The organism is Psychrobacter sp. P2G3 (assembly GCF_001593285.1).
Lineage (GTDB): Bacteria > Pseudomonadota > Gammaproteobacteria > Pseudomonadales > Moraxellaceae > Psychrobacter.
In genome coordinates, this window is sequence record NZ_CP012529.1 from 288,357 (window position 1) to 403,699 (window position 115,343).

The 115,343-nt window shown below is 42.6% G+C and carries 96 protein-coding genes and 3 tRNA genes (2 of these 99 cut by a window edge); 55 read left to right on the forward strand and 44 right to left on the reverse strand.

What is annotated here, in order from left to right; translation table 11 throughout:
- The 7 genes from AK823_RS01225 to pgsA form a co-directional block, all read left to right on the forward strand.
- On the forward strand, positions 1-874 hold the 3' portion of the coding sequence (locus tag AK823_RS01225; RefSeq protein WP_228138888.1) for an NADP transhydrogenase subunit alpha. The gene continues 404 nt to the left of window position 1, outside the view; the window shows 874 of its 1,278 coding nt (coding positions 405-1,278); its start codon lies off the left edge, out of view; the stop codon is at positions 872-874.
- Positions 875-973: 99 nt separating this feature from the next.
- A complete protein-coding gene (locus AK823_RS01230; protein WP_068325593.1) occupies positions 974-1,399 on the forward strand; it encodes an MgtC/SapB family protein in 426 nt (141 codons plus the stop codon).
- Positions 1,400-1,629: 230 nt separating this feature from the next.
- Positions 1,630-3,000 (forward strand): amidase family protein, encoded by a 1,371-nt coding sequence (locus tag AK823_RS01235; RefSeq protein WP_068325595.1) that lies wholly within the window; start codon positions 1,630-1,632, stop codon positions 2,998-3,000.
- A 77-nt stretch (positions 3,001-3,077) separates the two neighbouring features.
- Positions 3,078-3,980 (forward strand): polysaccharide deacetylase, encoded by a 903-nt coding sequence (locus AK823_RS01240; protein ID WP_068325597.1) that lies wholly within the window; start codon positions 3,078-3,080, stop codon positions 3,978-3,980.
- Between the two features lie 85 nt (positions 3,981-4,065).
- Positions 4,066-4,353 carry a hypothetical protein gene (locus AK823_RS01245; protein WP_068034019.1) on the forward strand — a complete coding sequence of 96 codons (288 nt, stop codon included), beginning with the start codon at positions 4,066-4,068 and terminating at the stop codon, positions 4,351-4,353.
- Positions 4,354-4,358: 5 nt separating this feature from the next.
- A complete protein-coding gene (locus AK823_RS01250) occupies positions 4,359-5,327 on the forward strand; it encodes a GTP-binding protein (protein WP_068325599.1) in 969 nt (322 codons plus the stop codon).
- 510 nt (positions 5,328-5,837) lie between these two features.
- Positions 5,838-6,518, forward strand: a complete 681-nt coding sequence (gene pgsA, locus AK823_RS01255; RefSeq protein WP_068034027.1) for a CDP-diacylglycerol--glycerol-3-phosphate 3-phosphatidyltransferase — start codon at positions 5,838-5,840, stop codon at positions 6,516-6,518.
- Positions 6,519-6,634: 116 nt separating this feature from the next.
- Here the strand turns inward: pgsA and AK823_RS01260 are convergent, their stop codons facing one another.
- Positions 6,635-7,129: a pyridoxamine 5'-phosphate oxidase family protein gene (locus AK823_RS01260; protein ID WP_068034029.1), complete on the reverse strand. Its 495-nt coding sequence runs from the start codon at positions 7,127-7,129 to the stop codon at positions 6,635-6,637.
- 470 nt (positions 7,130-7,599) lie between these two features.
- Positions 7,600-8,094, reverse strand: a complete 495-nt coding sequence (locus AK823_RS01265; RefSeq protein WP_068325601.1) for a pyridoxamine 5'-phosphate oxidase family protein — start codon at positions 8,092-8,094, stop codon at positions 7,600-7,602.
- A gap of 399 nt (positions 8,095-8,493) precedes the next feature.
- On the opposite strand from AK823_RS01265, the gene purL reads away from it, so the two are divergent.
- Positions 8,494-12,495, forward strand: a complete 4,002-nt coding sequence (gene purL, locus AK823_RS01270) for a phosphoribosylformylglycinamidine synthase (RefSeq protein ID WP_068325603.1) — start codon at positions 8,494-8,496, stop codon at positions 12,493-12,495.
- A gap of 223 nt (positions 12,496-12,718) precedes the next feature.
- Here purL and AK823_RS01275 read toward each other — a convergent pair whose 3' ends face one another.
- The 9 genes from AK823_RS01275 to AK823_RS01315 form a co-directional block, all read right to left on the reverse strand.
- The gene (locus AK823_RS01275; RefSeq protein ID WP_068325605.1) at positions 12,719-12,916 is read right to left on the reverse strand and encodes a hypothetical protein; all 198 of its coding nucleotides are present in this window, start codon (positions 12,914-12,916) and stop codon (positions 12,719-12,721) included.
- Positions 12,917-12,935: 19 nt separating this feature from the next.
- Complete coding sequence (locus tag AK823_RS01280) at positions 12,936-13,679, reverse strand: type 1 glutamine amidotransferase (RefSeq protein ID WP_068325607.1); 744 nt, start codon at positions 13,677-13,679, stop codon at positions 12,936-12,938.
- Positions 13,680-13,761: 82 nt separating this feature from the next.
- The gene (locus AK823_RS01285) at positions 13,762-14,643 is read right to left on the reverse strand and encodes an N-acetylmuramoyl-L-alanine amidase (protein WP_068325609.1); all 882 of its coding nucleotides are present in this window, start codon (positions 14,641-14,643) and stop codon (positions 13,762-13,764) included.
- 127 nt (positions 14,644-14,770) lie between these two features.
- On the reverse strand, positions 14,771-16,129 hold the full coding sequence (locus tag AK823_RS01290) for an APC family permease (RefSeq protein ID WP_068325611.1): 1,359 nt from the start codon (positions 16,127-16,129) through the stop codon (positions 14,771-14,773).
- Between the two features lie 189 nt (positions 16,130-16,318).
- Positions 16,319-17,074, reverse strand: coding sequence for an MOSC domain-containing protein (locus AK823_RS01295; RefSeq protein WP_068325613.1), 756 nt, complete (start codon positions 17,072-17,074; stop codon positions 16,319-16,321).
- 234 nt (positions 17,075-17,308) lie between these two features.
- Positions 17,309-17,722, reverse strand: a complete 414-nt coding sequence (gene rsfS, locus AK823_RS01300) for a ribosome silencing factor (protein ID WP_068325616.1) — start codon at positions 17,720-17,722, stop codon at positions 17,309-17,311.
- A gap of 131 nt (positions 17,723-17,853) precedes the next feature.
- Positions 17,854-18,816, reverse strand: a complete 963-nt coding sequence (locus tag AK823_RS01305; protein WP_068325617.1) for a nicotinate-nicotinamide nucleotide adenylyltransferase — start codon at positions 18,814-18,816, stop codon at positions 17,854-17,856.
- A gap of 183 nt (positions 18,817-18,999) precedes the next feature.
- Positions 19,000-21,144 (reverse strand): phosphate acetyltransferase, encoded by a 2,145-nt coding sequence (pta, locus tag AK823_RS01310; RefSeq protein WP_068325619.1) that lies wholly within the window; start codon positions 21,142-21,144, stop codon positions 19,000-19,002.
- Positions 21,145-21,244: 100 nt separating this feature from the next.
- Entirely contained in the window at positions 21,245-22,480 is a 1,236-nt protein-coding gene (locus AK823_RS01315; RefSeq protein WP_068034058.1) for an acetate kinase, read from the reverse strand.
- A gap of 741 nt (positions 22,481-23,221) precedes the next feature.
- Between AK823_RS01315 and AK823_RS01325 the strand changes: the two genes are divergently transcribed.
- The 4 genes from AK823_RS01325 to AK823_RS01340 all read left to right on the forward strand — a co-directional run bounded on the left by AK823_RS01325 (position 23,222) and on the right by AK823_RS01340 (position 27,455).
- Positions 23,222-23,554 (forward strand): lipoprotein, encoded by a 333-nt coding sequence (locus AK823_RS01325; protein WP_068325623.1) that lies wholly within the window; start codon positions 23,222-23,224, stop codon positions 23,552-23,554.
- Positions 23,555-23,711: 157 nt separating this feature from the next.
- Positions 23,712-25,067: a diaminopimelate decarboxylase gene (lysA, locus tag AK823_RS01330; protein WP_068325626.1), complete on the forward strand. Its 1,356-nt coding sequence runs from the start codon at positions 23,712-23,714 to the stop codon at positions 25,065-25,067.
- A gap of 481 nt (positions 25,068-25,548) precedes the next feature.
- A complete protein-coding gene (dapF, locus tag AK823_RS01335; RefSeq protein ID WP_068034066.1) occupies positions 25,549-26,436 on the forward strand; it encodes a diaminopimelate epimerase in 888 nt (295 codons plus the stop codon).
- 41 nt (positions 26,437-26,477) lie between these two features.
- Positions 26,478-27,455: a tyrosine recombinase XerC gene (locus AK823_RS01340; RefSeq protein ID WP_149031874.1), complete on the forward strand. Its 978-nt coding sequence runs from the start codon at positions 26,478-26,480 to the stop codon at positions 27,453-27,455.
- Between the two features lie 47 nt (positions 27,456-27,502).
- On the opposite strand, the gene AK823_RS01345 is transcribed toward AK823_RS01340, so the two are convergent.
- Positions 27,503-28,393, reverse strand: a complete 891-nt coding sequence (locus AK823_RS01345; protein WP_068325629.1) for a nitrilase-related carbon-nitrogen hydrolase — start codon at positions 28,391-28,393, stop codon at positions 27,503-27,505.
- Positions 28,394-28,695: 302 nt separating this feature from the next.
- Here AK823_RS01345 and AK823_RS01350 point away from each other — a divergent pair, with 302 nt between their 5' ends.
- Positions 28,696-30,384 carry an RNA polymerase factor sigma-54 gene (locus AK823_RS01350; protein WP_068325631.1) on the forward strand — a complete coding sequence of 563 codons (1,689 nt, stop codon included), beginning with the start codon at positions 28,696-28,698 and terminating at the stop codon, positions 30,382-30,384.
- Between the two features lie 666 nt (positions 30,385-31,050).
- The gene (raiA, locus tag AK823_RS01355; RefSeq protein WP_068034073.1) at positions 31,051-31,431 is read left to right on the forward strand and encodes a ribosome-associated translation inhibitor RaiA; all 381 of its coding nucleotides are present in this window, start codon (positions 31,051-31,053) and stop codon (positions 31,429-31,431) included.
- Between the two features lie 108 nt (positions 31,432-31,539).
- On the opposite strand, the gene thiS is transcribed toward raiA, so the two are convergent.
- The 4 genes from thiS to AK823_RS01375 all read right to left on the reverse strand — a co-directional run bounded on the left by thiS (position 31,540) and on the right by AK823_RS01375 (position 33,889).
- Complete coding sequence (gene thiS, locus AK823_RS01360) at positions 31,540-31,740, reverse strand: sulfur carrier protein ThiS (protein WP_068034075.1); 201 nt, start codon at positions 31,738-31,740, stop codon at positions 31,540-31,542.
- Between the two features lie 145 nt (positions 31,741-31,885).
- Positions 31,886-32,251, reverse strand: coding sequence for a DUF423 domain-containing protein (locus tag AK823_RS01365; protein WP_068034077.1), 366 nt, complete (start codon positions 32,249-32,251; stop codon positions 31,886-31,888).
- 56 nt (positions 32,252-32,307) lie between these two features.
- Positions 32,308-33,171, reverse strand: a complete 864-nt coding sequence (gene rpoH / locus AK823_RS01370; RefSeq protein ID WP_203226502.1) for an RNA polymerase sigma factor RpoH — start codon at positions 33,169-33,171, stop codon at positions 32,308-32,310.
- A gap of 259 nt (positions 33,172-33,430) precedes the next feature.
- On the reverse strand, positions 33,431-33,889 hold the full coding sequence (locus AK823_RS01375; RefSeq protein WP_068034081.1) for a sulfurtransferase TusA family protein: 459 nt from the start codon (positions 33,887-33,889) through the stop codon (positions 33,431-33,433).
- Between the two features lie 304 nt (positions 33,890-34,193).
- On the opposite strand from AK823_RS01375, the gene AK823_RS01380 reads away from it, so the two are divergent.
- The gene (locus AK823_RS01380; protein WP_228138889.1) at positions 34,194-35,879 is read left to right on the forward strand and encodes a M48 family metalloprotease; all 1,686 of its coding nucleotides are present in this window, start codon (positions 34,194-34,196) and stop codon (positions 35,877-35,879) included.
- Positions 35,880-35,991: 112 nt separating this feature from the next.
- On the opposite strand, the gene AK823_RS01385 is transcribed toward AK823_RS01380, so the two are convergent.
- Complete coding sequence (locus AK823_RS01385; protein ID WP_068034083.1) at positions 35,992-36,441, reverse strand: GatB/YqeY domain-containing protein; 450 nt, start codon at positions 36,439-36,441, stop codon at positions 35,992-35,994.
- Between the two features lie 164 nt (positions 36,442-36,605).
- The gene (rpsU, locus tag AK823_RS01390) at positions 36,606-36,821 is read right to left on the reverse strand and encodes a 30S ribosomal protein S21 (protein WP_010195908.1); all 216 of its coding nucleotides are present in this window, start codon (positions 36,819-36,821) and stop codon (positions 36,606-36,608) included.
- A 394-nt stretch (positions 36,822-37,215) separates the two neighbouring features.
- Here rpsU and AK823_RS01395 point away from each other — a divergent pair, with 394 nt between their 5' ends.
- From AK823_RS01395 to AK823_RS01415, 5 genes are all read left to right on the forward strand, one after another.
- Positions 37,216-37,623, forward strand: a complete 408-nt coding sequence (locus tag AK823_RS01395) for a hypothetical protein (RefSeq protein ID WP_068325633.1) — start codon at positions 37,216-37,218, stop codon at positions 37,621-37,623.
- An 84-nt stretch (positions 37,624-37,707) separates the two neighbouring features.
- Positions 37,708-38,214 (forward strand): c-type cytochrome, encoded by a 507-nt coding sequence (locus AK823_RS01400; RefSeq protein WP_203226565.1) that lies wholly within the window; start codon positions 37,708-37,710, stop codon positions 38,212-38,214.
- Positions 38,215-38,368: 154 nt separating this feature from the next.
- Complete coding sequence (gene tsaD, locus AK823_RS01405; protein ID WP_068325637.1) at positions 38,369-39,418, forward strand: tRNA (adenosine(37)-N6)-threonylcarbamoyltransferase complex transferase subunit TsaD; 1,050 nt, start codon at positions 38,369-38,371, stop codon at positions 39,416-39,418.
- 32 nt (positions 39,419-39,450) lie between these two features.
- On the forward strand, positions 39,451-39,822 hold the full coding sequence (locus tag AK823_RS01410) for a CrcB family protein (protein ID WP_068325638.1): 372 nt from the start codon (positions 39,451-39,453) through the stop codon (positions 39,820-39,822).
- Between the two features lie 324 nt (positions 39,823-40,146).
- Positions 40,147-40,659 carry a Rid family hydrolase gene (locus tag AK823_RS01415; protein WP_228138890.1) on the forward strand — a complete coding sequence of 171 codons (513 nt, stop codon included), beginning with the start codon at positions 40,147-40,149 and terminating at the stop codon, positions 40,657-40,659.
- A gap of 288 nt (positions 40,660-40,947) precedes the next feature.
- Here the strand turns inward: AK823_RS01415 and AK823_RS01420 are convergent, their stop codons facing one another.
- The 9 genes from AK823_RS01420 to potA all read right to left on the reverse strand — a co-directional run bounded on the left by AK823_RS01420 (position 40,948) and on the right by potA (position 48,826).
- Positions 40,948-41,253 carry a PadR family transcriptional regulator gene (locus AK823_RS01420; protein WP_068325641.1) on the reverse strand — a complete coding sequence of 102 codons (306 nt, stop codon included), beginning with the start codon at positions 41,251-41,253 and terminating at the stop codon, positions 40,948-40,950.
- 9 nt (positions 41,254-41,262) lie between these two features.
- Positions 41,263-42,474, reverse strand: a complete 1,212-nt coding sequence (chrA, locus tag AK823_RS01425; protein ID WP_068325643.1) for a chromate efflux transporter — start codon at positions 42,472-42,474, stop codon at positions 41,263-41,265.
- Between the two features lie 386 nt (positions 42,475-42,860).
- Positions 42,861-43,355 (reverse strand): META domain-containing protein, encoded by a 495-nt coding sequence (locus tag AK823_RS01430; protein ID WP_068325644.1) that lies wholly within the window; start codon positions 43,353-43,355, stop codon positions 42,861-42,863.
- 22 nt (positions 43,356-43,377) lie between these two features.
- Entirely contained in the window at positions 43,378-44,010 is a 633-nt protein-coding gene (locus AK823_RS01435) for a hypothetical protein (RefSeq protein WP_068325646.1), read from the reverse strand.
- Between the two features lie 194 nt (positions 44,011-44,204).
- The gene (locus tag AK823_RS01440) at positions 44,205-44,552 is read right to left on the reverse strand and encodes a hypothetical protein (protein ID WP_068325648.1); all 348 of its coding nucleotides are present in this window, start codon (positions 44,550-44,552) and stop codon (positions 44,205-44,207) included.
- A gap of 281 nt (positions 44,553-44,833) precedes the next feature.
- Positions 44,834-45,724 carry a LysR family transcriptional regulator gene (locus AK823_RS01445; protein ID WP_068325649.1) on the reverse strand — a complete coding sequence of 297 codons (891 nt, stop codon included), beginning with the start codon at positions 45,722-45,724 and terminating at the stop codon, positions 44,834-44,836.
- A 107-nt stretch (positions 45,725-45,831) separates the two neighbouring features.
- The gene (gene potC, locus AK823_RS01450; RefSeq protein ID WP_082785595.1) at positions 45,832-46,659 is read right to left on the reverse strand and encodes a spermidine/putrescine ABC transporter permease PotC; all 828 of its coding nucleotides are present in this window, start codon (positions 46,657-46,659) and stop codon (positions 45,832-45,834) included.
- A complete protein-coding gene (gene potB / locus AK823_RS01455; protein WP_068325656.1) occupies positions 46,659-47,546 on the reverse strand; it encodes a spermidine/putrescine ABC transporter permease PotB in 888 nt (295 codons plus the stop codon). The genes potC and potB overlap by 1 nt, the downstream gene beginning before the upstream one ends.
- Positions 47,546-48,826: a spermidine/putrescine ABC transporter ATP-binding protein PotA gene (gene potA, locus AK823_RS01460; protein WP_228138891.1), complete on the reverse strand. Its 1,281-nt coding sequence runs from the start codon at positions 48,824-48,826 to the stop codon at positions 47,546-47,548. The genes potB and potA overlap by 1 nt, the downstream gene beginning before the upstream one ends.
- 487 nt (positions 48,827-49,313) lie before the next feature.
- Between potA and AK823_RS01465 the strand changes: the two genes are divergently transcribed.
- The 3 genes from AK823_RS01465 (at position 49,314) to AK823_RS01475 (ending at position 51,783) form a co-directional block, all read left to right on the forward strand.
- The gene (locus AK823_RS01465) at positions 49,314-49,952 is read left to right on the forward strand and encodes a carbonic anhydrase (protein WP_068034100.1); all 639 of its coding nucleotides are present in this window, start codon (positions 49,314-49,316) and stop codon (positions 49,950-49,952) included.
- A 155-nt stretch (positions 49,953-50,107) separates the two neighbouring features.
- Entirely contained in the window at positions 50,108-50,698 is a 591-nt protein-coding gene (gloA, locus tag AK823_RS01470) for a lactoylglutathione lyase (RefSeq protein WP_068034101.1), read from the forward strand.
- Positions 50,699-50,799: 101 nt separating this feature from the next.
- Positions 50,800-51,783, forward strand: a complete 984-nt coding sequence (locus AK823_RS01475) for a mechanosensitive ion channel domain-containing protein (RefSeq protein ID WP_068325657.1) — start codon at positions 50,800-50,802, stop codon at positions 51,781-51,783.
- 95 nt (positions 51,784-51,878) lie between these two features.
- Here the strand turns inward: AK823_RS01475 and AK823_RS01480 are convergent, their stop codons facing one another.
- The 3 genes from AK823_RS01480 to ribA form a co-directional block, all read right to left on the reverse strand.
- On the reverse strand, positions 51,879-52,349 hold the full coding sequence (locus AK823_RS01480; protein WP_068325659.1) for a cytochrome c: 471 nt from the start codon (positions 52,347-52,349) through the stop codon (positions 51,879-51,881).
- 407 nt (positions 52,350-52,756) lie between these two features.
- The gene (hemF, locus tag AK823_RS01485) at positions 52,757-53,755 is read right to left on the reverse strand and encodes an oxygen-dependent coproporphyrinogen oxidase (RefSeq protein ID WP_068325661.1); all 999 of its coding nucleotides are present in this window, start codon (positions 53,753-53,755) and stop codon (positions 52,757-52,759) included.
- A 147-nt stretch (positions 53,756-53,902) separates the two neighbouring features.
- Positions 53,903-54,586 carry a GTP cyclohydrolase II gene (ribA, locus tag AK823_RS01490; RefSeq protein WP_068034111.1) on the reverse strand — a complete coding sequence of 228 codons (684 nt, stop codon included), beginning with the start codon at positions 54,584-54,586 and terminating at the stop codon, positions 53,903-53,905.
- Between the two features lie 701 nt (positions 54,587-55,287).
- On the opposite strand from ribA, the gene dxs reads away from it, so the two are divergent.
- Together dxs and AK823_RS01500 are read left to right on the forward strand one after the other, a co-directional pair.
- Complete coding sequence (gene dxs / locus AK823_RS01495) at positions 55,288-57,387, forward strand: 1-deoxy-D-xylulose-5-phosphate synthase (RefSeq protein ID WP_068325663.1); 2,100 nt, start codon at positions 55,288-55,290, stop codon at positions 57,385-57,387.
- A 334-nt stretch (positions 57,388-57,721) separates the two neighbouring features.
- Positions 57,722-58,549: an inositol monophosphatase family protein gene (locus AK823_RS01500; RefSeq protein WP_068034112.1), complete on the forward strand. Its 828-nt coding sequence runs from the start codon at positions 57,722-57,724 to the stop codon at positions 58,547-58,549.
- Between the two features lie 101 nt (positions 58,550-58,650).
- Here AK823_RS01500 and AK823_RS01505 read toward each other — a convergent pair whose 3' ends face one another.
- Both AK823_RS01505 and AK823_RS01510 read right to left on the reverse strand, forming a co-directional pair.
- On the reverse strand, positions 58,651-60,045 hold the full coding sequence (locus AK823_RS01505; protein WP_068325666.1) for a wax ester/triacylglycerol synthase family O-acyltransferase: 1,395 nt from the start codon (positions 60,043-60,045) through the stop codon (positions 58,651-58,653).
- 152 nt (positions 60,046-60,197) lie between these two features.
- Positions 60,198-61,025: a thiazole synthase gene (locus tag AK823_RS01510; protein ID WP_068325667.1), complete on the reverse strand. Its 828-nt coding sequence runs from the start codon at positions 61,023-61,025 to the stop codon at positions 60,198-60,200.
- 381 nt (positions 61,026-61,406) lie between these two features.
- On the opposite strand from AK823_RS01510, the gene gspE reads away from it, so the two are divergent.
- On the forward strand, positions 61,407-62,948 hold the full coding sequence (gspE, locus tag AK823_RS01515; RefSeq protein ID WP_068325669.1) for a type II secretion system ATPase GspE: 1,542 nt from the start codon (positions 61,407-61,409) through the stop codon (positions 62,946-62,948).
- 199 nt (positions 62,949-63,147) lie between these two features.
- Here gspE and AK823_RS01520 read toward each other — a convergent pair whose 3' ends face one another.
- Together AK823_RS01520 and AK823_RS01525 are read right to left on the reverse strand one after the other, a co-directional pair.
- The gene (locus AK823_RS01520) at positions 63,148-63,645 is read right to left on the reverse strand and encodes a RidA family protein (RefSeq protein WP_228138892.1); all 498 of its coding nucleotides are present in this window, start codon (positions 63,643-63,645) and stop codon (positions 63,148-63,150) included.
- 99 nt (positions 63,646-63,744) lie between these two features.
- On the reverse strand, positions 63,745-64,461 hold the full coding sequence (locus tag AK823_RS01525; RefSeq protein ID WP_068325673.1) for a DUF4442 domain-containing protein: 717 nt from the start codon (positions 64,459-64,461) through the stop codon (positions 63,745-63,747).
- 211 nt (positions 64,462-64,672) lie between these two features.
- On the opposite strand from AK823_RS01525, the gene AK823_RS01530 reads away from it, so the two are divergent.
- From AK823_RS01530 to AK823_RS01635, 22 genes are all read left to right on the forward strand, one after another.
- Positions 64,673-66,124 (forward strand): AAA family ATPase, encoded by a 1,452-nt coding sequence (locus AK823_RS01530; protein WP_068325675.1) that lies wholly within the window; start codon positions 64,673-64,675, stop codon positions 66,122-66,124.
- 20 nt (positions 66,125-66,144) lie between these two features.
- On the forward strand, positions 66,145-67,647 hold the full coding sequence (locus tag AK823_RS01535) for an McrC family protein (protein ID WP_228138893.1): 1,503 nt from the start codon (positions 66,145-66,147) through the stop codon (positions 67,645-67,647).
- A 211-nt stretch (positions 67,648-67,858) separates the two neighbouring features.
- Positions 67,859-67,935 (forward strand) — tRNA-Pro (locus tag AK823_RS01540).
- A 93-nt stretch (positions 67,936-68,028) separates the two neighbouring features.
- Positions 68,029-68,105: transfer RNA gene (locus tag AK823_RS01545), tRNA-Arg, on the forward strand.
- A 38-nt stretch (positions 68,106-68,143) separates the two neighbouring features.
- Positions 68,144-68,219 (forward strand) — tRNA-His (locus tag AK823_RS01550).
- Between the two features lie 643 nt (positions 68,220-68,862).
- A complete protein-coding gene (locus AK823_RS01555; RefSeq protein ID WP_068325677.1) occupies positions 68,863-69,798 on the forward strand; it encodes an AraC family transcriptional regulator in 936 nt (311 codons plus the stop codon).
- Between the two features lie 280 nt (positions 69,799-70,078).
- Positions 70,079-71,071 (forward strand): hypothetical protein, encoded by a 993-nt coding sequence (locus AK823_RS01560; protein ID WP_068325679.1) that lies wholly within the window; start codon positions 70,079-70,081, stop codon positions 71,069-71,071.
- A gap of 50 nt (positions 71,072-71,121) precedes the next feature.
- On the forward strand, positions 71,122-72,324 hold the full coding sequence (gspF, locus tag AK823_RS01565; protein WP_068034132.1) for a type II secretion system inner membrane protein GspF: 1,203 nt from the start codon (positions 71,122-71,124) through the stop codon (positions 72,322-72,324).
- Positions 72,325-72,714: 390 nt separating this feature from the next.
- The gene (gene gspG / locus AK823_RS01570) at positions 72,715-73,227 is read left to right on the forward strand and encodes a type II secretion system major pseudopilin GspG (protein WP_203226566.1); all 513 of its coding nucleotides are present in this window, start codon (positions 72,715-72,717) and stop codon (positions 73,225-73,227) included.
- Positions 73,228-73,528: 301 nt separating this feature from the next.
- Positions 73,529-74,098: a protein-disulfide reductase DsbD domain-containing protein gene (locus tag AK823_RS01575; protein ID WP_068325681.1), complete on the forward strand. Its 570-nt coding sequence runs from the start codon at positions 73,529-73,531 to the stop codon at positions 74,096-74,098.
- Between the two features lie 48 nt (positions 74,099-74,146).
- Positions 74,147-76,375: a protein-disulfide reductase DsbD domain-containing protein gene (locus tag AK823_RS01580; RefSeq protein WP_068325683.1), complete on the forward strand. Its 2,229-nt coding sequence runs from the start codon at positions 74,147-74,149 to the stop codon at positions 76,373-76,375.
- A 537-nt stretch (positions 76,376-76,912) separates the two neighbouring features.
- Positions 76,913-78,382, forward strand: a complete 1,470-nt coding sequence (locus AK823_RS01585; protein ID WP_068325685.1) for a phospholipase A — start codon at positions 76,913-76,915, stop codon at positions 78,380-78,382.
- Positions 78,383-78,396: 14 nt separating this feature from the next.
- The gene (locus tag AK823_RS01590; RefSeq protein ID WP_228138894.1) at positions 78,397-79,185 is read left to right on the forward strand and encodes a ComF family protein; all 789 of its coding nucleotides are present in this window, start codon (positions 78,397-78,399) and stop codon (positions 79,183-79,185) included.
- Between the two features lie 290 nt (positions 79,186-79,475).
- Complete coding sequence (locus AK823_RS01595; RefSeq protein WP_228138895.1) at positions 79,476-79,982, forward strand: GspH/FimT family pseudopilin; 507 nt, start codon at positions 79,476-79,478, stop codon at positions 79,980-79,982.
- A complete protein-coding gene (locus AK823_RS01600) occupies positions 79,982-80,554 on the forward strand; it encodes a hypothetical protein (RefSeq protein ID WP_068034141.1) in 573 nt (190 codons plus the stop codon). The genes AK823_RS01595 and AK823_RS01600 overlap by 1 nt, the downstream gene beginning before the upstream one ends.
- Complete coding sequence (locus tag AK823_RS01605; protein WP_068325687.1) at positions 80,554-81,606, forward strand: PilW family protein; 1,053 nt, start codon at positions 80,554-80,556, stop codon at positions 81,604-81,606. Before AK823_RS01600 ends, AK823_RS01605 begins: the two co-directional genes overlap by 1 nt.
- A 14-nt stretch (positions 81,607-81,620) precedes the next feature.
- The gene (locus AK823_RS01610; protein WP_068325689.1) at positions 81,621-82,586 is read left to right on the forward strand and encodes a hypothetical protein; all 966 of its coding nucleotides are present in this window, start codon (positions 81,621-81,623) and stop codon (positions 82,584-82,586) included.
- A 55-nt stretch (positions 82,587-82,641) separates the two neighbouring features.
- Complete coding sequence (locus tag AK823_RS01615) at positions 82,642-86,796, forward strand: PilC/PilY family type IV pilus protein (RefSeq protein WP_068325691.1); 4,155 nt, start codon at positions 82,642-82,644, stop codon at positions 86,794-86,796.
- 12 nt (positions 86,797-86,808) lie between these two features.
- A complete protein-coding gene (locus AK823_RS14335; protein WP_068325693.1) occupies positions 86,809-87,399 on the forward strand; it encodes a prepilin-type N-terminal cleavage/methylation domain-containing protein in 591 nt (196 codons plus the stop codon).
- Positions 87,399-87,815, forward strand: coding sequence for a type IV pilin protein (locus AK823_RS01625; RefSeq protein WP_068034151.1), 417 nt, complete (start codon positions 87,399-87,401; stop codon positions 87,813-87,815). Before AK823_RS14335 ends, AK823_RS01625 begins: the two co-directional genes overlap by 1 nt.
- A 501-nt stretch (positions 87,816-88,316) precedes the next feature.
- Positions 88,317-88,832: a pilin gene (locus AK823_RS01630; protein WP_068325695.1), complete on the forward strand. Its 516-nt coding sequence runs from the start codon at positions 88,317-88,319 to the stop codon at positions 88,830-88,832.
- A 151-nt stretch (positions 88,833-88,983) separates the two neighbouring features.
- Entirely contained in the window at positions 88,984-89,433 is a 450-nt protein-coding gene (locus AK823_RS01635) for a pilin (RefSeq protein ID WP_068325697.1), read from the forward strand.
- Between the two features lie 81 nt (positions 89,434-89,514).
- Here the strand turns inward: AK823_RS01635 and fdxA (AK823_RS01640) are convergent, their stop codons facing one another.
- The 3 genes from fdxA (AK823_RS01640) to mutS all read right to left on the reverse strand — a co-directional run bounded on the left by fdxA (AK823_RS01640) (position 89,515) and on the right by mutS (position 93,791).
- Positions 89,515-89,838: a ferredoxin FdxA gene (fdxA, locus tag AK823_RS01640; protein WP_068325699.1), complete on the reverse strand. Its 324-nt coding sequence runs from the start codon at positions 89,836-89,838 to the stop codon at positions 89,515-89,517.
- Positions 89,839-89,984: 146 nt separating this feature from the next.
- Positions 89,985-90,308 (reverse strand): ferredoxin FdxA, encoded by a 324-nt coding sequence (gene fdxA / locus AK823_RS01645; RefSeq protein WP_068034163.1) that lies wholly within the window; start codon positions 90,306-90,308, stop codon positions 89,985-89,987.
- Positions 90,309-90,566: 258 nt separating this feature from the next.
- The gene (mutS, locus tag AK823_RS01650; RefSeq protein ID WP_068325701.1) at positions 90,567-93,791 is read right to left on the reverse strand and encodes a DNA mismatch repair protein MutS; all 3,225 of its coding nucleotides are present in this window, start codon (positions 93,789-93,791) and stop codon (positions 90,567-90,569) included.
- A 580-nt stretch (positions 93,792-94,371) separates the two neighbouring features.
- On the opposite strand from mutS, the gene secA reads away from it, so the two are divergent.
- Both secA and AK823_RS01660 read left to right on the forward strand, forming a co-directional pair.
- A complete protein-coding gene (secA, locus tag AK823_RS01655; RefSeq protein WP_068325702.1) occupies positions 94,372-97,209 on the forward strand; it encodes a preprotein translocase subunit SecA in 2,838 nt (945 codons plus the stop codon).
- Between the two features lie 190 nt (positions 97,210-97,399).
- Positions 97,400-97,933 (forward strand): hypothetical protein, encoded by a 534-nt coding sequence (locus AK823_RS01660; RefSeq protein WP_068325704.1) that lies wholly within the window; start codon positions 97,400-97,402, stop codon positions 97,931-97,933.
- Between the two features lie 104 nt (positions 97,934-98,037).
- On the opposite strand, the gene AK823_RS01665 is transcribed toward AK823_RS01660, so the two are convergent.
- The 5 genes from AK823_RS01665 to AK823_RS01685 form a co-directional block, all read right to left on the reverse strand.
- A complete protein-coding gene (locus AK823_RS01665) occupies positions 98,038-98,787 on the reverse strand; it encodes a YsnF/AvaK domain-containing protein (RefSeq protein WP_228138896.1) in 750 nt (249 codons plus the stop codon).
- Between the two features lie 336 nt (positions 98,788-99,123).
- A complete protein-coding gene (locus AK823_RS01670) occupies positions 99,124-99,972 on the reverse strand; it encodes a PRC and DUF2382 domain-containing protein (RefSeq protein WP_068325706.1) in 849 nt (282 codons plus the stop codon).
- Positions 99,973-100,507: 535 nt separating this feature from the next.
- On the reverse strand, positions 100,508-101,689 hold the full coding sequence (locus AK823_RS01675; protein ID WP_068034174.1) for a thiolase family protein: 1,182 nt from the start codon (positions 101,687-101,689) through the stop codon (positions 100,508-100,510).
- A gap of 155 nt (positions 101,690-101,844) precedes the next feature.
- Positions 101,845-103,185, reverse strand: coding sequence for a homoserine dehydrogenase (locus AK823_RS01680; RefSeq protein WP_068325708.1), 1,341 nt, complete (start codon positions 103,183-103,185; stop codon positions 101,845-101,847).
- Positions 103,186-103,356: 171 nt separating this feature from the next.
- Positions 103,357-104,229: a DsbC family protein gene (locus AK823_RS01685; protein ID WP_068325710.1), complete on the reverse strand. Its 873-nt coding sequence runs from the start codon at positions 104,227-104,229 to the stop codon at positions 103,357-103,359.
- 484 nt (positions 104,230-104,713) lie between these two features.
- Here AK823_RS01685 and AK823_RS01690 point away from each other — a divergent pair, with 484 nt between their 5' ends.
- The gene (locus AK823_RS01690; protein WP_068034182.1) at positions 104,714-105,637 is read left to right on the forward strand and encodes a DUF808 domain-containing protein; all 924 of its coding nucleotides are present in this window, start codon (positions 104,714-104,716) and stop codon (positions 105,635-105,637) included.
- Positions 105,638-105,852: 215 nt separating this feature from the next.
- Here AK823_RS01690 and AK823_RS01695 read toward each other — a convergent pair whose 3' ends face one another.
- Positions 105,853-110,127, reverse strand: coding sequence for an Rne/Rng family ribonuclease (locus AK823_RS01695; RefSeq protein ID WP_068325712.1), 4,275 nt, complete (start codon positions 110,125-110,127; stop codon positions 105,853-105,855).
- 1,257 nt (positions 110,128-111,384) lie between these two features.
- Between AK823_RS01695 and AK823_RS01700 the strand changes: the two genes are divergently transcribed.
- Complete coding sequence (locus AK823_RS01700; RefSeq protein WP_068325714.1) at positions 111,385-112,395, forward strand: RluA family pseudouridine synthase; 1,011 nt, start codon at positions 111,385-111,387, stop codon at positions 112,393-112,395.
- A gap of 154 nt (positions 112,396-112,549) precedes the next feature.
- Positions 112,550-113,218, forward strand: coding sequence for an HAD-IA family hydrolase (locus AK823_RS01705; RefSeq protein WP_068325716.1), 669 nt, complete (start codon positions 112,550-112,552; stop codon positions 113,216-113,218).
- 132 nt (positions 113,219-113,350) lie between these two features.
- On the opposite strand, the gene yihA is transcribed toward AK823_RS01705, so the two are convergent.
- On the reverse strand, positions 113,351-114,124 hold the full coding sequence (gene yihA / locus AK823_RS01710; protein ID WP_068034192.1) for a ribosome biogenesis GTP-binding protein YihA/YsxC: 774 nt from the start codon (positions 114,122-114,124) through the stop codon (positions 113,351-113,353).
- Between the two features lie 449 nt (positions 114,125-114,573).
- Here yihA and AK823_RS01715 point away from each other — a divergent pair, with 449 nt between their 5' ends.
- Entirely contained in the window at positions 114,574-114,909 is a 336-nt protein-coding gene (locus AK823_RS01715; protein WP_068034194.1) for a c-type cytochrome, read from the forward strand.
- A gap of 334 nt (positions 114,910-115,243) precedes the next feature.
- Positions 115,244-115,343, forward strand: partial view of a c-type cytochrome gene (locus AK823_RS01720; protein ID WP_068034196.1) — the beginning only. The gene runs 569 nt beyond the window's last position; the window shows 100 of its 669 coding nt (coding positions 1-100); the start codon lies at positions 115,244-115,246; the stop codon falls past the right edge of the window.

Here is a 115,343-nt window from a genome sequence, read left to right on the forward strand (position 1 = left end):
GTGGTGCGCTCAAGTGGTTAATTTGACGCCAACCAATGCCAATTCTCAAAATGCTCATTCACCTAATGTAGAGAGAAAAGAGCAATGGGACACCAATCACGCGCGTTATATTAGCACCCCTAAAATGACCAGTTGGGGTCGCGCATTGGCTGATGATTTACAGCATACAACTATAAAATTTAAGACCCGTGTTGCTCCAATTAATAAAGCGCAAACGAATAGCGCACAAGATAATAAAGCTATAAAAACTGAGCTGTTTGATGAAACTGGCAGCAGTCTGGGCTGGTTTGATTGGGTTATTTGTACTGCGCCAAACGGTCAGGCAGTAGAGCTGATGGCAGACAGTGGCTTTACGAAGCAAGCCAAAATTATCGAACCAGAAATGCTGGCTTGCTATACGCTTATGTTAGGCTGGGATAACTTAGAGCAATTACCAAAAACGTTAAGTAATGACATTCAATCAGCATTGGATGTGGCTTATGTAAATGCCTCAATACTCGATAGAATATTTATCGAGCATCAAAAGCCTGCTCATGATGACCTACTTCCAAGTGTCACTATTCACGCGCGCAACGACTGGTCCGAAGAGCACGTCGATGATGATATTGAAACGGTTAAAGCGCAATTGCTAGCAGCCGCACAGCAAGCACTAAATTGGCATGAGGGTTATGCACCCAGTCAAATAGATTGCCATCGTTGGCGTTATGCAGCGACAGTGATTGATGTGAAAAATAGAGGCAGCAGTGAGGCGTTAGGAATATTGATTGATACTCAACATCAATGGATCGTCAGTGGTGATTGGTGCGGGCAAGGCAATATCGAGAGCTGCTATCAGGTGGCAAAAGAGACGGTAAAAGTACTTTGCGCCTCCTAAAATGCAAATATTATTCTAATCACGTAGATAGTAAAATATCCAATGCACCCATTGTTAGAGTTTAAATGCGTTTTCTCTAAAAAGGGAGGGTAGTAAACCATGTTTGGATTCGATTTAGATTTAGACTTAATGGGATACCATTTTTTCCAACTGAGTATTGCCTTTATATTATCACTGCCGATTGCGCTTAATCGTGAGATGAAAGATAACGGCGCAGGGCTTAGAACCTTTCCATTGGTAACTATTGCTTCGTGTGCCTTCATGTTGGTGGGCATGGATATTTACGATGCCACTGGTGAAGCGAGAATCATGTACGCCATTATTACAGGCATGGGTTTTATCGGTGGTGGTGCCATTTTTAAAAATGAGAAAGGCTCAAAAGGGACAGCAACGGCAGCCAGTTTATGGAATACGGGTGCTATCGGTATTTCAGTTGCCTATGGTCGTTACGAGATAGCAATTATATTGTCTGTGGTTGGTTTTTTAATACTTCAATTTTCGGAGCCATTTAAAGTTAAAAAATAATTGATAGTAGCCGAACATCAACGTTTGCTAACTCTATAAATATGGTGACCAACTCAATTAAAAAATAACTTTTTCAAGACTAATCAATACAAGGTTTTTTTAGTAATCGAATAGTTGCTTTTTATTCTTGAATAAGGCGATTTTGCTAAACAATGCCAATTGACTATCTTCTTTTTTTGACCTATGGTCAGTAATATAATCTCAAAAAAATCAATAACATGGAGTGGATTGTGAGCAAAATTACCAAAGATTCTGTTTCAGCGGTAGATATGGCAGCCCGCCTCGAAAAAGGCAGCCTTTGTCCGGTTGAGCTTATTGAAGAGACGTTTGAAAACATCCGAGCTTCTGATCCCGCTATTTTTACAGAATTGCTCGAAGAACGAGCGCTAAAAGAAGCCCATGCTTCTAGGCAACGCCGCCGTGAAGGCAATCCACTTAGTGCGTGGGATGGTATCCCTATCGCATGGAAAGACCTCTTTGATATAGAAGGTCGAGTAACCACCGCAGGATCTGTGGTACTTAAATCCAATGCGCCTGCGACTCGTGATGCCGATGTGGTTGCCAATGCCACTCGAGCTGGCCTTGTATCCATTGGCTGTCTTAATATGACTGAATTTGCTTATTCAGGCCTTGGTCTCAATCCACATTTTGGTACTCCTAAAAACCCACATGGTACGGGCCCAGATCGCATTCCTGGCGGCTCGTCTTCTGGTTGCGGTGTTGCTGTCTCCCGCGGACTAGTGCCACTGGCCATCGGCAGTGATACTGGGGGTTCGATACGTATTCCAGCTGGGTTAAATGGCGTAGTCGGCCATAAAGGTTCTAGTACAGCGTTTCCAAAAGGGGGTACGTTTCCACTCTCACCGACATTGGATACCTTTGGTCCGCTTGCTGCTGACCTAAAAAGCTGCATCGGTGTGGCAGAAATTCTAAACGGCCGAGCGGTCGCAACGCCCAAGCCAACACCTATCAGTCAACTCAACTTCTTTATTCCTACCAATGTTGTTTTTAAAGGTGCGCAAGAGGCGGTGATTAACAATTTTGAAGCAGCTGTGCGTGCTCTAGAGATGGCTGGGGCGAAAGTCACTCGTGGAGTCTGTAGCGAGTTTGACGAAATAGGCACGCTTGCTCGTGAGCACGGCTACTTAGTTGGTCCAGAAGCCTTAGATCTACACTGGGATCTGGTACATTCTGAGCGTGCGGCGCAGATGGATCCACGGGTTCTTGCTCGCATTCTTGATGCTGGAGATATGTCGGCTCGTGACTTGCTTGTTATTTTAAGAGCGCGCGCCAGATTGATTCAGCAAAATCGCCAACTGTTAGGTGATCAAATTGTGCTATTTCCGACCACGCCTATTACTGCCCCTGAACTTAAACCCCTTGAAGAAGACGATGATTTGTATCTGCGTACCAATAAATTGATGCTGCGCAATACCGCGCTTGGCAACTTTCTGGACTGGTGCGGCGTTGCCTTACCAAATGGCATAGATGAAAACCAGATGCCTACCAGTATTTTGCTATCGATGTCTGGTGGTCGAGAAGGCGATCTATTAGCTGCGGCACTTTCTATCGAAAATTTATTAACTCAAAACTTATCATAACCATCTAACGAAGGAGTAAAACAGAGCTAAAACCCCAAAGGAATAAAACCAAACTAAAAATATCAAAGGAATGAAATATGTCTAAAACTATCATATGTGGATTCGGCACGGACGTTGATTCAGTGGCCGGTCAAATCGGCTCGTACGGCGGCGGCGAAAGCCCGTCTGACATTCAGCGCGGTGTCTGGGCCTCTGAAGTTGGCGTCCCACGCTTATTGCGTCTGTTTAAAAAATACGATCTACGCACCTCGTTCTTTATCCCCGGTCATAGCCTCGAGACATTCCCTGACATTGCCAAAATGATTGTCGATCATGGTCATGAAGTAGGGGCACATGGCTACTTACATGAAAACCCCATTGCCATGACCCGCGCTCAAGAAGAAGCGGTCATGGAGAAATCAGTTGAGCTGATTACCAAGCTGACGGGTCAAAGCCCGCGTGGTTACGTGGCACCGTGGTGGGAGATGTCAGCCGCGACCCCTGAGATCTTAGCAAAATACGATTTCAAATATGATCATAGCCAAGGCTACCGCGACTTCCAGCCGTTTTATGCTCGGGTGGGTGATAAATGGAATCTCATCGACTACTCTAAAACAGCAGAAGAATGGATGCATCCCATGACCCATGGCGACGAGATTGATTTGGTTGAAATCGCTGCCAACTGGTATATGGATGATTTGCCGCCGATGATGTTTATGAAAAACGTCCCCAACAGTCATGGTTTCGTCAATCCACGCGATATCGAAGAGATGTGGCGTGATCAGTTCGATTGGGTTTATCGCAATATGGACTATGCAGTATATCCGTTCACCATTCACCCTGATGTGTCAGGGCGTCCGCAAGTGCTGATGATGCTTGAACGTTTAATCGACTATATTAACAGTCATGAAGGTGTGGTTTGGATGCCGTTTGAAGATATTGCTGAAGATTTCCGCAAGCGCTTCCCGTTTGAAGGTGGTAAGCGTCCAGAAGTCATTTAAAAGCTCTTGAAAATAGCGGTGTTTAACATTGGCTTTGGCGTCTTTAGCAGTATTGTCGCTAAAGTCAGTAATAAGGAGAAGAATCATGTGTAATGCATGTGGCAACCCAGCAGCTCCAGGGCATTGGACGGAAGCGGGCGCACAAAAGGGTGGTATCCGCCTCAGAGCAATGTTTCACCGAATATCGATATTAAAGCGAGTACTAAAACCTTATGGGTTCTCAGTTTATGCTGATGGGGTGATCCCGCAGATACAGCTGATATGTCCAGGTGGGGCCCGCGTCATGGTCAACAACTTAACCGAGCTGTGGGCTGAAGTAGAACGCCGTCAAGGTTTTGCAATCGACCCCTTAACAACGCATGCAGTGGCTTGAGTTTAATGCAAATATTTCAAGACAACCGTCTCGATATCGTTCTACTAAGTGGCTATCTGGGTTCAGGTAAGACCACATGGCTGCGTCATGCGCTTTTTACTAAGACGTTTGGTCGTGCGCAAGTCTTCACCCAAGAAGCGGCAGAACAACCTGTTGACGACCTGCTGTTGGGTGAGGCGATGAGTGTCAAAGTGCTGACCGGAACCGCGGGCACCCCAAAAGGCAAAGAAGAATTAATATCAGCACTACTTGCGGTTGCCGAGTCTCGAACAAACGGACGATCAATCGGTTTGACTACTGCTCAGCCAGACACGCTTATAATAGAAACCAGTGGCTTAGCTGATCCCGAAGAAATTATAGTCGCTATCAAAGAACATCCTATTCTGGTGTACCATTTTGCGCTCAAAGAAATCATCATTATGGCTGATGCGCTACATTTCCACGTGGCACTAAAGACTGACGCTTTATGTCGTCAGCAAATCTTGTCGGCTGATCGCGTTGTGATTGCAAAATCAGAGGAAGTATCCGAGCAGTCCTTATCGAACCTCGTTTCAACCATCAGCAAAATCAATCCAGCCGCACCAATTTCATTATCCGCATTCGGTGTCGAAAGCTCTGTTCCGCAACTCCCTCCACCTACTGAAATCTACGAATCGACTCTCGTTAATATGGGAACACCAACGACTGTGGTTTCGCTGCCGATTCCCAAAGAAGTAGACTGGGTCGAATTTACCGTTTGGCTATCGGCGTTGTTGCACGCTCGGGGTGATACGATTCTACGAGTCAAAGGCGTTTTACAGACAGACGAAGGTGCGCTATTACTACAATCTGTACGTAAGGTCATGCAACAGCCGGAGATTCTGCCGCCTGAGAAAGGCGACTCTAGGCTTGGAGAAATTGTGTTTATAGGGGAGGGTATGAATCAGGAGGCTTTGCTCATGTCTTTATTTTCCTTTCTTGGAAAAGAAAGTTAGAGGCAGCTTATAGATTGATATAAACTTTGAAAAATAACTGCTAGATTGACAAGAAAATTATCATGCTATGATATCAGCTAACAAAATTTTAGGACAAAAAAAGACCCACAGAGGAAACTGTGGGCTGAGGAAAACTGGCGATGTAGATAGGCTACAGATACAGTCTTTGTTTATTATTGTTATTAGAACTTTGGTACAGCTTTCATTTATAAACCTGAGTGTACAACTGTTTTCGTAATATATTCATAATAGCGGAAGCTAAGTGTTTTTTGTTACTCCAGTTACATGACATTACGTTTAAGAGTGTTTTGATACAATGTCATACTTTGAAACAGTTTTATATCATGATGAACATGCTTAGAATTTTCTATTCAGAATAATTTCGAGTCATTTGAACAATAATTAGATAATTAGTTAGTATTTATTAACTTGCAGAAGATGGCATGACGAGAAGGGCGAAAAATGCTAAGCTAGCAACCATTCTTATGTCTATATCAAACTAGGCTTGCCATGACCGAAAGCACACAACTGCATACGCAAAAACCGCTACAGCCGCAAAATAATAAAAGTATTTTTAATTTACCCAATAATCTTACTATTGCGCGTATTTTGATGATTCCATTATTTGTAGCGATTGCCTATTGGCCCCCAGCCATGGGTATTGGCATGCCTGCGATTTCAAATAACGTCATCGCACAGGTAGGGATGAGTGAGTTCAGCGATAGCTTATTGCGACATTTGCTATTGACGGCCGTCTTTATTATTGCTGCTATTACCGATTGGCTTGATGGCTATTTTGCCCGTAAGCTCAACGTAATGTCAGCATTTGGGCGTTTTTTAGATCCCGTCGCTGATAAGCTGATGGTCGCAGCAGCACTTATTATCTTAGTGCAATGGCATCCCAATATTATTATGGCAATAGCAGCAATTGTGATTATCTCGCGTGAGATTGCAGTATCAGCATTACGTGAATGGATGGCAGAGCTGGGCAAAAGCACCAGTGTGGCAGTATCCTACGTTGGCAAGCTCAAAACAACCTTTCAGATGATAGCTATTACGGTGCTCTTATTAAACTGGGAATCACTTGAGCTTATTGGTTATGGTCTGATGGTCGCAGCGGTGATTTTAACCTTATGGTCAATGTTCATTTATCTAAAGGCAGCATGGCCTTATCTTAAACAGAGCGGTTAAATTCGCGGTTAAACCCATAGTATTGCTACTTTTCGAATAAAACTTAGACAAACAAAAACGCCAGTCGCATCTAGCCACTGGCGTTTTTTTATTTATCACACTTAACTGTTAAGACATTACAGCTCTATCGAAAAATTCTCACCTAAGCTTTTCTCAATAGCGGTATCTGTTACCGCAGCGGCTGTCATTTTAAAGGCACTAGCAATGGCATTACCGTTAGCCCAGTATTCAGCACCATGAGGGACGACTTTAATCAGCTGAACTTTAGGATCTTCTTTGCCTTGTTCAAAATAGGCGTTGTACAGCACTGACCACAGCTCATCAAGTTTTTCTTTATCCTCTACCAACTCAGCTTTACCAGTGATAGATAAATAGTTTTTGTCATCTTGACTGACATAAGCCAGGTTCACTTCTGGATTCTTCTTAATATTATCGACTGTCTCAGAAGGACTATGACCGATAAACCAAATCTCTTTAGCACCGATGCTAGTTTCGGTGGTATTCATCGGGCAAGAATGTAGATGGTCCTCATGAGTACGAGTAGTCATCATTGTATATTTAATATCGTTTACCATCGCTTGGAGTTTATCCATCTGCTCTTGTTTACTCATAATAGTTATCCTTTACTATTTAAAATTTCGGAGTTTAAAAGTCATTAAAAAAGCTACTTCAACATAAATCAAAACGTTATAGTCAGTCCTAAATAAAATAAATACAAATATTACAACTCGCTACTGGTATAAATTTTCCTTGCTTGCTGTGCCTGCGCAGACAGAGGCTGCACAAAATTTATCCTAGTAGCACTGTGCTTATTCTATAGTGAATCAACTATATGAACATTACTTGTCTTCAACGACAGTTCTTATAAATCCATAACCAGTTATTAATATAGCTAAATCAGCTAATAGAACTATACAGGTGCTCTGTAATGCGCTGTGAAGGTTTGTAATTTTGTATTTATAGGCCATCTTATTGAACAGTATCATCGAAGTTCGGTATATAAAAAACGCCAATAAACGGATGCTTATTGACGCTTGAAATTATTGAATTACTTTATGGGTTTATCCTAGATATTTTTTTACTACAAAGATACTGAGAACTGCTCGCCGATATTTTCAGCAGTTTTGCCGTCTTGTAAGGCAGCAGCAGCCATTTTAAACATATTGACAGTGGAACTACCGCTTAACCAGCACTCTACACCATGTGGTACGACTTTGATTAACTGCACGTTCTCATCTTCTTTACCATGCTCAAAGAATGCATTGTAAACTGGTGACCATAGCTCATCTAATTTGTCTTTATCGGTTGGCAACTCTGCATTGGCACTGATAGAGACATAATCTTTTTCGTCTTGGGAAGCATAAGACAGACCAATTTTCGGGTTATCTTGAATATCTTTTACCACGTCCGATTTTTTATCACCGATGAACCAAATCTCTTTACCACCGATGCTTGCCTCGCTAGTCGTCATTGGCCAAGCATGAATATCACCTTTGCTATTCACGGTGCTCATCATGGCAAATTTTACGTCTTTGATCACATCTTGAATCTTGTCGATATGTTCTTGCTTACTCATAATATATCCTTATTACATTAAAGTTATGATGGTTTTAAATTGATGGGGCGCTTCTTGTTTTGAATTACAAGTTATTTTGAATGACTCTCGCCGTTAATCGTTATAATTATTAGCTGGTTGTAGAATAACGATAGGCACCCGCCCAGTTATATAGGTTGCCCGTAATACGATGTGAGCGTTTGTAAGGTATACAAGTGTTAAGTAAAAAATGTGTCAAGTCAGTCAAAAGCTTGCTGCTATAAAAAGGCTTAGTATAAAAAACATATTTGCATTCAATTTATAGGAGCTACAGGCAATTTATCGCGGTTTATACCTGCTTATTATGGGGCTTCTTGTTATAATACGCGGACCATTTACTTTGCATGGCAGAGATGCCTTGATCTTACGGATTATGCCTTTATGATGACTATCGCCGGACAACCGTTTCTTACCGATTTTCAGACGCAGCAACTCATCAGTCAGTTTCAGCAAAAAACCGAGCTAAATGTCAGCCACATCAATACTCAGCAAGTTTATGTGCTATCACGAGAACTAAAAGGTGATGAGCAGAAAAAAGCGCTGGACCTGTTTGGTATTAAAGAAGATACCCAACTTGCCGCCCCGCAAGACAATCAATTACAAGTCATCGTGAGCCCACGTTTTGGTACGATTTCGCCGTGGGCAAGTAAAGCGACCGATATCTTTAATAACTGTGATATTGAGATTAACCGTGTCGAGCGCGTTATTGTTTATACCTTAACCCTTGATGGTGAAGTAGGCGAGAAACTGCCAGTAAACGCTGAGCAATTATTGTTTGATCGTATGACTCAGAGCTTGGTTTATGATTTAAATGACGTGAATAAATTGTTCGATGATGAGCAACCAGCGTCGCTTAATCATATTGATGTGATTGGACAAGGTCAGTCAGCATTAGAATCGGCCAATACAGAGTTTGGTTTTGCGCTATCGAGCGAAGACATTGATTATCTAATGAATGCTTACGTCAATGAGCTCAAGCGTAATCCAACGGACGTTGAGCTAATGATGTTTGCACAAGCAAACTCAGAGCATTGCCGTCACAAGATTTTCAACGCTGAATGGACGGTCGATGGAGAAGTACAGCCAAAGTCACTGTTCCAAATGATTAAGAATACTTATAAAGCCAATCCACAAGGCATTTTATCTGCTTATAAAGATAATGCGGCAGTAATGGCAGGGTCGGAGGGAATGCGTTTTTACTCGATTCCTACTGACGCTCAAGATCCTAATTCTGCGCATCCTTACAATTTTCATCAAGAAGAAATCGATATCTTAATGAAAGTCGAAACCCATAACCATCCAACGGCGATTGCCCCTTATGCCGGTGCTGCAACAGGTGCTGGTGGTGAGATTCGTGATGAAGGCGCAACAGGCCGTGGTGGTAAACCCAAAGCAGGTCTGACAGGCTTTCACGTATCACATTTGCATATTCCAGAGCTTGCTGAAAAATGGGAGCAGTCAGGTCAACTGAGTACTCAGGCTTATGGTACGCCGGATCGTATGGCAACCAGTCTTGAGATTATGACTGAAGCGCCACTCGGCTCAGCCAATTTCTCTAACGAATTTGGTCGTCCAAACCTTTGCGGTTATTTCCGTAGTTTCCAATTGGATACTTCAGCGGTAAAAGACGGCAGCGAGATGCGCGGCTATCATAAGCCTATCATGCTGGCAGGTGGTTACGGCAATATCAAACGCAACCTGATTGAAAAAAATTCGATTCGCCAAGGCGATTTACTCATCGTCCTTGGTGGCCCTGCGATGCAAATTGGTCTTGGTGGCGGTGCGGCATCTTCGGTCGATAGCGGCTCACTCGATGAAGGTTTAGACTTTGCCTCAGTTCAGCGTGATAACGCTGAGATGGAGCGTCGCTGTCAAGAGGTTCTCGATCGCTGCTGGGCACTAGCGGGTAACGATATTGATGTAAGCAACAACAGTAAAGACGGCAACCCAATCGTCTCATTACATGACGTCGGGGCAGGCGGTCTATCCAATGCCATGCCAGAACTGGTCAATGACCATGAAATGGGCGCGGTGCTCAATCTACGTAAGATTCCGTCGTTAGAAGCGGGCATGTCACCAATGGCGATTTGGTCAAACGAAGCGCAAGAGCGTTACGTATTGGCGATTCGTCCTGAAAGCAAAGATCAGTTCGATGCCATCTGTGCTCGTGAGCGTTGCCCATATGCCATCTTAGGGGAAGCTACTGAAGTGCGTCAGCTCGTCGTTAATGACGAATTGCTCCCTGAGCAGCCAGTCGATATGCCGATGCAAGTATTGCTCGGTGGTACGCCGCAGATGCAGCGTAGCTTTAACGTACAAGCGAACGAGTTGCTACCGCTTGAGCTTAATGACTTTGACCTAAAAGAATCTATCAAGGATGTATTACGTCATCCTACCGTCGCGAGCAAGTCATTCCTCATTAGCATTGGTGACCGCTCTATCACGGGTATGGTGGTGCGTGATCAATATGTTGGTCGTTACCAAGTCCCCGTCGCAGATTGCGCTGTTACGGCGTCAGGCTTGATTGCGCTTGACGGTCAAGTCATGACGGGTGAAGCGATGAGTGTCGGTGAGCGTACGCCTGTTGCGCTGATTAGTCCAAAAGCTTCTGCACGACTCGCAGTCGGTGAAGCGATAACCAATATCGCCGGTGCGCGTATTACTCAGTTATCTGATATTACGATGTCAGCGAACTGGATGGCAGCCTGTGGTGAAGACGTAGAAGATGCTGCATTATTTGACGCGGTGCATACGGTTGGTGAAGAGCTATGCCCAGCACTTGGTATCGCTATTCCCGTCGGTAAAGATTCGCTATCGATGCGTGCCAACTGGAGTGACGAAGACGCTAATAATCAAAACCAAGACAAATCAGTCGTGTCGCCAATGAGCCTAGTGATTACAGCATTTGCGCCTGTCGTTGATGTGGCAAAAACTTTAACGCCTGAGCTAATCAATGGTGATAGCGCCTTCTACCGTATTGATTTATCTAAAGGTCAATTGCGTTTGGGCGGTTCAATCCTTGCGCAAACGCTTAGCCAATTAGGTAACGACTGCCCAGATTTAGCGCAGCCAAGCGACTTGATCGACTTCTTTAACTTTATCCAAGCGGGCAACGAACAAAGCGTCATCAGCGCCTATCACGATATCGGTGATGGTGGACTACTCGCGACTATCGCTGAGATGCAATTCACTAGCCGCCAAGGTATCAAGCTGTCATTGACCGATGATAATTTGCTCGGTCAATTATTCAGTGAAGAGCTAGGCGCAGTCATCCAAGTATTACCAGAAAACGTCGCCGCGTTAATGCAACTGGCAGAAGAGTTTAACGTCAGCGACATGATGAGCCTCGTTGGTCAAAGCTCGGAAGAAGACAGCTTAATCATCCAAACGCCAACACTCATGGGTGACGATACTCTACGCTTTAAGCGTTCTGAGTTGCAACAAGAATGGAGTCAGGTCAGCTATCAAATCGCGCGTCGCCGTGACAACCCAGCTTGCGTCCAACAAGAGTATGACTTGATTGCTGATGCGAGCTATCAAGGTCTTATCGCTGCACCAAACTTTGACCTCAATCAGAAAGTTGAAGAACCGTATCTAAACAGCCGTGAAAACAAACCAAGAGTCGCTATCCTGCGTGAGCAAGGCGTCAACGGTCAGTCAGAGATGGCAGCAGGCTTTACGCAAGCTGGCTTTGAAGCAGTTGACGTGCATATGAGCGATTTGCTTGAAGGTCGCATCAATCTACGTGACTTCGACGGTCTGGTCGCTTGTGGTGGCTTTAGCTACGGTGACGTACTGGGCGCAGGCTCTGGCTGGGCGAACTCTATTTTGTTCCATGACGAGTTGCGCATGCAGTTTGTGCGCTTCTTTGCTCGTCCTGACACCTTCTCACTTGGTGTCTGTAACGGTTGTCAGATGATGGCGCAGCTCAAAGATTTAATCCCCGGCGCAGAGAACTTCCCTCGCTTCATCGCCAACCAGTCGGCGCGTTTTGAAGCGCGTACCGTCAACGTCAAAGTCGAGCGTACCAAATCCATCCTGTTCAAAGGCATGCAAGACAGCATCTTACCTATCGCTGTGGCGCACGGTGAAGGCTACGCCACGCTGGACAACACCGAGATCGACGGTATGGCAAAACACGGTCAGCTCGCCATGCGTTATGTCGATAGCCAAGGTCATCCAACCGAGACCTATCCGCTCAATCCAAACGGTTCGCTCGGCGGTGTCACGGGTCTGTGTAGCACCGACGGTCGCGTCACTCTTATGATGCCGCATCCTGAGCGTACGTTACGTGCCTACAATCACAGCTGGAAACCAGAAGAATGGGACGAGGACGGCGCGTGGATGCGTATGTTCCGTAATGCGCGGGCTTGGTTGCGTTAGTCGTAAACCTAAAGGCTTGATTAGCGTCGTCAAACCTGCTGAGCTTACGATATGTAGTGCTTGCGCATGTTTTCCTCGTTACTCAAATCTCTAGCAATTGCTTATAGTTTTAGACAGCTGTTTTTTTAAATAAGAAGGTGAGCGTAAAGCTCACCTTTTTTGTGTTTGGGGTTAGATTTCATGGTAAACAAGTGATTAACGCATAGAAAAGCTTTTCAATCGATTACTTATTCTCTGAACCCTTCTGAGCCTCAGCAATCAACTCATGAATCTTAGCACTTTCTTTTAACACACAAGCGTCATACGCAGAAAGCTGCTTAGCTTCTTGTTCTTTCTGCTTTTCCTGCTCCTGCTCTTGTCTGGCTTTTTCTTCTAAATACTTTTGAAGCTCGTCTTGTTCGTTAGGTTGTGAGTCACTCATGATTTATTCTCCTTACTATTCAGTTTGCAGCTATCCGATTTAGCATAGCGGATAGCATTGCGTTATTTGCTTCGATATATTTATCACCCAGCGCGATGATCTCAGCGGGTGATTGTACGGTGATTGGATAATCTTTCAGTCCACTTTGAATGGCGTTATTGCCATTTACTACCATCTTGGCAAGGCTCTCTTTGGTCACTTCGAAGTGACACTGCCACGCCAGTATCCAAGTACCTAGCTCTTTATGCAGCGGCGTTTGATAGACAAAGCCTTGATTCGCCCAAGCATCCGTCGATGCAATAATGCTAGCACCTTTTGGACAGTCAAAACCGTCACCATGAAAGTGAAACACGGTAAAATCCTGCTTGGGCAAATCTTGTAATAGAGGATGCGCCTGACCTGCGGGCGTCAGTCGAATTGGTAACCAACCGATTTCTTTTACCCCAGACGGCTGCACGCTAGCACCCAAACAATGGGCGATAAGCTGCGCCCCTAAGCAAATACCGATGACCGTTTTGCCAGCATCGATACTTTGATTAATTAGGCGTTTTTCTGCGATGAGCCAAGGGTGCTTTTCCTCGTCATGGACGCTCATCGGTCCACCCATCACAATCAGCCAATCAAAGCTTTCTAGCGCTGGCAGGGCATCATCATCGTAAGAACGACTGACATTAAGAGTATGATTGTGACTATTTGCCCACTGCTTGATGAAGTTAAAGTCTTCATAATCGGTGTGGAATAGAGCGTGAATACGTAGCGTCATAAGATACCTCATTAGCAAATATCGATTAACAAACATCGTTTTGCAAAGGTTTTAAAACTAGGGTTTTTTCTAGAAACCAATCTTAATAAAAGTCATCACGACCAGCATACTTCTTATTGAGTGCCTTTAAAATAGCATAAGTTTCTAAATCTAGCTCGCCCGTTGGACGCAGCGGTCTGAAATGCAATTGAAACGCATAAACCACATTACGACTGGCTTTATCCCATTCATCGCTATCGTTGATTTGATAACCGTAATCACGAAAGGCTTGCTTAATCTCAGGTATCGTTGCTGCTGCAAACTCGTCTTGATTCATAATAAATTGCTTATCAAATTCATCATACCAAGCGCCAATACCGTACTCGAAATACAGTCGTTTCCAAGGGAACTTGGCACCGGGGTCGATTTTGCGTGACGGCGCTATATCAGAGTGACCAACGATGTTTTTTGGAGAGATGTCATATCTTTTTGCCAAATCTTGCACCAGCTGCGCGACCTTTTTAATCTGCAACTCATCAAATTCCACGTAGTGCTCATAAGGACGGTATTCTAGCTCGCTATTCCTGAGCGCGTCTCGATATTCAGGTTTAATGCCAGCATTGACAATTTCGATGCCGATAGAGGTGTCGTTGAGGATGGTTCTACCTGCAAACCCACTGTTACCCGCATGCCAAGCGCGTTCGCTTTCTGGCACCAAGTTATAAATCTTATCGTCGTCGTTGGATAAGATTAGGTAGTGCGAGCTGACCTGACCAGTGGTTAATGTTTTTATCGATCGGTCATTATCTGAGACCGTATAGTGCAGGACAATGGTTTTGATGCGCTCACTTTTGCCTTGGGCTTGATAGGTTTCACTGTCGATAATATAACGCGGCGTCGATGTTGCGACGCAGCCGATGAATGAAAATGTCATGAACGATGTTAATACTGATGTTAATACTAAAGAGGTAATATTTTTTGCCATGAAATGCTCTGTATTGAAGGGAGTACTATTAAATAAATAGGAAAAAACTATAACAGTCGTGCGTTTTAATCTTTATATCTGTTTAATTTTAAACCGCCTATATTATTACTCATAACCGCCACTATTTTTAACCAAGACTGACGCTACTAATAGGAATTATCCTCTTATAACCAATCGCACCTAAAATGATAAATACCGCCAATAATATATAAGCATTCAACGATAAAGCAGCAGGTGAGAAGGGCAGTAGCAACAGCGATATAAAGATGATGCTGACCAAGACTGCGAGATAATTTAACAGACCAGCCTGATTTTTTCTGCGCTCATTAATCAAATCTGCTGACGTCACATAAGCGAAGCCGACGGTAATACCCAGCGATGCCATACTGACGATATCAAGTAGATAGTTTCTACCCAGCCAAGGAGAAAACAGGCAAACTACAGCGATCAGTACTACGGTTTTAGTCTTACTAAAATGATGGTTTTTATCGGTAAAAATACTGGGTAATAAAGACGAATCGCCCATAGATTCTAATAGCTTGACTGAGGATAGTATAAAGCCATTGATACCGCTAAGGATGGAGCCAATCATAGCGATGGACAGTAGCCAAATGCCAATGCTACCAATACGATTATCTATCCCCTCACCAGTAGCCCAATTGCTATCTTTGATCGCTTGATAATCAAAATTCATATTTAAGGCAGTAAAATAATTGATCAAAAAATAGAATAAAACACCAGCGATAAGCGAAATTAAAATAATGCTTTTGGTCTTGGTTTTCGAATCACTAATAGATTTGGATATCTGCGGTGTGGTCTCGAATCCGACGTATGCCCAAGGCATGACGGCAAGAATAGGTAACCATGCCAAACTGGTGATGGAGCTACTTTGCATATCAGTGGGCAAAAAGGTTTGGGTCGCCGGAGTCGCCCAAAGCGAGCCGAAAAACAGTGCAGTGACTGACACAATCATAAACAGGGCAATATACAATTGGATTTTGGCGCCGACCTGTACCCCGCGCAAATTGATATAGCTAAATAAAATGATGGCAGCACTACATAAGAATACTTCACTGGCGTAGACCTCCCAACCAGCAATCGTGTACAGATAGCCTATCTGTAAGCTACTGGGCAATAAATACCTTAGTAGCAATGCGACGGCTGATATGTTGAGCGCCACGATAGAGATATAACCTATTGCCACGCCCCAACCATAAATATATGCGTGTTTTCTACTGATGTATTTTTCAATCCAATAGATACCGCCTGATTCGTTTTCTGGCGTTTGGGTCAATAAATTAATATAGGCTTGCGCGACCATATAGATGGCTAAAGTACCAATGATGATGGCGACAGAAGAGCCTAATAGCTGCGACTGCGGCAAAAATAAATCGCCAGGCATCACATAAGCACCCCATCCTATAATCGCCCCTACGCTAATCGCTATCGCTTGCAGGTAGCTGATGCTCTCAGTTTTTTCGCTCATACAATCCTCTTTGAGAGCCAAATATTTAATGCGCAAACATACTCACTATGCAGTCAGTTTTACGCAAAAAAGACTTTTAACTATTGTTATAACTTATTTGAAATCACTATTATAAATGTTAAGAGATTAATCAAATTTTTAGCTTTAATTTGGGAAATGATATTAAAGGTTTTTTCTTAGAAAATCTGTTTAATCCTTCCGGATCTTTTTAGCCAAAACGGTTTTCCAACTATCCTCCAAACACTCAATCGCTAGCCAAGGTTCAATCACCTCAGCATCGAACTTTTCTTTTGCATTCGACAGTTGCCACAGCTTTTCAAGGGTGGCGAACGGATAAGGACGTTCGATTAAATACACAGGCAAGTCAGCGTCAATCATGCCGTCGCGTACCACTTGGAAATACCAACCAGCGATACCTTGTTTGCTGACCCAAGCGGCGATGTTCGGTACTTTGGTAAACTGTCCGATTTGGTCATTAATTTTATAGCAGGGACGACGCGGTTGTACGATGCGTAATTGCACGCTATTACTATTGTCGATATCGCTATACTGAAAAACGTCACCAATACAAACGATGGACTCATCCATCTCTGGCAGACCATCTACAGCTTCGGTGGTCAGATTTTCACCCAGTGTGCCGATGCGCACTTTTAAGTTGAATTCTGCATTAATCTTTTCATAACTAGCAGGTGGCAGTTGATGCACAGCTTTTAGCGGGCCACCATGATGACGTCGATCCGCTTGTTCATCGGTGGTCAAACCCATAAAGTTGATGGCAACGGGTGCTTTAATCGGCGCTTTATCAATAGCGCTCATCTGCTCACGCGCGAATGGCATGGCTTTGCCAGCACGCACGCAGGTTAAGTTGGCGATATGTAGGGGCAGATCTTGGTTAAAGTCAGCTTTGTTGTTTTGGGTAGAATATTCTATCGATTGTATGCTCATGAATTTTCCTAATCTATAGGGAGTTATTAGGCGAGTGGTTATGTCATTGCTGGCATTAATGCTGGGTATTAATGATTGGTATTATCTTAGCTTAATCATTTATCTGATTATACGGTCTTAGTATTTTAAAATTTATCAACATCTTAAAATTTAAACAAAAAAAGACCAGAATAGATATCTGGTCTTTTTAATAGTAGTTTTTTCAATGTTTGACGATTATCGCAATTAACAATCTTATTTATTTTTATTGCGGCGACCGGCTGTTTTCTTTTCACGTGGCGTGGCGACCAGCTCAGCCAATTGCTCAGGTGATGACCATAGACCTTCTAAGTCATAGAACTCACGCGCTTGCGGGGTCATCATGTGCACGACGACAGAGCCCAAATCAATCAAAGTCCAGTCAGAGTCTGTGCCGCCTTCACGACCAAGTGGCATAAAGTCAGCTTGCTTAGCTTCAGCACCGACGCTATCAGCCATCGCGCGGACATGACGCTTAGACGTACCTTCAGCGATCACAATGCGTTCCATTACATCAGTCAAATCTTCTACATTTATTACAGTGATGTTCTTAGCTTTCATATCTTCTAAAGCGCTTTCGACAACGGTTAAGCACTCTTTTAAGCGTTCGTCAGTCATGGTGTTGATCATAAATTTTAATCTCTTGAATCGTAAATATTAAAAATAAAGTGGTAAATCGTCAGTTTGCAGCCGCTAACTGGTCATATATAGCCAGTCGTAAATAGAGATAGGATATGCAAAATGACAAAGATAAGATGATTTTAACGGAATTGAGCAGCAGAATATAGCTGATGGGCGATAATATATTGATAAACAGCAGGATTTAGCCATTTAGCTAATGGATTGGATTCAGTATTGCTCATGATATCATTTATTGGCTGTACAGATGTGATTTGCGTTTCGGCTATGGGCATTATATTTAATCGATTTTCCGTGTTTTGTAATTTCTGGTGCGGTAGTTGCTGGCGTATTTGCGTACTTGATACGGCTACGACAGGGCGCGGGTCTATGTAAATGCGTCCTTGATTGCTGTTTTTCAAGACAGCGTTATTCGAAAGTGTTTGCGCAGTTGGCGTTATCAATTCAGTAGGCGAATTGGTGATTAAATCTTGCAGTTGAGAGGGGAGTTGGGCCACTAGCTGAGGTTGTAGGACAGTGGAGTGTTGCGCTATTGAATTCTTATCAATGAGATTTTCATTTTCGTCAGTGCTGTTTGTTTCAGCAATGCTAAAACGGTTAAAAATCCAAAGGTTTACATAATCTGTCAGTTGTAAACCATCTTTCCATTTATCCAAACTACGCGCGCTGTCCATACCCATGATAAATATCAAGCAGTCATTGGGGTAGCGCTCACGTAATGTCTGCACACTATTGATTGTATAGACGGGCGGCGTTTGCCATAGCTCAAGCTCACTAATCTTTAGCGGTGTATTTTGCGTAGCCAGTTTTAACATGGTTAAGCGATGCTCAGGATTGGTGCTTTCGTCTTTAAAAGGCGAGCGCGCATTGGGTAGCAATGACACATGCAGTTTGCGCTGTTGCTCCTCAGCTATCGGTAATAAATCCTGATAGACATGCATCGCCATTTGCAAATGACCTTCATGTACCGGATCAAATGAGCCACCGAGATAAGCACGAATAGCAGGTGCAGCCTCTTTATCAGCTGAGCTAATATCATTTTTTAAATCAGAGTTTATATCAGTGGCTTGAGCTGAGTGCGGCATAATAATTGAGATTGTTACCTGTAGATAAGTTTGTATTGATTCAGCATATTAAAGCACGATTGTAATGGGCAGGTGCGTACTTGTCATTAAAAGCAATAAAAAAACCGACCATCATGACGATAATCGGCTGAATAAAAATAGTCGGTTGAATAAAATAAGGCTTTTAAGCGTGTGTTTAGATAATTAAATCAGGTCGCTATGTGCTTGAATAGCGGTCAGAGCGATGGTGTAGACGATATCATCGATCAGCGCGCCACGGGATAGATCGTTGACAGGCTTGTTTAGACCTTGGAGCATCGGACCCACACTAATGACATTGGCGCTACGTTGCACCGCTTTATAAGTAGTGTTGCCTGTATTTAAGTCTGGGAAGATAAACACATTAGCTTGTCCAGCGACTGGCGAGTCTGGGGCTTTTTGCTTACCAACGCTCATGACCGAAGCAGCGTCATATTGCAATGGGCCATCAACAGCGAGATTGGGGGCGCGTTCGCGAACGATCTCCGTGGCGCGAGTGACTTTTTCAACATCAGCACCCGTACCCGATGCACCGGTTGAATAGCTAATCATAGCAACTTTTGGCTCGATACCGAATGCTGCGGCAGATTGCGCAGACTGGATAGCAATCTCAGCCAATTCCTCAGCGGTTGGGTCTGGGTTAATGGCACAGTCACCATAGACAACGACTTGCTCAGGCAATAGCATAAAGAAGATCGACGATACTAATGAGTACTGCGGTGCCGTCTTAATCAGCTGAAATGCAGGGCGTACCGTGTTGGCAGTAGTATGAATCGCACCAGAGACTAGACCATCGACTTCATCCATCTGCAGCATGATCGTGCCTAAATAAACTGTATCTTGCAGATATTCAGCAGCCACGTCTGCGGTGGTTTTACCTTTACGGCGTTCAACGACCGCCGCGATATATTTACTCATATCGAGCGTATCAGGATCGATAATCTCAAGCCCTTCTGGCAAGATTAAATCGCGGTTTTTGGCGACTTGTTCGACATCTTCGCGCTTAGCCAATAGTACACAGTTTGCGATACCGCGGCTTTGGCAGATACATGCTGCTTCTACAGTACGTGGTTCCGAGCCTTCTGGCAGTACCACACGCTTTTTAGCATTTTGTGCTTTTAAGACAACTTGATGACGAAAAGCCGCTGGAGATAAACGCGGTTTATGATCACCACTGAACTGCTCTTTAATCCAACTTAAGTCCAAATGCGCCGCTACATAACGGGTAACGTCTAACGCGCGCTCGGTATCATCACTTGGAATCTCAGCGCTCATATGCATGAGGTTCTGTACTGTCTCGTAGCTATCCGTCTCGACACTCATGACAGGAATGCCCGTTTTGAGTGCAGATTGCCATAATTCAGTGACGGTCTCGTTCGGCATGACACCGCCCGTTAATACTAAACCTGCTAATGGAACGCCATTAATACAGGCCAAAGCCGCCGCCAATAATAAGTCATCACGGTCGCCTGGTACGACAATCAAAGTGCCACGATTGAAGACTTCATCGACACGTGCAATTGAGCGAGCCGTTAAACTAATATGATTAATTCGGCGCGTTTTAGCTTCGCCCACGTTCAACCAAGTAGCATCAAGCTCAGCAGCGATATCCCAAGTACGAGGTACCGATAACGAATCGCTAAATGGCACGACACCGATTAAGCGAAATTGCTCGGTGTCGAAATGTGGTGACAAACGCTGTACTTCTTGAATGAAGCTCTTATCAAGGGTAAAGACAGCTTCACCAGGAGCAACTGGTTGATTATCAAAGGTATTTGGCACATCGACGCGCATCAAGATGCAGCCCAAGGTACGCTCGCTTGCGATACCGCCAAACTCACGCGCATGCATATCAAGCTTGTCAGCAAGATGGGCAGGGTTTTTGGTATCAGCCGTACTGACGAAGATGATTTTGGCATCAAGTGCATGGGCGATAGCACGGTTAATTTGCGCGGCATAAGAGGCTTCAGTCGTCGAGACCAAGCCTTCGCAGATGACAACATCCTGATCACCGCCAATAGTGTGATAATTAATGACCACTTCTTCCATCAAGTCATCAAGGTTACCATCACCAATCATACGCTCAACGCGCTGACGGTTGATAGACTTAGGCGGGGTTAGGCCAAACGCATGCATGGTCAATGCGCTTGAGCTGTCCAAGCTATTTTGTTTATCGAGCGTATCATCTTGCAAAAAAGGCTTCATAAAGCCAGCTTTGATACCGTTATAATCTAATGCGCGGATCAGGCCTAGTGCCGCTGATGTCACACCGATACCGCGACTGATAGGAACAAGTAATATGGTTTGCATAGCGTATCCTACTATTTATTTATTATATCCTTAAGGAGGTTTATTAAATCCTTTAGGAAGTCATAAAAAGCGCTTACTTCTCGTAGAAGCAGTCTCCTTTTTAAGCAAGGCCTAGCGCTAGGCGGGTCTCTTGCGCAATACGGCACTCTTCATCGGTTGGCACAACCCAAAGCTCAATGCTGCTATCATCGCTATGGAAGCTACCTTCGCTACCACCGACTAGGCTTGCGTTTTTGTCGGCATCAAACTTAATACCGAAATGACGCATGACATCTAAGATGCGTGCACGAGTAGTTTTTGAGTTTTCACCAATACCACCAGTGAAGACAATACCAGTAAAGTCAGGTAGCGCACAGCTTAGGCTGGCTAGATATTTACCAACGCGATAACAGAACATCTCAATGGCAAGCTGCGCATCTTTATGGCCTTCGTTGGCCGCTTCCTCGATGGTACGTAAGTCATTAGATAATCCTGAGATACCGAGCAGACCACTTTCGCTGTTGAGCATCTTATCAATCTCTTCTAAGCTCAAACCAAGCTGACGCTTTAAATGAATATGTAAGCTTGGATCAACATCACCGCTACGCGTACCCATCATCAGGCCTTCAAGCGGTGTTAGTCCCATACTGGTATCCAAGCTTTTGCCATCATAGACGGCGGTCGCAGAGCAACCATTGCCTAAGTGTGCGGTTAACCAACCATGAGGGCCTTTGGCATCTGTAATCTGGCTAGCACGTTCTGAGACGTAAGCATGCGAAGTACCATGGAATCCATAACGACGAATTTTGTGGTCTTCATATAATGATTTCGGCAGCGGATAACGGAAGGCAACTGGCGGCATAGTTTGGTGAAAGGCAGTGTCAAATACGACGACTTGTGGAATTTCAGGATAGATAGCTTGCACAGCTTCAATGCCAAGCGCGTTGGCAGGATTATGTAGCGGTGCTAATACTTTTAGGCGTTTTACTTCTGATAGCACATGCTCGTTCACACGAACAGCTTCTGAATATTCACGGCCACCATGAACCACGCGATGACCGACTGCAATGAAGTGATACTGCTCAAGTAGCTCAAGGATTTTTTGTAAGGCTAATTCATGACGACCACCTGCAATGGCAATTTCAAGCTTTTTGCCATCTAACGTATTGTGTTTAATACGGGCAGTATCCAGACCTAGGTTTTCGGCCAGACCAGTGATACGGGTTGATTCATCTTCGCTGATTAATGCATATTTGATAGAAGACGAACCACAGTTAAGTACCAAGGTGGGGTTAGTCAATGTTGATGTCGTAGTATTTTCATCGTTAAAAGCGGGATTAATGGCGCTGTCGCTCATGCTCTATCCTTAGATTATTTTTAATGAGGAGGTGTTGCTATGTTTATCAAGCAAGTAGTGAATCAATAGGATTACCACTCGTTAAATAAACACAAACTAGCTACACCTATGTTGACACCTGTCAAACAAGAAGGTCGCTGATTTGCTGATCATCTTGGGCTATAATTTTCTGTGTTTCGCATGCTAGCGTATCTGTGAGCTACACGCTAAAGCATTATTACAGCCATACGGTCTGAATATAATGTAACACATTCTTAGTACTACACCACGATAACTATAAGGTTAAAGATTGGCGCTCGTCAAGGCACTACAACAACTGTTCACCGAGTACAGCTATAGGGCTTCAGTTGCTATAGCAAGTGCTATAAAGGCAGGTTTAGTAGTAATCAAAATTGTAAGAAAGTTTGTCAGTACAACTCTAAACGTCTCTTTTAACCACTTTTTAAATATTAAAGCTGAGAATAACTAACGTGGTACAAACTAGAAATAATCGAAAAGATAGATGTAAATTAAGCTTATATTTTAGGTTGATTTGGACAAAAAATAGATAAAATTGTCAGTCAATAAAACTCAAGGCGAGCACAGCTTTACTGAATAATGCTATGATTGGAGCGTGCTGAATTTCAACGATTTTTAGTCATCAGTAGTTAGCCGCTTTTTACTTATAATTCTTCGTTTATAACGAGTCACTTATAGCTATCCTTTGTATAGCATCTTCACCGTTGCAAGGTCATCTGCCATATGTTTACTATACGCCGCTTTTTAGATACTAAACGCATTCAAAATTTATCTACCAACTCTGGTCGTCATGCTATCTGGACTTTGATGATCGGCAGCGCTGTTATGCTTGGATTGTCGGGTTGCGGACAAAAAGGGGATCTTTATATAGCAGCGCCGAGTAGTCAGACGGTTGCAGGCAATGCAGAGTTGCCAGCCTCAGATCAACTAGATAGCACCAGCCACCCACAAGATGCTGCCTTTGCTAATATCGGTGATGACAACTATGACAAGAGCAGTTACTTAGAGCAGCAGCAAGTGCTGCCCGCTGCCAGTAACGATCCCAACGATTACTAGTTTTATTTTTTCCAATGACGCCTTTTCCAATGAAGAGTTTAATAGTGAAGTTCTGTTCCCTTTGAACTTAAGTCTTTTGAAATTAACACTTTTAAGCTTAAATCTTTTAAATTAATGCTTTCAAAATTGATAACCTGATTAGATTAGAGAACCCGATATGAGCGATTCTGAATTACAAGCCGACTGCGTAACTATCCATACTGAGCAAGGAATGTATGTTGATCCTACTGCCTTAACCGTCCATCTATCTGAACTGCACTATAACCAAGATGAGTTATGGATGGAGAAGGTAAGTATTAATGAGTTGGTAGAGCGCTACGATACGCCATGCTACGTATACTCACAGCAGGCAATACTTGATGTGTATCAGGCCTATAGCGACAGCTTTGCGGCGATTGATCATCAGATTTGCTATGCGGTAAAAGCAAACTCAAACCTTGCTGTGTTAGGGGTGCTCGCGGCAGCAGGCGCAGGATTTGATATTGTCTCGCGCGGTGAGCTTATGCGCGTATTGGCAGCAGGTGGACAAGCCGACAAAGTCGTGTTTTCAGGAGTTGGCAAAACGAAAAGCGATATTGAATATGCATTAACCCAAGGTATTGGCTGCTTCAACGTTGAGTCTATTAGTGAATTAACATTAATTAATGAGGTAGCGCAGCAACTTGATAAGCGTGCACCGATATCGCTACGGGTCAATCCCGATGTCGATGCCAAGACCCATCCCTACATCTCAACTGGTCTAAAAGACAATAAGTTTGGCATTGCCCATGAGCAAGCGGTAGCGGTGTATGAGCAGGCTACTGGTTTATCGCATATCGATATCGTTGGAATTGACTGCCATATTGGCTCACAATTAACGGAAGTCGAACCCTTTATTGCTGCTTTAGATAAAGTCATTGAGCTGGTTCATAGCTTGCGCGAAAAAGGTATTGAGCTGCGTCATATTGATTTGGGCGGTGGCTTAGGAGTGCGTTATATTGATGAATCGCCAGTTTCTATCCATGACTTTGCACAAGCCTTATTACCAAAACTAATTGAGCTTGGCAAGACAGTGTTCTTTGAGCCGGGTCGCAGTATGGTTGCCAATGCGGGTATTTTGCTTACCCGTGTTGATGTGCTAAAGCCTACGGAACACAAGAACTTTGCCATTGTTGATGCTGCGATGAATGATTTGATTCGTCCAGCGCTATATCAAGCTGAAATGGCAGTAATTCCCAACGTATTACCTAACAAAGGTGTCGACACGGATGGAACTCAGCCATGGGATATCGTCGGTGCGATTTGTGAGACTGGAGATTTCTTAGCAAAAGATCGTTTACTGTCACTCGCAACTGGCGATATTTTAGCGATTACTGGTGCAGGGGCGTATGGCTTTACCATGAGCAGCAACTACAATTCACGTCCGCGTGCAAGTGAAGTCATGGTTGCAGGTGATAGCCATCAGCTGATTCGCAAACGTGAAACTGCTGAGGCACTATATGCAAATGAAATGCTTTGGCAAAATGAACAATAATATAAATGTGCTTTAAAAAGAATATCCTACTGCTGGAACCAATTTTTTGAAGCAATAGAACTGGTTTAATGGAACTGGCTTTTTGCATAGGTAATACTGACTGTTAAATAACAACCCATTGTTGTCATGACAATGGGTTTTTTATGGCAATAGTTATAGTGACTATTATAGTAATTATTATAGGAGCTATTAGATTGATTATCATAGTATGGTCAGTCCTAAATAAAAGAAGTACATAAATTATAATGCACTACTGGAATAAATTTTCCTTGCTTGCTGTGCCTACGCAGACAGAGGCTGCGCAAAATTTATCTCAGTAGTGCTGTATTTATTTTATAGTGGATCTACTATAGTCGCCATAGTATCTATAATTAACGGTTTTAGTAGGATTCATACAGTCTCTGGCTCGCTGATAGTTATCATTGTATCTGACAGCATGCTAATATAACGGATACATAAAAATAGAATAGGACACAAGGATATGCTAATAGAATTTACCAAGATGCATGGTCTGGGCAATGATTTTATGGTCATCGATTTGGTGACCCAGCGCTTAGAGTTGACCAAAGAATTGGTACAGTTATTGGGTGACCGTCATTTAGGTATCGGCTTTGATCAGTTGCTTGTCGTCGAGCCGCCGATGCGTCCGGATGTGGATTTTAGTTATCGTATTTTTAATACTGATGGTACTGAGGTTGAGCAGTGTGGTAATGGAGCGCGCTGTTTTGCCCGTTTTGTCCAAGCGCGTAAGCTTTCATTTAAGCAGCGCCTGCGAGTCGAGACAGCTAGTGGTATTATTTCTTTGACGACGGACCGTTATGGCTGGGTAGAAGTCGATATGGGTAAGCCCAAGTTTGCGCCGGATGAGATTCCATTTACCCCTAGAGCGACGACCAAGATTCAAAATGCCTATCATTTAGATGTAAATGGTACGCCTGTGCAGCTTTATGTGGCCAATATGGGCAACCCGCATGCTGTCATCAAAGTCGACGATGTACTGGACGCTGAAGTCGAAACCTTAGGCAAGGCCATTGAATCGCATCCGGCATTCCCAGATAGAGTCAATGTAGGCTTTATGCAAATCATGAATCAGCGTCATATTCGATTGCGTGTCTATGAGCGCGGCGTCGGTGAGACCCAAGCATGTGGCACTGGAGCGTGTGCAGCAGTTGCGATTGGCATACGCGAAGGCTGGCTTGATGAAGGCGAAGATGTGCGCGCACAGCTATATGGCGGTAGCATGATTATCCGCTGGCAGCCCGGTTACTCAGTCATGATGACGGGTCCAACCGCCTTTGTTTATGAGGGCGTATTTAGTCCAGATGGCTTAATGGCGCAAGCAGGTATCAAGCCCAGCCCTGCCAATTAAACAAGCTGTATTTTTAGCGTTAAGGGCAACGCATGTCTCGCATGGATAGTCATACTTATAAGCAGGCGCAGTCTATAGAGTTGGATGAACCATTACGTGAGCTGTTGTCACCTGTCCACCGATGGCTAAATACTTTGGCTGTGCGCAATCACTCTGTGCATACCTTGACGGCTTATTTTGCTGGATTAAATCAGTTGGCGTTATTCTTACGTGGTAAGAAGCTGACGTGGACACGTTGCGACAAACGCCAGTTGGCTCAGCATATTAGTCAACGTCTTGATGAAGACAAGCTTGCGCTTGCTAGCGTGCAGCAAGAGCTATCTGCTATTCGGCATTTTTATGGCTGGATGATTGAAGAGGATTTGGCACGTATCAATCCAACCACTGGCTATCAATTAAAGCGCAGTCCTAGACCATTGCCATCTATTGCTGATGTGGATTTACTTACCCAATTGCTCGATCAAGAGAGGCCTGATACACCTGAGCAGGCACGCCTGTGGTTGCGTGATAAAGCGATGTTTGAATTGCTATACAGCAGTGGGCTGCGGGTAGGTGAGTTGGTGGCGCTTGATGTCACCGACGTAGATTTGTCCGATTTGCGTGTGCGTGTGACGGGTAAAGGTAATAAAACACGCATAGTGCCGATAGGCGCTAAAGCTGCTGCTGCTATCAATCGTTATTTGCCGCATCGAAATCTGTGGGTGGAGCACCAAGACAGCGCTCTATTTATCAGTGAGAAACTGGGCACTCGACTATCAACGCGTGCCGTACAGCAGCGTCTAAAAGTAGCAGCAACGCGGGCTGGCATCGCCCAAAATCTGTATCCGCATCTATTACGCCATTGTTTTGCTTCACATATGCTCTCAGGTAGTGGCGACTTGCGCGCCGTACAAGAGATGCTAGGCCATAGTGATATCAGTACCACGCAGATCTATACACATGTGGATTTTGCTAAGTTAACCCAAGTCTATGACCGTGCCCATCCGCGCGCCACACACAGTCAAAATGAGAAAGATTAGCAGTGGTGTTAAGCCAGACGTTAACTTATGCTAAACGATGACGTTGATTATGCTAAGCGATGGCACTGAAAAATAGGCAGTTTTTGCCGTGCTTGCTCTTGAACATGCTTGTCTAAGTCAGCGAATACTAACGCATAGTTTTTATCTTGGGTTTGAGTAGTTAGATTGCTGTCATCATAGCTATCCTTGACGGTACCATCAAAAGCAGTAATGGCTGCATGTCCCCACGTCTGGCGGATACTACCATTTTTATAAGTATGATCACCGCCTTGCGCCGCTCCAACCACCATACATTGACTGTCCAAGGCGCGAGCTTGCAACAGTAGCGACCAATGCGCTTGTCCCGTTAAATACGTAAAAGCAGAAGGAGCGCTTAATATATCTGCTCCAGCTTGACGCAGACGCTGAGCTAGCGCTGGAAAACGTAAATCAAAACATACCATCATTCCTAGTTGATAAACCGAATTATCTGCTTCAATTGGAGCGACTACCGTCTGTGTCCCTGGCTCAAATGTCGCTGCTTCATTATAGCTGCCTTGCTTATCGGCGACGGTTGCGGTAAACAGGTGAATCTTGTCATAGCGTGCGACCTGCGTCCCGTCAGGGCCAAACAGCTGACTGACTTGGCGCAAACGTCCATCGGGTACGGTAACGCCATCTGGACGATAAGAGCAGGGTAGCGAGCCGACTAGTAAATGAACATTATTTGCACGCGCATAATCTGCTAAGGTGGCAGATAGGGACTCAAAGCGCTCAGCGGTTGCAAACTGCTGCCCCATGCTACAGCAGTTCTCAGGTAACATCACAAGCTGTGCTCCTTGCGCACTGGCGTCACTAATAGCAAATTTTATAGTAGCAAGGTTGGCATCGATGTCTTGCTGGCTATTCATTTGTACGCCAGCGACGGTAAGTTTATGATTTTGTGTGCTGTTATTCATATATTTATTCTCAGTGATTGTTTTAAGATATAAATTATCATAGCAAAATTGCTGCAAAAAATGCTATCGTCATTATTCAATGTAGTGGTACTTCAAGTAGTTGTACTGCAAGTTACTACGAACAAGAAAGATAATTTAATCTTATTCAACTCGCTCAGATTAATGCTCTTAGTGCTTGTATTTGTTTTGCCAGCTATTTTAATTTTTGCAAATAGTATAAGCTTATAGAAACACTACTAGTTCTCAGTGGACAGTTAACCCATATAACCAAAGCAATATCATTGGAGTGTAATACACCAGCTATGAGTATGTCGTTTGGATTGGCGACCGCGCTAACTACCTCACAAAAGCTAACCCCGCAGATGCAGCAAGCTATCAAATTGTTGCAGCTCTCTAGTCTTGAGCTTGCACAAGAGGTTCAGGCTAAGCTGGATAGTAATCCATTACTCGAGCGCGTCGAGGAAGATGAGTATGGAGATAGTGGTGATGAACTCGCCGACGATCTAGATGATTCCTTGACGCTTGAGATGTGGAACGGCGATAGCGAAATTGGTGTATCTACTGATCTATCTGATTCACCAGCTACCGATGATGCTTTTGATTATGACACTGCCGAATATGACGACACATTCAACGATAGCTTAGATAAATTGCAACAGGCAAATATTGATGGCAGTGCTATGGATAATACTGCGATAGACAATGACTATCAAAGCAATGATTATCAAGGTACAGATAGCGATGAAAGCTATAGCAGCTATGATCTTGGTAGCTTTAGTGGCAGTAGCGCAGCAGTAAGCGCAGATTATGATGAACTTGATGATTATCAAGGGAGCACCAGTACTAGTATTCAAGACTATGTACGCTGGCAGCTTAATTTTAAACGTCTTTCAGAGACAGATACCTTGATCGCAGAGTATCTCATGGATTCGATGGATGACATGGGTTTTGTGCAGTTAGATATTGACGAGTTGCTAAAAAGTCTAGAGACAATGGCAAGTTTTTATCAATGGGATGACCATATAGAGCGCGATGAGATAGAAGTGGTACTGCGCATTATCCAATCTTGTGATCCATTAGGCGTAGGCGCACGTAATTTAAGCGAATGTCTCGCTATTCAATTGGCTAAGCTTGACCCTGACACTGCATACCTCCAGCATGCACAAGCCTTGCTGTCTGCTAGCGAGCATTTGGTTAGCAATAATATTAAAGCATTAACCGATACTACTGGCTTGTTATCTGCACACATTACCCCCGCACTTAGCCTATTACGCACATTAAACCCTGCGCCAGGCCTATCATTTCAAAGCAGTCAGCCTGATTACACTCAGCCGCCTGCAAGCTACGATATCCCTGATGTATTAGTAACCCCAATACGTCGCACCTCTAACGGTAAAACACCAGATGGTGGCTGGCATGTACGTCTCAATCCGGCCACATTACCGAAACTACGAGTTAACCAAGAGTATGCAAACTTAGTCAAGCGTGGCGATGATAGCTCCGACAATCAGTATTTACGTGAAAACCTTACAGACGCACGACTATTTATTCGTAGTATCGAGGAGCGTAATCAAAACCTGCTTAAAGTTGCGACCAGTATCGTACGCCGTCAAGATGAGTTTTTGCAATATGGTGCTACAGCTATGCAACCTTTAATACTAAAGGATGTCGCTGCTGAAGTTGACCTACACGAATCTACAGTGTCGCGTTTGACCACCAGTAAGACGATTCTAACTCCGCAGGGACTGTTTTCGCTCAAGCATTTCTTTTCGTCACACGTTAGCAGTAGTGATGGGGATATTTCTTCGACCGCTATCAGTGCCATGATTAAGCAGCTTATCAATGACGAGAATCCAAAAAAGCCTCTGTCCGATAGCCGTATCCAAACCCAGCTACTCACTGACGGTATAGATATCGCGCGACGTACCGTTGCTAAATATCGAGAAGCGATGAATATTAGCTCCTCCACGCAGCGCAAGCAAAAATACTAGCCGCTAATACTAGGGTATGTCCTCAATCTGCACGAGTGAACCTCTCATGGGCTAAAAATGGCTATATTTCCGTCACTCTTTGAAAATTTCTAGACAATATGTTCATATTCTCTGCAAAACTTCCTTTGATTGACAAAAATCTATCTCATTTTTATTACCATTATCAAAATGAGGACACGCCCTAAAAGTCGTAATATTACATATTACAATACTAACAATCACCATGCCCAAGACCATTTAAAATTTACAGATAGTCTTTGCTGAAATTGTGACCAGATTCTGTCGTCCAAGCTTTATATAATACTAATTAGCCAAAAATACCAGCAGCCTGTAGAAACAATTGGCATCTACTAGAAAGATAACTATATTCGTTTATATAAATAAAAAATAAAAAGTCCCAATTATATATAATTAAGAAAAGAACAACAGCTATGATTACATTTAGTTACAATATAGCGTCTTGCTACTCGTCAGTTTTCATGACAAATTAGAGGTATATCAATAATAAATATTAAGAGGTTTATCTATATTATTAATATGTGGTGACAAACGGATATGCCACAGAATATATGAAGAATCAATTGGTGTTATTGATGAGGCAAGGTGGCAAAGGCAGGAGTGCCGACCCATCTGTTGACTATAAGTAATAAATATAAGGATCAGCATATGAATATTTCTATCAGTGGTCACCATATCAGCGTAACCGATGCAATGAACACAGCTGTACGCGATAAGCTTGAGAAAGTAGAGCGTCACTTCGATCAGATCCAAAGTATTCAAGTGATACTGTCACTAGATAATAGTGGAGCGAACGATGGTGGTAAAAAGAGCCATAAGGCTGAAGCCATCATACGTGTATCAGGGAAAGAGATGTTCGTCCAAGCTTGCGACGATGATATGTATAAAGCCATTAATGAGATGGCAGACAAGCTCGATAGACAAGTGCGTAAATATAAAACTCGTCAAGAAGCTAAGAAGACTCAAGGCGCTGGGCGTGATGGACGTTATGAAGACATACTAGGGGCTGAAGCTGCTCCAGCTATTTAGAAAAACTGGTATTCAACAAAGAAAATATAAATAAAACGTTAATAATAAAAAGACCTCAACATGTTATGTGTTGAGGTCTTTTTAGGTTTGAGATATTTGATATAAAAGTTAGCCACCACCGACTGCTTGTACTACTTCAATACTCATACCTTCAACAATACGTAACTGTCCAAGTTCACTTTTTGGGATTAGCTCACCATCGACTTCAACTGCATAGCGACCAGTACTCAATCCCAGTTCATTAACGACTAACTGTACGGTCTGATGAGTAGTTTGTAAAGTTCTGCCATTAACATGAATAGTGCTCATAATATTTGCTCCCTCAAAAATGATGATTTGTATCAATAGCTATTCAGCTTATCGTTTTAAGACAATGCTTTAGAGCTAAGCTTCAAGGCAATGCTTCAAGCTCTTGTTTTAAAACAAGATAGCTCTATAGTTATCTGACCATTCGCTATTTGTCCATGCGAAATGCAGTCACTGCCAGCCATAACCAACCCGCTATCAATAATACGCCACCAATAGGCGTAATAGCGCCAAACCAGCGCGGTGCCCCTAGAGTCATCGCAAACAAGCTACCAGCAAAAATAACAATACCAATTTGCAGTAACCAAGCGGTGGTTTGAGTCGCATAATTCAAGCGAATCAGGAGTCCAACGAGTAATAGACCTAGTGCATGAATAAATAGATACAACGTTGCCGTATGCCACCATGCCAGCTCTTGAGCATTGACCATATTTTTGATGGCATGAGCTCCAAAAGCACCTAAGGCGACAGCGATAGCAAGGTTGATCGCTGCAATACCTATCCAATTTAACATTACACAACTCTTATTATAGATTATCTATCAATGTTGCTAATGGCACGTCCGGCTATTTACTGAACATCATCAGGCAAAATGACACTCTCAATAGTCATTGCATCGCGGATTTTGTCCATTGCATTTTTTTCGATCTGGCGCACCCGTTCTGCTGAGATAGAGTAGACAGCTGCTAATTCGTGCAAGGTAGACTTCTGTTCTGTCAGCCAGCGCTGCTCGACGATATCACGTGAGCGATCATCCAAGGTATCCATTGCCGCAATCAGTGCTGATGAGTTATTCTCTTCCCAATCAGATTCTTCTACCATCTCGGCAGGATCGATACCATCTTCTAAGAACAACTGCGGAGCATAGCGTCCATCATCATCGTCACTCGATTGAGTCTCAAACGATGCGTCGTATGAAGTCAGTCGCGACTCCATCTCCAAAACCTGCTTACGCGTGACATTCAGATCATTGGCGATAGCATCTGCTTCTTCTAACGTCAGCTGGTTATTGGTCTTTTTTAGGCTACGCAAATTAAAGAACAATTTACGATGGGCTTTGGTCGTCGCAACTTTGACAATACGCCAGTTACGAATCACAAATTCATGAATCTCAGCTTTGATCCAATGGACGGCAAAGGATACCAGACGTACGCCTTTATTTGGATCGAAGCGCTTAACTGCTTTCATCAACCCCAAGTTACCTTCTTGAATCAAGTCGGCCTGTGGTAACCCATAACCCGAATAGCTACGGGCAATATGAATGACAAAACGTAGGTGCGACATAACGAGCAAGCGTGCAGCCTCAACATCACCTTCATCATAATAGCGATGGGCAAGCTCTTGCTCTTGAGTAGGCGTCAAAATTGGAATTTGATGTACAGTATTAATATACGCACCCAAATTCACTCCAGGTGCAGACAGATGAGTGGGCATCGCGGGTACTAAATCACGTGTGCTGGTATCTTCTAAGGCACTAGCATCGTAAGGAGGGCGCTGTGCGGCAGCATTAAGTGCTGCTTCACGTGCGGCATTTTTTTCAGTACCAGCACTGTTTTGCGTCTTTTTCGTTGTCGACGATTCAGTAGAAGGAGTAGCCATATTCTTGACCTTGATTAAATAGGTAAGCAAATATTAAATGAGCAAATATTCAGATAAAAATCTTTATTGTCTTAATTGTAAAGGATAGCGACGCTTAGTTGCTATCGGTTTTGGTAATGATGAAGTGAAATATTGTATCGGACGGCTCTGATAAGGTGTTGTCAGCAGTTTGCGGCTTGGTCATCTGGTTAATTGTCAACAGTAACTGATTATCGCCATCCATTTGGTGAGTTTGCTGACAGAAAGCAGTAATATCTGCTTGAGAGTTAGGATCAGTTGCCACAACATACAATGACTCACCACTCGCCACATTACGCAGTGCTACTTTAGTTTTTAGTAGCGGCATTGGACAAGCAAGACCGCGTCCATCTACCATGTTTTTTATCCTAACAATCGGTTGAACATCGTCTATAACATCTGTCATCTGAATGTCACTAATACAGTCCGTCGGTAATAAACGTAGTAAGGACGCAATCGTATGCTGCTCAGTATTAGATAAGGTTTGCTGTAAATATACATGATAAGGTGTATACAAATGGCTTTCAGCGGACATAGACGAAACCCTTAAACTCTTAGTTATTGATAGTTAGGTTTTAAGACTTAACGTATAAAGATGACGTGAGATCATGGATATATTATAACAAATAGCTGCTTAGCAAATGCAGTTGAATATAGTCATCGTTATGATTGGCCTACTAGAATTACCATGATGGATTCATTAGAGTGACATAATCATGTTGCACAATGGTGACGCTCGCCTAGATATTGGTAGCCAATACCACGCTAGAATTGACGTTATGCAGACAACCTCGTATAGTCAAAAAACAATGATATGGCCGATAGCATAGGATGCGCATTTGAACTATTTACATAGCTCTTTGATCACTGACTTCCCAACAACCAACTATGCAAATAACAAACAGCATACTAGGGTTTGGCCTCAATCACATCAGCGTTCAACGTTTCGATATGTAGGTCTGTTTGTACTGTTGGCAATTGCCAGTAACCCTAGCTATGCTGCGCCTACTGCTATGCAACAATCGGCAACACCATCGGCATTGGTGACTAAACCGGTCTATGGCTCATGGCAGACTTCAAAATCTGATGAACTAGAGCTGCCAAATTTGCAGGGTCAGGGGTTAAGCTTTGCAGATCAATATCAAAATAAAATAATAGGTGAGTGGTCACTTCAAAATATCAATGGCCGCGTCAAGATGGAGCATGATCCTTGGATTCAAGAAACCGTCAAAAACATGACATGGCGGCTCAATGCACAAGCGCGGCAGCAAGCACCATTAGCCTTAGTCATTATTGATAATCCTAGCATCAACGCCTTTGCTGCACCCGGCGGAGTCATTGGCTTGAACACAGGTACTATCTTGGCGGCAAGTAGTATGGATGAGCTAGCAAGCGTAGTGGCTCATGAGGTCGCCCATGTTAGCCAAAGGCATTATGAAAATGGTGCAGATGAGAAGAGAAAAGCCATGCTGATGCAGATAGGTGGCATGTTAGCAGCCATTGCTGCTTCAACTGCTGATGGTGATGCGGCGGCCGCTGTAATGATGGGTAGTCAGACCGCTGCTATGAATAGCAGCATGGCTTTTAGTCGTAATAATGAACGCGAAGCTGATCGGGTAGGGATGCAAATTATGACCCAAGCTGGCTATGACCCACGAGCGATGCCAAGGTTCTTCGGTACGATGAATCAGCAAAGCCAGCTCAATCAAGTTGCCAATCGCTTCTTACCAAGCTTTGTACGCTCACATCCACTTAGTAACGAACGTCTAAGTGAGTCGCAAAGTCGTGCTCAACGTTATCCCTCGTTATCATTGACCCAGCAGCAGCGCCATCAAGCACTATTTGATCTCCTTTACTGGCGAGTAAAAACCACTGGTAAGCATGCCTCTGAGACAGAGTTAACCACGGCTGCTAAGAACAGCGTGGGAGCAAAATTGGCTTTAATGCATTGGTACGGCGAACATCAGCGTTTTGATGAGGCTAATGACATAATGGCGCAGCTTACGGCATTACCCGCAGACCAGCGGCAAACGTTGGAGCCCTTATTGTCTATTACTCATAGCCAAGTGCTCACTGAGCAGAATAAATGGGCGCAAGCAGCTGAAGTACTGGCAGCTCAGCAACGTCTCTATCCTGAGCGCCGCGATTTGCGTCTATATTTAGCAGAAGCGCTAACCAATAGTAATCAGCCGACCCAAGCACAAGCGCTACTCAAATCTCTTACCCAGCAGCAACCAAGTGATCGCTATGCATGGCAAAGTTTACAACTGGCCAATGAAAAGCTAGCCAAAACCACTGCATCACCGCAGGTTGCACGTATAGCCACGATTAATGCGCTGCGTTATCGCAGTCATGACCAGCTGTGGAATGGGCGTTACGACTCAGCGCTCACCTCATTAACGCAGGCGAAACAGCTAACCAAGCAGCTGCAAGCTAGTGCACAAAGCAGTAGTACTCGTCCATTACTAGCAAGTATCGAGCAGGAAATTAAAAACGTAAAAACCGCCAAAGAATATAAGCCTTAGGCGGTATGTTTATACGTTTTGAGCGCTGCATTTTTTGATATGAAATCTACTACGATGCTTTAGTTGCGATCCTCTAGTTACGATGCTCTAATTGCAATATTTTAACTGGCAATTAACCTTGTAGCGCATCTTTTACTAGCTTTGAGATGAGTGCAGGATCAGCACGGCCAGCAGTTTTATTCTTAAGTACGCCCATTACACTACCCATATCGCGCATAGATGTTGCGCCTTGTGCCGCGATTTCTGCATTCACTAAGGCAGCAAGTTCGGCATCATCCATCTGCTTAGGCATGAACTCATTAATAATATCAATCTCGAACTGCTCTTTGGTGGCTAAGTCATCACGGTTATTTTCAGTAAAGATAGTCAATGACTCTTGGCGCTGTTTTAATTGCTTTTGTAATACTTCTAGAACGCCTGCATCATCAAGCTCAGTCTGACGATCAATCTCGATTTGCTTGATAACTGCTTGTACGTTACGTAAGACTTTAACGCGCTCAATCTCACGCGCTTTCATTGATGTTTTAATATCGTCTGATAAAGTCTGTTTAAGTTGGCTCATTGTTATTATTCCTTGTTCGTTAAATTTTAGGCTGATGAGATTTTTACTTCAAGTCTGTATCGTTAGCAGCAATAACAAAAATTGTAGCATAAAAAACGCCACTGATATCAATGGATAACAGTGGCGTTAGTGTAGCGCTGGTACTTAACTAATCGTATTATTGATTAGTACATACGAGTGGTACGAATAGTTTCGCGTTGTAACTTTTTCTTATAACGCTTTACAGCAGCAGCTTTTTTGCGCTTGCGTACTTGCGTTGGTTTTTCATAAAACTCACGCTTACGTACGTCTGACAATACACCAGCTTTTTCACAAGCGCGCTTGAAACGACGGATAGCGATATCAACTGGTTCGTTTTCTTTAACCTTAACTGCAGGCATGAAGACTCCTTGATTAGGATGAGATATAAAGGCATTAGTTTGGCTGTATATTAGTATTTAGCCGTAATATCTCAAGATTACAGGCATCAGCTCAAACTAGGATAATCTTGCGCATTAACACAAGGGCAGGTATTTTAATAAAAAATGGCTGTAAAGTCAATGCTTTTAGTGCATCTGCGTATGTCTATTATTAGGCGAGATAAGCCATGAATGCAGCTTCTATACGTGTTTTACATCCTCATAAATGTGTTTAGAGCTGAATAAACATATAGAAAGTAAATGAATAAAAACCCCTACTGTCTATAACGGTTTGGTTTGAGTTTATGCTATGATAATTTCCATATAGTAGTAAGCATATTCAAGTCGATGTGTCCATTTTATTAAGGGTGTTGGAATGAAGAAAACAGTACTAAATACAGCTTTAAGCACAGCATTTATTGTCACTCTTGGGTTTGGCATTACTGCCTGTAGTAGTGATAAAGAAGGTGAGTCACATGAAGTGATGGCAGTAGATCGCGTTGATGAAGCCGCTGAGCTTGCTCGCAAAAATGCTCCTGAAGCTGAAGATATGGAATTTCCAGAAACAGCTCCAATGCCAGTGGCTGAAGCCGATGGTACAGTAGTAGATGGTGCGGAAACAGAAGGCGCTGCAACTGCTGAAGCAGCAACGACTGATACTGCTATGGCAGAGACTACGGCTACTGACAGTGCTAATACAGATGCGGCAGTCGCTGATAGTGCAGGTATGCCAGCTGCTGATACGACTGCAACCACTACCCCAGCCGAACCAGCTACGAATTAATAGCGGTTAAGTTTCCCATCAGTCTGAAGTTTATGCGCTGTAATTGGCAGCCACTAATATGAAATATCGAGTAGAGGTGTGATCATGATTAATAAAAAACAGCGTATGAATAAATTAGCCTTATCTGCAATCAGTTTGAGTGCGTTACTGACACTTAGCGCTTGTAGCGGTGATAATACGCCTACCGAAGAGCCTGCTGCTGTCAATGAACCTGCCGATACAACCGTAGTGGTAGATGAAGCGCCTATAGTAGAGCCTGAAGTGATTACGCCTGAACCTGTTGTAGAGCCTACCGATACAGTAGTTGAAGAAGTCGCACAAGAGGTTGCTGCAGAGCCTGAGGTGTTGGCTGCTGATGCAGGTGCTAAGTTATATGAGACCAATTGCAAAGTCTGTCATGACAGTGGCTTACTTGATGCGCCCAAATATGGCGATAAGGCTGCATGGGCACCGCGTCTTACTAAAGGCACAGAGACGCTACACATGCACTCAGCTAAAGGCTTTAATAAAATGCCAGCTCAAGCCACTGATAAGGTAAGTGAAGCTCAAGTCTATGCAGCGGTTGATTATATGATTGCAGCAGTAAGCTGATATTGGCTATTAGAATATATTCGCTATTGAAATTTGCTAAACTGACCGTCATTGTGACTGACAATGACGGTTTTTTATGCATATTTTTTTAGATGCTAAATAATGAAAAGCATCGCAAAAAACGATATGAAGACAAAAGTATAAAGGCAAAAGTATGAAGGTATTGGGTTTAGAGACTTCTTGTGATGAGACGGGTCTGGCGATTTTTGATAGTGAGCAGATGGATAGTGACAATCAAGGTCTGGTCGGGCAAGTGTTGTATTCACAGATAGAGTTGCATGCACTCTATGGTGGCGTGGTGCCCGAGCTTGCCAGTCGTGATCATATTCGCAAGCTAGTACCTCTGCTTAATGAGCTCTTAGAGCAGTGCGACGTTAAGAAAAACGAGATTGATGCCATTGCCTATACCAAAGGTCCAGGACTGATTGGCGCTTTGATGACCGGTGCATTATTTGGGCGCAGTTTGGCGTACGGCTTAGACATTCCAGCGATTGGTATTCATCATATGGAAGGGCACTTATTAGCCCCGCTGATGGGTGCAAATCCGCCCGCGTTTCCTTTTGTGTCGCTACTGGTATCTGGCGGTCATACTTTACTGATTGCCGCACATGGTATTGGGCAGTATGAGATATTGGGTGAGTCGATAGATGATGCAGCGGGTGAGTGCTTTGATAAAGCCGCCAAGATGCTAGGCTTGCCTTATCCTGGTGGTCCTAATATTGCTAAATTGGCTGAAACAGGCGATCAAAACGCTTACAGTCTACCAAGACCGATGTTACATCGCGGTTTAGATTTTTCTTTTAGCGGTATGAAAACAGCGGTGCATAACCTTATTAAAGACACCCCTTATTCGGAAAGTGGCCCTGACGGTGATCCACAAGTTCGCGCCGATATTGCCGCAAGTTTTCAACATGCCATGGTTGATACGCTGGTGAAGAAATGCGTTAAAGCGCTCAAGCAGGCAGATATGAGCCGCTTAGTGATTGCGGGCGGTGTCAGTGCCAATACTCATTTACGCGAAACCTTAGAAGCTGAGTTGGCTAAAATAAATGCGACCGTCCATTATGCGCCGCCTGCTTTATGTACGGATAATGGGGCGATGATTGCTTATGCGGGTTACGAGCGCTTGCAAGCAGGGCAGTCTGATGACTTGGCTGTCAGTTGTGTGCCCCGTTGGCCGATGACCGAACTGCCTGCGGTATAAAGTTTAAAATCCATACAAACTAAGGATAATCTATGCAGTGGCTCGCCATTGGGTTAGGAGCAGCGCTTGGGGCTTGCTTGCGGGCATGGTTAACACGTCTTAATCTGCTGCACAGCTGGATACCACTGGGCACATTGGGCGCAAACGTCTTAGGCGGGCTGCTGATCGGTCTGGCATTGGTATGGTTTGAGCGGATGGGTAGCGGACTGTCAGATAATGTCCGAGTGTTTGTCATGACTGGTTTTTTGGGTGGGCTGACGACCTTTAGCACTTTTAGCGCTGAGGTGTTTAGCTTTATTCATGATGGACGGCTGTTGGCAGGTTTGGCACTGATAGGGTTGCACGTCGGACTGACATTACTGGCAACAGCGCTTGGGTTTTACTTTTTTAAGTTGGTGCTTTAGGCTCTAATCAATGTCACTTATTGAGTTAATGGTCTTACTTAAGTAGTTCCTTTATGCAGTCTGTTTTGGGTGGTCTATTAGTAGGTTTAAAGGCGGAGATAACTGGTTCCCTTGAGGTACACCCCAACGAAACCATTGAAAATTGGCTTCTTCTATCTAAAGTCATTTGTCATAACGTCTCTTTATGGAAATAGCCATCCTTTTCTTATATTTTCTAATACTAGAGGCAGTACAAGATAAAAAAGTGTAATCTGCGTTATATTTCTTATTATTTTTAAATCCAAACCTTGTTAATCTATAATTTACTTAGGAAAGCAGCGCACTATGAAAATGGCCTATATATTACCGTTAATGACCACATTGCTGATGTTTACGGCAACTCATGCAAACGCTGATATCAACGATACAGTGACTAGAACCTTAACAAAAAAAGCGATACTAGTAGATGCTGACACTAAAGAAGAATCAACGCTTACTCCTATCTTCTATGGACGTAGTAGTCGATACCCTTTTTCTTCTGCAGTACGCTTAGGCGACACACTATATCTATCAGGGCAGATTGGTTTAAAAGGTGGCAAGCTTGTTGAAGGCGGTATAAAGGCTGAGACCAAACAAGCTTTAGATAATGTGAATGCGCTGTTGGTCAAATATGGCTATCAAAAGACAGACCTTGTGAATTGTACGGCAATGCTAGCGGACTTAAGTAAGTTCGGTGAATTTAATGAAGCTTACACAGCGGGATTAAGTAAGCCTTACCCCAAGGGAACTTTATTTGGCATTGATGAACCACTAATACTTGGCGCAAGTGTAGAGCTAGAGTGTTCAGCAAAAAAATAAGTATGTTTAATTGAGCCATACCTATTGCTGTTGCTAACCACTCAGATAGTTATCAATCCTATTCGATTCCGTAGTGAGGACTTGAACATCCGGATCTGGGGTATTGTTATCAACGGTTTGAGTTGATAACAATATGAAAGTGTACTTCACAGTGCACCTATAATATGTATTCAGCTGTTAATATTTTCTTGTATTTAGTTTCCGATAACAGTCGCATCTGACTTAAGGCCCATTATCCTAAGCCTGTGCTGTGGCTTTTCTAACGGAAGCTTTTGTAGTCCTTATAGATCAAGGCTCATCAATAAGCTCTCCAAATAGCTCTTTTACTTTTGCTTTCGCCTCTGTTAACGCCTGACGGCCTTCTATTGTAATCTCATACATACGGCGATCACGATGGCCTGTAGGCTGATGATATGAGTTGAGATAACCTTTTTTCTCTAAGCCATGTAACAGCGGATAAAGGGTTCCTGAACTTATTTCGTAACCGTGATGCCGTAACTCTTCGACAATACCTAAGCCGTAAACTGGCGCATCATTAGCATGATGTAAGATGTGCAAGCGTATCATGCCGCCATATAGGTAGTTGTCTGTCATATTGTCACCTCATAGTAGTGTTAGTAGCCAACCAGCGGCTCCGCAACTGATAACCACCAGCCAAGCAGGTAATTTCCAAAACATCAAGGCGACCAAAGCCACCAATGCCAAACCAAAATCTTTTGCCTCAAGAACAGCGCTTGTCCATACAGGATGGTACAGCGCTGCCAGTAGCAAACCGACGACTGCTGCATTGATGCCCGACAGAGCAGCTCTTGTGCGTAAATTTTGGCGTAGACCTTCCCAAAATGGCAGTGCGCCCATAACCAATAAAAATGATGGCGCAAAGATGGCTATTAAGCAAATCATACCACCTAACCAGCCACTTGGCGCTTGGTTCATCGAACTCCCAAGAAATGCAGCAAAGGTGAATAAAGGTCCTGGAACAGCTTGCGTGGCGCCGTAACCTGCTAAGAAGGTATCATTACTGAGCCAACCTGCTGGTATAACCTCAGCTTGTAACAGTGGCAGTACTACATGTCCACCACCAAATACTAATGATCCTGCTCGAAAGAAGGTATCTACCATAGAGAGGGTGTGGCTTGGGTACAATGCGGTCAGCAGCGGCAAGCCAATGAGTAATGAGAAAAATGAGAGCAACCAAACAACCCCAGTCCGACGCTTAACAGTAATAGGAAGTGGGTCATGAGCAATCACCTTATCAGGTTTGAACAGTAGCAGTCCAATAATGGCGGCAAACACAATGACGCTCACCTGACCTAAGGCAGAAGGGACTAGCAGTACAAAACAGGCAGCTAGCGCCATAATAGAAACTCGTGCAACATCAGTGCAAAGATTTCGTCCCATACCCCATACTGCTTGTGCCACCACAGCCACAGCCGCTACTTTTAAACCATGCAGTACGCCAGCGGGAATAATATCCCCATAACTGGTAATACCCATAGCAAATAGGATAAGCGCTATGGCAGAGGGCAAGGTGAACCCAGTCCAAGCAGCAAGAGCGCCCGTATATCCTGCTCGAGATAGGCCTATGGCGATGCCAACTTGGCTACTTGCTGGTCCTGGTAAAAACTGGCAAAGTGCCACTAAGTCAGCATAGCTATTCTCCGTTAGCCACTTTCGTCGCATCACAAATTCATCACGAAAATAGCCCAAATGAGCGACAGGGCCACCAAATGAGGTTAGACCCAATCTAAGGAAAATAAGAAAAACGACCCATGCTGATTTGCTTTCACTATTATGGCTATCCTGAGGCGCCATGACTGATTCTCCTCGGCAAACTATGGAAAGAGAAAGTATTAGCAACCAAAGTCAAATATAGAGTTGGATTTCATATTTTCACACTAATATTTTCTTAATTATCGAATTTCGATAATTTACCTGACTTATGATGACATGTCTACCTTTTGCGAGAATTATTTAGTGCGATATCTATCTTAGGAAGGTTCAGAGGTGCAAAATATAGTTTTTATACTATTAAGCACTAGCTTCATTATTATAATGCGGCTAGCTGGGGTATACCTGATGAGCATATTAAGACAATCGAAATACGTATTGAAGGTTTGATTCGGAAAATAGAAAAAACGCTATACTTATCAAGAGTACAGCGTTTTTAGTAATAACGTAAATGCGTTATCTAAGAATACTTACTTAGCTATGGCTTTAAAATGTGCAACTTGGTTGGCATTAGTAATCGTTAAAACAGGTACATTATTCGCACTTTTGCTTATGCTGTACTTGCCCTCTACCGTTTTAAGAGCGGCAGTATCGAAGTTAGTTTGCGGCTCAGGGCACGCCATCATCGTGCTTCTTACTGGACCCAATTTCACGTCGCCATTTACCACGCTATAACCAGCACCCATGTTATTACAAGTATTTATAAGACTGACGAGTTTGTTGTCATTATCCATCATAAATTTAAGGATTAAAGGCTTGGCTGGATCATAAAATAGTGGTGCAATTTTTTCACCACCAGTGCTTTTGGCGTCAACAAGTTGCCAGTTATAGGCTTGTAAGGCAGTTGAGGTGATAGGCTGAGTGACTGGTGCAGGAGTATTCGTGTTTGGCGTCGTTTGGCAACCTGCTGCTAATGTACCTACCGCTACAACGCTTGCCATCATTATTTTAGTCATATTTTTCATATAAAACCCTTTATAAATCTATTTAAAACTCGTTGACTTCACTAACCACAAACTGACGAGAAGCTTCCCCATCATTCAGATCATACTGAATTTGGCGCATTTTACCCTTGGGGTTGGCATTGGTATCACCTTCTAAATAGAGTGGGAACTGTCTAACCAACACGTTATCAACCATTTCAAATTTGTCATGACCCATGTAACCTTGAGTTAGTTTACTGGGGAGCTCAGGATAAGATACTTCACTCCATGACTGCCCTTTATTGCTCGAATAAGCAATGACGTTACCATATGAGCCACTACCGACACTTTGTGTGAAGACTAAGATTTCATAGAACCCATCTCCATTAAGATCGCCCACCGCAGCATCAATAACAGGATCGTCAATGTGTCTTTCAATGACTTTTTCACCCATAGGCTGAATTTTTAAGTCATAACCACCGTTACCGTCAGGCGTGCTCACTACACGAGCAGAAAAATCCTTATAGCGAATGGATTTATTGTAGTTACCGCTTGCGTTAGAAGTCGTATTATCCGCTTTGACTGTTGTAGATGTATTAGAGTGTGAAGCAGTGTTCTTATCTAATATTTGCGGGTTTGTATTCTGACAAGCCGTTAAACTGAGTAACAGCGTGCTTAAAAGTAGTGTGTACTTCATATTAGCTTTGTTCCTTTTGAAGATTAGCGTCATAACGAATGACGACAAGACTTCCGCTTAGGATACAACAGCAAATGACCATGCGATGTTGGTATTTTATAGGGTTTCGTTTTCAAGCTGTCATGCTGCATGAAGAATGACGGCTCTAACATAGATATTATCTCGGTTAATCCGTTAATTGAACGGGTACTATCTTAATTCGTAATTTTACGAACCAATAAAGTAAGTTTGTCGTTACCATTATCAACAGTCGCTTCCTTATCATAGACTACGGTCGTTTCATGTTCCGTAACGTCATCGCCAACTTTAAGAGCTGTAACGACTTTAGCCGTATGCTCATTAGATGGCTTTACTGTCAGGTTATACTCAAAATCAGTGTCAACAGCGATTGATGCCATCTCCTCAGCATTTACCAGCATCACAGGTGAAGCAATTAACTCACCATCTTTAAATACAGAAGTCGAAACCTTATAAGCATCAGCGGCAAAAGTTGATCCTGACGCCAACACAGCAGCTAATAACAAACCTATTTTTGCTTGCATCCTAATTTCCTTGTTTAAAATCAATTTAACTATTCGACCATATTTTTAGCCAGCTAAAAGCTGGCTGTATTTCATGCATTCTATGACAGAAGCTCTATACATTGAAAGTGACCTATTAACTCTTTAGCGCATTTAAAAATCTCAATATCTGTACACCACAAAGTACACTGTGGCTATCTCAGCGAGTTAAAACGTTGATATTATTAGCCTACAGCTGAATATTCAAGTCCTCACTAGGGGACCATGCTTATTCTCATAACAGTGATTATAGTAAATAAAACCTACAACGGTTTTACTATTCCTTCTAACAAACTCGCAAACCCTTGCATATAAGCGGTATCTTTGCTCGCGGTGCGCGTCGCGGCATACAGCTGACAATGCACGCCACTACCCAGCGGACGCGAGACCACCCAGCCTTTTTTCTCATATTCAGCGACTACCCAATCAGGTAATGCCGCTACGCCGCGCTCACTGGCGACCAGCTGAATCAGCATTGCTGTCAATTCAGTCGTACGAATACTCGCAAAGCTTACCTCTGCAGGTGTCATAAAGTTGGCAATAATGTCGAGACGCTTAGCTTCCACCGGATAAGCAATCAAAGTCTCATCAGTCAAATCCATGGGCTCAATAAACTCTTGCGCGGCCAAATCATGCGTTGGTGAAAGCACTAGGCGACTCTCATACTCGAATAGGGGCTGATAGCTGATACCCTCTATCGGTAAATCACTGGTAGTAATGAGCAGGTCAATATCACCTTCCATCAATAAATGATGCGGCTCAGGCTCAAAACCCGTTGCAAAATCCAGCTCAACATCCGACCATTCACGGCGGTAATGATTGAGTATCGGCATTAGCCAATCAAAGCAACTATGACACTCAGAGGCTAGGCGTAATCTGCCCGCTTGACCATGTGCTAAGCGTTTGAGATTGGATTTGGTGCGAGTCACTTGCGGCATGATGCTGTCTGCTAATGCCAGTACTGCTTTGCCCGCAGGCGTAAAAGTGAGCGGGCGTGTCCGGCGATTCACCAAGCTGATATCATAGTAATTTTCTAGCTCTTTTAGCTGATGCGAGACCGCAGACGCTGTGACATGCAGCTCATCAGCAGCTGCAGCCAATGAGCCATGCGCTCGTAATGCCGTTAAAGTATTGAGATGACGAAGCTCTAACATAAGACAACCTGATCGCTGAGGTGAGAAAAATTCATTATAACTAATGTAGCAGTGAATTCCACTCAAATACTATTATTAAATTTTTCTTACCTAGGGATAGTTGATAACTAGCGCCGACGTAACAGCAGCTGCGAGATAATGACTAAGATAAGCGAGGCAGCCAATAGCAATGTACCAATGGCGTTGACTTCCGGTTTAAGTCCTACGCGCACCATCGAATAAATTCGTAGCGGTAAAATCTCATAGCTAGGACCGGTGACAAAGGTAGAAACCACCACATCGTCTAATGATAAAGTAAAGGCGAGCAACCAGCCTGCCATCACTGCGGGCAGAATGACGGGAATCAGTACCGTACGTACCATGGTTGATTCATTAGCGCCCAAGTCACGGGCGGCTTCCATCAAGCGCTCATCCAAGCTGCTTAAGCGTGCAAACACAGTGATGACTACAAACGGCAGGCAGAAGGTAATGTGCGCGAGTAACAGCGATACAAAACCTAATTGCAGACCAATCAATAAAAATAATGCGAGCAATGAGATAGCCAATACAATCTCAGGCGACATCATCAGTACAAATAACAGCCCATTTAGTAAGCCTTTGCCACGAAAGTTGTAGCGATGTAAGGCAAGAGCAGTCAATGTACCGATCAAGGTTGAGACGGTGGCGGCAACCAAACCCAAAACGATAGAATGCCAAAAAGCATCGAGCATGGCTTGGTTCTTAAATAGCGACTCATACCACTTTAAGCTAAATCCACCCCAGTTATAGCCAATCTTGGACTTATTAAATGACATCACTACCAAGACGATGATGGGCAAATACAGTAGGGCATAAATCAGGCCAAGATAGCCCTTAGCCGCTATGCTGCCGATGCTAGGTTGCTTGATGTGACGTTTGTTCTTAACGGGTGAGTTTTTTAATGAGCGATCAGACATTAAGCCACCTCATTAAAGTCGGTCTTGCCAATGCGGCGGCTACTGGCACGATAGGCGAGTAATAGTACGGCCATCGCAAGGGTCAATAATACGCTGGCTGCTGCGCCAAATGGCCAATCACGCGCATCCAAAAATTGGTTTTTAATAATATTACCAACCAATAAATTTCGCGATCCACCCAAAATATCTGCCACATAGAACATACCCATCGCTGGCAATAACACTAACAGAACTCCTGAGATAATCCCAGGTGTAGTCAATGGTAGCACCACGTGCCAAAAGGTCTGTGTCTTGGAAGCGCCCAAATCCTGCGAAGCAAGTAGCATGTCATTACGTAAATCAGTAAATACTGCGTATAACGGCAGTACCATAAACGGGAATAACAAATAAGTTAAGCCTGCTATTACCGCGCCTTGGGTGTATAAAATATCAATAGGGGCATCGATTACGCCTATCGCTAATAGTGATTTATTAATCAAACCGTTATTGGCAAATAGCAATTTAAGCGCATAAGTCCGTACTAAAGAGTTGGTCCAAAATGGCAGTATTAATAGCATCATGAGCAGCGGCTGCCAACGCACTTTGGCTTTGGATATCAGCCATGCAAAAGGGTAACCAAGCAATAAGCAGATGACCGTGGTAATGCCTGCCATCCATAACGAATGAACGAAAACCTCAAAATACAACGGGTCAATTATGCGTATATAGCTGTCGATACTGACAGGCAAGCTAATAAAAGCGCTGCTATCGCGGGTCAAAAAACTGACAGCGATGACTAAAATATTTGGCAGTAACGCAAATATCAGTAGCCAACCCCAGATCAGCCATAGCGTTGCGGTGCGAAAAGGGGTTTTGCTGCCCAAATTGAAACGGCTATTACCTGCCATCAGCTGCCATCCTTTTGTGCAATTTTATTTTGCGCCAATACGTTTTGCGCATCTCCATTCCGCTCATGTGCTTTTTGTTCTACAAGATGGTCTTCTGGCAATACCCATTCCCAACCATCCACCCATGAGACTTTGACCGCTTCATTCAATTTATAATCAAAGCTGGGGTCATCTTCATCAAAGAATTCAGAGGCTTTAATAATATGACCGTTTGCCAATTCGATAATCGAATCTAAGGTGCTACCTTTGTAGTTACTTTCAATGACGCGGCCGAGTAAGCCGCCATGTTCTTTATCATTGGGATCATAAATCCGTAAATCCTCAGGGCGCAGTAGCAAATTAACGATATCACCCACTTGCACGTCATTGGCAAAATCAGGACGGCGCAGGTTACGTAACGCTGTCGGTCCATCTTGTGCTTGCGCCTCACAGACCTCGACCTCGATACGGCCATTGGTTACTTTCCCATCACGATCTGGCTGGTCCGGATAGACGCCCTTTACCTCTGCTTTAAATAAATTAGTTTCACCGATGAATTTGGCGGTAAATAAATTGGCAGGGGTTTCATAAATCTCAATCGGTGTGCCAATTTGCTGGAATGTACCGTCTTTCATCACCGCAATACGGTCTGACATTGATAACGCTTCTTCTTGGTCATGGGTGACAAACACAAAGGTAATACCAAGCTCTCGTTGCAGACGCTTAAGCTCAGATTGCATTTGCAAACGCAGCTTATGATCAAGTGCGGATAGCGGCTCATCAAGTAATAGTAGTTTAGGACGGTTAATCACCGCGCGTGCAATGGCAACGCGCTGCTGCTGACCACCAGATAAATCTTGCGGTTTACGATTGGCTAAATGCTCAAGCTGTACCATGGCCAGCATCTCGCGCACCCGCGTTTGAATCTCATCTTTAGGGACTTTTTTAATCTTAAGCCCGTAAGCGACATTTTGCGCAACGGTCATATGCGGAAATAATGCATACTGCTGAAACACGGTATTGACCGGACGCTTATCGGCTGGCAAGCCCGCCACCTGTACGCCATCTAAATATATTGCCCCAGCATTTGGCTGCTCAAAACCAGCAATTAAGCGCAGTAGTGTCGTCTTGCCGCAGCCCGATGGGCCAAGCAAGGTTAAAAATTCACCATGCTTGATATCGAGGTTTATATCTTTTAATACTTCCGTTTGATCATAGGTTTTTTTTAGACCAGTCAGTTGCAGCAGTACAGTGTCAGGTGACGCCGAGGTTTTATGCGTGTTTGAAGTCGATTCGGTCATAAGATTTGTTCCTAAGCGTCCAACGTGTCAGTACAGCTATTAATATAAGACACTGTAAACAAGATGGTTTGGCATGAGCGTAAGCGTAGTCGGCTGGTTGCTGCGTATTATAACAAACCCTTGATATAAATCATTGAAAGTTCGTTGTATGTTACGCGCGTTATATGGGCATAGTGACAAAAGTTTCTTTCATCTATTCTCTCGAGTGTTTTACTATTGTATTTCTATAAGATTTGAGTGGTTGTTCAATGTCTTAAAGCTAAGCTATTTGACACTGTTAATAACGACCATCTTCATAAAACGACCCTAGCGCAAATTTTTTATCATTTTTTTTGCTTTATTCCTATACAATCATTTGATGGCTGAAAAATATAATGAGCCTCGTAGCTTGATAATTATTAACCAACCATTGAGCTAATTAATATCTAAAAAAATAAATTTAAAGTAATTTGCAATTCTAATAGTGATTAATAATCAAGGACCACTTATGCCCAACGATACACGCCCACAGACAGGTCAAGAAGCACTTGAGCTTTTAAAAGAAGGTAACGCCCGCTATGTTGATAGCCTTACCAGCACGGATCCATGTATGCAACGCCGTCCAGAGCTAGTCAGTGATCAAGACCCTCTAGCTATTATTTTGGGTTGCTCAGATGCACGTGTACCGGTTGAGATTGTGTTTGATCAAGGTTTAGGTGATTTATTTGTCATTCGCGTGGCGGGTAACGTGGTTGCCCCTTCACAGATTGGCTCAGTTGAATTCGCTGCCGAAAAGTTCGGTACCAAGCTGGTTGTGGTGCTGGGACATTCACATTGCGGTGCGGTCACAGCCTGCGTAGAAGCGCTTATCAATCCTGAACAGAACTATTCACCTAACTTGCAATCTATCGTCGACCGTATTCGTCCAAGCGTTTATAACTTGCATGAACTTGCGACTGCCAACGGTCAAGATGTAGATGCGGACGAGCTAGTCGATCGCTCTATAAGTGCCAACGTGCGCATGTCGGTCAGTCAGCTCAAGCATGGTTCGCGAGCGTTAGAGGACTTAGCTAACAGTAATCAATTACTTATCGTTGGTGCAGAGTATGATTTAGAAACAGGGAAGGTGCGGTTTTTAGACAGCTAATCAATATGCTTGATTGAGCATATTAAAGGTATGCTCTTACAAAACCCTATCAATAATTCCGCCGTTTTTTATTATGATGAGATGGTCATGCAAGTCATTGTCACAGTGATTTGCTATCTTTTAGATTTTACATTTTGTTAAATATTAGGATAATTATGTCTACTCTAGCGTCTACTTCATCTGTTAACTCAGCAACTGATAATAATGCATCAACCGTCGCTCAGCCAGCTAGCAGCGTAACTACAGCTGGCGTTCAGCCTATCTCCGCGCAGACTTCAGGCTTTACTTTTAACCATACTATGCTGCGGGTAAAAGACCCTGCTAAGTCGTTAGCGTTTTATACTGGCGTACTCGGTATGACTTTGCTGGCGGTAAAGAAATTCCCTGATATGGGATTTGATTTATATTTCTTAGCCAAGCTTACCGATAGCGAGCGTGAGAATTTGCCTGCTGGTAATGATTTGGAAATCTTTGCGTTCCGTCAGCGCGGTATTTTAGAGTTGACCCATAACTACGGTACCGAAACGAAAGCTGACTTTAGTTATCACGATGGCAATGGTGAGCCACAAGGTTTTGGACATATTTGCTTTAGCGTGCCTAGTCTTGATGAAGCGGTAGCTTGGTTTGATAAAAATAATGTCGAATTTAAAAAACGCCCAGAAGATGGCAGTATGAAAAATATCGCCTTTATCAAAGACGTTGACGGCTATTGGATTGAGATTGTACAAGCCGATTTGATGGGCTAGATTTCAGACATGTGAAAAATACATATGAAAAATAAAGGTGCTGATGGATATAAAGGTACTGATGAACATAAAAGTTAAATAACTTAAGGAGTGACACCTGAATGCCTACTTCTGAGGCAGACCCTACGTTGAGTGCTGAGGCTGCTGCTACAACGGCTGATGCGCTGACGTATCAAAGCATTATCGATTCCGCAAATGGCATCCTGATTGGCTTTGTTGAGCGTATACCGTATTTTGTGGCTTCGATTATCGTTATCCTAATTTTTTGGTTTCTATCGGTTGTCTTCAAAAAAATCGTCTATAAATTATTAGGAAGTCGTAGTCGCCATCAGAACTTAGTTAAAGTGTTTCAGCGGGTAGGCGGTGCACTGATTATTTTCATTGGTTTTATGATTGCGATGGTTATAGCTGTGCCAGGATTTACGCCTACCAAGCTGATTGGTGCACTCGGTATTGGTTCGGTCGCCATTGGTTTTGCTTTTAAAGATATTTTTCAAAACTTACTATCTGGTATTTTGCTGCTCATCTCAGAGCCATTTCGGATCGGCGATCAGATTGTCTCAGGGGATTACGAAGGGACAGTTGAAGATATCAAGATTCGTGCGACTACCATTAAGACTTATGATGGTCGGCAAGTGGTCATTCCAAACTCAGATTTGTATACTTCAGCAGTGACTGTCAATACTGCCTATAAGCAGCGTCGTTTACAGCTTGCGGTAGGGATAGGATATGCAGATGATATCAATGAAGCCAAAGCTGAGATTATGCAAGCATTGAGCCGAGCTGATACGGTGTCCAAAGAAGCAACGCCAACTATTATCGCAGTCAACTTAGGCGATTCAACTATTGATCTAATTGTGCGCTGGTTCATTGATGATGGCACTCAAGCTAATAAAGTGGCCTCAATAGACCAAGTTTTAATTGAAGTCAAGACTGCACTCGATGCAGCTGGTATCGATATGCCGTTCCCTGTACGTACTCTGGATATGAGTGATCCATCGGTAAAAGCTATGGTAAAATCGTTGAATAAGCAGGATGATGCAAATAAAGATCAAACCGAGACTACAAGCCTTATTACGGAATAGCTGGCCTCACAGATTTCAAATTCAAGCCAATAAAAAACCACCATTATCATCGCGATATGGTGGTTTTTTTATTTCTCTACTAATCAAGAAGATGATTAATCTTCTTTCACTCTAAAGTCTGTATGACAGGATTTGCAGCTGTCGCCAACTTGTCCAATGGCAGGCATCACATCCTCGACACTAGTCGCTGTTTGTGCGGCAGCACTTAATTCAGAGGTTACTTGTTGAAAGTTGTCTGCTTCAGCACGAAAACCATCAACGTCACTCCAAACGGCTTCAGTTGCGTTACCAGCGGCTTCTGCATTTGCAAAATGGCTCCAAGGGTTTTTAGCTTCCTCTGCTAAGAAGGTAGCTTGCTCTTTAAATACGTCAGCATCAAAAGTGTCTGGCTCTTTAGCCATACCACCTATGACTTTCATCGAATCGCCATAGTTTTTCATAATATCTTGGCGTGCTTTAACATCAGGGTCAGCTGGCGTGCTACAGGCTGTTAGACCGAGGGTAGCTGTCATCAATGTAATGCCGAAGATAGATTTTAATGATTTATTAGTATGAACCTGTGCCATGTAAATTACTCCTTTAAAATTGGCTAATAAAACAGATAGGCGCGTTAGCAAACGCTGACCTCGAATTGAAATGGTACTTTGTAATTTATAAGCTCAACTGCTGCCTATGAGCAGTCGTTTATGAAATGCAAATCTTGATACTGTCTTAGTTTCCAATATCTTAATTTTCCATATCAGTATTTATTGTTACCGTACTCTCTCAATGTAACCGTGATAAGAGAAAGCCTTGTAGGTTACTTCAGTGCAATTTTGTAAACACATGTAACTCTAAGACTAGGCTCATTATAGCTGATAAGCCAGCGAGTAAAAATTATAAGTGATAAACAATGCTTAAAATGCTTGAATAGGAAAAACTTAAACAATAAAGGCCAGCTATAAAAGCTGACCTGTTTTAATATTAGAAAAGACTAGGAAGTTAACCAATCTCGTGGTTTTAAGTAAAACTCAGTCAATTCAAACTCAGGAGTACCTTCCATCGGCTCAAAGCGGTAATGCCAGCTAGCAAGCGGTGGCATACTAACTAAGATAGACTCAATGCGTCCATTACTTTGTAGACCGAACAGCGTACCGCGATCGTAGACCAAATTATATTCAACATAGCGTCCACGGCGATACAGCTGGAATTCACGTTGTTCGTCAGTATAGGGTGTTTCTTTACGCTGCTCAAAAATAGGCATAATACCGTCAAGATAGCCGTTGCCTACGGCCTTCATAAAGTCAAAACAGGTCTCAAAGTCCCAGCCACGGCTCTCTGTATTGACATCATCATAAAACAAACCACCGATGCCACGTTGTTCATCACGGTGACGCAGATGGAAGTACTCATCACACCATTGTTTAAAGTCAGGATAGACACTCTCGCCAAAAGGCGCGCATAAGTCATGACAGACTTGATGCCAATGGACGCAGTCGGCCAGTACAGGATAGAACGGTGTTAAATCAAAGCCACCACCAAACCACCAAATAGGGTCTTCGCCCTCGGCTTCGGCGACAAACAGACGCACGTTAGCATGGCTGGTCGGGACGTTTGGGTTTTTGGGATGTACGACCAGTGACACGCCCATGGCTTGAGCTTTACGACCAGCAATATCAGGATGACGGGCAGTGGCTGAAGCTGGCAGGTTATGGACGTGAATATGACTAAACATCACGCCAGCTTTTTCGATGACTTTGCCATCTGCTAAGACGCACGAGCGCCCGCCACCACCTTCAGGGCGCTCCCAATCATCAGGGACAAAAGTCGCATCACCACCGCCGTCACGCTCTTGCGCTTCTAATGCTTGGCAGATACGCGCTTGCAAATCGACTAAAAACTCACGTACGCACGTGATGTCACTAGTAGATGGAAAGATTTGACTGTCTTTAGCGTCAGTTGTCGTTGTACTATTTATACTAGGAATGCTCATAAAAACATCTATAATTGTGGGGTGTGTTGGTAACTCTCAGTATGTTTCTTAAGGATTTTTGCTGTTAGTAATTTTATCTATGCTGATAGTAAATTTATCCATTCAGGAGCAGTTTATTCAGATTTATGCAATCTACTCAGGTATATCTTATTTATTGAGATGAGCCTCAGTATAGAATTCTTTATCAAAAAGATGACCCATGCGGTCACGTTTGGTCGCTAGATAGTCAGCATTGCTATCATTAACGCCAACGACCAACGGTACACGTTCGACCACATTGACACCATTTTCGCTTAGATAGGCCACCTTATCAGGGTTATTGGTGATAAGGCGAACCTCATCAACCCCTACATGGGCAAGCATAGGACTACACATATCATAGATACGGGCATCAGCGGGTAGACCTAACATGAGGTTGGCATCTAGGGTATCATGGCCTTGATCTTGTAAGGCATATGCGCGGATTTTATTGGTTAGACCAATACCGCGACCTTCTTGACGCAGATATAAGATAGCACCGCAGCCAGTTGCTTGTATTGCTTGCATGGCTGTATTGAGCTGTGCACCGCAGTCGCATTTTAACGAGCCAAAAGCATCGCCTGTCAAGCACTCAGAGTGAATACGGACTAACGGGATGGGATGATCTGCTAATTTATGCTGCTCATTTGTAGGAGTTGTTGGCGCGGCGTTCTCTTCTAACAATGGGTTTACCACTGGTAGGCCGACGGTAAGCATTACATGCTCTTGACCGTCTTCATTTTCAAATACATGAAGATCAAACTCGCCATGACGAGTAGGTAGTTTTGCGCTGGTAATAAATTGATATGACATTGATGTCCTGCATAGGCCGATCATCGTGGCGGTAGATAGTGTAGTGGTCATAGCCATGTCGTAATGACTATGTTGTAATAACTATATCCTAATAAATATATCGTAATAACTACGTTTTTCAAAAACTATGTGCTGTAGCAACTTGATGTTTGATTAGGTGTATTGATAATTAGATGCTTAATCACTAAGTAAATAATCTATGTGTTTGTAACATCTATGTTCATGATAACCATCTGGTTATCGTTTTATAAGGCTAATAATGATAGCATCCTAATCGCGTTTATAAGAAAAACACACAAAGTTCACAGACTACGCACGATGATTAAAGCGACAGTTTAAAAAAAATGCTATTATGCCATACTATTTTAACGGATACAGTGACAAGTCTTTGCCCTTACATTACTGTATCGTCACTCCTACATAGTAGGCAGTACATTATTATTAACATGGTCATTAGAGTTACTATTATATAGCGCCTCTAATAACGGTGTATTTAACAAAGCATGTAAATACTTTCATGCAAATACTAATAAACAGTGGCGACGCGCTAAGCATATCGTAATCTATAACCAATGCCAGCACATATTGTTTTGCTGTTAGCGTTGTAGATGGTTTCATAATACCGTATTAATATGATGACGGTGTATGGCGATATAGTAAGATAGCGCCTTGTCAGCAGATTGGTAGGTATCGTACGATTTATGCAGCAGTCACCTTATTTTTCACAGTCTCAGTCAGCATCTGTGTCACCCCATACGTCGCTATCTACGCCATTAGCTACTGACTCTGCTGCACACCTATCAGGCTTGCAACAGACGTTCACGCAGATACCGCGTATGCGTCCTAATACACCGTTGCTTGATGCCATTGATGCACCTTCAGATATTAAGAAACTCACTACTGAGCAATTAATAGTGCTGGCCGATGAGCTGCGCTTGTTTTTATTATATTCAGCTGGTCAAAGTGGTGGACATTTTGGGGCAAATTTAGGCGTGGTTGAGTTGACCATTGCATTGCATTATCTGTTAGATACGCCTCAAGATCAGATCGTTTGGGATGTAGGGCATCAAGCTTATGCCCATAAAGTACTTACTGGTCGCCGCGATAAGCTAAGTAGTATTCGCTCTAAAGACGGCTTGACTGCTTTTCCTGAACGCGCAGAATCTGTCTATGATACCTTTGGTGTTGGCCACTCATCTACCTCTATCTCAGCAGGTTTAGGCATGAGTTTGGCGCTGCGCTATCAAGGTCGTCCGCAGACGGTCGCTTGTGTGATTGGTGATGGGGCGATGACTGGCGGCATGGCTTTTGAGGCTATGAATGATGCAGTACAGCAAGACGCTGATTTACTAGTCATTCTAAATGATAATGACATGTCAATATCATGCTCTATTGGCGGATTTTCACGGCATTTAGCGATGCTATGGGAGTCGGGCTATCAAGTTGATATCTCAGATTCAGGTGTGCCTGTATTACGTCATCGTCCAAATATGCAGGCATTTGACCGACGTAAGCGTCACAGCGAACAGCGTGATGTGCCGCAGCTAGAAGATAATCTATTTAAAGCGATTGGTTTTACTTATTTTGGGCCATTTGATGGTCATAATATTCCTGAGCTACTGCGTGTGTTGTCACTTGCTAAGCAGGTAAAGGGCCCAGTATTAGTACATATCTATACCACTAAAGGTAAAGGCTTTGCACCTGCTGAGGCTGATCCAGTCGGTTATCATGCAATTAGCAAACTACCTGCTGAGGATATCATTGCCTGTGACTTTGACAAAGATAAAGCTCCTGTTAAAAGCAAAGCTTCTGAGAGTAAGGTTTCTGGGTTAAAATACTCGCAGGTATTTGGCCAGTTCTTATGTGATAAAGCAGCACAAGATGATAAATTATTAGCGATTACTCCAGCCATGGAAGAAGGCTCAGGGATGATTGACTTTGCTCGTCAGTTCCCAAAGCGTTTCTTTGATGTGGCAATTGCTGAGCAGCATGCAGTCACCTTAGCGGGCGGCATGGCAACCCAAGGCGTCAAGCCAATAGTCGCTATATACTCAACCTTTTTGCAACGTGGTTATGATCAGCTTATTCATGATATTGCCTTACAAAATCTTGATGTAACGTTTGCGATTGATCGGGCTGGTCTTGTTGGTGAAGATGGCGCCACGCATGCTGGCGTGTTTGATTTGGCTTTTTTGCGCTGTGTCCCTCACATGCTGATTGCCGCGCCAAAAGATGAAAACGAGTGCTATCATTTGCTGAATACTTGTTATGAGTATCAAGGCAGCACGGCGGTACGCTATCCACGCGGAACCGGAACTGGCGTGATGATAAGTCGTCCAGCGCAGAATTATAAGATAGGTCAAGCCATTGTAGAGTCAGTATTAGGCGCTAGTAATGCCCCTAAAAAGCTCGCGTTATTGGCATTTGGTACGATGGTTGCCACTGCTGAGCAAGCTGCCAAGATACTAACGTCTGACAGTGCTAATAGCGATTGCCAAGTACAAGTCGTTAATATGCGTTGGGTAAAGCCATTAGATACCAATTTGCTTGAGACCTTAATTGAGCAAGGCGTTACTCATATTGCGACACTAGAAGAGCATATGATTATGGGCGGTGCAGGCAGTGCCGTAAATGAATACTTGCTCAATGCTTCTGCTGCGTTTGCCACTAAGCGTCCAGCTATCTGCAATATTGGTATTCCTGATCGCTTTATCGCCCATGGTTCCCAAGCAGAGCAATTAGCTGATTGTGGTTTGGATACAGATGGTGTGGTTATGCAGTTACAGCGTTTATTGTCTTAAGCGAAAGTAAAAAACTCTGGATTAATTCTTTAAGAGATGTACATTAAGAAATATTGAAACTGAAGTAACGCCTACTTGCCGTAGGTGCTCATTGTTTTACAGCTTGCGTAATTTGTGATGGCAGCCATTAAAGATGGTAAGCTTCGTATTTATGGTCGTTTTTATTTTTTTATAACGCTTTTAGTATGATACGGTCAGTCTTTTTAAGGTCGTATAGGTGTAGCGTAATATGGCAGACAATTGGTGTGCCGTTTACGTATGTAAGTGCAATATTAGTAGTATCTAGTAGTAGTATTCATTCATTTTATTCATTCATCAAGTAGATAGGTTATTTATGGAACCCATGGTCGTCATCGCAGCGCGTACTGCCGAAAAAGTTGGTGCAGAAATTTTATATGCGCACCAAAACCGCCACAAAGTTGAATTCGAGACTGAGTCAAAAGGTCTCGATGGCTTGGTGACACGCATCGACCGTTATAGTGAAGAGCTGACCATTGCGACGCTAAAGAACAGCTATCCGAATCATTCGTTCTTGGGTGAAGAGTTTGGTATGCAAGAAGGTCGCGGTGAAGATGCTGATTGGTGCTGGATTATTGATCCGCTAGATGGCACCAAGAATTTTGTGCACGGTATACCGCAGTTTTGCGTATCGATTGCTGTACAGCATAAAGGTGTCACCCAACATGGTGTGGTCTATGATCCTGTCCGTGATGAGATGTTCTCTGCCAGTCGTGGTAAAGGTGCGCGTTTAAACCAGCGCCGTATCAGTGTTAGTGAACGCAAAACCATCGATGGTGGTTTGTTTGCGATTGGTCATCCTCTTGAGCGTAAGCGTAATGGTGAAGTCATCTCTTATGCCAAAGAGCACTTTGAAAGCCTACAAAAAGTATCTGAAGCAGGCGGTCAAGTGCGCCGTTTAGGTTCAGCAGCGCTTGACTTGTGTTATGTGGCTGCAGGCCGTTTCGATGGTTACTTTGAGATGTCTATCAAGCCATGGGATATCGCAGCGGGTGAATTGATTGTATCAGAGGCACGCGGTGTAGTGGTCGATCATACAGGCGCACATAACTCTATGAAGTCAGGCTCTATCTTTGCTTGTAACATAAAGCTATTAAAACCATTGATGCAAGTAGTCGTGCCATCATGGGGTGACGCAGTATAGTTTTTTGAGCGTTGCTGTTCAAGAATTTTGGCATTAAAAAGCTGATTCCATAAATGGAGTCAGCTTTTTTATTGCTTCTTAATAAGAGGGCAATGCTAACTTTATTCGCGCAAGCCTAAGTGTTTCTCTTTGCTAATGTTTTCTAATACATCGATTTCTTCTTCAATCAAGCATAGCATATCTTGTACATGTGGTAGCAGCTTGCTACAGGCTGTAATACAAAACTCTACTTTATCTAAATAGCTGGCAAGGGTGATATTCATAGCCTGACCATCTAATATAATAGATGCTGGATACAACGCTTTGAGCGGTGCTCCATTCCAGTACAAGGGCTTTTTGGCACCAGGTACGTTAGAAATAATAAGATTAAAGGCTTGTTTTTTGGGAAATAACCCTGTCAATAGATTAATACCTTCCCACGCATAGGCGATCGCACTGTAGTTAATTACTTGCGCCTGATTCATGCGTCGAAACCGACGTTTACCACTGTTCATACTACCGTGAATCAACTGTAACCTACGTACAGGGTTGTCTAAATGAGTCCCTAGGTTCGCCAATACAAACGAAATTTGATTGCCCGTTGCACTATCATCACTGCGTAGTGACATCGGCACAAAAGCAATCAGCGGTTTGTTGGGTAGGGCATCGAGTTTTAGTAGGTAACGTCGAATTGCGCCAGAGCAGACGGCAAGAATGACATCGTTCATACTGACGTCGAGCTTATCAGCAATATCGTTAAAGCGCTGCATGTCATAAGATTGTGCCGCTATTCGCCGCGATGCAGAGATACGCTGGTTCAAAATACTCATCGGAGCATCAAAGGTACCAACGTAATCATCTTTGCCATGATGTTTAAAATTGTCCATCAGTTCGGTAAATACTGGCTTAATAGTAGACAGCTGCTCCTTTATAATGCGAGTTGCAGAGCGACCAGCTGGTATCAGAGCGTCAACTTGATTACGATGGCGCGCCATCAATGACCATACTGGTAACGTCATTGGTTCAGTAGGTGACTGCGAAAGCGACTTTTGAACAAGGCGCATAGCAGCAATGCCGTCAACCAACGAATGATGAATCTTAAAATATAGGGCAAAGCGCTCAGGACTGTTTTCAGTCTCTGGTTGAATACCTTCGATAACATGGCATTCCCACAACGGCATAGCGCGATCTAGCAAACGCCCATGTTCTTTTGAGACATACATAAGTAGCTCACGGACACGTGCAGGCCTTGGCAAGGCGACATGGCGAAAGTGATGTTCAACATCGAAATCCTCATCTTGCTTCCAAAATAATAAACGCTCAAGTACCTGATTGAATGGAAAGCTCGGTGGCACTTTGGATGTTTGCATTTGTTGTACCAGCTGATACACAAAATCGCTATCTGCACCTTGGGTATCGGCTGGTAGTTCAAACAAAAATAAGCCACCCACATGCATGGGCTGCTTACGTGATTCCAGAAGCAAAAATAATTGATCAACTGCTGTTAACAATCGCATGGCGTGTCCTCTAAGGTCAATGGGCTGCGTGTTATAAGTGGCCTGACGGCGCATCGATATGAACAGCGGTTAAATTAAATATAGAGCCAATTATATTTTAAAGCACTTTATTAAAAAGTACCTTATTGAATAACGTTTTACTAAAAGGCATCTTACTGAAAAAAGTACCCAGTTTGCGGTGAGCTGGCAGTCGCCATCTTACGCATCGGCATCCGTCCTGCTAAAAATGCCTCGCGACCTGCCCAAACTGCATGTTTCATGGCGTGTGCCATCATGACTGGATTCTGTGCATTAGCAATCGCTGAATTCATTAAGACTCCATCACAACCAAGCTCCATCGCGATAGCTGCATCAGAGGCAGTACCAACGCCAGCATCGACTAATACGGGCACTTTAGCGTTTTCGATAATTAGGCTGAGTGTATGGCGATTAAGTAGCCCAAGACCAGAACCAATAAGGCTACCAAGCGGCATAATCGCCACACAGCCCATACTTTCTAACTCTTGCGCGACGATAGGGTCGTCTGATGTGTATACCATTACTTCAAAGCCATCATCAATCAGTACTTTTGCCGCTTTTAAAGTTTCCATAATATTAGGGTATAAGCTATTTTCATCACCTAATACTTCAAGCTTTACTAGATTATGACCACCTAATAGCTCACGAGCAAGCTTACAAGTACGAACCGCGGTTTCAGCATCAAAGCAACCGGCAGTATTGGGTAAAATCGTATATTTATCAGGCGAAATCACATCGAGTAAGTTAGGCTCGTTACTGTTTTGGCCAATATTAGTACGGCGAATAGCGACAGTAACAATTTCAGCCGCTGATGCTGCAATAGCTATCCCTGTCTCATTCATATCTTTATATTTGCCAGTACCTACCAGCAGCCGTGACGAAAACGTACGACTACCAACGGTAAAAGTATCTTGAACAAGGGCTGGGTTTTCAATAGCAGTTTGAGTCGTAGCTTGGGACATATCTGAAATCCTAATAACAGGCGGACTATAAAAGATGAAAAACGTAGGTAACAATAATAACAATAAGGTGAGCAGTACAAAGTTAGCACGCAGAGACGATGATAATATATGCTCATCGAATTGTGACACAGCGTAAAAGCTTTGTTAATGATATAAAACAAAGTGTTATTATAACAAAATCATAAGCGCTTACTGACAATCTTTACCCAGATTGCTCATTTAGGTGCCAGACATTTATGTTAAACATTCGCTACTTATTGTAGATGCTTATGTTTAGTTTAAACGTTGATCCTTACTTAAGACACTAGGCGCTTATTATTTGTTTATCACATAGATTATCAAATTTTTTACCACTCATTCTATCTTTATCAGGTCGTTTTTATGATGCAACTGCCATACAGTTTTGCGAAACGCCATCAGCTCTTAGTTATTTTAGCTATTGACCCTGAGCTGCCACCGACGCTGGTATTAACCAAGGCCACACCACTATCTGCTATCAATGAAGCAGTGCGGTTTTTGCAGCAGCAAGGGGTGCGCGGTGTGCCAGCTTACGACAGTGTTAGCGCGGATGAATTTGAAAAACGTATGAATGTCGCCTACGCCGGTAATACAGGCGAATCACAACATATCGCTGCTGGCCTCGAAGATCATCCTGATTTAGACAGTTTAGCAGATAGTGTTCCTGAGACCGAAGATTTGATGGATCAGCAAGACGATGCACCTATTATTCGTCTGATTAATGCGCTGTTGTCTGAAGCTATCCGTCTCAATGCCTCAGATATCCATATCGAAACTTTTGAGAAGCGTTTGGTCGTGCGCTTTCGTGTCGATGGTGAGCTCAAAGAAATCATCACGCCCAAGCGTCAATTAGCGCCACTGCTGGTTTCACGTATTAAAGTAATGGCCAAACTCGATATTGCTGAAAAACGCGTGCCGCAAGATGGACGTATTAGCTTGCGATTGGCAGGACGCGAAGTCGATGTGCGGGTATCCACGTTGCCTTCAAGCTTTGGCGAACGAGTCGTGATGCGACTGTTGGATAAACAAGCAGGTCGTCTGAATATGACTTATTTAGGGCTTTCGGATAACGACTATACCGAGCTCAAGCGCTTAATTCATCGTCCGCATGGCATTATTTTGGTGACGGGTCCTACGGGTTCGGGTAAAACGACCACCCTTTATGCCGCATTGACTGATTTGAATGATCAAACTCGTAATATCTTAACTGCTGAGGATCCAATTGAATTTCAGCTTGATGGCATTGGGCAGACACAAGTTAATAATAAAGTCGATATGACCTTTGCCAAAAGCTTACGGGCGATGTTACGTCAAGATCCAGACGTGGTAATGGTAGGGGAAATACGAGACATTGAAACCGCTGAGATTGCCGTACAAGCATCACTGACAGGGCATTTGGTACTATCAACCTTGCATACCAATACCGCTATCGGCGCGGTGACACGTTTGCAAGATATGGGAGTAGAGCCGTTCTTATTATCGTCCTCGCTCATTGGCGTAGTCGCGCAGCGCTTAGTGCGTATGCTTTGCCCGCATTGTCATACGTGGCAGCTGGCTGATTCTGAACAAGCCAAATTATTTACAGAGATTGGTATTGAGATAGATTCTAAAACGTCGGTAGAGACAGCGATTAAACTACCCAAACCAGTCGGTTGTGATAAGTGTAATCAGTCTGGGTTTAAAGGGCGGACAGCGATATATGAAGTCGTACCGGTGGATGATACTTTGAGACGGATGATTCATAGTAATACTGCAGAATATGAGCTGGAGTCCTATGCACGGCAAAAGACTCCATCGATTCGTGCTGATGGATTACGTAAAGTTATAGCGGGGCAGACGACATTAGAGGAAGTATTGCGCGTAACCAAAGAAAGCGCCCTAACAGATGACGCTATCTTGATTTAAATTGTCAGTTGAATTGCCAGCTTAACCTTTGGTTTCATGGTCGGCTGACAATATTTTGCGCAACATTAACTGTTAAATATAGGTTGCTCAAGTGAACCGGCTAAAGTAATTAGCTTAGTTGCTTAGTTGCTTAGTTGCTTAGTTGCTTAGTTGCTTAGTTGCTTAGTTGCTTGTTTATTTGTTTATATAAGCATTGATATTATTTAGCTGCTATACATTCTACTTCAACACTAGCGCCGGCGGCCAAGTCTTTGACACCAAAGGCTGAGCGTACAGGATAAGGCTTGGCAAGCTCAGTTTTATAAACTTCATTAAACGCGCCAAAATCATTCATATCGGTCAGCATCGCCATACATTTGACAATATCTGACTTCTGGTAGCCGTATTTTAGTAATACTTCGTTGATATTATCTAATGTTTGCTTGGTTTCCGCTTTGATACCGCCTTCAACCAACTTGCCATCTTTAAAGCCAATTTGTCCTGACATATATAAAGTGTCACCAACACGTACTGCGCTAGAGAAAGGGTAATCGCCGCCATCACCCAAAAAAACAGGTTTGGATTTGGTCATAGTAGCTGTGCTAGTAGACGTGGCTGGAGCAGCGTTTGCGGTGACAGTCAGTCCAAGTGCACAGGCTACCACTAGTAAAGACTTAGATAGGTTGACAGTAAATTTATTGCTGAATTTAGACATCATTTTCTCCTTGTTATTGACCAATTAACTATTAAATACACTGTACAAAGTTTATTAAGGTAAATAGCGCATTATAAAGTTATAGAGCTGTTATTTACTTCATTATTGATGGTTAGCAGTTTCAGTCTCGTTTTCAGTTTTATCTTCAGTAACAGTCACTTTTTTTTGCGACTTACCTTGGCGGCGTGCTTCTAATTCAGATTTCGGTACCCATGCCCATGTCATCTCAACGGTGATAGGCTCACGTACGCTATCAGACTCGCGATCATTGATGACGCATGGTATGACCATCTCACCCTTGGGCGTATTTAGAATATCTAAGCGTTGTTCATCACTTAAAGTAGCAACCGCAGCGATTTGACCTTTTTTGAGCGGACGATAAAAATTTACAGAGTAAGACTTAATCAGTAACACCCGATCAGCAGGTAGGTTTAACCCCAAAATAAAACCGGTGGCAGTCTCGGCAAGTAGAGTGACGGCAACCGCATGGATTGAGCCAATATGGTTCTGTACAGCTTTGTTGTTATTTAAACTCACAATCACTTGATTGGGTTCTACAGTTTCGTAGTAGACACCCGTTGTGCCCACATAAGGTACGACTTTGCCAAAGGCTTTAGATAGAATGGTCGAGCGTGCGCCAGCAGGTAAATACTTGGTAATAGCTAAAAGCTTAGTAAACTGATTGCTTATAGGTTTGAGTTTACTAGGATTCATCGGGACATTTGCTTGAGGGGTTAAGGCATCGGATATTTTTTCAGGTAACTTAGCTGGTATCTTGGTCGGTAGTTTAATAGGTAGCTTATTTAATAATCCTGACATACAAAGTTCCTCAAATTAATCTGTTTGGGCATTTTTGAATAATGGATAAAGCAGGGCAAGCATAATCATAACAATAGTATAAACTTGCATCTGGCTATCATTAGTACCATAAACGACCACGCTCACAAAATAGTAGTAACGTAACCAATGGAGCGTTGTACACCTTACCTATCTGGTTCTTTATCAATCGCTTTGAACGCTGAGTTAAGCTATGAATGACGTATCAATTAACAGCCCTACCAATATTATATACACCGGTGTAGCAGGCACAGGGAAGACTTATCGATTGCTACAAATCGCCAAACAGTATACTTATCATTTGCCGATGATAGACAGTAACGAGCTATTGTCGCAATTATTATATGAGCTTAGTTGGCGTGATGTGGTGTGCTTAATCTTTTTAGACTTTAAGGCTCAGCACAAAGATTTAGTAAAGGTACCTGAAATCGTCAATCACGAGTTTTTTATTGCAAAAGCAATGCAAAATGAGCGTGAAAAAAACTTAAGCAATACAGCATGGTCGGTGCTACAAATGCATAGTCCTGCCAACTCAAAAACAGTCACTTATAAAAATCGTGCAAATCAAGCGTACTTCGATAAAGACGAAAGCGGGGCATGGCATTTACTACCAGACAGCGTGTCGCTATTAATAGGATTATCACAGCAGCTGGCCGAGTTTCGACAAGCGCTACAAGACAATCAAGCTGTACAAAAGCAGTGCTATAGCATGGTCAGCTTTCATCAAGCATATGGCTATGAAGAGTTTGTCGAAGGTATTCGCCCAGTTATTAGCGCCAATGAACACAGCGGGCAGGGTGCTCAAAACAGCCATCAAGAAGTTAGTAACCAAATGCGTTACGAAATCCAAGATGGTGCTTTCTTAAAGCTTTGTCAACGCGCCGCCAATGATCCTGAACATCGTTATGCGATGCTGATTGATGAGATTAACCGCGCCAACGTGTCGCGAGTATTTGGGGAATTACTTAGCCTGATCGAGGCGGATAAACGCAATGGACAAGCGAACGCGATGCAAGTCAATCTAGCGTATTCTGGAAGGTCGTTTAGTGTGCCTGCCAATGTTGATATTTATGCAACGATGAATACGCAAGACCACTCTTTAGCACCGCTCGATATGGCGTTACGTCGGCGCTTTCGCTTTATAGACTGTTCCCCGCAGCCTGAATTATTACAGGTGATCAATGTTTTTAACCATAGCTCTAAAAGTTTAGAAGATGATAAGTCATCAGAAACGATAGATTTAGCTAAGCTGTTGTCGGGCTTAAACTATCGTATCATTCAAACGTTGGGGCAAGAGGCGCAATTAGGTCACGCATTTTTATTTTCGGTAAGTAATTTGGCACAGCTGCAAACAGTATTGGTGGAGCAAATCATCCCGCAATTGGCTCAAGCGACTGGCGGACAAGTAGCTTTATTGCAATATTTGTTTAATGATGAGCAACAGCCAACTGCCGTACAATTTATTCATGATAGTCGAAGCAATCTATATCCACAGCCAGATATGGCTAATCAAAGCTCTATGTTTGCTGGTCAAAATGCATTTGTAGGCTCAACGATGGGAAATGCTGGCTATATCATAAATCCAGATCTTCTCGCACAGACTGGCGAGTTTGCTAAGCCCCATGTCTATCAGCGTTTGTATTGATTTTAATGAACAGTATCTTGATGAATAATGTCTTAATGAGCAATAACGGCAACAGAGCTGATTATACCACCTCAAAATCGTTTCCTGACTTAAAAACGTCGGATCAAGCTATTATGAGCGTGTTTGAACATCAGCGTTTAGTTTCAGCAGACTTTTTTGTGGTAGCTGATTTTGCTTGGCTATTGGCGCAAGATTTTACGGTATTTACTATTCAGCGTCAGCGTAGACAATGGCAGCTTAAAGTAGGTCACTATATTGGTGTCATTATGCTACCAAGTGGCATCACGCTTGAGATATTGCCCAAAGCGGTTGCAGGAGCGCGGGAAAATAATCTCACGCAAAACGATGAAGTCATGCAGGCACGTCAGTGGGTACAACTGATGTTGTCTGACTTGAGCGCTGGATCTAACACAAATAATAAACTGCCGCATACAAAAAACTTAGGACAATTGAGCCAACATCTCGCTCCTTTGTCTACACAAACGCCGCCACTATCGCAATGGCTAGTCTCGCAGTTTTTACAGTTACTGTCCGATTATCAGCCTACCAAGCATTATCAGACACAAATTCATAATCAAACAATGCTACAGGGTAAGCTGCTCATCAAAGAACAGCTCAAGCGTAACAGCCATCAGCCTCATAATTTTGCGTGTGAAGTAAATCATTTAAGTACGGATATGCTCGCTAATCGCCTAATCAAAAGCGCTTTGGTTTTTCTTAAGCAGCTGGCAGGCTCGCATCAGGGTTATGACTCGCAATCAATATCGCTGTCTGCGGTACTAATGTCTAAGTTGGTGTCTTGGCGACAGATCACTGTGCTTAGCTACTATGAGCTACAAAGGTTGGATTCTCTATATCAGATGGCAAAGCAGCAGATAAGGTTACAGCCGTTGACTAGGTTGCAGCTACAATCTGCGCATAAGCTACTAGATTTAGCTTATTGGCTACTCCAGATGCAGCATTCAAGCATGCCCGCAGGCAATGGCATCAGCCATCAAAGCAGCCAATTGCAATTATGTTTATTGATTAATATGAATCAAGCGTTTGAGCAGTGGGCAGGCCAGCGCGTTGCTGAACTGTTTAATCAGTCTGGTGGTATTAACCAACCTCTGTATCAGACATTTCATCAGCAAAGAGGGGTTTGGCTTAGTGACCCTACAGGACAGACTTGTCTGTCTATGCAGCCGGATTTACTGGTTTATGACTCGTCCGCCCATCAGAGTAGTGAAAAAACACATCTGAGTAAAGATGACAACGCACGTCGTTGTAGTCATGTCATCGATATTAAATGGAAGCATCTATCTCATGCACGTGACATCAGTGCCAACGATGCTTATCAGCTGACCAGCTATGCGCAAGCTTACCAAGCAGAGCAGGTTTGGCTCGTCTATCCGGTCACAGATGATGCTCGGCGACCAGTCGCACTGCGGCAGTCTGCAAATTCTATAGACTTAGAGCAGGCGACATTATGGCTGATGCCCTTTAATGTCACTACTGGCTCGCTTAATAGCGGGCCTGTATAAAGTTACTCAATATTTACTTAAAGAGGTATAAACAATAAAAACAATTACTTAGCTAAAATTATGCAGATTTATTAAAATAACTAGAAATAGGTGTTGACACCAAGGTCTATAAGCCTTAATATGTGCACCTCGATAGCGAGGAACATTAACCAGTTAGTGGCATTGCCAATAACGAGTTAACTAACAAAATTATCGTGATAATAGAGAATTTCGGAGTGTGGCGCAGTTTGGTAGCGCATCTGGTTTGGGACCAGAGGGTCGTAGGTTCGAATCCTATCACTCCGACCATCTATTTTAAGAGCCTTACAGGCTTTTTTTTATGTATAATGGTTTAGTTTCTGATATTATAAATTTACCAAAATATGTAAAAGTCCTCTAAGAGCGCCTGTAGCTCAGCTGGATAGAGCATCTCCCTTCTAAGGAGGTGGCCGCAGGTTCGAATCCTGCCAGGCGCACCATTTAGCCTGCAAATCTTGCCTTTTTGGCAATAGTTATGGCGGTTGTAGCTCAGTTGGTAGAGCCCCGGGTTGTGATCTCGGTTGTCGTGGGTTCGAGTCCCATCAGTCGCCCCAATTTTTATTTGATACCCTTCTGTTTATATCTTTTTTTACAAACTAATTGCCCTCGTTGGCATTTTTTTTCGTCTGCGTTTTTTGTATCTTTACATCCCCTTCTATTTTTGGGCTATTTTTTGATAGCTTAATGATATTATTTCGCCTATTGTTTGATGATAATCCTTATTTTTTTTCTTAAGGCAGTTAACTGTTTATCAACGCTCAATTTCTTCTTAGATTTTTTCTTAATATGCTCGTTGAATAGTATTCATCGAGAACTGTTGAGTATTTAAACTAATTTAAAATTCATTTAGTTGTATATATCTATTTTTTTTCATGTAAGCTATTAATTATTAAGTATTTATAAATAATATATTAGGTTTTCTTTGATAGTTTTCACTAAGATGATGTTGATTCCATAATTGCATTATTAATTTGGATTGGATGAATGCGATTAATGCCGCCAATATTGGATATATCTATAGTTCATATGAAGCAGATTGTTTGACCAATCTAAGTTCAAGATGTGCTTAGCGTACGTATAACTTTAATGACAGTCCACGATAAGCGATTTTTCTTGTGTAAAGTCTCTTAGGTGGTTTATTTTGCAGAGTTCGGCTCAACTGCCGTAAATTACCATATATTATTGAGGAAGTTGTTAATGGACGCACTTAGTATGTTATTACAGAACGTGCATTTGTCTGAGACAAAATATTATCGTTTGAATGGTAGGGGTAACTGGTCTTATTCAATCGATAGAAAAGATACGGTTTTATTTTATTTAGTATTATCCGGCAGCTTTTGCATCAATGTAGGGAATGAGACACGAGAAGCAAATGCTGGCGATACAATCATGATCTCGAATACCTATAAGCATGTTAGCTATGCACTTAATCATAGTGGTGATGATGCCAAACCTTTAGATGAGATGCTTAGTAACTCTGAAGATCATACTATTGAGCTCAACGATGATGGTGAGAGCAATGCATGTTTGATACTAATCGAATGCCAATATGAGAAAGAGATGATGCAACCGCTATTATCGGTGCTACCATCGGTATTGCCTGAGCTTACTGAAGTATCTGATGGGCGTTTTGGCGTCATGGATGTAGAAGTTAAGCTATTAAAACTAGAGTCTGAGCATGAGCGTATGGGTAAGACTGCCGTCATCAACCATTGGGCAGGTATTATGATGATTGAATGTTTGCGCACTTACATTGAAGGTTTACCGGAGGCGACAGACAGCTGGTTACAAGCTTTACGAGACCCTTATTTAACCAAAGCGTTAGTCGCGATGCATGATACTCCGAGCCGAGACTGGACAATTCATAAGCTTGCTGAAGTAGCAGGTATGTCACGCTCAAGCTTTGCACAGCGGTTTAAAGATATCGTTGGCATGCCGCCATTAACTTATTTAATCGATTATCGGTTACGTTTGGCAGCACGTTATTTACGCTTGCAGCAGAATAGCATCAGTCGGATTAGTGAGCTGGTGGGTTATGCATCAGACTCCACTTTTAGCCAAGCGTTCAAGCGCGTTTATGGCATATCACCAAAAGCGTATCGTCAGCAGTATCAAAGTAAGTTGATGGCATAAATAGATTTATGGTAAAGCATTAAGGTCGATAATCGGGCTTTAGTGCTTTTTTTGTAATGGTATTTTATAAACACCGATATGATTAAAGATTAGATAGAGGGATGTAGTAAAACTGACAATCAAAGTGCGTTCAGGTACTATATAATAGTAAGTTGTCTAAGCGCAATCACCATAATATTTGGCTATGTGTTGTATTTAGTCATGACATTTAGATGAATAGCTTTAATATGTGGTTGCAATGCCTGAGACAACGTTTATTTTTTGCTGGTGATGGTACTTTATGACCCAACCGATTTTTGAGAGTAGCTTTCAATCTGCCACTATAAATGGCGATAATAGCGCTAACGATGACAAAAGCACCTATAAGCAGGTAGCGTCGACGCAAAACTCGTTAGCGATTGATAAAGCCGCTTTGCTTGCACTCTTTACTACGCCGCCCTCTGAAGCAAACTCTATTCAAACCATTCAAGATGCTGATACATCAGAGTCTAGCGTTGCTGAACAACGTGTGGCACTTTATCAGGCACAGCATGAGCGTACACGTCTGCTCTATTTGGCACCTGCGAGTACGCGTCCTACGTATTTGGTACAGACCCTAAAGCCGCAGTTTGCAGAATATCAGCAGTATAAGCTTGCGCAGCAGCTCGATAAGCGTGGCCTACTTGATATTGATACGATTGAGCGCTTATGGCAGCAACTGCACGTGGTTGACGATATCATCGCTGACATTGTGCGTCATATGCCAGCCCAGCAACCTGCTGGGTGGCAACTAACGGCTCAAGACGGTCATAATCCGCTAAGACTTGCGACCGTCGGTAAGCTTAAACATCCCAAGCCTATTAGCGATCAAGCCAGCCTAAATAGCTATGTACTTGGTCATTTTGGGGTGAGTAGCTTTACTTATGATCGTGGCTATTATATTGGTCATGTGATTGGTTATTTATTCAGCTGTTATTTTTGTGCGCATTTATCTATTAGCTATGGGGTCACGGCACTTGGCGAGCAGGTCATTGAAGATTATGACTATGCTAGCCTTGAGACGCCTTATATGGTGCGCTTACTACAAGGCTTAGACAGTTATTGTAAAAAGCGTATCTATCAGCTCGCCGTCATCTGCGCACGACTCAGCGTCTATGCATCTGATAAACGTATTGAAAAAATGCTTATCGCTGAGGTTAATGATTTTGATAAAAAACTCCAGCAACAGCATTTAGATGTTTTATTATTACAAGGAATGATGCCTGAGAGTAACGACTCTACACCGCTCTTTTAAATATATTATCGACTTCTTTTGTAATCCATGACCCTAGGATATTCGCTGCTATGCCTGCTTATCATTATAAAGCGCTTGATGACCAAGGCGGTGTCCAAAAGGGGCTACTCGAAGGTGATTCTGCACGGCAAATACGCCAGCAACTCCGCGATAAGCAATGGACGCCAGTAGAAGTCAATGCAGTCAACGACCAACAAGGGCGACAGCGTAGTCGCTACAAAAAACCCTCTGCTTACGAGCTGGCATTATTGACTCGCCAGCTGTCCGTACTACTTGCAGCAGGTATTCCGCTCGAAGAAACACTGGCAGCCGTCGCCAAGCAATCACCCAAAACTCATATCAAGTCTCTGATGTTGGCAGTACGCTCACATGTCTTAGAAGGTTTAAGCTTTGCCCGTGCACTACAGCAAGCAGCTAGCTTCCCACCGTTATATATTGCTACTATCGCTGCTGGTGAAAAGTCCGGTCACCTTGATCTTATTCTTAATCAGCTGGCCGATTACACTGAAAACCGCTTTGCCTTACAAAAGAAAATCCAAGGGGCGATGGTATATCCCATTGTATTGATGGTCATGGCAATCAGCGTCATTATGGGCCTGATGAGCTTTGTCGTACCCAAAATTGTCAAAGTGTTTGAGCAGTCTGAGCAGGCACTACCACTGATTACTCAAGTGGTGCTTGCGATGTCCAATGCCATTACCCAATGGTGGTGGCTAATGTTACTGGTATTAGTGGGTACAGCACTGTTATTTTATCGGTTTGCACAAACGCAGGCAGGCAAGCTTACTATTGATAGTATCGTGCTTAGATTGCCGATATTGGCGCGGCTCTCTAAAGGTCTGAATGCTGCACGCTTTGCCAGTACGCTTGCGATATTGGTACGTTCGGGTGTACCACTAATTGAAGCGCTGCATATTGGCGCTGCGGTCACCACCAATCTACATATTAAACAAACCATTATTACCGCTGCAGATCGGGTAACAGAAGGCGCCAGTCTGTCAAGCCAGCTTGAAAGAACGCCTTATTTTCCACCGATGATGGTACAGATGATCAAAAGTGGTGAAAACTCAGGCGAGCTTGAGAGTATGCTCAGCCGTGCTGCCACTATGCAAGAGGCGGAAGCGACTAACTTTATTAGCACTTTGCTATCGTTATTAGAGCCGCTAATGCTAGTACTGATGGGAGTTGTAGTGATGATTATTGTGATGGCGGTCATGCTCCCAATTGTAAATATGAATGATTTAGCTGGTTAGCACTGGCTGTTTTCTGTGCTCTTATGTTCGTTTATTTCTGCTTTATACCACTTTTTATTCCTAATTTTCATTCTTTTGATTTATATCAACCTTACTGTAGGTTTCTTAAATTTTTCTTACTGTTGTATATTAATGAATGAGAGAGAAATGTACTGTCGTCCATCAAATAGTTGGGCTATAGTGGCTCTCATAAATACAAGTAGCTCTTGTAACTATTAGCGTAGCTGCTTTGGCTACAAGTAACTATAGTAATAATCTAAGTGCGATGGTAGATAAATATAAAATCATAGTTTATAGTGATAATCGTCTTGATATTTGTGTATAACCGTAATAATAAAAGCGATGACTATGATTGATAAAACCCAAACAAATGCGACAAAGCAGTATTTTATGAAAAGCATACAATCCCATTTAGATACCAACGACTCTACTATTGTTAGTTTAAATGCTATTAGCAGTCGAGCAAGAGTGCGCCACCGTCAGGTTGGCTTTAGCCAGTCAGGCTTTACGCTTATCGAGATTATGGTTGTGATTGTTATCCTAGCTATTTTGGCAGGATTGGTTGTACCAAAAGTGGTAGGACAAAGCGATAAAGCGCGTGTTAAAACGACAGAAACGGCACTGTCGACCGTGTCCAATACGCTTGATATGTATAAGGTAGATAACTCACGCTATCCAACGACAGCACAAGGTTTAGAGGCGTTAAGTACGCCACCTGCCGAGGCGAAGAATTATCCTGAAGGTGGTTATATCAAAGGTGGTTATCCGACCGATGGTTGGGAAAATGAGCTACAGTACGTCTCTCCAGGTAGCGAAGGTCGTCCTTATGATTTATTTTCTTTAGGGGCTGATGGGCAACAAGGCGGCGAGGGTCAAGATGCTGATATCTATGCGCAACTATAGATATCATGATAAGCATACTGATTAATAGACTACTGATTAACAAGCTACTAGTAACGGATAACTAGAACATAATAACTATCAACCAATAAGGCGTTATTGGTTGATATTTTTTTATGACCACATAACTGTCCCACTTATATAAGTCACATCAGTCTCATAAGTATAGTAATAGACCTAAAAATCTCCTAACCAATTCCTAATGCATTAAAAGTCATTATCGATATAACGCCAGTCTCAGAAAAGAATACATCAACCAAAGTCAGATTTAGTTCTAAACGTTAGCAATTAAAGGTAATTATTCATGTTGATAAAAATGCCAATAACAAAAACAGTCGCAATATACAAACGTACTTCTAAAAAGTCTAATGCGTTTGCACTTGCTATCATGAGCACCTCATTGATGATGGGGTTATCAATGGTTTCTATGAGTGCTCAGGCTGCAGGTCTAGGCGATCTGTTTGGTAACAACAGTGCTGCAAAATCAAAGTTTTTGCCAGTAGATAAAGCCTTTCAAGTTGACAGCATTACCAACGCGACGTCTAAAGGCACGCGTTTATCCATCACCTTTGATATTACCCCAGGTCATTACGTTTATAAAAACCAGCTTACTTTAAGTTTCCCTAAAGGTGTGAGCGCAACCCCGTTTACTTTTAATCAAACCCCCGTCTCAATTGATGATCCAACTTTCGGTAAAGTACCCGTATTTACCCAAAAAAATATGATAGCAACCACGACGCTGACGACTAATAATGGAAAAGGGGCGAAGAATGCACCGCTCGTGATTGGTTGGCAAGGCTGTGCCAAAGCTGGGTTATGCTATCCGCCAGAGAAAATCAAAACCACGGTTGATATCGCAGCAAAACGTAAGTAAATATCGATTAAGTCGATTTAAGTATTAGTAATAAATAGGCAGTCCTTTATGTCCATTAAGACACCAGAAAAACCTCCATCGCTCACTGCAAATCGTTGTTCCAAAAAGTCTTATCTGTTGGCACTTACTTTAACCAGTAGCTCATTACTGACTGGATTGGTCGCTACTGGACTGACCGCCACATCCATGACAGCTCAGGCTGCTAGTTTGGGTGATTTATTTGGTAGTAACAAAAGCTCATCGAAGCCAAAATTTTTGCCAGTCGATCAAGCATTTCAGGTTGGTAGTGTCAGTAAGCCTGTCGCTACAGGGACGCAGTTGTCGATTAACTTTGATATCACTCCTGAACACTATGTCTATAAAAACCAAATAAAATTAACCTTGCCTGCTGGCGTGACTGCTGCGCCATTTACTTTTAGTCAGACGCCGTACTTAATTGATGATCCAACCTTTGGCCGTGTCCCAGTATTTGATCAAGCTAACATGGTTGCGACTACGGTATTAAGCAGTACGAGTGGCAAAAGTGTAAATAATGCAGCCGTCGTTATTGGCTGGCAAGGCTGTGCTAAAGCAGGGCTTTGTTACCCACCCGAAAAGATTAATACTACTGTCAATATCGCTGCGACTTCGCAACAAACTGCGGCAAGTAGTGCTGGTACTTCTGCCCAAAACCTTGCCCCTGCCTCTACAACTAAAGCTTCTACAACTAAAACCTCGACAACGAACGATAATCTTACCAACAATACTCAGTTGGCTGCGAGTACCACAACGACAGCAGAAGCGATAAATGTAGCTGGTGCCGACAGTCTTACGTCTACAGCAGAGCAAGCGGAGACAGACGACGAGGTTATTGATTATGCTTTGCTAGATGACAGTTCTTTAGATGGAGAACTTGCAGCTACCAATACGATTTCTGGCGCAGATACTAACGTCATAGGCAGTGATACGGTCAATAACGATACGGTCAACAGCAATGATATAAATGCTAATAGCTTAGTTGATGGTGACCCATTTGGGCTAGCATCGCATCCCTGGTTGGCATTAGGTTTATTGTTTTTAGCAGGTTTAGGCTTAGCGCTAACCCCGTGCGTACTGCCCATGCTGCCTATCGTTGCCAATATTGTGGCGCGTCAAAAGAACCCCACAGTCAAAAAAGGCGTGATTTTGACCACCAGTTATGCCATTGGAGTCGCTACAGCCTATGGTATTTTGGGCGCAGTCATCGCAGTATTTGGGGAGTCATTAGGAATTATTGGCTGGCTACAAAACCCAATTATCTTGATTAGCTTTGCCATCATCTTTGTATTGCTCGCACTATATATGCTGGGCTTATTTACTATTCGTCTGCCACGAGCAATCAGTAGTAAAATGCAAAGCTTGAGTCAAGCGGGCGATAGTAAGCTTGGTAGTACGGGAGGCAGCTGGGTTGCTGGGTTTTTATCAGCATTGGTCGTATCGCCTTGTGTGTCCGCGCCACTATTTGGCGCATTGCTGGCAGTTTCGACCATCGGTAGTCCGCTGCTTGGTTTTGTCGCCTTATTCATGCTTGGTTTTGGTCTATCAGCGCCGCTGATTTTGATTGGTGCCACCCAAGGCAAAATTATACCGAAAGCTGGCGAGTGGATGAACTGGGTCAAACAAGGCTTTGCTTTATTATTATTCGCAGTGGCGTTGCTATTAATTGAGCGCGTGTTTGTATCCCCTGTGATGCTGTTAGTATGGGCATTATGGTTCATGGTTGTGGCGACATGGGCGTGGAGCTGGCTGGGTCGTGGCCGGATGCTTACCCAAGCACTTGGTTTAGTGACTGGTATTTGGGCAGCTTGTTTGATTATTGGCGCGGCACTAGGTAATGATGATAGTTTACATCCGTTAGCGTCACTGAGCGCTGCACCGATGATGCTACAGTCGGCTAATGGTCAAGCGGTTGGTAATAGTAGTGCGAATGATGAGCACGTTACGACGCTTGCGCAATTAGATGCAATTATTGCCGCAAATCCCAAGGTCATCGTTGATGTGACTGCTGATTGGTGTATCGAATGCCGAATTATGGATAAAAATTTATTCCGTAGTCGTCCAGCACAGATGCAAGATTGGCAACTGGTCAGACTTGATATCACTGAAACCTCGGCAGACTCCAAAGCAATCTTAGCGCGCTACAAGTTATTTGGGCCGCCAGCATTATTATATTATCAAGATAGCCAATTAGTGAATCAGCAAGTTGGTGAAATTGGACGTTCAGAGTTTGAAGAGACATTAACTATGCTCAATAAGTAACGCAGCACCAGTAACACTTAGCATCATATATGAGTCAGCATACTGTTATTACACAGTTGCTGGCTCTTTTTTTAGCTGTCAAATACCTGAATATATATTGCAGAAATGTCACATGGTACGTTACCAATACTAAGCAATGTAGGCTGGTAAATTGTAGAGGTGAGCTTGTTAATGAGTAGTGTCATGATTGAACGGTATATCATTCAGACAGCTTGATTGATAAGAATGGCTTAAATTATCAATAAGTTAGAACGATGGTTTTTTTACTTTAAAGTAGGTTTGGGAATCTAATAAAGAGCAATGTTAGCAATTTAAGATTGTACTAAGTACGGATAATTCTAGTATAATGCGCGTATCTTTATTACACTAAAGCAACAATACTAAAGTTGTACTAGCAAAACGTAGTGACTGTAATCTATATATTATGCTTGTTCTTTAGTTTTAGTAACTTTTGCTCTTTAGTTTCAGTAACTTTAATAATTTGAGTAACTTCAGATAATCTGTCGGCGATAATGCCAATTAAGACCAAGGACACCTATGTTTGTTCATACTATCTCGCAGCGTCAGGCCGTAAGCCCTATTACTGTTTACCAAGCTACCGCTTATGTAGGGTCTAAAACCCGTTTGAGTCTTGCCGTCGGTATAGCACTAACTTGCTTCACCATGCAGGTACATGCTGCAGATAGCAGTCCGGTCTATAATGAAATATTTGTAAAAGATGCAGCTGTTGAATATGAGGATAGGAATGCGTCACAAGCTATCTACAAGCAAGCCGAAAATTTAAATAAGCCTGTTAATGCATCTGTCAAAGAAAGCACTTATAAAGAAAGTGATTATAAAAATAGCGACTATGCTGCAAGGCAATCAGAGCTATTTATTGAATGTACGCAAGTACAGACTAGTGCGGCACGCTTGGCCTGCTTTGATAAGGTAGCAGAAATAGGACAAGTTCCTAGCTATACAATGACTAAACAACCGCTAGATCTGGCGAAGACTTTTAGAACGACCATAACAGGTAATCCGCAAGTAGTATTTGCAGAAGAAGAAACCGCTACCAACGGTAATAACGGAGAGCTTAATAGTCAGTCAACCTCTAACGGAAGCCTAGATACGGTCGGATTGACTAAAGGGGAAGCCCAAATCCTAGAGGAAGCAGGCGTCACTCAAACAGATATTGAGAGATATACACCATTAAGTCTAGCCTACGATCTTGATAAAAACAGTGAGCGCGGTACGTGGACGGCAAGACCACATAATCCTAACTATGTACTGCCTATATTTTATACCGCTGATCCTAACCTTAACCCAACGTCAAGTAATGTAGACGAACCAGGAAGAGAGTACTCTTCTAACGATATACGTAATACAGAATTGAAGTTCCAGTTATCTCTAAAAACCAAAGTGGCTGAAGATTTGTTCGATACTAGCGCTGACTTATGGTTTGGCTATACTCAGCAGTCGCATTGGCAGGTTTATAACGAAGACGATTCAAGAGCATTTCGTGCGACCGATTATCAGCCAGAGATTTTCTTAACCCAACCAGTGACAGCCAACCTACCATTCGGTGGACGCTTGCGCATGTTAGGGGTAGGGGCTGTGCATCACTCAAATGGTCAGTCTGATCCTATATCACGCTCATGGAACCGCGCTTATCTAATAGGTGCTGCTGAATGGGGCAAGCTCTCAGTTATTCCGCGTATATGGGCGCGAGTAAATAATGAAGATGATGATAGCGATGATAATCCAGATATCACAGATTATATGGGTCATGGTGATTTAACTTTGTTATATGACCTGCCTAATCAGCAAAGTATCAGTACTACTTTACGCTATAACACTGATACTAATAAAGGCGCTGCACAGATTGACTACGTTTATCCATTAACGAAAAACGTCAATGGCTTTGTGCAGCTGTTCCAAGGTTATGGCGAATCAATTATTGATTATAACCATGAAAACACGTCTGTTGGTGTTGGGATAGTGCTCAACGATTGGAAAGGGTTTTAATAAAAACCAATCTAATGATGCAGCGCTTAGCTCCATATCAAATTGGCCTATGGCTGGCAGAGTATATCAATCTACGCTGTCAGCTATGTCATATCCATCGTAGCGCATCGCAAGTATCTAGCGTTACCGCGCCCTCACATCATAATCATATATATCAGCGATTGAGCACAGGTCTTTTGTGCCCCCTCTGCCAAGACAATATAGCGTGGCTACCTGCAGTCTTTAATGTGGATATTGCCGCAAGCATCTCTTTGCCCGTCCAAGCAGCGACTTATTACGACTATCCAATTCGACAAGCCATTCGCGCTTTTAAACATCATGAAGACATGACCAAATTACCTCTATTGGTACATGTATTACGCCAGCTACCAAGACCAATGGGCTGTCATAGCAGTAATAGCGTAATCTTACCGATGCCTACCACACCCAGTCGCCTAGCTGAGCGCGGTTTTGATCCAGTGACCATCCTGTCTGCCTATTTATCCAAACATTGGGATATTCCCATTTGGCGCGGTGTTCAGCGTATCGATCATACTGTCAGTCAGCAAGGTCTGACACGTGCAGAACGCCTAACCAACTTGAACGATGCTTTTTTGCTTAATGAGCTACTACCTGTCAAACGCGTATTACTATTCGATGACGTAGCGACTACCGGTGCAAGTCTACAAGCATTAGCTCGGACGCTATATGGCGAATCCTCCTTTCATGATCAAAACTCCCTTCATAACAAAATCAGTGCTCCTGCCTCTTATCCTTATCATCTATCTGCCTATGCACTTGCACATGGTAGCAATAACAAATAACCATTGATGTTAATGAATAATCTACGATAAATATTTTTATGTAAAATAATGATACTGTATTGTTTCTATGTTACATTAACTTTTCTCAATTCTCATGCTTCTTATATTTTATGCCATTAAAAAATCTCTACAAGACGTATCGTCTATAGGGACACGCTGAATATTGTTTAATAAATGCAATGGAATGAATATTGCAACAAATCTCTGAAGAATCAGCAAAAGATGAGATACATTCATGCTCGTTTCTTATGCCTTGATAAATTTTTAGCTGTTATTAATAGGATATTGATGTGAACGCATCTTTGTATAGCTCATCATGCCAACGACCAGCAACCAGCGCAGGGTTTACTCTGATTGAGCTAATGGTGACTATCGCTGTGCTTGCCATTATCGTCAGTATCGCTGCCCCTAACATCAGTAATCAGTTAGCCAACCAACGGGTGAAGTCGACAGCTTCAACGATAGAAAATGCGTTAAAAGAAGCGAAAGCTGAAAGTATCATACGTCGTCAAAATATTACCGTTCTATATAACGCTAATGCCAACCCTAAGACAGTTACTGTATTGGATGGTAGTAATCCTCTTTCTACTTATAACGTTCATAGTCAAAGTATTGTCAATCAAATCATTGTGCCTACTAGTGTCACTGCTGTTACCTTTCAACCCAACAAAGTAATGTTCGGCGGTGCCAATGTTACCTATACCATTTGTGACAGCGCTTCTACTAATGAAACTCCTAGACAGGTAAGTCTTAGTAGTATCGCTAATATCAATACTACAAATACTGGGAGTTGTTGATGAAAACACAAGTGTCTCAGAAAGGTGTTGGATTAATCGAAGTTATGGTGGCGTTGTTGTTATTGACAGTGGCTGTACTAGGATTCAGTGCTATGCAAATGAATGCCATAAAAGCTACTGATGAAAGCCTTATGCGTACTCGATCAATATCTACAATGAAAGCTTTATCGGAAAGTATGCGGATATTACCCAATAGCGGTCCGATTTATAGAGAGCAAGTAAACAAGGTTTATAAGGTTAGTAAAAAAGCTGATAGTGATTATGTTATAAGCGCCTACTGCGAGGATGTTAAAGCTTATAGTGCTGCCGCACCCGATTGCAATGCAGGCAACTGTAGTATAGATGAAGCAGTCAACCACAATGTTGGGATGATTCTCAACTCAGCTTGTGAAAAAGATATTGCGTTGAATATGGAGGTCTGTACAGATACCAGCGATATGAATGAACGTCAGTGTATCATTGCTGCGTGGAGTCAGACTAAACCAACTATGAATGACGAAAAATACTCCTGTACAGATGCCAATGGAACTTATAAACCAGGTGCCTCATGTTTTATCATGGAGGCTTATTAATGTTTATTTTACATGGCCCCTCATCTCAAAAGCCTATTAAACGGCTACTCATGACACAACAAGGTTTTACCTTGATAGAGTTGATGATCTCATTAGTTTTGGGATTATTAATATCAGCAGCAGTGATGCAAGTCTATATAGCTAACGTCAGATCAGTAACGCTGCAAGAAGCAGGTTCAAGTATTATAGATTCCAATGTCTTTGGCATACCTGTATTAGAAGATCATGTTCGACTTGCAAATTTGGGTCTTGCAGACACTATTAATGATACCAACGAGGGAGCAGGAATAGTTTTGACTCAAACAGGTAATTTAAAGAATATAAAATTGAATGGCAATAAAGATATCCCTCTTGCATTACTGACTAATACAGGTGATGTGACAACGAACAGAGGTGCAGGTAATCAATGGTCAGCTATGACAGCGACAAACCAACCAAGCGGACAGTTGACTATACAGTTCAGAGCACCGCAGGACATGTTTGACTGCGAAGGTAATCCGGCTTTGGGTCCAAGACAGGTAAATATTAACAAAGTCAAAAAAGTTATCGGCGGTCAAATTATTATAGAGCGTTACTATTTAAATGCTCAAAACGCCTCTAAACCCAATCAGCTATCCCTATATTGCGATGCTGGCAGATATATCACTGAAGATATGGATGATTATGTAGAGCAAGGTAAAGCGGACAAGCCCTCTACAGTACTAACAGCTAAGAACCTGATAAGAGACTTTGGAGAAAAAGGTGGAGTAGTGATTCAAAATATGGACTACTTTGATGTTTTGCTAGGAACAAACGAGGCTGACGAAATTCGTTATTACACTGTCAAGCAATACACTGAATCGGTAGACAAACCTGATGTTATCTCAGTAAAGGTGGGCGGAATCATACGTTCTAATAATATAGTTCAGACATCAGAGCTGTCTAATGAGTTTTCGGTTTTGGATAAAGACATCGAACTTAAAACTGATGCAACAGATGTAGAAAAAAAGTACTTACGCTTCGTTTTCCAAAATGAAATTGCTTTACGAAATGCAAGACAAAAAAACTCATAACAAGGTGGAATATTATGAAAAATCTCTCATCTATACCCACCGGACAGCAAGGCGCTGCCTTGATCGTCGTGTTGTTATTTTTAGTCTTAATTATTTCAGCAGGCTCAATAGCGGTTAGAAACAGTACTACAGACTTAAAACTTGCGACGAGTGAACAAGCAGAAACTTTACTGCTTACTACAGCAGATAATACCAATAAAAGTATTGAGCAGCTTGTCAATATAGACATAACCGACAATGAGGCAGTGATCCAAAAGAATCTTGCGCTTAGCTCAGCTGGTATGTTTGGCTATTTTATGAATATAGGTGCAGAGGAAAATCGCGGTGATCAAATTGTTTTTTGCTATCGTCCACGTGCCTCCTATTTTTTTAGAATGAATGAAGCCACTGTAATTGACCCAAGTGGCGGTAGCAAGCTGACAACAGGTGCTTCAAGCTCAGGAGGCTTCTGTCGTGTCAGTAAAGCGGAAGATTTTAGTAGTGCTCGCAACAATGTCATGACTCAAGTGGCTATTACTAGGCCTAGTAGCGGCATGGTAACGGCACAACCTTTCGAATTTGTACCGTTAGAGGTATCAATACAAACTAATAACACCAACAGTAGTTCACCTAATTTTCGTCTATTTAGTACCTCGTTTTTGCCAGGACTGACTCAAGCAAAAGAAAGCGAAATCTTGAAGTGTCTGAAAAAACCGAATCAAAACGCTGCTGACTTCGGCTACGCGGCAAAAGATGAAGACGATAACGATATTATAAAATATTATGATGAGACATTAAACCAGTGCTTAGCACGTATCGGCGCCCCTGCAACAACACTAGTAGAAGATGTGAAGCTCGAGAATATATTGACATCCGAAAAATGCTTAGACTATGGCAAAGGTGCTGCTAGCAACGCATTCAGCACAGCTTGTCAAAAAATGTTGAGCGTGACAGCATCTGGCGCACCTAAAGCAGCCAGCGCATCAAGTTCAAAAGATTGAGTAGATTAAACATAATGCTGTCTTGTATTAATATTTACACTCCAAGGAGTACAACATGAAAAAGCTTAACTTATTATTAGTGCAGCAATGTACTCCTCAGGCAATGTTCAAAGTCTCTACGCTAGCGCTCGCATTATCTGCAATTAGTATGTCAGTCACGACTACTACTGATGCAGCGGTTAGTTACGATACCAGAGGTGTTGCAAGTTATAACACCTTGGGAGATTTATCAATCTATCAGCCGCCTACTGGTGAGATTCAGCCCACGGTCATGCTAATGCTAGATAAGTCGGGTAGTATGGGTAACTTTACCCAAGGCAGAACACGTATTGATAGCTTGTGGGAGGATTATGGTAGCCTTGATTATAAACGAGGGAATTACGTTGTAGTAGAAAATAGAGAAGTAACAAGGACAGAGGTTGTTTGTACTAGATACAACAACAAGGGTAAATGTACTAAAGAGGAAGAGGTCAAAACTACTGTCATTGAGCCCACGAACGTAACTTATTCCTACCATACGCCTAATCTAACGGGCAAAAACGGTAAGGCTTGTTATTATAGTAATGACAGCAAAGATACTGTACAAAGTGCACTAAATAGAGGGTCTTACCCTACAGATTTTAAAGAGAATTTTATTAGTCAGACCCGTCTTGACGATGGTGAAAGATATGATATTACTTATTGTATAGACACCAGCGTTCTAGATGCTCGTACGGTGCTTGAAACCGCTGCAGGCGATGTGCCAACCAACTGGCGACTAGATAGAATGAGTGCGCTAAAAGCCGCTGTATTTAAACTGCTACGCAACCCAAAAATGGGTGACAATATCAGTGCTGGCGCGGGATCTTATGGTCATAATAATGGGAGGTATGGAAAGATCGGTGTCGCTGCCAAACCTTTAAAAGATGGGCAAAAAGATAATATAAGAAAGTATGTTGCTGGTTTAGACCCCTATGGGGGCACACCTATTGCGAGAGCTCTTGCAGAAGCTGGCGCTTATGTATTGGGTAGCTCTACAGCTGCTGGCACTTCAACTTATAGTGGTTTTTTAGATACTGCCAATGATGGCGTTATCCGTAATGATACCAACTATATCAAGCCTGAAAGCTCACAATGTGCCGGCACTGGTATATACATGTTAACAGATGGTGAGCCTAACAATGGCGCATCTTACACCCAGTATATAATGCAATCAACACTAAATGATAACAGCTTTCAATGTAGTGGTTTAATGAACAATACAGATACTGCTAGTGGGGGTGAGGCAAGGTGGGACTGTATTGGGGATTATGCCAAGAAATTAGATACTAAAGGTATCAAAACCGCTATGGTAGGTTTTGGTAGTAGTTTCAATGTCTTTAACAATGCTAGTAACTATCAATCAATACAATCAACCTTATCCGATGGTACACCTTATGAGAAAAAGTACTATCGCTGTGACCTACTAACGAATAAAGACGCACAGAACTCATGTAATCTAGGTATGGAGTCAAGTGACGATAAGACAGGTTTTGCAGGATATCCTGGCGTAGGCGGTTTTGGTGAGGGCGGCTTTTATTATGCCAAAGACTCCAAAGATATTGTCAATAGCGTGTTGTCTTTCGTTACCAAACTTGACAACGAGTTAGCCAGTATACCTTCTGGGACGATTACCATTCCTCAAGATCCACTAAGCACGCAAAATATCCAACCCTATGCCTATTTACCGATGCTTGAACCAAAAGTAGGGAGTAATTCGTTAATATGGCCTGGTAATTTAAAAAAGTACGAGGTCAATCAAGGTACGCTGTACGGTAAGTCAGCGACAGGAACCACTGCTAATACGCGCTTATACGTCAATATTGATCAAAATAAAAAGAATAAAGAAAATAGGGATAAAGATGGTATAGATACGACAGGAAAGAGATTTCCTACAGATCTAAACCCAAATGTTCGAGATCTATGGAGTACTAAAAACTATCAAGGTGTTGATGAAAATGGTAACACGATTAATATCAATAATCGTATTACCGCAGGTGGCTTTTATGCGCGTCTTAAGTCACCAACAGCAGCTAGTAATACCACTCGTGCCGTCTATGTCGAGAATAACGTTGGTTTAAAGAAAGTAGCGGTGACCGCTGGTAAGTTAGTAGGATTTGAAGACTTAGATAGCAGTTATGGTGCTGAAGAAAAATTATATCTATTAAGCTTTTTAGGCTACGATATAAATATCGACGCAAACCTAATTAAGAAAGTAAAGGATGCAAGTGACCAAGAAGTTGAGCTTGCAAAACTTATCACTACTCCCAGTGGTGATGTCAAAGTATTGGGCGGTGTACTGCATTCACAACCTACCCTAGTGAGCTATGGGGGCGATATTAACTCACCTGAAAAAGACTCTGACGGTGATGGCACTATAGACGCTGATGCTGGTCAAATCTCCACCGACGCTAGTGACCGTGATGATTATGTCATGTTTGGCTCTATGGAAGGCGCATTGCATTTAGCAAAATCCGAAACAGGTGAAGAGGAGCTTGCTTTTGTCCCAAAAGCTCTGATAAAAAGCCAAGCAAAAGCCCTCAAAGATGCGGCTGTAAATACGGATGCGACGATACGGCCACCAGTATTTGGTGTTGATGCACCGTGGACATCTGCAGGCGAGTACAAATATACGTTTGCTACTGATGGTAGTGGTGAAGTATCAGCAAGTAGCATGAAAGTATACGGCGGACTGAGCAAAGGTGGGGTAGGTCTATACGGATTGGACGTGAGTACTATCACTGATCCAACAAAACTATTTACCATTAATGAGACAACAAGTGGTTATAGCCGTATAGGTATGACGATGGCAAAGCCTGTCGTCGGTAAGATTAAAGTCGGCACTGGTAGCGATGCGATCAAAAACGTCATTATCTTTGGTGGTGGTTATGATAAGTGCTATGAAGACCCTACCTTTAGACTGAATTCAACCATAAACAATATCAGTGGCTGTAGCAGTATTGCTCAAGCAAAAGGCAACGCGGTATATATTGCCGATGCGGATACAGGAGTGCTGATTGCCTCTATTTCAGGAGCAACTGCAGGCGGCAAAAACGTCAGTGTGTCATCCATGAAGCATAGTATCGTAAGTGAGATTACGACGCTAGATCGTGACAACGATGGATTAATTGACCATTTATATTTTGGTGATTTAGGTGGACAAGTGTACCGCGTAGACTTGCAGAATGGTCAAAGCTTGAGCTCAACCGCAGGTCTCAATACCTTTGTGCGCCGCGTTACTAGAGTGCTCAATACTAGCGGAGATAGTACCAGTGACGCTACATCAAAGCTTTTGGCTACCAAAGGCTTGCAGTATCGATTCTATGTTCAACCTTCAGTGAGCTTCTTTCAGCCTGATGGTACTAATGGACAGCGAATCGCCGTTGTAAATATCGCCTCAGGTGATCGTAGCAGTCCATTATCACGACATCGCAATAGCTTATTAGAAGCTAACCGAGTCTTTGGCATTTTAGACAGAGATATCGTCGATCAAAACTTGTATGGCGACAAGATTACCTTAGTAGCGAATGAGTTGACGCTAGATAAATTAGCGTCACTACCTTTTGACAAGGTAACAACACCTATTGGTGTGACTCCAGGAGTAGCAAAGACTAAGTCTGGCGTGATAGCAGCAATGCAAAGTGGGGTGTTTCAAGGATGGAGCTACCCATTGACCTATTTTGACGGTTATTCAAATATCAAGCATGTCAAAAGTATGGGTACAGGCTTAGCAATGGGTGGTGTCTACTATATGACCGCTTATAGCCCTGAGATGCAGTATGACACTACCGTCAATACCTGTTCTGCTCAAGTAGTCGGCGGCTCAGAGCGTCAACTGTATTGTCTCCCGTGGGGGATCTGTGAGGCAGATACCTCTAAAAACGGTACAGGTGGGTTTGTACGGGCCGGTAAAGGGATACAAGAGCTGTCGTTGGGCGCTTTTAGTAAAGAATTTACCAATGTTCAAGTGCTAATAGGCAACCAGACATTCTCAGAACAGGTTGTTGATCAAAACCGTAGTGGCTACGGTGATAGAAGTTTTATAGATACAGTACCTGACGTTTTACCTCATAGTGTCAATGGAAGTAGCAGACCTTCTGATACAGGTGGTATGGGATCGGCAGGCATATTTGGTAATACAAGTGGCTATGTACTTGATACTCAGAGTTGGTATCGAAAGTCTTCTGACTAGGATAAAACGATTATGAACAATAAGTATATCCTATCTGCTGATAGTCGCACTCGCAGCTCTCATAATCAAGGCTTTACGCTGATTGAGTTGATGATAGTAGTGATGATTATTGCTATATTAGCAGCGATTGCCATGCCCTCTTATCGTCAATATGTCATACGCAATGCAGAGCTAGAAGCGCAGTCTCAAATGAAGCGGCTAGAGATAGAGCTTAGCCGCTGGCGAGCCTCCGCTCTAACCTACAAAGGCTTTGTACCCAAAAAAAGCGTAAATAAGGATGGAGATATGACATATGGGTTTGATGAAACTGACAACACAACTATTTATCTACCAAAGAACAGTAATGCCAGCAACTATCGTTACAAGATTAGTCTAGTTGATGGAACAGATACCACCAAAAGTCTAGTGAATGCCGATACTGGTGGTACTGTGAGTAATGTCGTTGGTCGATCCTGGAAAATGATGGCAGTGCCTAGTAGTAACTACGCTACCGCCAGCAAAATATTATTAAGTAGCAGTGGCTTGCAATGTAAAACCAAGAATAGCGATACTAGCGTGAAGTTAGCATCTAGCAGTTGTGGCTCCTATTCGGAGAGCTGGTAATGCAAAGTAAAATGAAACGCGATAAAGGCTTTACCCTTATGGAGCTGATGGTCGTCGTCGCTATCATCGGTATATTGGCTGCTATTGCTTATCCTAGCTATCAGCAATATGTAATAAAGACCAAGCGTGTGGATATGATGACTGAAATGCAAAATATTGCTTCACAGATTGAAAGTCGTAAGCTGGCACAAGGCAAGTATAGTAATACCTTGACAGCAGGTTTAGGCGGTAGTTATCCTATCCAGGGTGCTCTGTATACAGTTACTTTTACACCTAATCCGCTCACTGAAAAATGGACTATTACAGCAACGCCGATGGCAGGTCAACAAATGGTAAGCGATGGCGTACTTACTCTCAATCATCAAGGGGTCAAATGTCGAGCAACAACATGTGGCATTGGCAAAGAATGGAACTAGAGCTTAATTGCATTGTCTAAGCCATTCTCGCAACACCCCTTCAAACAATGCTGACGAAAAATGTCAGCCTTCAAAATCAGCAATTTCTACGCTTTATTTAGAGTGACAATTTTCAGTAATAATGTAGCAACAATAGCGTTATGACGAAAATTGTTATCGTTAGTTAATTGCTATAAATCAACCATTCATACTTCACATCGGCATACCATTTATTTTTTTAAAATTACTTCTTGTTTATATTTCATCCAATTTAGAAATAAAATGAATGGTTTATACCGTTTATCTGTTAAATATAACCGTTCGTTACGTATGTGGATATGACAAATCTAAGACACTCAACTTAATAATCTATTCCTTTAAAAAGTTGGCACAGTACCTGCAACAATCTTATCAAGACGATAAGCGCTATATCCTAGCGTTCATTTTGTATCATTGACGACAGGTATATATGCCTAACTAAGAATTGGCTACGCTGTCATTATATTATTTAAAGGAGTTCTTATGAACGCTACTACACAGAAAGGTTTTACCCTAATCGAGCTAATGATCGTTGTTGCGATCATCGGTATTCTAGCTGCGATTGCTATCCCACAGTATCAGAACTATGTAGGCCGTGCTAATATTGCTGCAGCAGTATCTACTATAACTGCGAATAAGACTGGTTTGGAAGAGTATGTGATGGAATATGGTGAATTCCCTGATGGTACAACTGAACCTAAAGCAGCAGTTCCTGAAACATCGGATGGAGCAGGTGATGCTAAAGCTGCCATACGTGGAGAAAGACCAGAAGACTTAGGTATCGTTAGCCCATCATTCGGTACTGTTAAAATCGCAGATAGAAAAAAAGGTTCAGGTGCTATCCAAGTTACTTTTGATAGTGGTAACCCAGGTATCAATGGCAAACAAGTACAGCTTGTTCGTACTGAAGATGGAACTTGGAAATGCATCAGTAACGTAGAAGAGAAATTCGAAAATAAATCTTGTGCCATTGATAGTTCATTGACTGTAATTAGCTAAGAAATTATAAGATTTAATATAATTTATAATACGAAAAATATAAATATTACTCAAAAAGCCAAACATTATGTTTGGCTTTTTTATACCCAAAAATTTTGATGAGTGATGTACGTGCCAATGAATTATTCTATAGTATAGTAAGGTATCTACCATGATTCTATCAAAATTCAGTCAACGAATTACCGTTCAGTCAGGCTTTACTTTGATAGAGATGATGATAGTTATCGCTGTTATTGGTATTTTGGCAGCTATAGCTACTACTGGCTATCAAATAAGAGTTAAACAGGCACAACTAACTTCTATTTATCAAGAGCTGAGTCATTTTAAGCTACCATACCAGATATTAATGAACGAGGGTGCAGGAGTAACGGGCTTTTCTCCAGACGGTCTTAATATGCCAGAGACAACGAATTATTGTCAGTTTGGCGTGACAGCCCCAAAAATAAATGCAATCACGCCTGACGCAGTCGTTTGCCATATTCAAAATCTAAACTATTTAGCCAATCAGAGCCTTAGCCTTGATCGTAGCGCTGATGGTTCTTGGCAATGTACGCCATCAGCAGGGATACCTAAAGCGTATTTACCACAGGCGTGCCAGTAAATTTAGACAATAAAAAACCACCTAATAGCATATTGCCGTTAGGTGGTTTTTCTTTGGATAATACAAAGTCTGTTTAGACAGCTACTTCTCTAAATACTGAATCTTACCTTCTACACCATCCCACTTTTCAGCGTATGGTAACGGGCCTTTCATCTCAGTGATATTCGGCCATTTTTGCGCCAGCTCTTCATTGAGCTGAGTGAAAATCTCTTGTCCTTTCGGTACTTCATCTTCAGAGAAGATTGCATTGGCAGGGCATTCAGGCTCGCATAGCGCGCAGTCGATGCACTCATCGGGATCGATAACGAGGAAGTTCGGCCCTTCGTAGAAGCAGTCCACAGGGCAGACCTCCACACAGTCGGTGTATTTGCAAAGAATGCAATTATCTGTAACGACAAAGGTCATATTGAGATCTACCTATAATTAGAAGGCTGATAAATGGTGCGCGGGGCGCACTCTATAACGGCAAAAATTGAAACAATAAAAAACCATCTAACCGTATGATACCGTTAAATGGTTTTGAATATCTAATAAAAAGCTTGTTTGAAAAGCTACTTCTCTAAATACTGAATCTTACCTTCTACACCATCCCACTTTTCAGCGTCTGGCAGACTGTCTTTCATCTCAGTAATGTTTGGCCATTTTTGTGCCAGCTCTTCATTCAGCTGCGTGAAAATCTCTTGCCCTTTCGGTACTTCATCTTCAGAGAAGATTGCATTGGCAGGACATTCAGGCTCACATAGCGCGCAGTCAATGCACTCATCGGGATCAATGACGAGGAAGTTTGGCCCTTCGTAAAAGCAGTCCACAGGGCAGACTTCCACACAGTCGGTGTGTTTGCAAAGGATGCAGTTATCTGTAACGACAAAGGTCATAGTGCTGTCTACCTGTTTATGGCTAGGGCATGTCATCATTTAGATCGTGAGGCTTAAAATGAGAAAAATTGCCGCTAAACAAGGAAGAAATTGCCGTAAATATGAACATATTGACAAGACTTCTGACGATGTTTAGCAAAATTTAGCCATTTTAAGACCACTAAATGTATCAATGTGCTAATTGATGATATACCCTAAATAGAATAAGTGAAAAATAAGGCGTATTTTAACGCTTTTAGGCTTATTTAACAATTCCCTTTAACAACTAATGAGTTGTTTAAGATTATAGAGCAAATCATGTGCTTGCTTGGGTGTTAGGCTGTCAGGATCAGTATTCATAAGTTTATCATGTAAGCTAAGCAATTGTTTTTGTTGTTTATTATCGGCTGAATAGCTTGCTTGAGCATTGGATTTTACATTCGTCTCAGTTATATGACTGTTATCGAGCTGCTGGCCTTTATCGTTTGCCGACTTAGCTAATTCATTTTTGTCATCAATACTTTTTGCCTGCTCAGCGGTTAAATTGTTAATAAGATAGCGTTTGGCATCGTTGAGCACTTGGGTTGGAATGCCTGCCATTTTGGCAACGTGCAGTCCAAAGCTGGAGCTGGCTGCACCTTCGCGTATTTGATGTAGCAATAGCAGTTGCCCATCGACATCGCTTGCCGCGACATGGACGTTACGAATACCATTCTGTTTATTTTGGCGTTTTCTATCATAGTTGTCCGCTAACTGGTTATTTGCTAGCTGAGTCAGCTCAAAATAGTGAGTGGCAAATAAGGTCAGACAGCCAATCTCTAGCAGCCGATTGACACAAGCATGAGCAATAGCCAGTCCATCAGTGGTAGCCGTACCGCGTCCAACTTCATCCATGAGCACTAAGGATTTATTAGTAGCCAAGTTCAGAATATTGGCGGTCTCAATCATCTCCACCATAAAGGTCGATTTGCCACCGGCCAGATCATCGGCTGAGCCAATACGGGTAAAAATACGGTCGATATCACCAATATATGCGTGCTCGGCTGGTACAAAGCTACCGCAATGAGCAAGTAGGACAATCAGCGCAGTCTGGCGCATAAAGGTCGATTTGCCACCCATATTAGGGCCAGTAATGATTAATAATCGTTCAGGATACTCAGAGCTGCCAAGCACGCAGTCATTGGCAACGAAGTGGCTAGGATGTTCAGTATTAGCGTTTCTATTATTAATATGACTGTTACTATTTCTGTTATTAGCATTGACCGGATTCAAAGCCGCCTCAACAACGACATGACGACCTTTTTTGATATCAATACTGGTTTGATTTTCCGTTTGATTTGCTAATTGGCTTTGAACAGGGCTTAAAAAGCTAAGTTGATTTTGCTGAGTGTTATTATTTTTCTTCGTGTCTGTATTATTTATCTCGTTATTTGACGAGCCACTATGCATGACTGGACGTTGCCAATGATGCGTAATGGCTAACTGTGCCCAATTGCTAAGCACATCTATTTGGGCGATAGCCGCGCTCAACTGTTGCAGCTCAGTCAAGTGAGTTCCGAGAATGGTGAGTAATTGCTGATAAAGCTGCTTTTCTCGTGCCAGTGCTAACGTTTGCGCGCTAAGATATTCGGTTTCGACTTCTTTTAATTCATCAGTGATAAAGCGCTCAGCATTTTTGAGCGTTTGGCGACGGATAAAGTGACTGGGCGCATTTTTAGCCTGCATCTTAGGTAGCTCAAAATAGAAACCACTGACTTTATTAAAGCCGACTTTTAAACTTGGTAGCTGACACTCTTCTCGCGTGCGTTCCGCCATCTCATCAAGGGTCGCTTGAATATTATCATGTAGATGGGTTAAGCGATCGAGGTCTTCATCATAACCAGCGGCGAGCATACCACCGTCACGGATATGGGCAGGAGGCTCTAAGATAATGGCGCGCTCAATAAGGTCGGCGACCGCTTGTACCGCCGGTAACTGGGCAGGCAATTGCTGCATAAGCATCGGTAGTAAACCAGTATGTTCAGAATTGATACCAGATTCAGTTAATAGGGTAGTCAACTGATTGCTACTAGCAATACCGTCAGCAAGCTTGCGCAAGTCACGAGGCTTGGCGCTCATCAGACCGATACGACTACTAATACGCTCAATATCACCAATGGCGTTTAGAGTGTCACGTAAATGGGTGATGAAGGTAGAATTTATATCAGTAGAATTGTTTTGTTCCTTACTTACCGCTAGCAGACTAGCTATCGCATCCAAACGCTGATTGATACGCGCATGCTGGCGTAGTGGACGCTTCATTTGCTGTACTAATAAGCGTCGACCCATTGGGGTTTTGCAGTGATTAAGTACCGATATTAGTGACGTTCCATTAGCACTAACCGGGGTAAATAGCTCAAGATTCTGCTGGCTATTGGCATCTATAATCAGATAGTCGTCACTATATTCAACGATAAGTTGGTTAACTTGTGGCACATGACGTTGCTGCGTCTGCCTTGCGTAATGAATCAGCGCCGCACAGCTAGACTGACTCAGTGGCGCATCGCTGATACCTAAACCGTCAAGGCGCTGTACTTCAAACTGCTGGCAAAGGGTTGCAGCTGCATGCTCACGGTGAAAGTCATTGGCCGCTACTTCTATAATAGGGCAGTCAAGATGGCGACGTAACCATAGCAACCAGTCCTCACTGATAGCTTCACTGACGATACATTCACTAGGTGCAAAGCGTGCCAAAACGGTCAGCATTTGCGCTTGCAAGTTTTCTACATCGCTATTTGTACTCTCAGAGCTTTTATTTTCAGAGCTTATACTGCTATCTACGTTTAGCGTTTGCGTGGTAAGTGTACCTGCCGCCAAGTCTAATTGACTAACTGCCGCTTGTAATGGCTGATTGCTGTTGTTTTTTGCTCTTAATGTAGGAATGGCGATGTCGATAGCGACAACAGTAGGCGTATGATTAGGCGCTATTAATGCATCATCGGTAATCGTCCCAGCGGTCAGCGTTTTGACTACTTCACGGCGCATGATAGTGGGCGGCTTAGCTTTAGTGCCTGTTTTATTATTGGTTTTATTAATGCCTTTAGCGCTACCTTGCAGCGAGTTGTCTTTTTTACTTCTTTCGCCAATGCTTGGATAATTATTACTATCGGCTGATTCATCAATTTGTTCACAAACCACTACCGTTTGCCCAGCCGAAATTAGCCGTGCCATATAGCTATCAGCGGCATGAAACGGTACGCCTGCCATGGCGATAGTATTGCCTGCTTTATCGTTACCACGGCGGGTAAGGGTAATATCTAGAATCTGCGCTGCACGCTTGGCATCATCAAAAAACAGCTCATAAAAGTCGCCCATCCGATATAGCAATAATGCGTTTGGATAGCGTGCCTTCATGGTCAGGTATTGCACCATCATCGGCGTATGATGGGCCAAATCGTAGACAGCGTCGCCTATGGTCAAAATTTCAGTAGAAGCGTGGTTTACATCAGACGGTTTAACAGTCATGCATGATCTCTTATATGGTTTGGCTTAAATATTGCTGATAAAACTAACAGGTTTGTTTTCATAGCATTTGGGTAAAGAACGCTAGACTCTATTTTTACAACTTTTCAAATCTAGTCTTTCATGTTTATACAACATTGAGAATAGTAATTCACTATATATAGCTTTGAGTTCATCATAAGTGTAGTAGATTCAACTTAAAAAAAGCGCAGTGCTACTGGAATGCTTGCTTTCAAAATATAGGTTACGAAGCCTATGTCTGGCAAAGCGCACAGCAAGCGAGGAAAATTTATACCAGCAGTATAGATACCTCTTTTATTTTGCACTGACTATAGTGTCGAAATAGCGAGAGGTGATGAAAAATAAACCCTATTTTAACATGACCTGTCGCGTTTCGGCGCAGGCAAATATCTGCCTATTGCCCTTGTATCCATCAGCGTCATAACCATATATAATGACGACACACTTTATTGGGTGATACTTAGTTAGGGAGTGATGTCAGGTGATGATAGGGCTCAGGCTGGGCTTTAACTCTCCGTACTATCCGTGCTAATTATCGAATATTTCCATAGGTTAAAAAATTATGTTATCAAAGATTGTAGGCAGTGTAGTTGGCACCAAAAACGACCGTGAACTTAAGCGTATGCGCAAAGTGGTCACCAAGATTAATGCCCAAGAGGCTGGCGTGCAAGCCCTGTCTGATGAACAACTACAACAAAAAACAGAAGAGTTCAAAGCGCGCTTTCAAAAAGGCGAAAGCTTAGAGGCGCTATTGCCAGAAGCGTTTGCCGTCTGCCGCGAAGCCTCCTTACGTATCACAGGCATGCGTCACTATGATGTGCAGCTAATCGGTGGTATCACCTTGCACGAAGGCAAAATCGCTGAGATGAAGACCGGCGAGGGTAAAACCTTGATGGCGACCTTGGCTATTTATCTGAATGCGGTTAGCAGTAAAGGCGTCCACGTGGTCACGGTCAACGATTATTTGGCCGCTCGTGATGCGGACTTAAACCGTCCACTATTTAACTTTTTGGGATTGACGGTTGGGGTGATTTACTCGCAGCAGCCAGCACAAGAAAAAGTTGATGCTTATCAAGCGGATATTACCTACGGTACCAACAACGAATACGGCTTTGATTATCTACGCGATAACATGGTCTTTAGCCTAGCTGAAAAAAAGCAGCGTCCGCTAAACTTCTGTATTATTGATGAAATTGACTCTATTTTAATCGATGAGGCACGTACGCCATTGATCATTTCGGGTCAAGCCGAAGATTCATCGCGGATGTATGCACTGATTAATACCATTATTCCAGTGCTAATACGCTCAAAAGATGAAGAAGCCAATAAGAATAACGAAGAAGAAGATTTTTGGATTGATGAGAAAAACCGTCAAATCGAAATCAGTGAAAAAGGCTACGAGAAAATCGAAAGCTTCTTAATTGAAGTAGGCGAGCTTGGTGAAAATGAAAGTCTATATAGCCCAAGTCGTTTGCCATTATTAGCTCACGTACAAGCGGCTATTCGTGCCCACCATATTTTTGTCAAAAACGTCCATTATATCGTCGATGAAGGCGAAGTGGTCATCGTTGATGAAAACACGGGTCGTACGATGCCAGGTCGTCGTTGGTCAGAAGGCCTGCATCAAGCGGTAGAAGCCAAAGAAAACGTTGAGATTCAAGCAGAAAACCAAACGCTTGCGACTACTACTTTCCAGAACTTCTTCCGTCTGTACGATAAGCTGTCAGGTATGACTGGTACTGCTGATACTGAAGCGGCAGAGTTTAAGTCGACTTACGATTTAGATGTGATTGTGATTCCAACCCATAAGCCCATTGCACGGGTTGATATGGATGATCAGATTTTCTTAACCAAATTAGGCAAATATAAAGGCATTATTCGCGAGATTAAAGAGATTCAAGAAAAAGGCGCTCCAGTTCTAGTGGGTACCGCGACGATTGAAGCCAGTGAAGAATTGTCTTATTTGCTGGATCAAGAAGGTGTTAAGCATAATGTCCTAAACGCTAAGCAGCATGAGCGTGAGGCTGAAATCATTGCACAGGCGGGTAGTCCAAAAGCAGTTACCATTGCGACGAACATGGCAGGCCGTGGTACCGATATTATCTTGGGCGGTAACTGGCAGTCATTTATTGAAGATATCGACTCAGTCAGTCCAGAAGAAATGCAGCGACTAAAAGCGCAATGGCAAGTCAAGCACGATCAAGTGGTCGCGGCTGGTGGTTTGCATATTGTCGGCTCTGAGCGCCATGAATCCCGCCGTATTGATAACCAGCTCCGTGGTCGTGCGGGTCGTCAAGGTGACCCTGGGATGTCGCGCTTTTTCTTATCGCTCGAAGATGACTTAATGCGTATTTTCGCAGGTGACCGCGTGGTTAATATGATGCGCGCCATGGGTCTTAAAGAAGACGAAGCCATTGAGCATAAAATGGTATCGAAATCGATTGAAAACGCGCAAGGTAAAGTTGAGAGCCGTGATTTTGATGCTCGTAAAAACTTGCTGAAATATGATGACGTGGCCAATGAGCAGCGTAAAGTTATCTATGGTCAGCGTGATGACTTACTTGCTGATATGGACTTGTTAGAGGCCATCGAAGTGATGCATCATGAAGTCTATAATGCCATGATTAGTCAGTTTATCCCGCCAGGTTCTGTTGATGATCAATGGAATATTGATGGGTTAGAAGATGAGCTTGAAGAAGAGTTCAAGCTCTATATGCCACTCAATGATTGGCTCGATGAAGACCGTCGTCTTGATGAAGAAGGCTTACGTGCAAAAATTATTGAGACTGCGCTTGCGCATTATCATGGTCGCCGTGAGCAGATGGGCGAGCAAAGCGCCGCGCAGCTTGAACGTCATTTTATGCTCCAAAGTCTCGATAAGCATTGGAAAGAGCATTTAACACAGATGGATCAGCTACGTAAAGGTATTCATTTGCGCGGCTATGCACAGAAGAACCCTGAGCAAGAATATAAGCGTGAGTCGTTTGAGTTATTCCAAATGATGCTGGGTGCTATTAAGTCAGAGACAGTACAAGATTTATCGCGCGTGCATATCCCGACCAAAGAAGAGTTAGAGGCCCTAGAAGCACAGCAACGTGCAGATGCTGAACGTATGCAAATGCAGTTCGAGCATAGTGATGTCGATAACTTGTCAGGTGAGCCACAACCAGCACCGCGTCCTCAAAATCAAAGCGAACGCAGCAGTAATAACCAGAGTCAGATGCGTGTGAATCTTGGTAGTGGCGTAGCGGCAGCAGGCGCTAATGTGAGTGTTAATGGCGATGATAATACTGCTATTGATGCTGAGCCGAACCCTTATGCAGGTATGAATATCAGTCGTAATGCGCCTTGTCCTTGTGGTTCTAGTTTAAAATACAAACAATGTCACGGTAAAATCTAACACTTATATTTTTTAGGTGAATGATTACCTCAAATACCTATAGCTGTTAGCAGCTATAGGTATTTTTACGAATATTGATTGGCTACATAGCTAAAACTTTAGTATTTTGCCGTTATTGTTTACAAATTCAGCATAGGCGCGCATATACGGACACGGTATAGTATTTAACATATAAATCTGGGAGATAATAATGAATCTAGGACAATTAAAACAATTGCGTACTACTGCATTTATGACTGGTTTACTTGCCAGTGCCATTACTATCAGTGCTTGCCAGCAGCAGCAAGAGCCAGAGCCGAGCCTAGAGGACAGTATCAATGCTGAAGAGTCAGTGCCGATGTCAGCTGATCCAGCTGATCCTAGTGATACCGTGGTAGAAACTGATGATGCATCGCTCAATGAAGTAGAGGATGACACGGTTGCCAATGTTAATACTGGTTTGACGCAGATGACTTACTTATGCTCACCTGAGCTAAAAGTCGAAGCGACTTATAAAGACGAGACTAACCAAGTAGTCATTGGTACAGATAAGGGCACAGTCACATTGGCGCAAACCAATGAAGGCAGCAACCCTGAAGTATTCGAAGTCGCCTCAGCTATGGATGGTGGTGAAGGCTTTACCCAGTGGCGCGTCGCTCATGAAGAGCGTGAAACAGGTGTAATGCGTACAGCAGGCGCGGACGAATCTAATGTAAATACTTACGAGTGTAAGACGAATAAATAAATGAGATTAAGTAGGTTAAGATTGATACCGAGTCATTTCTTCAACCACAAAAAAAGCAACGTTCGCGTTGCTTTTTTTGTGGCTATCTTTTGCTAAAAATGAGCTTATTTCTTATGAACACGTGATGCCTCATGCTCCAAAAACCCTTCTTCTATTACGTCTAGCTCTTCATGTTTTAACTCAACCTGAATGCTATCTGTATGTGTATGCGTGGTCTTATTGACTTCAATCTCTTGAATAGCATAAGTATCTTTAGTAATAGTTGCGACTTGGCGTGACAAAACGATTTCAACAGGCTCATCGCCCACTTCTATTTGCTTACCATTAATAGTGACTACTGCTTTACTGTCTAATGATGGCTCAACATGACGTAAGATGTCTTTCTCATCGTAACTACCTGAGAGCAGATCTTGGCTTTCTGCGTCATTATATTCGGTACGAATAGTGACATACTCTTCTACTAGCTCAATTGGTACTTCAATCGTCTTCGTACGAGTATGCTTAGTCACTGTTACTTTACCAACATCCAAGCGTTCCTTATTAACGACAGGACGCTCTTCTAGCAGCTCTAGATGATGATTAACAGCATTTTGATTGTTAATATCTGAGTTATTAGCATTTAAGGTATCAGTATCTAGGTGATTAATATCTAAGTTATTAATAGAATTATCTGAAGTAGCATTTAGCATAGTAGCGCTATCTACTGAGTCATGAGGTGCTGGTAATTTATTTTCAGCAGTATGGTCTTCTATTTTTGCTGTAGTTGCTGATGGCGATGCTGTATCTAGATTTTGATTGGCATTCTCATTCATACTATCTATATTGTAGCCCGCTTTATTGTAGTCAGCATTCATAGTCATCTCCCTTATTATTTAAAATCGTCTTGTTGAGTAGAATGAAGCTATTGATAATTAATGTACAACTGATAATTAATGTACAACTTGTATTTAATGTAGGACAGAATATCTGTCTTACATTATCTTTATCATAGCCTTTTCAATAACTAAATCTATAGATTTATCTTAAATAGGATTTATATCAAGATAATCTTTTGACGTAAAAAGCAAAAAAGGCCAGAGACAAACTCTGACCTTAATCTGCTAAGTTTTTACGCTTAGCTATGCTATATATTCACGCTACTTTATCGTAGCTATCCTATATCATATTAAGATAAACGATAGATCAGAATATTACATACCACGTGCGCTACGTACGTCTTCAGCAGTAATACCATCACGGTCAACAATATTGCCTTCACGGTCAACCACGTTGCCATCGTTATCAATATCTAGCTCTTCACGTTGGATAGTCTCAACGATAGTTTCAGTACGATGTTCAGTCGTTTTACCCACGTTTACTTCTTCTGTAACGTAAGTTTCTTTACTGACGCGAGCACGTTCAGCTTCTAGCTCAACTTCGATAGTTTCATTACCGTTGACATCACCGATACGGCGTTCTGTTGGACGATCCACGTTGGTACGTTGGATATTGGCATGTTCTTCTTCAAGATCTACTTCAACGTTACGCTCTTCAGTCACAACATGCTTACCGACTCTTACTAGACCTGCAACGATACGGTCTTTATTTACCGATAGACGCTCTTCTAGTAGCTCTAAAGTATTCGGTGCGTTGTAAGCGTGATCGGCAACTTCCATACGCTCTTCAGCAGGAATGGAGTCAGCGACAAATGCTTGACGATCTCTTTCATACTGCTCTTTATAGCTATACTGATAGTCATGGTCATACTCTTCCATGGCATCAACCTGCGATTTAGTTAGACTATCAAAGAAAACGTCATCACCAACGATACGCGCTAAACCTGCTGGTACTAAAACTTCTTTTGAGCTAAACCAGCCGCCTGCATCGACTATTAGATAACGGATACGACCAGTAGTATCTTCTACTAACGCACCGTCAATTTTACCGATTTTTTCTTCGTTAACGCCATAGGCAGTTTTGCCTGTTGGGTCATAATAGTCATCACCAATAAGGTCACGGTGAGTAGCTTGGATGTCTTGTAAGCGAATTAGTTGGCTCATTATTGTCTTCCTTTTTTATGAGTAAATAGTTATTTGTAATTAGAATAAAATATAAAACAATGGCGTTAACAAATAACGCCGATTATAAATCTGTCATTGAAGTATTAATAATGAACTGGCTTTTACCTTGTCTCATTATTTGCAGCAAATTACTGTAAGGAGGCAATGATTTTCTATTGCGCAGTTGCTCAATCAACTTGTAATTATCGTAACACCGTGATTTTCTTTGAGATATATGAACAAGGTAGCAAAGTGTTCGACTGACGTAATTGCGTGTAATAGGCTGTAAGTGCCATAACATCGATTGGGTATAAGTTAACGCGTTTTTACACTGATAAGTATTTGCTACACGTTTGCTAGTTTTTAGGCACAAAAAAACCGCACTATGCGCTGACAATGCGGTGATTTGGACGTTAAAGCTAAAATATATAACTTATATAAGTTGTTAAAGTTATTTATTAAAATTATCTGACATTTCTAATTTAAACTCTCTAACAATCTTATGAGTTGAGCGACTAACGATTTAAGCTAATGACTAAGCCAATTCGATAGCTACAGCTACTGCTTCACCGCCACCGATACATAAGGTTGCAATGCCTTTTTTCCCACCGGTACGCTGTAACGAGTTGATAAGCGTTACTAAAATACGCGCACCTGAACAACCTACAGGGTGACCTAGTGCACAAGCACCACCTTCGATATTGACTTTAGCATGATCGATATTTAACGCATCCATAGTCGCCATCGTGACCATAGCAAAAGCTTCGTTGATTTCCCAAAGATCGACATCTTCAACTGTCCAATCTGCATTAGCCAATACTTTTTCGATAGCACCAATCGGGGCAATCGTAAACTCACTTGGATGACGTGAGTTAGAAGCAGTAGCAATGATACGAGCTTGGTAATCTAAACCTTCAGACTTCGCTTGTGACTCTTTCATCATAACGACTGCAGCTGCACCGTCTGAGATTGAGCTGGCATTAGCGGCAGTGATAGTACCTTCTTTAGCAAAGGCAGGGCGTAACGTAGGAATACGCTCAGCGTTTGCAAGACCTGGTTCTTCGTCATTCTCAACCGTCTGTTCGCCTTTACGAGTCTCAAAAGTAACCGGCTCAATCTCGTTTTTAAAGTGACCGTCTTTGATAGCAGTCAATGCACGGTTTAGCGATTCGATAGCAAACTCGTCCATTTGCTCACGCGTATAGCCTTTTTCGTCAGCCATTTCTTGTGCAAACTGACCCATTAGGCGACCAGTTTCTGCATCTTCTAAGCCGTCTAAAAACATATGGTCTTTAACTTCTTTGTGACCCATACGGTATCCGCCACGTGATCCTGGCATGATATAAGGTGCATTGGTCATCGACTCCATACCACCAGCGACAGCGACATTGAAGCTGCCAGCTTTAATACCATCATGCGCTTGCATAACGGCTTTTAGACCTGAACCACAAAGCTTATTAATTGTGACTGCACCAGTCGCATCAGGCAAGCCTGCTTTACGCATCGCTTGACGAGCAGGGCCTTGACCTAAACCAGCGGTCAAGATACAACCCATAATGACTTCGTCAACACTATCAGTGCTCACGCCTGAACGCTCAACAGCCGCTTTGATTGCAGCAGCGCCTAAATCTGTAGCACTAACGTCTTTTAGAGCGCCTTGAAAGCTACCCATTGGCGTACGAGCACCGTTGATAATTACAATTGCATCGTTAGACATCGTTATTCTACCTTGTTTGCTTATTTTGAATTAAAACTCAGCGTTTTAGATTAACACTGTGCCTCACTAATTGTTAATGAAGAATCATTGTTATAATGCGTACTAATAAATCAAAATTCAAGTGGTGGCTTTAATTAACAATCAACTATACAGGTTTATTGTGCCAGTTCATCTAAACGAATACGCACAACCTTGTCAGTGACCGCAGCAAGCTTTTCAATCTTGGCAATGGCTAGATTCATTTGGCTTTCAACTACTGGTAGCGTCAAGATAATGACAGGTACTTGGCCGAGTTTGTGCGCAGGCTTTTGTAAAATAGCATCAATGTTGATACCAGCATCACTCAAGATACGTGTGATATCTGCTAACACGCCTGGATTATCATAAGCATGCACACGCAAATAGTAGCCAGTCGTCATCTGTTCTGCACGTAATATTGGCGTGTCAGAGAGTTGCTCAGGCATAAAGGCTAAGTGTGGTACATGATGACTACGTTGGCTATGATCGTTTGTACCCAACACGCGTACAAGATCCATAACATCTGCCATCACTGCTGAGGCAGTTGCGCCTGCACCTGCGCCATCACCGCAATAAAGCGTTTGCCCAAGTGGATGCGAATTAACCAGTACAGCGTTCTTTACGCCATTGACATTGGCAAGTAAAGCGTCTTGCGGGATAAGCGTCGGATGTACACGCAGCTCAATACCAGCACTGCCTTGTTGCCCATCTTCACTATTTCTACGAACGGCAAAGCCTAAATGCTTGATACGATAACCTAGCTCTTCAGCATAGTTTACGTCTTGTAAGGTGATACCAGTAATACCTTCACAATATACCTTGTCAAACTGTAGCGGAATACCAAAAGCGATAGAGGCGAGTAGTGCAAGCTTGTGCGCAGCATCAATACCTTCGACATCAAATGTCGGGTCAGCTTCTGCATAACCAAGCTCTTGTGCTTCTACTAAGACGTCTTCAAATGGACGGCCTTTATCACGCATTTCAGTCATGATAAAGTTGCCCGTACCATTAATAATGCCAGCCAGCCAATCGATTTTATTGGCTGCAAGCGCTTCACGCATGACTTTAATAATAGGAATACCACCTGCCACTGCTGCTTCATAAGCCACATGCACATCATGTGCTTCGGCTAAAGCGAATATCTCATTACCATGTTCAGCAAGTAAGGCTTTATTGGCGGTCACCACATGCTTACCATTTTTGATAGCATGCATAATAATGTCTTTGGCCAAAGTTGTGCCACCAATCACTTCGATGACAATATCAACGTTATCACTAGCAGCTATCGCCATTAAGTCGTCATTTTGGATAATGCTAGGATCAATATCATCACGCTGACGTCGCGTACCGACTTCAGTAATAATAATTTCGCGTCCGCTGCGACGCTTAAGCTCGGCTAAATTGTCATTAATTAGATTGACCACGCCAGTACCGACGGTACCTAGGCCAAGTATCGCTAGTTTGATGGATTTACTCACAGTATCCTCAGAAAATTAGATGATTGAATAGAAAATAGATGTCGTTTCGCTGGTGTTAGCTTTAGTGATATCGCCATATGTATGTGGCGCTTCACCGTATCATACCGACAAGCAGTTGCTGCGTCTACCCAAACTGACTGCCACCAAAGTCAACAATATCAGGGCAAACGACTAGCTTGCATCAATCGCTGTTTGTGCCAATTGCGCGGCTGGTAAATAACCACCGATTTGTTGTCCAGACTCGGTAAAGATGGCAGGCGTACCGCGTACGCCAAGACGTGCCCCAAGTGCTATTTGCTCTTGTACTGGACTGTCACAGCTAGGGCCTGATAAATTGGCGCCTGACTTAGCCTGATTCATCGCGGCAACACGATCTTCGCTACACCAGATTGCTTCCATTTTTGGAATACTTCCTTCACTACGAGGCCATGCTAAATAGCGTACTTCAATCCCTAAGGCATTAATCTCGTCCATTTCTGAATGTAGCTTAGTGCAATAAGGGCAGTCAGCATCGGTAAAGGAGTAGACAATTGATTTAGTTTCGCCTTTCGCAGGATAAATAATCATGTCTTTTTTATCGACAGCTTTAAGAGCATCTTGCGCTGTGCGAGCAACTAATGTGCCACTAATATCAACAGGCTCTCCTTGACCAACAGAGATGATTTGCCCTTGGATAATGTGCTTGCCTGATTTATCAGTAAAAAATGCTGGCAATCCTTCAGCGGTCACCCAGTAAATACCCTCCATATCTGTCGCTACTGCTGAGATAATTTTTTCTTCAATACCAGACGCTTTTAGGTTTGCCTGTAATGATTTGACGACCGACTGGTCACTATTGGCATCAGCAGCAGGTTTAGAAGAGCTGGTATCACTACTTGCTTTGGTACTACTTACCGCAGTAGTTTTGCTAGTTGCATCAGCAGTATTGTTTGAGCAACCTGTCGCGACAACCACCAATAGTGCGCTTATTATGGCATGTGACAGCTTGTGACGAGCAAGAGTGTTCGCAGGTTTTGCGATGGTAGATATAAAGGGTAAGGACATACGGCATTTCCTATAGGCAGGCGCGCTTAATCACGATTTGAGCATTAAAGTTTATATTAAAAAGGGCGTTATGAGATGTTTAATACACGAGAAATTAAGTATATAACCTCTAAGATATAACACGCTAATCATTACAATGGATTATTATCATTTTGATTATAGAGTAAAAATAAGTCATAACATAAATAGTAATAAAGTGCCATATACTAACATATTTTTATAAATGACAGCCAAAACCAAAATTTAGCTAACTAATAATTTGGTTAGAGATAAACAAAAAAGTAATATAAGCTACATTCCTACTATTTCATATATCGTAGTAGATAAGTAGGCTACAGTAAATATTATTAACTAACATTAGCAATTACCTTAGTTGCTACTTATCATTGTTATTTATCACTTATTTATTAGTGTGGATGACTATTATAAGAAGCAACTTTCATACCCATTCAATATTTAAGCGATTTTACGCTAAGGAGAGAGCATGGCAGGTGCCAGTTTATTAACCCTACTCGATGATATCAGTGTGATATTAGATGATGTTTCAGTTATGACCAAGGTGGCAGCCAAAAAGACTGCTGGCGTGTTGGGTGATGACCTCGCGCTTAACGCTGAACAAGTCACAGGTGTCAAAGCAAATCGAGAACTACCAGTCGTTTGGGCAGTAGCGAAAGGTTCATTTGTTAATAAACTTATTTTAGTACCAGCTGCGCTACTTATTAGTGCTGTCTATCCGCCGTTAATCACATTTCTATTGATGTGTGGCGGGTTATTTTTGGTTTATGAAGGTGCTGAAAAAGTTATACATCGGTTTTGGCCGCATGCCTTGCCGCATGATGAGGAACAGAATGCGCGCCGGCAGGCCAATGCTGATGAAACAGTGGATTTGGTAGCGTTTGAAAAAGAAAAAATCAAAGGCGCTATACGTACTGATTTTATTTTGTCAGCAGAGATTATTGTGATTGCACTAGGCTCGACTGCGAGCGCCACACTATTAGAACGTAGTCTTGTGCTTTCTATTCTGGCGATTGGTATTACCGTCGGTATTTACGGCTTAGTTGCTGGTATTGTCAAAATAGATGATGCAGGTTTACATTTAATGGAGCAAGAAAGTAGTTTTAAACAAAAACTAGGTAAAGTGATGTTTGCTGCTGCGCCTAAACTGATGAAATTCCTATCTATCGCTGGCACGTTAGCGATGTTCTTAGTCGGTGGTGGCATCTTAGTTCATGGCATTAGCTTTTTGCAACATGGAGTAGAGGACTTAGCAGATTTAACAGGTATCTTTGAAAGTGTGACTACTACGCTATTAAATGGTTTGATTGGCTTCATCATTGGTGCTGTCGTTGTTGGTATTTTTACTATTGTTGGTAAATTACGCGGTAACAACGGAGCTTCGGCCCATTAATAATATTTATCTACTACAGTGCCAGAATTTATCATGTTGTAGGGTTCATAATCTTTTGACTTATTCCTTAATACTTCATTAAATGAGTCGGAAAAGCGTTAGATATAGGTTATAAAAATCTAAAAAAAAGCCCCAAAGTTATGAGTAACTTTGGGGCTTTTTCTATGGTTAAGTATAAGATGGCTATGAAAGTCATCTTATATTAATGCTAATAATTAACTTTCGCTATCTGAATTATCATTTTCTGATTTCTCAGCTTGTGTTGGCTTCACGTGGTCAGTCTTTGGTTTACGACTGCGTGCTTTTGGAACCTTTGGCGTGGTCAAATTAAACATGCCAGTTTGTGGCAGCAGCTGCTCAGCGACACTTTCAATCATATTTTTATAACTGGCAATAGTCGTCTTAGATTTACCGGCTTGACTGTCCTCTTTGATAGAGTCAGTAAGCTCAACAGCCTTGTTTTCTTCTAGCATTTGATCAGCTTTTAGTAATTGCTCACTTTCAGTACTGATATCGTCTGCTTGTACCTCACTGGTCAATGCTGCTGCTTCAGTTTCATGAGCATCAATTTGACCATTGTCAGCTTGAATAGCCTCATTCTCAGTTTCAGCAGTTTCAGCAGTTTCAGATGGAGCATCGTTGACAGTCTCAGCCATTTCAGACGTCTCAGCAGCATTAATCTCTACTATCTCTTGAGATTGAGTATCTGATTTTGGCTCCGCAAGCGACTCATCAGGAACGTTCAATGTCGCCTGCTTTGGTTCGTCAGCATGATAATCAGGATGCTGTCCACGTGGGTCATTGCTAGCACGCTTGCCAATAGCACGTGGTGCAACCTCTGTTTTACCTTGCGCTGCTGCAAACTGACTGACTGCTTGGGTCATCGCATCAAAGCGAGTCAAGTAATCAGCATCTAGAGGCTGATAACCATAGTTGCTAAAGTCAAAAGTTTTATCATTAACACTATCAACGTCACCAACTTCAACAGCAGCAGGTTTGGCTTGCTGAGTATGCGCCTCAATAGCATCAATGAAGCAACTAATCACCCCATTATCCGCTAAGCGGCTTTGTGCATCTGCTAACGTCGCATGAATGAACTCACCAACAGTACCGCGAATAGTAGTCGGTACGGTGCTTGCTACAGTGCTTGCTTTAGCATCTGACTCAGCTACTGGTGCTGACTGCTGACGACGTACTACACGAGGATCATTGCTTGCTTGCCCGAATTTCTGAGCGGCCACATAACGTGTAGCAAATAATGCATCATGAGTAAGCGTGAGTACAGCGCCATTCTTTGTCTTGCTGTTGTCTACCTCACTATTACTGTTTACATCACTATTAGTGTCTGCATTGCTATTATTTGCAGTGCTACTTTTAGTGCTGCTAGTTGCTTCAACTTCACTATTATCGTCAGATTGCTGAGCATCGACTAACGCTTGTGTCGTATCTGCTTTAGCCGTCTCTGACGCTTGTGCTGACTCTTTTACCGATTCTGTAGTGATTGTTTTAGCATCAGAGACTTTTTCACTCTGCTCAACCGATGATTTATTGTCCTCAGTTGGCTTTGCTTTGTGCTCATTACTCTGTGGTTTTTCCTCAGCTAAGCGTTCAGTCGATTCGGTTTTAACCGTGTCGGCATCTGTGCTCTCAATCCTTTTAGTTACTGTCTCTTTCGACTTATCGGCATCACGTGGTGTAGCCGTTAGGTCTTTATCATCGACAGCTACATTAGGCTCAGCTTCTTGCATATCCGTAGGTTTATGCGCCGTTTGTCCAGACTTGCTATCATCTAAAGACAGATGTACCACTTCTGATGCTTTAAGCTTAGTCGGCGCTTCGTTGACCTGTAATATGACTTCGTTAGGATCTTGGTTGCGTCGAGCACTTGCCTGCGACTTACCGTTCGTAGCTGATTGTTGATTGCTTTGCTTCGCATTATTGTCAGCTGTTAAGGTCTCGCCACGTTCAAGCTTACCACGTGAGTTACGCTGACTATGTGGTTTGCGCTTCGTACGAGATTGCTCTTCAGTGGCAGTATCGTCCTGACTTTCGCTATCATTCCGATTATGCTGGCGATTGTCCTGACGGCTATCTTGACGGTTGTCTTGGCGATTACGATTACGATCGTTACCGCGTTTATTGTCGTGCTCACGCTTATTTTGTGTATCAGACTGAGTGCTGTCATTTGTACTGTCTGTGCTGTTATCTACACTATCATTGTCATCGCGTTGTTCTTTTCTTTGACGCGGTTTAGATGATCTTGATTTGCGTGCCTTACGCTTTCTTCTGTCGTCGCCATTGCTGTCTTTATTATCGTCGCCATTATCACTGTCATTGTCAGCACTGCCTCTTGACTGCTGAGTTACAGCTTGAGCATGGTTGTCGTCTTGTGGACGTACGTTTTGCTGATGACTATCCTGCGTTGATGATGAACGTTGGTTATTATCCAATGCCGTATTATCAACTTGACCGAACGAACCTAAGCTCTGGGCACCAGTATTAACTAACGCTTCAATAGCTTCCGCTGCATCACGACTACTAATACTATTTGCAGTTTGTGCTTGTGGCGCTTGGGCAAACAGATTAGATAACCAAGCGACAGCTTTTGGCTGCGCAGCAGGTACAGACTGAGTGGCTACAGGAGTAGGGGTCGTTTGGTTTTTTAGCGGAACGTTATTTGTAGCAGCACGCGTTGAAGAGACTTGGGTGCTTTCATTGTTGCTTTGGCTATTATTGTTATTTTGATTACGATTATTACTATGGCTAGCTGCGCTCTTTGTTTCAGTGCTTGAGCTAGAGTTTTGGTTGTTACTCTGGCCACTAGCTGCTGGCTGTGAGCGGCCGCTATTTTGATTGTTTGAGCGATCGTCTGTTTGACTGCCTTGATTGTCAGCTGTCTTACGTGGCTGACGAGTAGGTTGCTGCTCAGGACGTTCTTTTTCCGCAGTCTGCCAATCGACATCGTAACCAAGGTCGCTATGCTCTTGTTGCTGAGTATCTGTAATACGTTCATAGCTTGTCGGTGCAAAACCATCACGGTTGAAGTGTAGTTTAAAGTTAGGCGATTCTAGATGAGCATGCGGCAGGATAGTAATACGTGTGCCGCTGTCTTGTTCGAGATAAACCAAGCTGTCGCGTTTTTCATTCAATAAGAACGCAGCGATATCAGTAGGTACTTCCGCTTGCACTTCGCCTTGACGCTCTTTAAGAGCGATTTGCTCAATTTGACGCATGATAGATAGCGATAGTGAGCGCAGATCACGAATCATACCATTGCCGTGGCAACGTGGGCAGATGTAACCGGTAGACTCTTCTAATGATGGGCGCAGACGTTGACGACTCATCTCCATCAAACCAAATTTGGATATTTCACCAAACTGGACACGGGCACGGTCATATTTGGTCGCATCAACTAGACGCTTTTCGACTTCTTTTTGATGCTTATTGTCATTCATGTCAATAAAATCAATGACAATCAAGCCACCCATATCACGTAGGCGTAACTGACGCGCAATCTCATCAGCTGCTTCTAAATTGGTATGATACGCGGTTTCAGCGACGTCTGAGCCTTTAGTAGACTTAGCGGAGTTAATATCGATTGAAACCAAGGCTTCAGTTTGGTCGATGACAATAGAGCCGCCAGATGGCAAACGTACTTCACGCTGATAGGCTGTCTCAATCTGCTTTTCAATATTAAAACGCGCAAACATAGGCTCGTAGTCCGTATATTTACGGAGCTTATCTGCTTGTGTTGGCATGACCGCATCAATAAATCCTGCCGCTTCAATGTAAGCGTTTTCGTTATCGATCCAAATCTCAGCGATATCATCACGTAGATAATCACGTACTGCACGTGTGACAACGCCTGCTTCTTGATGAACTAAGCGCGGTGAAGGGTACTTTTGGTTTTGTTCTTGGATAGCTTGCCAGATGTTAAGCAAATGGTTGAGATCGTGTTGCAAATCTTCCTGGGTCTTACCAATACCTGCAGTACGAATGATAACACTCATGCCTTTAGGTAAATCAAGATTGCTCAGCATACGCTTCATATCTTCGCGTAGTTTGCCAGAGATTTGACGTGAGATACCGCCACCACGAGGGTTATTTGGCATCAATACAAGATAGCGACCAGCCAATGATACATAAGTCGATAGGGCAGCGCCTTTATTGCCGCGCTCTTCTTTTTCGACTTGGACGATTAGCTCATCGCCTTCTTTGATAAGTTTTTTGATATTTTCATCACGCGGATTGCCGCTAAGGTATTCGGCAGAAATCTCACGAATAGGTAAAAATCCTTGACGCTGTGAACCGTATTCAACGAATACTGCTTCAAGCGACGGCTCGACACGGGTCACATGACCTTTATAAATGTTGGATTTTTTTTGCTCGCGAGTACGGTTTTCTAAATCGAAATCGTAGAGATGGTTGCCTTTACATAAGGCGACACGAATTTCTTCGTTTTGAGTGGCGTTAATCAGAATGCGTTTCATACTATTATCCTATGAGTACACAGGACAACGACAAGAAAGACGTTATATTGAATGATTCTGAACTGAAAACTCTGATGTTAAGCGGCTTTTATGATGAAAAGCATTAACGATTTATCCAGACTGTCAATTGGACAGCAATCAATATAAAAATAATCAAAGTAGAGTAGCAGTGGCAAGTGACGCTAATATTGAGATTAGCTGAAAATACAAGATATCAGTTGAGCACAAAGCTCGGATAATATTGAATAAATAAAAGGATTGAATTAAGTGGCGGTCAAATGACAGACTATCTATCAATTGCTTGCGACTGACTCAAAACTTACTAACTGTGTTTAAGCATACTAAAATGATTGTTCTAAATAATCTGGATACAGAGTGTAAGGCTGTAACGTTATCTACTGTAATACTTTAACTGCTATCAATGATTGCGCCTAAAGTATTAACCCCTAATGCTAATTGTTTTGTATAGGCTCAGAGGACTGACTATTAACACATTGTCATCGTAAGCTTTATAAAAGTTATTAACATCTAAAGTGGTGAAGTGCGTTTAATATACTTTGTAAGGGTTTATTAAAGCGCCTGCCACGTGGTCACAATTAATTCGCCATTCTGTTTATTTTCTAAACTTTAAATTCGGCAAACCTCTTAATATTAGCTCAAATCAATTCAATTATTTTATCTATTATTTTATAACATCTATGTATTTTGGTGTCTTAGGTTATGAGTGCCACTGCGCTGTTATTCAGCGGGGCGTACTTGGCAAACAGAATAGGTAACCGGCTCATCAGCTCGGTAGGGTATACATTCTATGTGATATCTATTATATCTGTTTGACCGCCAATATTCAGGCAGCTCTAAACTCTTAACTTTGGACTACCATCACTTGCTCAGCTGCGCTTGCCTACATGATTACAAATCAAGTCGTGGTCGTGCGCTAAATGAGTAGTTGTGTGTTGCTATCGCTTGATAAATGGACATGTTTGTCAGTATTATCAATACGATTATGTTTGGTATAAATACCATTTATTGGGCACTATGCTATGTATTACTAGGCATGTTGCTCTAAAAATTAGATGATGCGTGCAAAATTAGCGTGATTGACAACGGGTGCCTCGTTACTAGCAAGTAATAAAGATGGCGATAAGTTGTTCAGGACAATGGTTATTATTGCCACAGCCTCTGCTTAATTGGCGCTCAACATGCTAAACTATAACAAATCTTTCTGTAAATACCTAACTAAAAATGACAAATTCAAAAATGACTGACGACGCGCCCATCCATGAAGCCCCTGCTATCTTTAATAGCAAAACTCGTCCGCAAAGCGCTGATGATGAGATTAGTAACTTCGGAAAGGTTAATTACCTTGAAGTAACACGCCATCAGCACGACCAACGCTTAGATAATTTTTTGTTAAACCGCCTAAAGGGTTTGCCAAAATCTCATATCTACAAAATGATTCGCTCAGATGAAGTTCGAGTGAACAATAAGCGTTGTAAAGCGCATGATAGAGTAGAGCGTGATGATGTAGTACGTATTGCACCTGTACAGCTAGCGACTCGTGAGAAACCAATTATCAGTGCTGAGTTTGCTAAAAGCCTGCTAGAACGCGTAGTTTACGAAGACGATGGATTGCTAGTGCTCAATAAGCCGTCTGGCATCGCGGTGCATGGTGGTAGCGGTCTTGATTTTGGTGTTATTGAAGCCATGCGTGAAGTGACTGGTAAAAAATATCTAGAGCTGATCCATCGTATCGATAAAGATACTTCAGGGCTGCTAATGATTTCTAAAAAGCGCTCAGCACTTAAAGTATTACAGCAGCATTTAGTAGATAAGACCATCCAAAAGCACTATCTATGTCTCGCTAAAGGGCAGCCTACGCTCAATGAGCAGCGCATTGATGCAGCATTGCTACGTTATACACTTGCTAGCGGTGAGCGCCGCGTCAAAGTGGATGCACAAGACCCACAAGCTAAAGAAAGCCAAACTGATATTGTTGTACATAGCCGTTTTATGCTTGCCGGTCAGCCGGTGAGCTTGATTGAAGCTAAGCCATTAACAGGGCGCACGCATCAAATTCGGGTACATTTAGCTCATATCGGTCATGCTATCTTGGGTGATGATAAGTATCATGTACATGACAAATCAGGCGTTCATCGTTTGTGTCTACATGCGTGGCGCTTAGATATTCCGGGTTATAAAACCATTACCGCACCGCTACCAGACGATATGGCAGATTGGTTACCAGAGCAAACCAAGTTGCCTGAATAATATTCAAGCATTCGTCTTTAAGTTTAATTTTATTATTAAACACTAAAAAACGTCACAATAACTTATTTATTTTCATCAAATAAGCTAGCGTGACGTTTTAGTATCTGTAACTCAGTATGTCCAATAAGTTATTGCCATTCGCTAAGGTAAAGTCATGAGTAAAAAATTTAATCACAACTTGGCAGATAAAAGCCTAGTTATTTTTGATTGGGATGGTACTTTGATGGATTCAATCGGTTTAATCGTTGAGTCGATGCATGTGGCTGGAGAGGAACATGGTTTTCAGACAAATGATAAAGAGGTGAAGGATATTATCGGTCTTAGCTTAATGAATGGTATTGAAATTTTATACCCGCAGGCAAACGATGTGCAAAGGCTGGCCATTCAACAGAGTTATGCTGATTACTATATTCCTAATAGTCATCGCACGCCATTTTTCACTCCTATAGAAGACATGTTGCAAACGTTGCAACAGCAGGGTCGTAAGCTTGCTGTAGCAACTGGTAAGAAAAGACGAGGGCTTGATAGAGTACTAGATGCCTCTGATAGTCATCGTTATTTTGAAATAACCCGCTGCGCTGACGAGTCTGGCTCTAAGCCTGATCCGCAAATGCTTACTGATATCTTAAACCACACACAGCAGCAAATATCTGAAGCGGTATTTATTGGTGATAGTATTTACGATATTCAAATGGCAAGTAGCTTAGGGATGACTAGTATTGCGGTAAATTATGGCACTGCAACCAGTATGGAGCTTGCCGCGCAGCAGCCTACTTATCAGGTCGATACGCCAGAAGCATTGGTTGAGCTATTATATGCTTAAATAAAAACCAGCTTAAATAATAAAAAATGATAATAAAAAAAGGGCTTATCTGAACTGACCCCATAAGTTGGACACAAATTATGGGGGTCGGTTCAACGAGGTTAGCCCTTTTTTTATTAAATACTATGAGATTTATTTGCTTTCTTCTTTAGAGCTATCTCTTTGCTGGACAGCATCTTTTTCGATTGCGTCTTCTAGCTCAGCGCCTTCTAGTAACGCAAAAGAGGACTCGATAATTTTGTCGGCTTCAAGCTGATACTCATACCAGTTGCCCATAACGCCTGCTAATTCATCAAGGCCTTCTTTTCTTAAAGCTGAAAATAACTGGATCGTACAGTTCAAACCCAGTTGTTTCAGTCTTTTACGTGTATTAAGCAAAGCATTTTTAGAGGCACCATACTTCAGCTTATCTGCTTTCGTTAATAAGATATGAACGGGCAGCTCACCCTCTTTTGCCCAACGTAGCATTTGCTCATCAAAGAATTTGAGTGGATGGCGAATGTCGGTCATCAGCACCAGACCTGCAAGGCTTGAGCGCGATACTAAATATTCTTCCAGTTCCACTTGCCATTCTTTTTTCATCTCAAGTGGTACGGCTGCATAGCCATAACCTGGCAAATCGACCAAACGCCTATCGGCATCACCAATATTAAAAAAGTTAATCATCTGCGTACGACCAGGCGTTTTTGATGAGCGTGCAAGTTGGCGCTGATTGGTTAACGCATTAATAGCGGAAGATTTACCCGCATTTGAGCGTCCTGCAAAAGCGACCTCTAATCCAATATCAGGCGGGCAAAGGCGAAAAGTAGGCGCTGACGTCATAAACTCAGTTTGCTGAATGCGATGACGGGCTTTGGTATTAAACGCCGCATGTTCAGCGGCAACATCTTTAAACGGGGTACTCATAAATGACTCATTAACAATCAAAAAGTTTAAAACGGAATTTGGGGTAGTAATGCAAAACAGGCTAAAGAAAAATAAACGATAAGTTGTAAAGGTAATTATATAGGCTTTGGAGTATTTTTTAATATAAATAAGTATCTAAATAAGCTAGTAGCGATACGATGACTTATTCATTGCCTTACTTAGTACTGTCGTTATATTTATAACAGCATAACACTAAAGTGAATTATGGCTTAGCAAAAATTATTGACACAGTCGTCAAGCGTTACTAATGCTAAACGCGATGACACTATTTTAACTCGACATATATCGTTACAATATAAGATGTAATAGAAGTGCATGATAATGGCAAGAAAAATAAGCGTTCTATTGCAGCTTCCATTAATAAGTTTTTTCATCAAACAATTGTAAAAATGAGTATTCCGTAGTTATTTAGCCAAAGGGGATATCGTATGCGGTTATTAAATATTAATCTTACTCAAATAGGGCGAGCCTTAGGCGGTAGTGTGGCTGCACTTGTATTAAGTATGGCTATGACAAGTAGTAATGCGGCAGCTGATATTCCGTCAACTTACAAAGACTCATGTGCGGCTTGTCATGACAGTGGCGCATTGAATGCTATCAAGAAAGGCGATAGCGCTCAATGGCAGCAGTTAATCAAGAAAAAAGGTATGCCCGCCCTGATTGACTCTGTAAAAGGGGGCATGATTCAGATGCCAGCAGGCGGATTATGTGATAGCTGTAGTGATGATGATTATCGCAAACTGATTGAATATATGAGTAAGTAAATAAGAGCCCCAGTTAGTCATACGCACGTAAAAAATAGAGCGCACGTTAGGATAACGGATAGCGCTTTTTGTTTTACCAGATATATAGTGAGGTTGTGCTGAGATAAAAACAGTTAGATGCTGTGATTAAGTAGGCAAATCATCTAAAGTCTTGCTATAATAATTGCAAATAAACCCTGATGTTAGTAAGTACTTTCAGGCTGCTTGTTATTAAGACCTCAAATCGTATGAGTTACCTTATCGAACTGTAGGTGTGCTCTTACGATTTTTTGAGTGTCCTGTTAATACAATCAATCTAGATAATGCTTACGGCGAGTTAGTAGGATCTGTATCAATGAAAAAGTTAATCGCTGCCGCCAGCTTATGTGTTGCAAGTTTCAGCGTACAAGCTGTTATCACTGTTCCTGAATATGACGCTAATGCAGGTAAACAAA

Excerpts from the sequence above, each read along its gene's own strand:
- yihA (WP_068034192.1), bottom strand. The coding sequence starts at position 114,124 with ATGAGTACCCCGTTTAAAGATGTTGCCGCTGAACATGCGGCGTTTAAT.
- AK823_RS01500 (WP_068034112.1), top strand. The coding sequence starts at position 57,722 with ATGGAACCCATGGTCGTCATCGCAGCGCGTACTGCCGAAAAAGTTGGT.
- AK823_RS01630 (WP_068325695.1), top strand. The coding sequence starts at position 88,317 with ATGAACGCTACTACACAGAAAGGTTTTACCCTAATCGAGCTAATGATC.
- AK823_RS01715 (WP_068034194.1), top strand. The coding sequence starts at position 114,574 with ATGCGGTTATTAAATATTAATCTTACTCAAATAGGGCGAGCCTTAGGC.
- raiA (WP_068034073.1), top strand. The coding sequence starts at position 31,051 with ATGAATATTTCTATCAGTGGTCACCATATCAGCGTAACCGATGCAATG.
- AK823_RS01240 (WP_068325597.1), top strand. The coding sequence starts at position 3,078 with ATGTCTAAAACTATCATATGTGGATTCGGCACGGACGTTGATTCAGTG.
- rpoH (WP_203226502.1), bottom strand. The coding sequence starts at position 33,171 with ATGCCCACTCATCTGTCTGCACCTGGAGTGAATTTGGGTGCGTATATT.
- AK823_RS01345 (WP_068325629.1), bottom strand. The coding sequence starts at position 28,393 with ATGAATAACAGCACACAAAATCATAAACTTACCGTCGCTGGCGTACAA.
- AK823_RS01700 (WP_068325714.1), top strand. The coding sequence starts at position 111,385 with ATGACTGACGACGCGCCCATCCATGAAGCCCCTGCTATCTTTAATAGC.
- AK823_RS01385 (WP_068034083.1), bottom strand. The coding sequence starts at position 36,441 with ATGAGCCAACTTAAACAGACTTTATCAGACGATATTAAAACATCAATG.
- AK823_RS01230 (WP_068325593.1), top strand. The coding sequence starts at position 974 with ATGTTTGGATTCGATTTAGATTTAGACTTAATGGGATACCATTTTTTC.
- rpsU (WP_010195908.1), bottom strand. The coding sequence starts at position 36,821 with ATGCCTGCAGTTAAGGTTAAAGAAAACGAACCAGTTGATATCGCTATC.
- AK823_RS01275 (WP_068325605.1), bottom strand. The coding sequence starts at position 12,916 with ATGAGTGACTCACAACCTAACGAACAAGACGAGCTTCAAAAGTATTTA.
- AK823_RS01315 (WP_068034058.1), bottom strand. The coding sequence starts at position 22,480 with ATGAGCGACAGCGCCATTAATCCCGCTTTTAACGATGAAAATACTACG.
- secA (WP_068325702.1), top strand. The coding sequence starts at position 94,372 with ATGTTATCAAAGATTGTAGGCAGTGTAGTTGGCACCAAAAACGACCGT.
- AK823_RS01285 (WP_068325609.1), bottom strand. The coding sequence starts at position 14,643 with ATGGCAAAAAATATTACCTCTTTAGTATTAACATCAGTATTAACATCG.
- rsfS (WP_068325616.1), bottom strand. The coding sequence starts at position 17,722 with ATGATCAACACCATGACTGACGAACGCTTAAAAGAGTGCTTAACCGTT.
- AK823_RS01585 (WP_068325685.1), top strand. The coding sequence starts at position 76,913 with ATGTTTGTTCATACTATCTCGCAGCGTCAGGCCGTAAGCCCTATTACT.
- pgsA (WP_068034027.1), top strand. The coding sequence starts at position 5,838 with ATGACCGAAAGCACACAACTGCATACGCAAAAACCGCTACAGCCGCAA.
- ribA (WP_068034111.1), bottom strand. The coding sequence starts at position 54,586 with ATGTCATATCAATTTATTACCAGCGCAAAACTACCTACTCGTCATGGC.
- AK823_RS01695 (WP_068325712.1), bottom strand. The coding sequence starts at position 110,127 with ATGAAACGCATTCTGATTAACGCCACTCAAAACGAAGAAATTCGTGTC.
- AK823_RS01445 (WP_068325649.1), bottom strand. The coding sequence starts at position 45,724 with ATGTTAGAGCTTCGTCATCTCAATACTTTAACGGCATTACGAGCGCAT.
- AK823_RS01510 (WP_068325667.1), bottom strand. The coding sequence starts at position 61,025 with ATGTCCCAAGCTACGACTCAAACTGCTATTGAAAACCCAGCCCTTGTT.
- AK823_RS01590 (WP_228138894.1), top strand. The coding sequence starts at position 78,397 with ATGATGCAGCGCTTAGCTCCATATCAAATTGGCCTATGGCTGGCAGAG.
- thiS (WP_068034075.1), bottom strand. The coding sequence starts at position 31,740 with ATGAGCACTATTCATGTTAATGGCAGAACTTTACAAACTACTCATCAG.
- dapF (WP_068034066.1), top strand. The coding sequence starts at position 25,549 with ATGCTAATAGAATTTACCAAGATGCATGGTCTGGGCAATGATTTTATG.
- AK823_RS01260 (WP_068034029.1), bottom strand. The coding sequence starts at position 7,129 with ATGAGTAAACAAGAGCAGATGGATAAACTCCAAGCGATGGTAAACGAT.
- AK823_RS01350 (WP_068325631.1), top strand. The coding sequence starts at position 28,696 with ATGAGTATGTCGTTTGGATTGGCGACCGCGCTAACTACCTCACAAAAG.
- AK823_RS01635 (WP_068325697.1), top strand. The coding sequence starts at position 88,984 with ATGATTCTATCAAAATTCAGTCAACGAATTACCGTTCAGTCAGGCTTT.
- gspF (WP_068034132.1), top strand. The coding sequence starts at position 71,122 with ATGCCTGCTTATCATTATAAAGCGCTTGATGACCAAGGCGGTGTCCAA.
- dxs (WP_068325663.1), top strand. The coding sequence starts at position 55,288 with ATGCAGCAGTCACCTTATTTTTCACAGTCTCAGTCAGCATCTGTGTCA.
- AK823_RS01440 (WP_068325648.1), bottom strand. The coding sequence starts at position 44,552 with ATGCAAGCAAAAATAGGTTTGTTATTAGCTGCTGTGTTGGCGTCAGGA.
- potB (WP_068325656.1), bottom strand. The coding sequence starts at position 47,546 with ATGGCAGGTAATAGCCGTTTCAATTTGGGCAGCAAAACCCCTTTTCGC.
- AK823_RS01605 (WP_068325687.1), top strand. The coding sequence starts at position 80,554 with ATGTTTATTTTACATGGCCCCTCATCTCAAAAGCCTATTAAACGGCTA.
- chrA (WP_068325643.1), bottom strand. The coding sequence starts at position 42,474 with ATGGCGCCTCAGGATAGCCATAATAGTGAAAGCAAATCAGCATGGGTC.
- AK823_RS01660 (WP_068325704.1), top strand. The coding sequence starts at position 97,400 with ATGAATCTAGGACAATTAAAACAATTGCGTACTACTGCATTTATGACT.
- AK823_RS01580 (WP_068325683.1), top strand. The coding sequence starts at position 74,147 with ATGTCCATTAAGACACCAGAAAAACCTCCATCGCTCACTGCAAATCGT.
- AK823_RS01555 (WP_068325677.1), top strand. The coding sequence starts at position 68,863 with ATGGACGCACTTAGTATGTTATTACAGAACGTGCATTTGTCTGAGACA.
- AK823_RS01705 (WP_068325716.1), top strand. The coding sequence starts at position 112,550 with ATGAGTAAAAAATTTAATCACAACTTGGCAGATAAAAGCCTAGTTATT.
- fdxA (WP_068325699.1), bottom strand. The coding sequence starts at position 89,838 with ATGACCTTTGTCGTTACAGATAATTGCATTCTTTGCAAATACACCGAC.
- AK823_RS01670 (WP_068325706.1), bottom strand. The coding sequence starts at position 99,972 with ATGAGCCAACTAATTCGCTTACAAGACATCCAAGCTACTCACCGTGAC.
- AK823_RS01305 (WP_068325617.1), bottom strand. The coding sequence starts at position 18,816 with ATGCCGCACTCAGCTCAAGCCACTGATATAAACTCTGATTTAAAAAAT.
- AK823_RS01395 (WP_068325633.1), top strand. The coding sequence starts at position 37,216 with ATGAAGAAAACAGTACTAAATACAGCTTTAAGCACAGCATTTATTGTC.
- purL (WP_068325603.1), top strand. The coding sequence starts at position 8,494 with ATGATGACTATCGCCGGACAACCGTTTCTTACCGATTTTCAGACGCAG.
- tsaD (WP_068325637.1), top strand. The coding sequence starts at position 38,369 with ATGAAGGTATTGGGTTTAGAGACTTCTTGTGATGAGACGGGTCTGGCG.
- fdxA (WP_068034163.1), bottom strand. The coding sequence starts at position 90,308 with ATGACCTTTGTCGTTACAGATAACTGCATCCTTTGCAAACACACCGAC.
- AK823_RS01325 (WP_068325623.1), top strand. The coding sequence starts at position 23,222 with ATGTTTACTATACGCCGCTTTTTAGATACTAAACGCATTCAAAATTTA.
- AK823_RS01525 (WP_068325673.1), bottom strand. The coding sequence starts at position 64,461 with ATGTCAGGATTATTAAATAAGCTACCTATTAAACTACCGACCAAGATA.
- AK823_RS14335 (WP_068325693.1), top strand. The coding sequence starts at position 86,809 with ATGAACAATAAGTATATCCTATCTGCTGATAGTCGCACTCGCAGCTCT.
- hemF (WP_068325661.1), bottom strand. The coding sequence starts at position 53,755 with ATGAGCATTCCTAGTATAAATAGTACAACGACAACTGACGCTAAAGAC.
- AK823_RS01600 (WP_068034141.1), top strand. The coding sequence starts at position 79,982 with ATGAAAACACAAGTGTCTCAGAAAGGTGTTGGATTAATCGAAGTTATG.
- AK823_RS01520 (WP_228138892.1), bottom strand. The coding sequence starts at position 63,645 with ATGATGTCTAAATTCAGCAATAAATTTACTGTCAACCTATCTAAGTCT.
- AK823_RS01610 (WP_068325689.1), top strand. The coding sequence starts at position 81,621 with ATGAAAAATCTCTCATCTATACCCACCGGACAGCAAGGCGCTGCCTTG.
- AK823_RS01475 (WP_068325657.1), top strand. The coding sequence starts at position 50,800 with ATGCCTACTTCTGAGGCAGACCCTACGTTGAGTGCTGAGGCTGCTGCT.
- lysA (WP_068325626.1), top strand. The coding sequence starts at position 23,712 with ATGAGCGATTCTGAATTACAAGCCGACTGCGTAACTATCCATACTGAG.
- AK823_RS01290 (WP_068325611.1), bottom strand. The coding sequence starts at position 16,129 with ATGAGCGAAAAAACTGAGAGCATCAGCTACCTGCAAGCGATAGCGATT.
- AK823_RS01265 (WP_068325601.1), bottom strand. The coding sequence starts at position 8,094 with ATGAGTAAGCAAGAACATATCGACAAGATTCAAGATGTGATCAAAGAC.
- AK823_RS01435 (WP_068325646.1), bottom strand. The coding sequence starts at position 44,010 with ATGAAGTACACACTACTTTTAAGCACGCTGTTACTCAGTTTAACGGCT.
- AK823_RS01420 (WP_068325641.1), bottom strand. The coding sequence starts at position 41,253 with ATGACAGACAACTACCTATATGGCGGCATGATACGCTTGCACATCTTA.
- AK823_RS01480 (WP_068325659.1), bottom strand. The coding sequence starts at position 52,349 with ATGGCACAGGTTCATACTAATAAATCATTAAAATCTATCTTCGGCATT.
- AK823_RS01685 (WP_068325710.1), bottom strand. The coding sequence starts at position 104,229 with ATGTCCTTACCCTTTATATCTACCATCGCAAAACCTGCGAACACTCTT.
- AK823_RS01410 (WP_068325638.1), top strand. The coding sequence starts at position 39,451 with ATGCAGTGGCTCGCCATTGGGTTAGGAGCAGCGCTTGGGGCTTGCTTG.
- gspE (WP_068325669.1), top strand. The coding sequence starts at position 61,407 with ATGATGCAACTGCCATACAGTTTTGCGAAACGCCATCAGCTCTTAGTT.
- potA (WP_228138891.1), bottom strand. The coding sequence starts at position 48,826 with ATGACCGAATCGACTTCAAACACGCATAAAACCTCGGCGTCACCTGAC.
- AK823_RS01615 (WP_068325691.1), top strand. The coding sequence starts at position 82,642 with ATGAAAAAGCTTAACTTATTATTAGTGCAGCAATGTACTCCTCAGGCA.
- AK823_RS01295 (WP_068325613.1), bottom strand. The coding sequence starts at position 17,074 with ATGAGCATACAATCGATAGAATATTCTACCCAAAACAACAAAGCTGAC.
- AK823_RS01250 (WP_068325599.1), top strand. The coding sequence starts at position 4,359 with ATGCAAATATTTCAAGACAACCGTCTCGATATCGTTCTACTAAGTGGC.
- AK823_RS01430 (WP_068325644.1), bottom strand. The coding sequence starts at position 43,355 with ATGAAAAATATGACTAAAATAATGATGGCAAGCGTTGTAGCGGTAGGT.
- AK823_RS01675 (WP_068034174.1), bottom strand. The coding sequence starts at position 101,689 with ATGTCTAACGATGCAATTGTAATTATCAACGGTGCTCGTACGCCAATG.
- AK823_RS01575 (WP_068325681.1), top strand. The coding sequence starts at position 73,529 with ATGTTGATAAAAATGCCAATAACAAAAACAGTCGCAATATACAAACGT.
- mutS (WP_068325701.1), bottom strand. The coding sequence starts at position 93,791 with ATGACTGTTAAACCGTCTGATGTAAACCACGCTTCTACTGAAATTTTG.
- AK823_RS01340 (WP_149031874.1), top strand. The coding sequence starts at position 26,478 with ATGGATAGTCATACTTATAAGCAGGCGCAGTCTATAGAGTTGGATGAA.
- AK823_RS01690 (WP_068034182.1), top strand. The coding sequence starts at position 104,714 with ATGGCAGGTGCCAGTTTATTAACCCTACTCGATGATATCAGTGTGATA.
- AK823_RS01280 (WP_068325607.1), bottom strand. The coding sequence starts at position 13,679 with ATGACGCTACGTATTCACGCTCTATTCCACACCGATTATGAAGACTTT.
- AK823_RS01560 (WP_068325679.1), top strand. The coding sequence starts at position 70,079 with ATGACCCAACCGATTTTTGAGAGTAGCTTTCAATCTGCCACTATAAAT.
- potC (WP_082785595.1), bottom strand. The coding sequence starts at position 46,659 with ATGTCTGATCGCTCATTAAAAAACTCACCCGTTAAGAACAAACGTCAC.
- AK823_RS01365 (WP_068034077.1), bottom strand. The coding sequence starts at position 32,251 with ATGTTAAATTGGATAGGTATTGCAGCGATCAACCTTGCTATCGCTGTC.
- AK823_RS01415 (WP_228138890.1), top strand. The coding sequence starts at position 40,147 with ATGAAAATGGCCTATATATTACCGTTAATGACCACATTGCTGATGTTT.
- AK823_RS01535 (WP_228138893.1), top strand. The coding sequence starts at position 66,145 with ATGAATAATGTCTTAATGAGCAATAACGGCAACAGAGCTGATTATACC.
- AK823_RS01245 (WP_068034019.1), top strand. The coding sequence starts at position 4,066 with ATGTGTAATGCATGTGGCAACCCAGCAGCTCCAGGGCATTGGACGGAA.
- gspG (WP_203226566.1), top strand. The coding sequence starts at position 72,715 with ATGAAAAGCATACAATCCCATTTAGATACCAACGACTCTACTATTGTT.
- AK823_RS01625 (WP_068034151.1), top strand. The coding sequence starts at position 87,399 with ATGCAAAGTAAAATGAAACGCGATAAAGGCTTTACCCTTATGGAGCTG.
- pta (WP_068325619.1), bottom strand. The coding sequence starts at position 21,144 with ATGCAAACCATATTACTTGTTCCTATCAGTCGCGGTATCGGTGTGACA.
- gloA (WP_068034101.1), top strand. The coding sequence starts at position 50,108 with ATGTCTACTCTAGCGTCTACTTCATCTGTTAACTCAGCAACTGATAAT.
- AK823_RS01465 (WP_068034100.1), top strand. The coding sequence starts at position 49,314 with ATGCCCAACGATACACGCCCACAGACAGGTCAAGAAGCACTTGAGCTT.
- AK823_RS01505 (WP_068325666.1), bottom strand. The coding sequence starts at position 60,045 with ATGCGATTGTTAACAGCAGTTGATCAATTATTTTTGCTTCTGGAATCA.
- AK823_RS01665 (WP_228138896.1), bottom strand. The coding sequence starts at position 98,787 with ATGAATGCTGACTACAATAAAGCGGGCTACAATATAGATAGTATGAAT.
- AK823_RS01375 (WP_068034081.1), bottom strand. The coding sequence starts at position 33,889 with ATGTCCGCTGAAAGCCATTTGTATACACCTTATCATGTATATTTACAG.
- AK823_RS01400 (WP_203226565.1), top strand. The coding sequence starts at position 37,708 with ATGATTAATAAAAAACAGCGTATGAATAAATTAGCCTTATCTGCAATC.
- AK823_RS01530 (WP_068325675.1), top strand. The coding sequence starts at position 64,673 with ATGAATGACGTATCAATTAACAGCCCTACCAATATTATATACACCGGT.